The sequence below is a fragment of the Salmonella sp. NW645 genome (assembly GCF_051703725.1).
Lineage (GTDB): Bacteria > Pseudomonadota > Gammaproteobacteria > Enterobacterales > Enterobacteriaceae > Salmonella > Salmonella enterica.
Genome location: NZ_JAMMKR010000009.1, coordinates 114772 through 199205, shown reverse-complemented (window position 1 = coordinate 199205; position 84434 = coordinate 114772). Strand labels below are relative to the sequence as shown.

The following is an 84434-nucleotide window of genomic DNA, read 5'->3' as shown; positions in this document are numbered from 1 at the left end:
TCCTTGCAGGCCAGTTCGCAGGTTTTGCAACCGGTGCAACGGCTGGAATCAATAAAAAATCCATACTGGGTTGTCATCGGTTACTCCTTACGCCTTTTCAACCTGAACGAGGTTCGTATGTGACGGGTTCCCCTTCGCCAGCGGAGAAGGACGTTGGGTCGTCAGTACGTTAATACATCCGCCCTGATCCACGCGTTTTGCATCCGGGTCATACCATGCGCCTTCTCCCAGGGCGACCACGCCCGGCATCATGCGCGGCGTCACTTTAGCCTCGATATGTACTTCGCCGCGATCGTTGAAGATGCGGACTTTATCGCCATTGTTGATACCGCGTTTCTGCGCATCCATTGGGTTAATCCACATTTCCTGGCGACAGGCGGCTTTCAGTACGTCTACGTTGCCATAAGTGGAATGTACACGCGCTTTATAGTGGAAACCCGTCAACTGCAGCGGGAATTTATCCGTTAGCGGATCGTTATAGTTTTCAAAACCTGGCGTGTAGATCGGTAATGGATCGATCACGTCGCCTTCCGGCAGCTCCCAGGTGGCGGCGATATCCGCCAACGCCTGTGAATAGATTTCAATCTTGCCCGATGGCGTTGTAAGTGGATTCGCTTGCGGATCTTCGCGGAAGTCTTTATAGGCGACATGGTGGCCTTCGGGGTCACGCTGTTTGAAGATGCCTTGCTTACGGAACTCCTCAAAGGTGGGCAGATTCGGAATGGATTTACGCGACTGTTCGTACAGATGACGCATCCACTCTTCTTGCGTCCGTCCTTCGGTAAACTGTTGTTCCACGCCAAGACGTTTCGCCAGTTCGCTGGTCATCTCATAAATCGTCTTACACTCGAAGCGAGGTTTAATCGCCTGGTCAGTGAAGATAACGTAAGACATGTTTCCGCAGGAGGCATCCAGCGCAAAGTCCATCTGCTCAGAAGCAGTGCAATCAGGCAACAGAATATCGGCGTATTTTGCCGACGATGTCATATGACAGTCGATAACGACGATCATTTCGCATTTCTTGTCATCCTGCAGGATTTCGTGGGTGCGGTTAATCTCAGAGTGCTGGTTAATCAAACAGTTGCCAGCATAGTTCCAGATCATTTTGATCGGCACGTCCAGCTTATCTTTCCCCCGCACGCCATCACGCAGCGCCGTCATTTCCGGGCCGCGTTCAATGGCATCGGTCCACATAAACATGGAGATGCTGGTTTCAACCGGGTTTTCTAACGTGGGCATACGTTCAAATGGCAGGGCATAAGACCCTTCGCGCGCGCCGCTGTTACCGCCGTTAATCCCAACATTACCCGTCAGGATCGCCAGCATCGTGATGGCGCGCGTGGCGATTTCTCCATTAGCATGACGCTGTGGCCCCCACCCCTGGCAAATATAGGCGGGTTTAGCACTGCCGATTTCTCGCGCCAGCTTAATAATGCGATCCGCCGGAATACCGGTAATTTGCGCCGCCCACTCCGGCGTCTTCGCAATACCGTCTTTACCCTGGCCCAGAATATAGGCTTTGTAGTGACCGTTTTTCGGCGCGCTGGCAGGCAAGGTTTTTTCGTCATAACCGACGCAATATTTGTCCAGGAACGGCTGATCGACCATGTTCTCGGTGATTAAGACATATGCCAGACCATTGACCAGCGCCGCATCGGTACCTGGACGAATCGGAATCCACTCATCTTCGCGACCGGCGCCGGTGTCGGTGTAACGAGGATCGATAATGATCATCCGCGCGTTTGATTTCTGCCGCGCCTGTTCAAGATAATACGTTACACCGCCCCCGCTCATGCGGGTTTCGCCAGGGTTATTACCAAACAACACCACCAGCTTACTGTTTTCAATGTCGGATGGACTATTGCCATCCGCCCAGCCGCCATAGGTGTAGTTCAGACCCGCTGCGATTTGCGCGGAAGAGTAATCACCGTAGTGGTTAAGATAACCGCCGCAGCAGTTCATCAGACGAGCGACCAGCGTTTTTCCTGGCGGCCATGAACGTGTCAAAGTGCCGCCCAGCGTACCCGTGCCATAGTTCAGATAAATGGACTCGTTGCCATACTCTTTGATAAGACGCTGCATATTGGTGGCAATGATATCGTAGGCTTCGTCCCAGCTAATACGCTCAAATTTACCTTCGCCGCGCGCGCCGACGCGCTTCATCGGATACTTGAGCCGATCCGGGTTATAGACGCGACGACGCATAGAACGACCGCGCAGGCAGGCGCGAACCTGGTGCAGGCCATCGTAATCATCGTTTCCGGTATTATCCGTTTCTACATATTTGATTTCGCCATCCACAACATGCATACGTAGCGGACAACGGCTGCCACAGTTTACCGTACAGGCGCTCCAGACGACTTTCTCGCCGGTTTTCGCCGGGCTTATCGCCTCTGCGGCGTTAGCGATGCGGGTAAATGGCAGGGTAAATGCGCTACTGGCCATCGCCAGGCCGCCTATCGCGGTGGTTTTGACTAAACCACGACGGCTCACCTCGGCTGCCAGCACGGCATCAGGGATCTTAGTTTTCATAAGGGCTCACTCTGCTGCTCACAATAAAAAAAACAATAAAACGATGTATAGAATTTTATATAGCGATAACGTCGCTATAAAGTCTGATATATATCGAAAAAATAGAAAAATAGCGTTAAAAACTGACCTTCATTCGAAATCAGTATTACCCCTAATAGGGTAGGGATTATTGTCCGGTATCAAACTGGCATAAAAAAAGCGCCCGAAGGCGCTTTTTAGAAGAAGAGAAAGCGAGGATTAGCCGATATATTCCAGTCCGTTCATGTACGGACGTAATACTTCCGGCACTTCAATGCGACCATCAGCCTGCTGATAGTTTTCCATCACGGCCACCAGGGTACGACCTACCGCCAGACCAGAACCATTCAGGGTATGGACCAGACGGGTCTTTTTGTCGGACTTGCTGCGACAGCGTGCCTGCATACGACGCGCCTGGAAGTCCCAGACGTTAGAGCAGGAAGAGATCTCGCGGTAGGTATTCTGCGCCGGAACCCAGACTTCGAGGTCATACGTTTTGCAGGCGCCGAAGCCCATATCACCAGTGCACAGAATAATTTTACGGTACGGCAGTCCCAGTAGCTGGAGCACTTTTTCCGCGTGACCGGTCATCTCTTCCAACGCAGCCATAGAATCTTCCGGGCGAACGATCTGCACCATTTCCACTTTGTCAAACTGATGCATACGAATCAGGCCACGGGTATCACGACCATAAGAACCTGCTTCAGAACGGAAACAAGGCGTATGCGCCGTCATTTTAATTGGCAGCTGATCTTCGTCGATGATTTCATCGCGTACCAGATTGGTCAGCGGAACCTCCGCCGTCGGGATCAAAGCATAGTTGCTGCTGTCTGCTTCTTCTTCCAGCGGACGGGTATGGAACAAATCGCCTGCGAATTTCGGCAGTTGACCGGTGCCATACAGCGTGTCGTGGTTAACCAGATACGGCACGTAGTTTTCGCTATAGCCGTGCTGTTCCGTATGCAGATCCAACATGAACTGCGACAATGCGCGATGCATACGCGCAATCTGTCCTTTCATCACTACAAAACGGGAGCCGGTCAGCTTAACCGCGGCGGCAAAGTCGAGGCCGGAGTGCATTTCCCCTAAGGTGACGTGATCGCGGATTTCAAAATCAAACTCACGCGGGGTACCCCAGCGGCTGACTTCAACGTTGTCGTTTTCATCTTTACCTACCGGCACTTCATCCGCAGGCAGGTTTGGGATGGTCAGCGCGATATTGCGGATCTCCGCCAGCAAGGTATCCAGCTCGGCTTTCGCCGCATCCAGCTCTTCGCCCAGTTTATTCACTTCCAGGCGTAAAGGCTCGATATCTTCCCCGCGCGCTTTCGCCTGGCCGATGGATTTCGATCGAGAATTACGCTCCGCCTGCAGGTTTTCCGTGTTGACCTGCAAAACTTTACGACGCTCTTCAAGAGCGCGCAGCTTATCTACATCCAGCTTAAAGCCCCGGCGTGCCAGTTTTTCAGCGACTGCGTCTGGCTCATTACGCAGCAGATTGGGATCGAGCATGCTTATCCTGTGCTTATCGAATAATAAAAGGAAACGCGATCAATTGATGATCGCCTCTGATTGTATTGATGAACGTAAACCGCGTTTACGTAATAGCGACGTTTTCGCCTTACCTGACCGACGACAGCAACAACGCATCCATTGCGCTATACCCGCGGACCTCATAAGCAACGTGCTATCAGGCATAACGAGGTTCATCATCAACGCCATGATACCTGGAGCATCATATTTAGAGATAACCTTACCGCAACGTTTACACTAGCGGTAGCGTTTTGTGGGGCTATTTTGATCCTGTTCAGCCAGCCAGGCGAGCTTTTCGCCAATCTTGCCTTCCAGACCACGATTTGTCGGATGATAATAGCGCGTTTGCGCGATTTCCGGCGGGAAGTACACTTCACCCGCAGCATAGGCATTGGGCTCATCGTGGGCATAGCGGTACTCCTGGCCATAGCCCATCTCTTTCATCAGTTTGGTTGGCGCATTACGCAGATGGACAGGAACGTCATAATCAGGACGTTCGCGCGCGTCGGCCAGCGCAGCCTTAAAGGCGGTATAGACGGCGTTGCTCTTCGGCGCGCAGGCGAGATAAACGATAGCCTGCGCGATCGCCCTTTCGCCTTCAGCCGGACCAACGCGGGTGAAACAATCCCACGCGGCAATGGCGACCTGCATCGCGCGCGGATCGGCATTACCCACATCTTCCGAGGCAATCGCCAGGCAGCGACGCGCCACGTACAGCGGATCGCCTCCCGCGGTAATGATACGGGCATACCAATAGAGGGCGGCATCCGGCGCGCTGCCGCGCACTGATTTATGTAAGGCGGAAATAAGATCGTAGAAGCGATCGCCTTTGTTATCAAAACGCGCGCTGCGCTCGCCGGCGATCTCGGTCAACAAGGAGGGCAATAAAACGCGTTTGCCGCTATCATCCGCCTCCGCCATATCGGCCATCATTTCCAGCGTATTTAAGGCGCGCCGCGCGTCGCCATTGACCAGCTCAGCAATCGCTCGCCGTGTCTCATCCGGTAACACGATATCCTGATCGCCGTAACCACGCGTTTTGTCCTGCATCGCCTGGTCCAGTACTTGCTCAATATCGTCAGTGGTCAACGATTTCAGCAGATAGACCCGCGCTCGCGACAATAGCGCCGAGTTCAGCTCAAAAGAGGGATTTTCCGTGGTCGCGCCGATAAAGGTGATAGTGCCATCTTCGATATGCGGTAAAAAGGCGTCCTGCTGGCTTTTGTTAAAGCGATGCACTTCATCGACAAACAGGATGGTACGGCGACCGGCATTACGATTCTGGCGGGCGCGCTCGATAGCTTCGCGAATCTCTTTTACCCCAGAAGTGACGGCGGAAATACGCTCGACATCGGCGCTGGCGTAGCGGGCGATCACTTCAGCGAGCGTGGTTTTCCCCGTCCCTGGCGGCCCCCATAAAATCATGGAGTGCAGATGCCCGGCCTCAATAGCGCGAGGCAACGGCTTACCTGCGGCCAGCAAATGCTGCTGGCCGATATACTGCGCTAAATTTTCCGGCCGCATCCGCGCGGCCAGCGGTTGAAACGTATTATCAGAAAAATCGAGCGACAGATTGCTCACTCATCGCCTCTACTTACGTTGGTCGTCTATCGTTACCCCTTGCGGCGGAGTAAACGTAAATTTTGACGGATCAACAGCGCCGTTTTGCTGGGATTTTAGCTGATAGGCGCTACGCTGATCGTCTTGTTCTACGGCGCTAAACTGGTGGATAGTCCCGTCGCGTCCCACATTGATGGTGAACTGTTTCAGATTGCCGTTGCTGGCTTTCGGCGTCAGCACAAAATTATCGCCATCCTGCTTAATATTATACTGCTGCCAGTCGCTGGCCTGGTTGCGGGCAATCAGCATAAACGGTGTATTTCCGGTGGCATCTTTCAACCACGTGGCGGTAGCCTGTTCTACAAACGGGTTATAGAACCATAACGTTTTGCCGTCAGAAACCAGAATACTCTCGTCAGGTTGCGTCATATGCCAGTTGAATAGATTTGGCCGCTTAACCCATAAATCACCCTGTCCCTCCTGCACCGCGGCACCGCTGCCATCGGTGACTTTTTGAGTAAAGGTGGCATGAAAGCTGCTCACTTTATCCAGACGGCTTTTCAGAGAGCTGGCGGCGTCAGCCCATACGCTGCTGGCTACAACGCTTGAAAGTAATGCACAGGCGATTGCCATTTTTTTCATCATTATTCCTCAGGTTTCGACACTCCCGACCAGGAGCTCCTTTTGCTTTCTATTCCAGGCCAAAAATCAGCATGAGGAAAGAAGAAAATACTGAATTTTGTTGCCGGATGGCAGCCTGCACAGCGCCATCCGGCTTACAGGTTTACTCAAAAGGCGGCGGAGCCAGCACTTCACGATTACCGTTATGCCCCTGAGCGCTGACAATACCCTGCGCTTCCATCTGTTCGATAATACGCGCCGCACGGTTATAGCCGATGCGGAACTGACGCTGAACGCCGGAAATGGACGCTTTACGCTTCTGGGTGACGAAATTAACGGCCTGATCGAATAGCGCATCTAATTCTTCGCCGCCGTCAAAACCGCCACCGCCACCTTCGCTTTCGCTGTCGGAGGTAATGCCATCCACATATTGCGGACGACCTCGAGCTTTCCAGTCCTGCACCACCGCATGGACTTCCTGGTCACGCACAAACGCCCCATGGACACGTACCGGCATGGTGGAGTTTGGTCCGGAGTAGAGCATGTCCCCCATTCCCAATAACGACTCAGCGCCACCCTGATCAAGAATGGTGCGGGAGTCGATCTTACTGGATACGGTAAAAGCGATACGGGTTGGAATGTTGGCTTTAATTAAACCAGTAATCACATCGACCGACGGACGCTGCGTCGCCAGTACCAGGTGAATCCCCGCGGCGCGCGCTTTCTGCGCCAGACGCGCGATCAGCTCTTCAACTTTTTTACCGACGGTCATCATCAGGTCGGCAAATTCATCAACCAGTACCACGATATACGGCAGTTTTTCCAGAACCGGATGCTGAACATCCATACTGTCGCCCGGCTTCCAGTACGGGTCCGGAATCGGACGCCCCATGCGGGCCGCTTCGGCGATTTTCTCGTTATACCCAGCCAGATTACGCACGCCGAGCGCGGACATCAGCTTATAGCGACGCTCCATCTCATTGACGCTCCAGCGTAACGCGTTAGCCGCGTCTTTCATGTCGGTAACAACTTCTGTCAGCAGATGCGGTATACCTTCATAGACCGAGAGCTCTAACATTTTCGGGTCGATCATGATAAAGCGAACGTCTTCCGGCTGCGCTTTATACAGCATACTGAGGATCATGGCGTTAACCCCGACCGACTTACCGGAACCGGTCGTACCGGCCACCAGCAGGTGAGGCATTTTCGCCAGATCCGCCACTACCGGATCGCCCGCGATATCCTTACCTAACACCACGGTAAGCGGCGACGGATTCTCGCGGAATTTGGCGTTATCCAACACTTCGCGCAGATAAACGGTTTGCCGTTTCTTGTTCGGCAATTCCAACCCTACGTAAGGTTTGCCTGGAATGACTTCCACAACGCGTACGGCTACCGTTGACAATGAGCGCGCCAGATCCCGGGAAAGGTTGGAGATACGCGCCGCTTTAACGCCCGGGGCCAGATTCAGTTCAAAGCGAGTAATGACCGGGCCTGGCGAATAGTTCACCACATCAGCTTTAATGCGGAAATCCGCCAGACGCGCTTCAACCAGACGCGCCATTTGCTCCAGCGCAAAGGTATCTACCGGTTCAACTTCGCTCGGCGGCGGCGTCAGAAGATCTAACGAAGGCAGCGGCGTCGTCGGACGCTGTAATGGACGACTGTCGCCGTTACGCATCAACAGCGGGTGAATCAGGCTGTCTTGCGGCGCTACCGGCTGTTGCGGCTGCTGATACTGCGGCTGCGGCGCTACCGGCTGTTGCGGCTGCTGATACTGCGGCTGCGGCGCTGTCGGTTGCTGCGGCTGCTGATACTGTGGCTGCGGCGCTACCGGCTGCTGCGGCTGCTGATACTGTGGCTGCGGCGCTACCGGCTGTTGCGGCTGCTGATACTGCGGTTGCGGTGCTATCGGCTGCTGCGGCTGCTGGTACTGTGGCTGCGGCGCTACCGGCTGTTGCGGCTGCTGATACTGCGGCTGCGGCGCTACCGGCTGTTGCGGCTGTTGATACTGCGGCTGCGGTGCTACCGGCTGCTGAACAGGCGTTGATTCGGGCATGACACTCGGCGTGAACAGCGGTTCGTGCGGACCTTTATCAACCAATACTTTCATTGGCGAGAAATCCAGATCGTCCAGTGAGAACGGCTGCGCGCCAGCGGGTTGCTCGCCGGAATATCGCTGCTGTTGCGAAGCGGCAAACTGACGGGCTAATTCAGCTTCCGCAGCGGTATCGTCATCTTCTGCCTGTTGAGTATCATGCTGATACGCCTCACCATAACGATGCTGCTGCGACTGCGCAAACTGACGGGCTAACTCGTCCTGATGCATTGCATCTATTTCTTCATCGGTTAGCTGCGCGCCCGTCTCGTACTGATTGCGCTCCGCCTCGCGGGCTTTTTCTTCTGCAATCCTCTGTGACGGCAGCTTAATACCGTACGACGCCAGTTCCCGTCGGGTCGGCACGCGAACGCGGTTCGGACGCGGCAGTTGCGGACCAATCCCCTCTTTCACCTGCGGACGCGGCGCGCCGCCGGTAGCCAGACCAAATGCAGGCGCAGCGGCCGCGGCGCCTGCTGCCAGGGCGCCACTCTTAATACCTGCGTCAAGCGACGCGGCGGCGGCTACCGCTTCCACTGGCGGTATGGATGGCGTGACAGATACCGTAGGTTTAACCGGCACGTTCTCTTTTACCGGCTCCGGAATCGGTTGATACCATGCCGCCAGTTGTTCGCGCTCACGGGCGCGTTTCTCTTCCACCTCTTCAAAATAGTAAAGCGGAGGACGGGCGGGTCTGGTCTCTTCTATGACAGGTTCAGGCTCGGTGGCAACCGGCTGTTCGATAACCGGCGGCGGCATGTGGGAAGGTTCAGCCGCTATCGGCTCCGGCTGATAAACCGGCGTCGGCTGATGGGTCGGCTCCGGCTGCCAGTGTTGTTCGGCATCCGGCGCCTGCCATTGCGGCTGTGTTTCCTGCGGCGCAAGAGAGTCATACTCTGCTGCGGTCGCTGGCGTCGCGGCGTATTGCGGCGCGGAAGCGACAGGCACAGGTTGCTGCCACGGCGCACTTTGCGCCTCCTGCGGTTGAGCATATTGCGGATGCGGCTGATACCCCTCCGGCGCAGGCGCGATAACCGGCTCGCCGGTTTGCGGCCCCGGTACGGGCTGCCACTCCACGGTCGGTTGCGCGACAACCGGCTCAGCCCCCGGCATGGGCGGCGTTTGCATTATGGGATCGGCGGACGCTGCCCACGTCTGGGTGACGGCGGTTGCTGCCGCAGCGGCGGCAACCGGTTCGGTGACAGAATGGCCGTTTAACAGCGGATCATATTCATCATATTCCGGCTGCGTCGCACGGTTGCCCGAAAACAGAACGTCGTCGGGATCGGCAGCGACGCCGCGTGCGCTATACTGAATGTCCTCGTCATCATCCATCCGTTTGCCGGAAAAGAGCGCGGCATCGGTCTGACGGCCCCGTGGATTGCTGAATTTTTCAGCCAGTCGCTTACGACGCGCCAACGCGCCGCGCAAAATACGCGCCCGGCGAGATTCACGCTGCACGCCGTCGGTTTCTTCATCGTATTCGTCATCATACTCTTCGTCGTCAACCCACGTATCATCACGCCGGGTACGGTTGCTGGCGAAGGTCAGTATATTAAGCAACCAGCCGCCTAATTTTTCGGCGATACTAACCCAGGACCAACCGGTAAAGAGCGTCAGCCCGGCAGCCCAAATACAGAGAAGCATTATCGTTCCGCCGCTACTATGCAACAACGGCTGCAGCGTGGTGCTTAACAGGCTGCCAATTACGCCGCCAGAGGCGAAATACCAGATATCGTCGGCATTAATGGCCGCCAGACCGCAGGAAGTGAGAATCAGCGCCAGCACGCCGATAAGGCGTAGCGACACAGCAAAATAGTCGATGTAATCATCCGTAGACTGATGACGCCACGCAAACCAGCACCCGCCGACAATAATGACAGGGATGGTGTAGGCCATTACGCCAAAAATAAAGAACAGTGTATCGGCCAGCCACGCGCCCGGCGCGCCGCCTAAATTATGGATGGGTTCATGCCAGGCGGTTTGCGACCAACTGGGGTCCGAAGGGTTAAAGCTCAACAAGGCCGCCATCAACCAGACGGCAAAAAGGGCAATAAGTATCAACAACGCTTCCAGAAGTCGGCGCCCGCTGCTTAACTTCGTCAATGTGACGTCTTTGTCTTCAGTATATTCCTGGCTCAAAAAAGGCTCTCCAGGTTCCAGGCTTTTCCTGCCCGATGCTAAAACGGACAACAGCACCGGGTTGCCCCGGCACTGTTGCTGTATGGATTAACAGGAGTGTAATCAAACTACGGCGATTTTGCACCTGTTCCGTGTTAGCGTGTCTTAATAACCAGACGATTACTCTGTTTTACCTCTTCCATCACTACGTAAGTTCGGGTGTCGTTCACACCTGGCAAGCGCAGCAACGTCTCTCCCAATAGTTTTCGATACGCTGACATATCCGGTACACGGGTTTTCAACAGGTAGTCGAAATCGCCGGAAACCAAATGACACTCCTGAATCTCTTCAAGCTTTTGCACGGCGGCATTAAACTGTTCAAACACATCCGGCGCGCCGCGATTTAAGGTAATCTCAACGAATACCAGAAGTGACGCATCCAGATAATGCGGGTTCAACAGCGCCGTATAGCCCTGGATAAACCCCTGTCGCTCCAGCCGACGCACACGCTCAAGGCAAGGTGTCGGCGAAAGCCCTACTCGTTTAGAAAGCTCGACGTTGGAAATACGCCCATCCTTTTGCAGTTCATTAAGAATGTTACGATCGATACGGTCGAGATCTTTGCCAGGGCGCTTCTTGCTATCTACCATTATTATTGTCTCTCTGTATTCCTTCCCTACTCCTGCCTGACTCTACTCACATCACTGTTCAGAGTCGCTGCCCATCACAATAGACCGAAACCCAGAGGGATTAACGGCGCGCAATGCCTGGTCTATGGTGAGAAGACCGTTGCCTCGCGGCAGCTATCGACATCACGAATGGCGTCTGTCCACGCCATGCGTAGATTTCACTAGCCCGGTAAACATGGTATTTACATGCATGATTATGCAGCACATACATAACACAGTTTTTTTCTTCCTCGAATGTTTTCGCAAAACAGCAGGTGATTGTCAAAGCAAAACATCGATTTTTAGTACAACATGCCAGTTATTCATTAGAGAGGGCGGTAAACTGTCATTTCGTCACCTTATAAGTTACCGATTTCAAGTAAAATTTGTGATGATAACGTCGCTGTCCCGGTCGTTCATCGGTTCATGCTATTACACATATTGTTAACAAAATCGTTATGCTCTTTTTTTACGTCTGTAAATTCCCTACAATTCTGCTCATTGTCTGCCAACAACTATGGGGATCTCATGGGCACGACCAAACACAGTAAGCTGCTTATTCTGGGCTCAGGACCGGCGGGATATACCGCGGCGGTGTATGCCGCGCGCGCAAATTTACAGCCAGTACTTATTACCGGTATGGAAAAAGGCGGTCAACTGACTACCACGACGGAAGTGGAAAACTGGCCCGGCGATCCAAACGATTTGACCGGCCCGCTGCTGATGGAACGCATGCATGAACATGCGGCAAAATTTGAAACCGAGATAATTTTTGATCACATCAACAAAGTGGATCTGCAAAATCGTCCGTTCCGTCTGACAGGTGACAGCGCAGAGTACACTTGCGATGCGTTGATCATTGCGACCGGCGCTTCCGCGCGCTATCTGGGGCTGCCATCGGAAGAAGCCTTTAAAGGGCGCGGCGTTTCCGCCTGCGCAACCTGCGACGGTTTCTTCTACCGCAACCAGAAAGTGGCGGTGATCGGCGGCGGTAACACCGCAGTTGAAGAAGCGCTTTATCTGTCCAACATCGCTTCGGAAGTGCACCTTATCCATCGCCGTGACGGTTTCCGCGCTGAAAAAATCCTCATTAAGCGCCTGATGGATAAAGTTGAAAATGGCAATATCATTCTGCACACCAACCGGACGCTGGAAGAAGTGACCGGCGATCAGATGGGCGTCACCGGTCTGCGTCTTCGCGACACGCAGCAGAGCGATAATATCGAGACGCTGGATATCGCCGGACTTTTCGTAGCCATCGGTCATAGCCCAAACACGGCGCTCTTCGAAGGCCAGCTTGAGCTGGAAAATGGTTATATCAAAGTTCAGTCCGGCACCCATGGCAACGCCACACAAACCAGCATCCCTGGCGTATTCGCGGCGGGTGACGTTATGGATCATATTTACCGTCAGGCGATCACCTCTGCAGGTACGGGCTGTATGGCGGCGCTGGATGCTGAACGCTATCTCGATGGTCTGGCCGACGCGAGCAAATAGTTTTTACAAATCAGTAACAAAAGTAAAAAAGGCGACTATAAGTCGCCTTTATTTTTGCGTCGTTGTAACATTGCCCCTGCCTGAAATTCTAATAACTCACCTGCTAAGCGTGCAATGAATAAAACCCGTCAAAAAGAGCTGACCCGCTGGTTAAAACAGCAAAGCGTAATCTCCCAACGGTGGTTGAATATTTCCCGCCTGTTGGGATTCATGAGTGGCGTATTAATTGTCGCTCAGGCCTGGATCATGGCGCGTATCCTGCAACATATGATCATGGAGAACATTCCACGGGAAGCGCTGTTGCTCCCTTTTATCCTGCTGATACTGGTCTTTGTCCTTCGCGCCTGGGTGGTGTGGTTGCGCGAGCGCGTCGGTTTTCATGCCGGACAACATATTCGCTTTGAGATCCGCCGTCAGGTGTTGGATCGTCTGCAGCAAGCCGGCCCTGCCTGGATTCAGGGCAAGCCCGCCGGTAGCTGGGCGACGCTGGTGTTGGAACAGATTGACGATATGCATGACTATTATGCGCGCTATCTGCCGCAAATGGCGCTTGCCGTTTGCGTACCGCTCTTAATCGTGGCGGCGATTTTCCCGTCAAATTGGGCGGCGGCGCTGATTCTGCTGGGCACTGCCCCGCTCATTCCCCTATTTATGGCGATGGTGGGAATGGGCGCGGCTGACGCCAACCGCCGCAATTTCCTGGCGCTTGCCCGGCTAAGCGGCCATTTTCTTGACCGTCTGCGCGGGATGGAAACGCTGCGAATTTTCGGTCGTGGAGAAGCGGAAACCGAGAACATTCGCGCAGCATCGCAGGATTTTCGTCAACGCACGATGGAAGTACTGCGCCTCGCCTTTTTATCTTCCGGCGTGCTGGAGTTTTTCACCTCGCTTTCTATTGCGCTGGTCGCCGTTTATTTTGGCTTCTCTTACCTAGGCGAGCTGAACTTTGGTCATTACGGTACTGGTGTGACGCTCGCCGCCGGGTTCCTCGCTTTGATCCTCGCGCCGGAGTTTTTCCAGCCGTTACGCGACCTCGGCACGTTTTATCATGCTAAGGCGCAGGCGGTTGGCGCGGCGGATAGTCTGAAGACATTTCTGGAAACACCCCTCGCCCACCCGGCGCGCGGCGAAGTTGAGCTGGCGGAAAACGAACCTGTAACCATTGACGCAGTCAATCTTATTATCACCTCGCCAGAAGGCAAAACGCTTGCCGGGCCGCTGAATTTCTCATTAGCGGCAGGAGAACGCGCCGTCCTGGTAGGACGCAGCGGTTCCGGTAAAAGCTCTCTGTTGAATGTATTATCCGGTTTTCTCTCCTATCAGGGATCTTTGCGTATTAACGGTGTCGAGCTTCGCGATCTCTCGCCGGAATCCTGGCGCCAGCATCTCTCCTGGGTCGGACAAAACCCGCAATTACCTGCGGCGACGCTACGCGAAAATGTATTACTGGCGCGCCCGGACGCCAGCGAGCAGGAACTTTATGCCGCGCTTGACGCCGCATGGGTAAGCGAGTTTTTACCGCTGCTGCCGCAGGGAGTAGACACCCCGCTCGGCAATCATGCCAGCAGACTTTCCGTCGGCCAGGCACAGCGTGTAGCGGTCGCCCGTGCGCTACTTAATCCCTGTCAACTGCTACTGCTGGATGAACCGGCGGCAAGCCTGGACGCTCACAGCGAGCAACGCGTCATGCAAGCGTTAAAAGCGGCGTCAAAACGCCAGACCACATTAATGGTGACGCATCAGTTGGAAGATCTCGCCGACTGGGACGCTATCTGGGTTATGCAAGATGGCGCGATTGTCGAACAAGGCAGTTATGCCGAACTCAGCGCTGCCAACGGCGCTTTTGCGACGTTATTGGCTCACCGTCAGGAGGATATTTAAATGCGCGCGCTACTCCCTTATCTGACGCTTTATAAACGCCACAAATGGATGCTAACGCTGGGAATTGCGCTGGCAATCCTGACCCTGCTTGCCAGTATCGGGCTGCTGACGCTTTCCGGCTGGTTCCTGTCCGCGTCCGCTATCGCAGGCTTCGCGGGAATTTACAGTTTTAACTATATGCTCCCGGCAGCCGGCGTGCGCGGCGCGGCCATTACCCGTACCGCCGGTCGTTATTTTGAACGTCTGGTAAGTCATGACGCCACGTTCCGCGTGCTGCAACATCTGCGTATTTACACCTTCAGCAAACTTCTACCGCTCTCCCCCGCGGGTCTGGCACGATATCAGCAAGGTGAACTGCTGAACCGCATCGTTGCCGACGTCGACACGCTGGATCATCTCTATTTGCGCGTCATCTCCCCGCTGGTCGGCGCTTTTGTAGTGATTATGATTGTCACCCTGGGGCTTAGCGTTCTCGACGTGACGCTGGCGATCACGCTGGGCGGCATTATGCTGTTGACGCTGTTTATTATGCCGCCGGTGTTTTATCGCGCCGGCAAAAATACCGGCCAAAATCTGACGCATCTACGAGGTCAGTATCGCCAACAGCTCACGTCATGGTTACAGGGCCAGGCGGAACTCACCATTTTTGGCGCCAGCAAACGCTATCGGGCGCAAATGGAAGCCACCGAATTACAATGGCATGAGGCCCAACGCCGACAGTCTGAACTGACCGCCTTATCGCAGGCGTTAATGCTGCTGATTGGCGCGCTGGCGGTGATGTTAATGTTGTGGATGGCCTCCGGCGGCGTTGGCGGCAATACGCAGCCCGGCGCGCTCATCGCGCTGTTTGTCTTCTGCGCGCTGGCGGCTTTCGAGGCGCTTGCGCCCGTTACCGGCGCATTCCAGCATCTGGGGCAGGTTATCGCCTCTGCGCTTCGTATCACTGAATTAACGGAGCAAAAACCGGAGGTGACCTTTCCACAGGCAGAAACTCCCGCGCCGGAAAAGGTCACACTCACCCTGCGGGACGTTTCGTTTCGTTATCCCGACCAGCCGATTAATGCGCTCAATGCCCTCTCATTACAGGCTAATCCTGGCGAGCATGTCGCTATTCTGGGGCGTACCGGCTGCGGAAAATCAACGCTGTTGCAGCTACTCACCCGCGCCTGGGACCCGCAACAAGGCGAAATTCTGCTCAACGATCTTCCGCTATCCTCGCTGAGCGAATCCGCCTTACGCCAGACTATCAGCGTGGTGCCGCAGCGTGTCCACCTGTTCAGCGCCACACTGCGTGATAATTTATTACTGGCGGCGCCCAATGCCAGCGACGAAGCCCTTTCCGACATGCTGCGTCGCGTCGGCCTCGAAAATCTGCTCGAAGATAGTGGGCTTAATAGCTGGCTTGGCGAAGGCGGTCGTCTGCTGTCCGGCGGCGAACTTCGTCGCCTGGCCATCGCCCGCGCGCTGTTGCACGATGCCCCGTTAATGCTGTTGGATGAGCCCACTGAGGGGCTGGATGCGACCACCGAGAGCGAAATGCTGGAATTACTTGCCGATGTGATGCGCGAGAAAACCGTCCTGATGGTGACTCACCGTTTGCGCGGCCTGGCCCGTTTTGATCAAATCATCGTAATGGACGACGGGCGCATCATTGAGCGAGGCACTCATGCAGAATTGTTAGCCGGACAAGGGCGCTATTATCAGTTTAAACAACGTCTGTAAGCTATTATTGAACGATCCGACTTGCGTACTGGAGTTTCGCCGTCATGCGTCTGGTTCAGCTTTCCCGACATTCTATCGCCTTCCCTTCGCCGGAAGGCGCTTTACGCGAGCCTAACGGTTTACTGGCGCTGGGCGGCGATCTCAGCCCTGCCCGGTTGTTAATGGCCTACCAGCACGGGATTTTCCCGTGGTTTTCGCCGGGCGACCCGATTCTGTGGTGGTCGCCCGATCCGCGCGCCGTGCTGTGGCCTGAAAAGTTTCACCTCAGTCGCAGCATGAAGCGCTTTCACAACGCATCCCCTTACCGCGTGACGCTCAATTACGCTTTCGATCGGGTCATTGATGGATGCGCCAATCACCGTGACGAAGGCACCTGGATAACGCGTGGTATTGAGGAAGCCTATCGCCGATTACATGAATTGGGCCACGCGCACTCCATTGAAGTGTGGCGTGATCAGGAACTGGTCGGCGGGATGTATGGCGTCTCGCAGGGGGCGCTGTTTTGCGGCGAATCGATGTTTAGCCGCCAGGAGAATGCCTCTAAAACCGCACTGCTGGTTTTTTGCGCTGAATTTATCCGTCACGGCGGTAAACTTATTGATTGTCAGGTACTTAATAGTCATACCGCCTCGCTCGGCGCCATTGAAATTCCACGTCGTGACTACCTCGATCACCTCGCGGCCTTACGCCAACAGCCGCTGGCCTCCCGTTTTTGGGTGCCGCGGACATTATTTTTGCCCCGGAAGTGAATGTTTTCGGCACATTTTTTATTGGGGTGTTATAATTGCTGCCGCAGAATTGGTTTAGCATATTATCCCGCAGCCCGTTGTCAGGTAACGCCCATCGTTTATTTCACCGTTCCCTTATATGTTGCGCTTATGTCGATACATCAGGCGGTAGTATCAGGGAAAGGGTGTATAACGCGGCGTTGTCGTGTGTCGCGGAATCATGTGCTAAACCTGGTTTGCTGTGTTTTAAACGCACAAATCTTTACTTATCAAAAGAAGTTCGGCATTATCTTGCCGGTTCAAATTATGGTAGTGATACCCCAGAGGATTAGATGGCCAAAGAAGACAATATTGAAATGCAAGGTACCGTTCTCGAAACGTTACCTAATACCATGTTCCGCGTAGAGTTAGAAAACGGTCACGTGGTTACTGCACACATCTCCGGTAAAATGCGTAAGAACTACATCCGCATCCTGACGGGCGACAAAGTGACCGTTGAGCTGACCCCGTACGACCTGAGCAAAGGCCGCATTGTCTTCCGTAGTCGCTAATTGTCTCCTCACGCCCTGAAGGGCGGCTGGATAAAAGGTCGGTTTAACCGGCCTTTTTTGCGTCCATTAAGTCGATGAATGACGAGCAGGTTACTCTTCCACCATCCGCGCATACTCTTCCGTCAAAAAATCGACCAACGCGCGTACGGAAGGTAATAATCCTCGCCGGGATGGGAACACAGCATGAATAACCTCCCGCCGGGGCTCCCACTCTTCCAGCACCGCGACCAGTTCACCGGCGGCCAGTTGTTCTTTCACCATTAAGACAGGTAACTGCACAAGCCCCACGCCCGCCATCGCCGCCTCGCGTAGCGCCAACATGTCTGTAGTAATCATACGCGGGGTAAAATGGACTTCCGCACGCGCGCCCTGCGGGCCGTAAAGTTCCCAGCGGTGGATATGCTTGCCGGATGCAAGACTTAGCCCTGGCCAATGACTCAACTCCGCCGGCGCGGAAGGGATTCCCATCCGTGCGATAAGATCCGGGCTGGCAAACAGGCGATGCCCTCTGTCAGCCAGGACGCGCATCACCAAGTCGCTATCTTCAAACGGGCGCGGCCTGACGCGAATCGCCACATCCACCCCCTCCCCTACGACGTCCACCCGACGATTGGTCGCTTCAAGCTGTAGCGAAACATCAGGATAACGCGCCATAAATTTCGCCAGCATTGGGCCGATGTGTACATGCAGCAGCGTCACCGGGCAGGTCAGCTTCACGATACCGCGAGGCTCTACCTGCAATGCGGCAATGGCATCCTGCGCCGCCTGAGCTTCCACCAGCATCGCTTTACAGTGCTCATAGAATGTTTGTCCCACTTCGGTAACGTTAAACTGCCGGGTGGTTCGCTGAATCAATCGCACGCCCAGCCGTTCCTCCAGTTGCGCAATACGCCGGCTCAGTTTTGATTTTGGTTCATCAAGCGCACGTCCCGCCGCGGCAAACCCACCCTCTTCGACCACATGCACAAACCACGCAAAATCATTGAGATCCGTTTTTATCATTACATTGTCCTATTAATGGAACGGTATGAGCCATTTTAGCCACTACCGAACCTTTTGTCATGAATATAAGCTTATTCACATCAAGACAACGCCACTGAGGAGAACACCATGAAACAGATTACAGGCGTCTATACCGCACCTCGCCCGCACTGGGTTGGCGATGGATTTCCGGTTCGTTCACTCTTTTCTTATCAGTCACATGCGCAGCAGTTGAGTCCATTCCTGCTGCTGGATTATGCCGGGCCGCACACATTTACGCCGGGTAATGAAAAACGCGGTGTTGGGGAACATCCACACCGCGGTTTCGAGACCGTGACGATTGTTTATAGTGGCGAAGTCGAGCATCGGGACTCTACCGGTCGCGGCGGCGTTATCGGCCCGGGCGACGTTCAGTGGATGACCGCAGGCGCAGGCATTTTGCATGAAGAGTTCCATTCCGACGCGTTTACCCGTCGGGGCGGCGAACTGGAAATGGTGCAGTTGTGGGTTAACCTTCCAATGAAGGACAAAATGACCACCCCGGGTTATCAAAGCATTACCCACGATGTTATCCCGACCGTTACGTTGCCGGATGACGCCGGAGTCGTGCGGGTCATCGCAGGGCGTTATGAAGAGACAAAAGGCCCGGCGCACACTTTCTCGCCGCTCAATGTCTGGGATATGCGCCTGCAACGCAATCGCCAGCTTACATTGGCACAGCCGGAAGGATGGAGCACCGCGCTGGTGGTACTGAAAGGCAATATCACGGTGAACGGCACGACGCCGGTCAACGAAGCGCAACTGGTGGTATTGAGCCAGCAAGGGAAAACGCTGCACCTTGAGGCCAGCAGCGACGCCAGCGTATTGCTGTTATCAGGCGAGCCGCTGAATGAACCGATTGTGGGTTACGGCCCATTTGTTATGAACACGAAACAAGAGATCGCAGAAGCAGTCCGCGATTTCAACTCCGGCCGTTTTGGCCAAATCTGAAAACATGAAGGAGAACACGATGTCAAGTCCTGCTAATTTTAATGGTTTGCGCCCGGTAATTGATGTTAACGATTCCGTAATGCTTTTAATCGATCATCAAAGCGGTCTTTTCCAGACCGTAGGCGATATGCCAATGCCGGAATTACGCGCTCGCGCCGCGGCGTTGGCGAAGATGGCGACGTTAGCGAAAATGCCGGTCATTACCACGGCATCCGTACCGCAAGGTCCGAACGGCCCGCTGATCCCGGAGATCCACGCTAATGCGCCACATGCGCAGTATATTGCACGCAAAGGTGAAATTAACGCCTGGGATAACGAAGATTTCGTTAAGGCGGTAAAAGCGACGGGTCGTAAGACGCTGATCATTGCCGGGACGATTACCAGCGTGTGCATGGCATTCCCGGCCATTAGCGCGGTAGCGGAAGGTTATAAGGTATTTGCCGTGATCGACGCATCCGGTACCTACAGTAAGATGGCGCAGGAGATCACCCTGGCGCGTATCGTACAGGCTGGCGTCATACCGATGGATACTGCCGCAGTCGCCTCTGAGCTGCAAGGCACCTGGAACCGTGAAGACGCCGCCGCGTGGGCCGACGTTTATACTCAGGTATTCCCGGCCTATCAACTATTGATAGAAAGCTACAGCAAAGCGCAGGATGTGGTGAAAAACAACGAAATGTTGGATTCACAGCGCTAATTTGCCTCCCCGCGCCAGTTTGGGCGGGGATTGTGTCTATTGCATGAGCAAACGACAGTGAATATGTAAATTCTGCTTGACCGTTTTAGCGCAACTCCCTATAGTAGCGCCCCGTTGCCCCCCAAGTGGTCAGGCAGCAATACAATATGGTGAGGTGTCCGAGTGGCTGAAGGAGCACGCCTGGAAAGTGTGTATACGGCAACGTATCGGGGGTTCGAATCCCCCCCTCACCGCCATATTTAAGAAAGAGCTCGTACGAAAGTACGGGCTTTTTTTTCACATATGACCCGTCCTGAATAGCGTTGACACGTTCCAGACTTAAATCCGGAGAACGTGATGATGACTGAGTTCAAACGCACCCAACGCGATTATCCTCTATCCTTTAAAATAGCCGTCGTTGAGCAGGTCGAAAAAGGCGAGATGACCTATAAACAGGCCCAGCAGCGATATGGCATTCAGGGGCGCTCCACCGTACTTGTCTGGCTGCGTAAATATGGCCGGCTTGACTGGAGACCCGGACTTCCTGACCTGGTGAAGAGGAAACTGCCTGTGGCTCAGACAACTATCCCGCTGACACCCGAGCAAAGAATCAGGGAACTTGAAGAACAGCTTGAGCTGGCAAACCAGAAAGCTGAGTTTTTTGAGTGCGTTATCAACGTCCTGAAAAATGATTACGGGGTAAGTGTTGTAAAAAAGCGGCCCGGCAAGTCCTCACGCAAAGTCAGGCCCCCAAAATAACAGTTACGCGTGCATGCCAGTTCCTGGGGCACAGCAGACAGGCGTGGTACCAGTACAATACAAGATGTAATAAACGGCAGGAGCATCATGCTCAGGTTCTTGATTTTGTTGCCCGTACCCGGTGCCGTCAGCCGCGAATCGGTACGCGTAAACTGCACTATCTGCTGAACATGCAGGCCGATAACACGCTGAATATCGGACGGGACCGTCTGTTTAATCTGCTGGGTGAATACCGGCTCCTGGTACCCGTGAAACGGGCATATCACAAAACCACCAACAGCCATCATCGCTTTTACCGGCATCCTAATCTGCTGAAACCCGGCCCTGAACAGGTTACCGCCCTTGAGCCAGAGCAGGTCTGGGTCGCCGATATTACTTACCTTCCACTACGCAGCGGCACGGCCTATCTGAGTCTGGTCACTGATGCCTGCTCCAGAAAAATCGTGGGTTACCATGTCGGGGAAAACCTGCAGACAGAAAATGTGGTAAAGGCATTCAGGCAGGCTCTGAGACGGAGAAAAACGACAGGTCCGCTGGTACATCACTCTGACAGAGGACTGCAATACTGTTCGGTACTTTATCAGTCAGTTCATGAGCGAAACGGAATAACCTGTTCAATGACCGATGGTTACGACTGCTACCAGAATGCGCTGGCTGAGAGAATAAACGGGATACTGAAAAATGAGTTTTTACTCTCGCGTCCTGCAGACCTGGCGCAAGCGCGGGAAATAGTAAAAGAGTCCGTGGCAATTTATAACCATGAACGGCCACACCTGGCCCTGAAATACAAAACGCCCGATGATGTTCATCAGGCGTTTTACAGACAAAAAACTGTCAACCTATATCAGGACTAGTCATTAAACCCCCGTCGATTACCGGATGATGACGCAATTTACAAGCGCCTTGTCCGCCTACCGCGAACACAACGCCATCAGGCTAACTATTAGCCGGCGTAAAAAAACCGGGCGCTAAGGCCCGGTTTGTACGGCAGTGAAACGAAGATTAATGCGCGGCTTCCGGCTTGTGCTTTTGCGCACTCTGGAAGCCATACGTCAACGCATTTTTCTCTTTATCCAGCGCGACGGTGACCTGTCCGCCATCAACCAGCGATCCAAACAGCAACTCATTGGCCAGCGGTTTTTTCAGGTTATCCTGAATCACACGCGCCATCGGTCGTGCGCCCATCGCCCGGTCATAGCCCTTTTCCGCCAGCCAGTCGCGCGCTTCCTGACTGACTTCCAGGGAGACGCCTTTCTGATCCAACTGGGCCTGCAACTCGACGATAAACTTATCGACAACCTGATGAATCACCTCGCCAGACAGATGATCGAACCAAATAATGTTGTCGAGACGGTTACGGAACTCCGGCGTAAACACTTTCTTGATCTCGCCCATCGCATCGGTACTGTTGTCCTGATGAATAAGACCAATAGATTTACGTTCGGTTTCTCGCACGCCGGCGTTGGTGGTCATCACCAGCACCACGTTGCGGAAATCCGCCTTACGGCCGTTGTTATCGGTCAGCGTACCGTTATCCATCACCTGCAGCAGCAGGTTAAAGACATCCGGGTGCGCTTTTTCGATCTCATCCAGCAACAGCACCGCATGAGGATGCTTAATCACCGCATCCGTCAGCAGCCCACCCTGGTCGAAACCGACGTATCCCGGAGGCGCGCCGATCAAACGGCTCACCGTATGACGCTCCATATATTCGGACATATCGAAGCGCAACAGCTCAATACCCAACGCTTTTGAAAGCTGTACCGTAACTTCAGTTTTCCCTACGCCAGTTGGCCCGGCGAACAAGAATGAGCCGACAGGTTTATGCTCATGGCCCAGACCCGCACGACTCATCTTAATAGCTTCGGTCAGCGCCTCAATCGCGTTATCCTGGCCGAAGACCAGCATTTTCAGACGATCGCCCAAGTTCTTCAGCGTATCGCGATCGCTCTGCGAGACGCTCTTTTCAGGAATTCGCGCAATTCGCGCCACTACGGACTCAATATCCGCCACGTTGACCGTTTTCTTACGTTTGCTCACCGGCATCAGACGCGCCCGCGCGCCCGCTTCGTCAATCACGTCAATGGCTTTATCCGGCAGATGGCGGTCATTGATATATTTTACCGCCAGCTCGACCGCCGCACGCACCGCTTTCGCGGTATAACGCACGTCGTGGTGCGCTTCGTACTTAGGTTTCAAGCCGTTGATAATTTGCACCGTCTCTTCTACCGAAGGCTCGGTAATATCAATTTTCTGGAAACGGCGCGCTAATGCGCGGTCTTTCTCAAAAATATTGCTGAACTCCTGATAGGTCGTTGAGCCGATCACCCGGATCTTGCCGCTGGAAAGCAGCGGTTTAATCAGATTTGCCGCATCCACCTGTCCGCCCGACGCCGCGCCAGCGCCGATAATGGTATGGATTTCATCGATAAACAGGATGCTGTTGGTATCCTGCTCAAGCTGTTTCAGCAACGCCTTAAACCGTTTTTCAAAATCGCCGCGGTATTTGGTGCCCGCCAGTAGCGAACCGATATCCAGCGAGTAAATGGTGCAATCGGCCATTACTTCCGGCACATCGCCCTGCACGATACGCCAGGCCAGCCCTTCGGCAATCGCCGTTTTGCCGACGCCGGATTCCCCCACCAGCAGCGGGTTATTTTTACGGCGACGACACAAGACCTGGATCGCGCGTTCCAATTCTTTTTCACGACCAATCAGCGGATCGATGCCGCCCACGCGAGCAAGTTGGTTAAGATTCGTCGTGAAGTTTTCCATACGTTCCTCCCCACCAGCTTGTTCGTCGCCAGTTGGCTGATTGCCGAGATCGGAAGATTGGCTCGGTTCGTCTTTTCGCGTCCCGTGAGAAATAAAGTTCACGATATCCAGACGGCTCACTTCATGCTTACGCAGCAGATAAGCCGCCTGTGATTCCTGTTCGCTAAAGATAGCCACCAGCACATTCGCGCCAGTCACTTCACTACGCCCGGAAGACTGAACGTGGAAGACGGCACGTTGCAGGACACGCTGGAAACTTAACGTCGGCTGCGTATCACGCTCTTCTTCACTGGCAGGCAGTACGGGTGTGGTTTGTTCAATGAAGGCTTCGAGTTCCTGACGGAGCGCCACCAGATCCACGGAGCATGCTTCCAGCGCTTCGCGAGCCGATGGGTTGCTGAGCAGCGCCAGCAACAGATGCTCGACGGTCATAAACTCATGACGGTGCTCGCGCGCTCTGGCGAAAGCCATGTTTAAACTGAGTTCCAGTTCTTGATTGAGCATAGGCACCTCCCCCAATTTTTATACCTGCATTCAGGCTTTTTCCAGCGTACACAGCAACGGATGCTCGTTCTCCCTTGCATACTTGTTCACCATCGCCACTTTGGTTTCCGCCACCTCGGCGGTGAACACGCCGCAGATGGCTTTGCCTTGATAGTGAACCGCAAGCATCAATTGCGTTGCACGTTCTACATCATAAGAAAAGAATTTTTGTAACACGTCAATAACAAACTCCATCGGAGTGTAATCATCATTGACTAATATCACTTTATACATAGATGGCGGTTTTAGCGCGTCGCGCACGCTATCTTCCACCAGCTGGTCAAAATCCAGCCAATCGTTCGTCTTACCCATCGTCAGTCGTCATTATCGGTTACGGTTGTCGGCAGGAAAATCTGCCGCTGACCAGAGTCTATGCACACAATCAATCTACCTCAATTGATAGATAACTAACATCTATCAGTACCATCCGCGACATCTGTCACATTCCCGGCAATAGCGTTAACTGCTTCAAATTTTTGATTCATTTTTACCCGATCCCCCCTGCCTGATGCTTGACGCCTCGCCTGATTTCTCTAAATTGTAATGTCGAGAGTTGGTGAGGTTTTGAACAGCCCCCACTCCGTCACCGGTTCATTCCATCTTACTTATATAAGATTTACGAAGGATGTCGAAGCATGGAAACGGGTACTGTAAAGTGGTTCAATAATGCCAAAGGGTTTGGTTTCATCTGCCCTGAAGGCGGCGGCGAGGATATTTTCGCCCATTATTCCACCATTCAAATGGATGGTTACAGAACGCTTAAAGCCGGACAGTCTGTCCGGTTTGATGTACACCAGGGGCCAAAAGGCAATCACGCCAGCGTCATCGTGCCCATCGAAGCAGAGGCCGTTGCATAGCTCCTCTGTCTCATTGTGTACATCCAGGAGGCAAAATGCCAGCCCGATCGGCTGGCATTTTTATTTAACGCCAGTTCCTGATAGCGACACTGTTACATCTTATCAGGCCGACAAATGACGTCAGCAAGATTACTCCCTTGCCAGCGCATCCACCGGGTCCAGTCGCGCCGCGTTTCTCGCCGGTAGCCAACCAAACAGTATCCCAGTAAACGTCGAACATAAAAACGCGCTCGCCAGCGCAGTCAGTGAAAAACCGATCTCCCAGCCGGGCAGGAAAAGCTGTAGCATAAATGCGATGAACATCGACAAGCTAATCCCCAGCGCTCCCCCAACCAGGCAAACCAGCACCGCTTCAATAAGAAACTGCTGTAGCACATCGCTGGCGCGCGCGCCTACCGCCATACGGATGCCGATTTCACGCGTTCGCTCGGTGACGGAAACCAGCATAATATTCATAACGCCGATGCCGCCGACAACCAGCGAAATGACGGCCACCAGCGTCAGAAATAACTGAAGAGTATAGGTGGTTTTTTCAGCCGTTTTCAGGACGCTGTCCATATTCCAGGTAAAGAAGTCTTTTTTACCGTGGCGTAAGGTGAGCAGGCGGGTAAGCTGCTGTTCAGCCTGATCGCTATCAACGCCATCTTTCACACGAACGGTGATCGAGTTAAGCCATGACTGACCCATTATGCGATCTGACATCGTGCTATAGGGCAACCAAACTTGCAACAGATTGCTATTGCCGTACATGGACGGTTTCTCTTCCGCCACGCCAATAACAATAACCGGCATATTACCCACCAGCACCACTTCCCCTACGACATTCGCTTTATTTGGAAATAGCTGGCGTCGCGTGTTGGCATCCAGCACCACCACCTGTGCGCGATCCTGTTGCTGTACAGCATTGAAGGTGTTCCCCTCCCTAAAGGACATGCCGTAAACGTTAAAATAATCGCCACTGACGCCATTAGCATTTACGGCAATATCAATATTGCCATAGCGAAGACGTAGGCTCTTTGAAACACTGGGCGTCGCAGAGTTAACCCACGGCTGTTTCTGAATAGCCACCAGATCGTCATATTTCAGCGCCTGTCGATACTGCGGGTTGTCGTCGCCAAAATCTTTGCCTGGATGAATATCAATCGTGTTAGTGCCCATAGCGCGGATATCCGCCAGTACCATCTGTTTTGCGGCGTCGCCGACCACCACAATCGACACCACCGACGCAATACCGATAATAATTCCCAGCATGGTCAGTAAAGTACGCATTTTGTTAGCGGCCATCGCTAACCACGCCATCGACAGCGCTTCGCGAAGGCTGCTGGCAAATTGCCGCCAGCCGGGAGCCGTATTAACTACGGCAACGTCAACGCCCTGTTCGCGTTTCTTTTCCTGCGCGGGCGGATTATGGACAATCTTGCCATCGTGAATTTCAATAATCCGCTCCGCCTGGGCGGCAATCAGCGGATCGTGCGTCACAATGATCACCGTATGTCCGCGATCGCGCAGTTGGCGCAAAATCGCCATCACCTCTTCGCCGGAATGGCTATCCAGCGCGCCGGTCGGCTCATCCGCCAGAATCACCTGTCCGCCGTTCATCAGCGCGCGGGCAATGCTGACACGCTGCTGCTGTCCGCCAGAAAGCTGTGAAGGTGGGTAATCGACGCGATCGCTTAATCCCAGCCGCAAAAGCAACTCTCTGGCGCGCGCCTGGCGTTTTTTGCGTTCAATGCCGGCGTAGACGGCGGGGATTTCAACATTTTGCGCTGCCGTTAAATGCGACAACAGATGGTATCGCTGAAAGATAAAGCCAAAATGCTCACGCCGCAGCTGCGCCAGCGCGTCCGGGTCCAGCGTAGAGACGTCCCGCCCCGCCACCCGATAAGTGCCGCTGGTCGGTTTATCCAGGCACCCGAGGATATTCATCAGCGTTGATTTTCCAGAACCGGAAACGCCGACGATCGCCACCATCTCCCCGGCGTGGATTTGCAGGGAGATATCTTTTAACACCGCCACCTGCTCTTCTCCGGAGGGGTAGCTGCGACTCACATTGCGCAGTTCAAGCAATGCCGTCATGGCGTCGCTCCTGGCCTGCTCTCGCCGATGATCACCTCATCGCCCGCTTCCAGACCTTTAACCACTTCCACGTCTGTATCGTTACGCTCGCCAATGACCACTTCGCGCTCACGTTTTTCGCCGTTACGCAACAGCGCCACTTTATAACGATTGCCGCCCACCGGTTCGCCAAGCGCGGCGAGAGGAATAATCAGCACATTTTTGACATCCATGAGTTGAATATAAACCTGTGCGGTCATATCAAGACGCAAGATTCTTTTGGGATTCGGCACTTCAAACCGGGCGTAATAAAAAATAGCGTCGTTGACCTTTTCCGGCGTCGGCAGAATATCTTTTAAAACGCCTTCATAGCGCGTTTGCGGATCGCCTGCAATGGTGAACCATGCTTTCTGCCCCGCCCGAAGATGGATCACGTCCGCTTCCGAGACCTGCGCTTTTACCAGCATGGTGCTCATATCCGCCAGCGTCAGAATATTGGGCGCCTGCTGAGCTGCAATCACCGTTTGTCCTTGCAGGGTAGTGATTTGCGTCACTTCCCCCGCCATGGGGGCAACAATACGGGTATATTCCAGGTTGGTTTTCGCGGTGTCCAACGAGGCCCGATTACGTTTGATCTGGGCATCTATGGTGCCAATACGCGCCTGTTTAACCGCCATCTCCGTCGCCGCGGTATCCAGATCCTGTTGCGATACCGCCTGAGTCTTAGCTAACTGCTGCTGGCGCGCCAGCGTAACCCGCGCCAGCTTTAACTCAGCGGCTGCCTGCTGACGCTCCGCGTTCAGCTCCATCAGGGTGGCCTCGACCTCTTTTATCTGGTTCTCCGCCTGATCTGGGTCAATCACGCCGAGTAGCTGATCTTTTTTAACGTTATCTCCAATGGAGACCAGCAGCGTTTTCAACTGGCCGCTCACCTGCGCGCCGACATCCACTTTACGCAACGCGTCCAGTTTTCCAGTCGCCAGTACACTCTGTTCAAGATCGCCTGGCCGCACGATTAATGTCTGATAAGTTGGCAGCGGCGCATTTATCATTCGCCAGCTAACCATCCCCCCCACTAAAAGAATTAAAATAATGGCCAGATAACGCTTTTTAAATTTCTTTCCCTTAGCACGCATAGAAACCCTGACGGCAAAATTTTAACCAGAAAGTAAACCGTATCTAAACAAACCTGACACAATAAAGATAGCGTCGGCTGTATTGACGATTGGTTAATGTTTCCTGTGGTTCAATCTCGACAATCTTATGTCGCGGATTACGATCATGACACAGCTTACAGATAATACCTGGTACACTTCAGATCACATCTCTCCTTTACAATTATTTATTCGTCTGACGCGCGGGCAATTACAGCCAGGAAAATTCTGGCGTAAAGCCAGCTTTCGTCGCAAGTTTTTAATCCGCTCATTAGTCATGCCGCGTGCGACCAGCCAATTACTGACCAATCTCACCCAATGGCCGGAGTTAAATACGTTACTTGCTCGTCAGCCGCGTTTGCCTATTCGGCTACATCGTCCTTATATGGCTGTAAATATTAAACGCGATTTCGCCTTAGACGCTCTGTGTTTTCATTATCAACAGATGCGCCAACTTTTATCGCGGGAACAACAAGTTAGCTATTTAAGTCAGTATGGCCTGAATCTTGCTAAATTTGAAACTAAAACCGGCGAGTTGTTTCAACTTGATTTAGTCAGTCTGGTCTCACTGGATAAAGAAGGTGAAAGCACTATTGTTGTTCGCGACGCACAGTTACGTATTCTGGCAGAGATCACATTTACCCTGTGTCGCTTTAACCAACAACGCACACTATTTATCGGCGGATTACAGGGCGCGGCAAACGACGTCCCTCACGAAATTATCCAGCAGGCGACCAAAGCCTGCCATGGTCTTTTTCCCAAACGCATCGTGATGGAGGCTCTCTGTCAGTTTGCGCAAGTCTTTCAGGCGGAGCAGATTATAGCCGTGAGTAACGATGCGCACGTTTACCGTAGCTGGCGATACATGGATAAAAAGACGCAAATGCATGCCGACTATGACGCGTTTTGGGAATCGTTAGGCGGTGAAAGAATTAAAGGGAATTACTATACGCTACCGCTGGCGATCGCCCGAAAAAGCGAAGCGGAGATCGCCAGTAAAAAACGGGCCGAGTATCGCCGCCGCTATGCTTTACTCGATAGCGTTGTCGAACAGGTTCCGGCCACATTCAAACGCTAATCCGCCCGGCCCCGCGCCAGCCAAACCACGCGCGAGAACATCTTTCTGAACAGCGGCGGCACGGCGTCAATTCCCCGCCGCCCGGCTTCCATCGCGACTTCAATCGCCAAATCCGGCTTTGACGAGCGGTGGATAGCTTTAGTGATAATTTTCCGGGTATTCATCGGTACATTAGGCGGAAGCTGCGCAACCCGGTGAAAAACATCGGCAAAGCCCTGACGATACATAAAATGTTCCATATCCAGCGCAGGCAGCGCCGTGAGATGTTCGCGTTCTTCTTCCCGATCGTTATTAAGCAGACTGCGGACCGTCGCGGCATATTTTTTCCCCGCTTCGTCGCCATCCACCAGGACATGCCACTCGATTCCCATACGGCGGGCGAACTTCACCAGCGGTTTCAGACCGGACTGAGCAAACTCAATGACTTTAATGCCCTCCGCATCAAAATGATGTCCACACTGACGCGCCAGCTCATTAATAACCCAGGTTTCCGTCTCGCCTTCCACCAGTAGCCAGCAACGCGCAAACAGCGACGACGCGCGATTAAAGCGGATATGAAAGGCGATGCGCCGTCCATCTTCCGCGCTTAACCCGCCCGGGCCCAAACGCCAGGCGGCGACGCGGGAAGATTCGCGCACCAGCCGTACGACATGCTCCACCGGCGTTAGCGAGAGCAATTCGCCTGAGTTAGTCGTCGCTATCCGCTGTAGCGGTAACAGATTGAGCAATTGCCAGGCGACTGAAAGCATAATGGGATGTAAACGGGTTTCCGGATCTTCCACCAGAAGTAATGGTCGCGCGTCTTTATGTAACCGCAGCGTCCCTTTCGCCTGTAACAGCGTGGAGAAAAGCCCCAGCAGGATCACCCGATGCGACCGGCTGCCCGGTTTGTCGATCATCCGATTAATAATATCCAGATAGCGCCAGCTACGCTGCTCATTTTGCGAACGCCGGCGCATGAGTCGGTGACGCGCCTGTCCTGCGCCCTGCTCTGAGAAATAGTGTTCAAGCAGTTGCACCATCGCGGACAGTCCCTGACGAATCTGCCCGTCGGTTAAATTTTGCGGCCGGGTCGCCAGCTCACGCGCCAGAAAATCCAGCTGTCGGGCCGTGACTTCAACATCCGGCACATTGGGCACCGTACCGTTGCGAATACGTCGCATAAAGCGCGCATCGCGCAAACGTAGCACTGGCATCAGACGAACCAGATGGCGCACCTGATCGTTAATATTTTCCACCGGCAATGGCTGCCCATCGCTATTAAGAAAACTGCGTAGCGTCATCACGCTGCCATCAGCGCCGCACTCTCCCTCTAGCCGATAAAAAATACGGTGAAAATCATCCTCGCAAGGCGACCAGCATGCTTCCAGCGCTCGATAACGACGTACCCGATGCCGCCCTGGCTGCGTTTCGCGAAAAGTCAGAATAATATGCAGGTGATGCTCGCGTCCTTTTATGTCGCCAGGCGGAAACCAGAAATCCTCACGGACAAAATGGTAGAGATCGAGTTCCGGCGACAATAACAGAGTCAGCGCATCCAGCAGGCTGGATTTGCCCCAGGCGTTTTCCCCAATCAGCACGTTGTTTTGTTCCAGCATCAACGACAGTCGGTTGATACCGCGAAATCCCACTATTTCAACGCGTTCGAGAATCATGCTTCCTCCAGAAAAGCGTCACCACTCCATTAAACTCACCGCAGTATAACGGCAAATGCTTCCGCCTGGCGTGATATTCCCTCCTTTGCCTGAGGCAACTGTATGATAAATGTACGGCTGACGGTGTCGCTTTACTGATAGTCTGGAATTCGGTAGTGTCATGTACGCTATTCAAACAATAAAAAAGGGCCCGGCTGTTCATGTTTTCAGGACTTTTAATCATTCTGGTTCCACTGATTGTGGGCTATCTCATTCCACTGCGACATAAAGCCGCATTACAACTTATTAACCGGCTACTGAGCTGGATCGTGTATCTTATTCTCTTTTTTATGGGAATAAGCCTGGCGTTTTTGGATAACCTCGCCAGTAATCTGGTGGCGATTTTTCATTATTCCGCTGTCAGTATTACGATTATTTTATTGTGTAATATCGCTGCCTTATTGTGGCTGGAACGTATCCTCCCGTGGCGTCACCATCATCAGCAGGAAAAACTGCCTTCGCGTATTGCCATGGCGCTGGAGTCGCTGCAACTGTGCGGCGTAGTGGTATTGGGGTTTGTTATCGGCCTGAGCGGACTCTCTGTTTTACAGCACGCCACCGAAGCCAGTGAATATACGCTGATCTTTTTATTGTTCCTGGTGGGGATTCAGCTACGAAATAGCGGCATGACCTTAAAGCAAATTGTGCTTAACCGCCGGGGAATGATGGTCGCGGTCGTTGTCGTGGCAAGCTCATTACTGGGCGGCGTGATTAATGCGTTTATCCTGGGCTTACCGCTAAAAACCGCCCTGGCGATGGCGTCAGGTTTCGGCTGGTACTCTCTTTCCGGTATTTTGCTGACGGAGTCGTTTGGACCGGTTATCGGCAGCGCGGCATTTTTTAACGATCTGGCCCGCGAACTCTTAGCCATTATGCTTATTCCCGGCCTGGTTCGCCGCAGCCGTTCAACGGCGTTGGGCCTGTGCGGAGCGACCTCAATGGACTTTACGTTGCCGGTATTACAGCGCTCCGGCGGCGTAGAGATTGTTCCGGCGGCTATCGTACATGGCTTTATCCTCAGCCTGCTGGTCCCCCTCTTAATGGCGTTCTTCTCGGCCTGATACCTCTTTGGCGGTAGGCATCTGCCGCCAAAATTGCGCTAAATCAATCTCCTTGCACATTATGGCAGAAATCCCTTTTATCCCTTTGTTCACAGGCATAACCTTAAACATGTATATTAAATATAACTTTAAAAGGTGTGACCATGTTTTGTGTGCAATGTGAACAAACCATCCGTACACCAGCCGGAAACGGCTGCTCCTACGCGCAGGGAATGTGCGGTAAAACAGCTGAAACGTCCGATCTGCAAGATCTGCTGATTGCGGCTTTGCAAGGTTTGTCTGCCTGGGCGGTGAAGGCCCGTGAATATGGCATCATTAATCACGACGTTGATAACTTTGCGCCGCGCGCGTTTTTCTCCACGCTGACCAATGTTAACTTCGACTCTCCGCGTATCGTCGGCTACGCCCGTGAAGCGATTGCCTTGCGTGAAGCGTTGAAAGCGCAGTGCCTGAGCGTGGATGCCAATGCGCATTGCGAAAATCCGATGGCCGATCTGCAACTGGTTAGCGACGATCTGGGCGAACTGCAACGTCAGGCGGCGGAATTTACCCCGAATAAAGACAAAGCCGCCATTGGCGAGAATATCCTCGGCCTGCGTCTGCTGTGCCTGTACGGTCTGAAAGGCGCGGCGGCGTATATGGAGCACGCGCATGTTCTCGGTCAATACGACAACGACATTTACGCGCAGTACCACAAAATCATGGCCTGGCTCGGCACCTGGCCTGCTGATATGAACGCGCTGCTGGAGTGCGCAATGGAAATCGGCCAGATGAACTTCAAAGTGATGAGCATTCTGGATGCCGGTGAAACCACCAAATACGGTCACCCAACGCCGACTCAGGTCAACGTCAAAGCGACTGAAGGCAAGTGCATTCTGATCTCCGGTCACGATCTGAAAGATCTCTACAACCTGCTGGAGCAGACCGAAGGCACCGGTGTTAACGTCTACACTCACGGTGAAATGCTGCCCGCACATGGCTATCCGGAACTGCGTAAATTCAAGCATCTGGTCGGTAACTACGGCAGCGGCTGGCAGAATCAGCAGGTCGAGTTCGCCCGCTTCCCTGGCCCAATCGTGATGACCTCTAACTGCATTATCGACCCGACCGTGGGCAGCTATGACGACCGTATCTGGACCCGTAGCATCGTCGGCTGGCCGGGCGTTAGCCATCTTGAAGGTGATGACTTCGGGCCGGTCATTGCCCAGGCGCAGCAGATGGCGGGCTTCCCGTATAGCGAAATTCCGCATCTCATCACCGTCGGTTTTGGCCGTCAGACCCTGCTCGGCGCTGCCGATACGCTCATCGATCTGGTCAGTCGTGAAAAACTGCGCCACATCTTCCTGGTCGGCGGCTGTGACGGCGCGCGCGGCGAGCGTAACTACTTTACCGATTTCGCCACCAGCGTACCGGATGACTGCCTGATCCTGACTCTGGCGTGCGGTAAATACCGTTTCAACAAACTGGAGTTCGGCGACATCGAAGGGCTGCCGCGTCTGGTCGATGCCGGTCAGTGTAACGATGCTTACTCCGCGATTATCCTGGCGGTGACGCTGGCGGAAAAACTGGGCTGCGGCGTCAACGATCTGCCGCTATCGCTGGTGCTCTCCTGGTTTGAGCAGAAAGCGATCGTGATTCTGCTGACGCTGCTGTCATTAGGCGTGAAAAATATTGTCACCGGGCCGACCGCGCCGGGCTTCTTCACGCCGGATCTGCTGGCTATCCTCAACGAGAAGTTCGGTCTGCGCTCCGTGACCACCGTTGAAGAAGACATGAAGCAATTGCTGAGCGCGTAAGGAGGCCAATGATGACGATGCCAACCTCACAATGTCCCTGGCGAATGCAGGTGCATCACATCCGTCAGGAGACGCCGGATGTATGGACAATTGCGCTATTATGCCATGACTACTACCCTTACCGCGCCGGGCAGTATGCGCTGGTGAGCGTGCGTAATTCAGCGGAAACGCTGCGCGCCTACACCCTTTCGTCTACGCCGGGCGTCAGTGAATATATCACGCTGACCGTTCGTCGGATTGAAGATGGCACGGGTTCACAGTGGTTGACCCATGACATCAAGCGCGGCGATTACATCTGGCTGTCTGATGCAATGGGCGATTTTACCTGTGACGATAAAACAGAAGATAAGTTTCTGCTGCTCGCCGCCGGTTGTGGCGTAACGCCAATCATGTCGATGCGTCGCTGGCTGGCGAAATACCGCCCGCAGGCCGATGTGCAGGTCATCTTTAACGTCCGTTCGCCGGATGATGTGATTTTTGCCGACGAGTGGCAACAGTATCCGGTCACGCTAGTGGCGGAAAATCATGCCACGGAAGGTTTTGTCGCGGGCCGTCTGACCACGGAATTGTTACAGCGCGTACCGGATTTGGCATCGCGCACCATCATGACCTGCGGCCCGGCGCCCTATATGGATTTCGTCGAACAGGGCGTGAAAGCGCTTGGCGTAACGCGCTTCTTTAAAGAGAAGTTCTTCACGCCGGTGGCGGAAACGGCAACCAGCGGCCTGAAATTCACCAAACTACAGCCAGCGCAGGAATTTTATGCCCCGATCGGTACAACGCTGTTGGAGGCGCTGGAGAGTAATAAAGTACCGGTTGCCGCTGCCTGTCGGGCAGGTGTTTGCGGCTGCTGTAAAACCAAAGTCGTTTCCGGCGACTATACGGTGAGCAGCACCATGACGCTGAGCGAGGCGGAGATTGCCGAAGGTTACGTACTGGCCTGCTCCTGCCATCCGCAGGGCGATCTTGTTCTCGCATAATCGGTAAACGTTCCATCGTAGGCCCGGTAAGCGTTAGCGCCACCGGGCGATTTACCACTCGCTTCATCCTTTCGCCCCTCTCTTCGCCAAAGAAAAACGTCATCGTCATCTTCAACTAAACTTGTAACCGTTATCACATTTAAGGAGATGGAGAACCATGAAACAAACCGTTGCTGCTTTTATCGCCAAAACGCTGGAACAGGCTGGCGTAAAACGAATCTGGGGCGTCACTGGCGACTCCCTGAACGGCCTGAGCGATAGTCTTAATCGTATGGGAACCATTGAATGGATGCCAACCCGCCACGAAGAGGTTGCCGCTTTCGCCGCCGGCGCACAAGCGCAGCTTACCGGCGAGCTGGCAGTGTGCGCCGGTTCATGCGGACCGGGCAACCTGCACCTGATCAATGGCCTGTTTGATTGCCACCGTAACCACGTCCCTGTTCTGGCGATCGCCGCCCATATTCCGTCCAGTGAAATCGGCAGCGGTTATTTCCAGGAGACCCACCCGCAGGAGTTGTTCCGTGAATGCAGCCACTATTGCGAGTTGGTTTCCAGCCCGGAGCAGATCCCGCAGGTACTCGCCATCGCCATGCGCAAAGCGGTGCTAAATCGCGGCGTCTCCGTGGTCGTACTTCCGGGTGACGTAGCGCTGAAACCTGCGCCTGAAAACGCCGTCACTCATTGGTACCATGCCCCGCACCCCGTCGTCACGCCGGCGGAAGAAGAGCTGAAAAAACTGGCGCAACTGCTGCGTTACTCCAGCAATATCGCATTGATGTGCGGTAGCGGCTGCGCGGGCGCGCATGAGGAGTTGGTCGCGTTGGCGGCAAAACTAAAAGCGCCAATCGTTCATGCCCTGCGCGGCAAAGAGCACGTTGAGTACGATAATCCTTATGATGTGGGAATGACCGGCCTGATTGGCTTCTCTTCTGGCTTCCACACCATGATGAACGCCGATACGCTGATCCTGCTCGGCACCCAGTTCCCCTACCGCGCCTTTTATCCGAGCGATGCCAAAATCATTCAGATTGACATCAACCCGGGCAGTATTGGCGCGCACAGCAAAGTCGACATGGCGCTGGTGGGCGATATTAAAGCCACGCTTCGCGCCCTGCTGCCGCTGGTGGAAGAAAAAAGCAATCGTAAATTCCTCGATAAAGCTCTGGAGCACTATCGGGACGCCCGTAAGGGACTTGATGACTTAGCCAAACTCAGCGACAAAGCCATCCATCCGCAATATCTGGCGCAACAAATTAGTCATTTCGCCGCTGACGACGCTATTTTTACCTGCGATGTCGGCACGCCGACCGTCTGGGCGGCCCGCTATCTAAAAATGAACGGCAAGCGCCGCTTGCTGGGCTCGTTTAACCACGGGTCAATGGCCAACGCGATGCCGCAGGCGCTCGGCGCTCAGGCCACCGCGCCTGGTCGTCAGGTTATCGCGATGTGCGGTGATGGCGGCTTCAGTATGCTGATGGGCGATTTTCTCTCGGTGGTACAGATGAAGCTGCCGATAAAAATCGTCGTCTTTAATAACAGCGTGCTGGGCTTTGTGGCGATGGAAATGAAAGCTGGCGGCTACCTTACCGACGGTACCGAACTGCACGACACCAATTTCGCGCGTATCGCCGAAGCCTGCGGCATTACCGGTATTCGCGTGGAAAAAGCCGCAGACGTGGACGGAGCGCTACAGCGCGCGTTTTCCATTGACGGCCCGGTACTGGTTGACGTGGTCGTGGCAAAAGAAGAGCTGGCGATCCCGCCGCAGATCAAACTGGAACAAGCGAAAGGCTTTAGCCTGTACATGCTACGCGCCATTATTAGCGGCCGCGGCGATGAAGTGATCGAACTGGCGAAAACGAACTGGCTAAGGTAAAACAGTGCACATCACCTTTTAAAATCCAGGGATGTGCCATGATTGATTTACGCAGTGATACCGTTACCCGACCGGGCCGCGCCATGCTCGAGGCGATGATGACCGCCCCGGTCGGGGACGACGTATACGGCGATGACCCTACCGTTAACGCCCTTCAGCGCTACGCCGCCGACCTTTCCGGTAAAGAAGCGGCGCTTTTTTTACCCACCGGCACCCAGGCCAATCTGGTCGCGCTACTTAGCCATTGTGAACGCGGCGAAGAGTATATCGTTGGTCAGGGCGCGCATAATTATCTCTATGAAGCTGGCGGCGCTGCGGTGCTCGGCAGCATTCAGCCGCAGCCCATCGACGCCGCCGCGGACGGTACGCTGCCGCTGGAGAACGTGGCGGCGAAGATTAAAGCGGATGACATCCACTTCGCGCGTACGCGCTTGCTCAGTCTGGAAAATACGCATAACGGGAAAGTGCTGCCGCGCGCGTATCTGAAAGACGCCTGGACGTTTACCCGCGAACGTGGGCTGGCGCTGCACGTTGACGGCGCCCGAATTTTTAACGCGGTGGTTGCCTACGGCTGTGAGTTAAAAGAGATTACGCAGTATTGCGACTCTTTTACCATCTGCCTGTCAAAAGGTCTCGGAACGCCGGTCGGTTCGCTGCTGGTCGGCAACCGCGATTACATTAAACGCGCGACGCGCTGGCGTAAAATGGTCGGCGGCGGAATGCGTCAGGCCGGGATTCTGGCAGCGGCCGGACTGTATGCGCTGAAGCATAACGTGGCGCGTCTGCAAGAGGATCATGATAACGCCGCCTGGCTGGCGCAGCAGCTTCGGGAAGCGGGCGCGGAGGTCATGCGCCACGAAACGAATATGCTGTTTGTTCGCGTTGGCGAAGCACAGGCCGCCGCGCTTGGCGACTATTTACGGGAACGGAATATCCTGATTAACGCCGCGCCGATTGTGCGTCTGGTGACGCATCTGGATGTCTCTCGCGAACAGCTTGCCGACGTCGTCGCCCACTGGCGCGCCTTTTTAGCCCGCTAAGGAGAGCAACGTGGCGCAACGCATTCTGGTTCTCGGCGCCAGCGGCTATATTGGCCAGCACCTGGTCTTTGCGCTAAGTCAGCAAGGGCATCAGGTGCGGGCGGCGGCGCGGCGCGTCGAACGTCTGGAAAAACAGCGCCTCGCCAACGTCAGTTGTCATAAGGTCGATCTGCACTGGCCGGAAAATTTACCCGCACTGCTTCGCGACATTGATACCGTTTACTATCTGGTACACGGCATGGGCGAAGGCGGCGATTTTATCGCCCATGAGCGTCAGGCGGCGCTCAACGTGCGCGACGCGCTGCGCCAGACGCCGGTTAAACAACTTATTTTCCTCAGTTCATTGCAGGCGCCGACGCATGAGCAATCCGATCACCTGCGCGCCCGCCAGCTTACGGCTGACACACTGCGCGACGCAGGCGTGCCGGTGACGGAATTACGCGCCGGGATCATCGTCGGCGCAGGCTCCGCCGCCTTCGAAGTCATGCGTGACATGGTTTACAACCTGCCAATACTCACGCCGCCGCGCTGGGTGCGTTCGCGCACCACGCCCATCGCTCTGGAAAATTTACTCTACTACCTGGTCGGCTTACTGGACCACCCTGCGCGCGAGCATCGTATTCTGGAAGCCGCCGGGCCGCAGGTATTAAGCTATCAGCAGCAGTTTGAACGTTTTATGGCCGTCAGCGGTAAACGGCGTCCGCTGATCCCGGTGCCTTTTCCGACCCGCTGGATTTCGGTCTGGTTTTTAAACGTCATTACCTCTGTGCCGCCGACTACCGCAAAAGCCTTAATCCAGGGGTTAAGGCACGATTTGCTGGCCGATGACGCCGCGTTAAAAAAGTTGATCCCCCAAACGCTTATCACCTTTGATGACGCCGTTCGCCGCACGCTAAAAGAAGAAGAAAAACTGGTGAACTCCAGCGACTGGGGCTACGACGCGCTGGCCTTCGCCCGCTGGCGTCCCGAATACGGCTATTTTCCAAAGCAGGCGGGCTTTACCGCGCAGACCCCGGCCAGCCTATCGGCGCTCTGGCAGGTCGTAAATCGGCTGGGTGGCAAAGAGGGCTATTTTTTCGGCAATATTTTGTGGCAGACGCGCGCCGCGATGGATCGTCTGGTGGGGCATAAACTGGCGAAAGGCCGCCCGTCGCATACCTTGCTCAAGCCTGGCGATACGGTAGATAGCTGGAAAGTGATCATTGTCGAACCAGAAAAACAGCTCACGCTCTTGTTTGGCATGAAAGCGCCGGGTCTGGGGCGGCTTAGCTTCACGCTGCACGATAAAGGCCGCTACCGCGAAATTGACGTGCGCGCCTGGTGGCATCCACACGGAATGCCGGGCCTGATTTACTGGCTACTGATGATCCCGGCGCACCTGTTTATTTTCCGGGGAATGGCAAGGCGTATTGCCCGACTTGCAGAACAAATCACAGAAAAATGAGAAAAAGTTGCTGTATTCTTTCGTGTTTCCCATTGCATACCGACGTAATTCACGGAAGAATGCGCACGACGGTTTATTAAACACAGTGGATTGATATGAAGGTACTGGTTACCGGCGCCACCAGCGGCTTAGGTCGAAACGCGGTTGAATTTTTGCGCAATAAAGGCATCAGCGTCAGAGCGACGGGTCGCAATGAAGCGATGGGCAAGCTGCTTGAAAAAATGGGCGCGGAGTTCGTCCATGCGGATTTAACCGAACTGGTCTCCTCGCAGGCTAAAGTGATGCTCGCCGGGATCGACACGTTGTGGCACTGCTCCAGCTTTACCTCGCCCTGGGGAACCCAACAAGCTTTCGATCTGGCGAATGTTCGCGCCACCCGCCGCCTGGGAGAATGGGCGGTCGCCTGGGGCGTGCGCAATTTTATTCATATCTCCTCTCCCTCACTCTATTTTGATTACCACCATCACCGTGATATCAAAGAAGATTTCCGTCCGCATCGGTTTGCCAATGAGTTCGCCCGCAGTAAAGCCGCCGGTGAAGAGGTGATTAATCTGCTGGCGCAGGCTAATCCGCAAACACGTTTTACGGTGTTGCGTCCGCAAAGCCTGTTTGGCCCGCACGATAAAGTATTTATCCCACGTCTGGCGCATATGATGCACCATTACGGTAGCGTCTTATTACCGCACGGGGGCAGCGCGCTGGTCGATATGACCTACTATGAAAATGCGATCCACGCCATGTGGCTGGCCAGCCAGCCGGGCTGCGATCATCTGCCTTCTGGCCGCGCTTATAACATCACTAACGGCGAAAACCGCACCTTACGCAGCATCGTACAAAAGTTAATAGATGAACTGACTATCGACTGCCGCATTCGCTCTGTGCCTTACCCGATGCTGGATATGATCGCCCGCAGTATGGAGCGCTTCGGCAAAAAATCCGCCAAAGAGCCCCCGCTAACGCATTACGGCGTGTCAAAACTGAATTTTGATTTTACGCTCGATACGACTCGCGCGCAGGAAGAGCTGGGCTACCAGCCCATCGTCACGCTGGACGAAGGCATTGAACGCACCGCCGCCTGGCTACGCGATCACGGAAATTTACCGCGTTAATCCTGGCCGTACTTCTCCAGTAATGCTTCGGCAATCGCCTGCGTTTCGGCATCTGCGATACCGTTCCATTGCGCCGGACGGAAGTGCATCTGGAACGCCATAATCACCCGCTGCTGCTCGCGTGTCGTCATATCGGCTTTGACTTCATAACCATAGCGCGAGAGTAACGCAAGCACCGTTGCGGTATCGACTGGCGTATACGGCGCGCGTCCAGCCAGATAAAACGCTACACGCTGGGCGTCAGGCCAGGCGCCAATCCCCTGCGCCGCCAGCTCGCGCCACGGGAAGCGCGGGCCGGGATCGTCTTTACGCTGCGGCGCGATATCCGCATGGGCCACCACATTCTGCGGTTTGATGTCATAGCGCGCGATAATGTCCTTCGCTAACGGAATCAATGCCTGAATTTGCGCGGATTCAAACGGCGCGAAAGATTTCACCCCGCCGGACATTCGCCAGCCGCGATTTTCCAGCTCAATGCCAATAGACGTATCATTGAGACGCGTGGCGCCTCGCCAGAAACTGACGCCCGCATGCCAGGCCTGATCCTGTTCCGGCACCAGTTGCCAGATGCGCGGTTTACCGCCATATAATGGCGGGGTTGCGGGAATCAGGTAATGCGAACTGACGTTGCGACCCGTTAACGTCGCCAGCGAAACGTCAAAGTTTTCCGCCGTATAGTGAATCACCAGGACTTTAATGCGCGGATAGGCCGCCTGCGCCCGATGTCGGGTATCAAGCTGATATCCCTCTTTATCGATAATTCCTTTTTCGCTCGCGCAGCCTGTTAACAGCAACGCGAGACCCACCAGCCACAGTAGCGCTCTCATCGGCGCGTTTTCACCGCCGTTCCGCTGACGCTGACCATCAGCATACTGCCATCCTTGCCGACAGTTTCGTAATCAATATCGATGCCTACCACCGCATCGGCGCCCAACGCTTTAGCCTGCTCGCCAAGTTCCTGGAAAGCGATTTCACGCGCTTTACGCAGCTCTTTCTCATACGCGCCGGAACGTCCGCCGACGATATCCCGAATGCCGGCGAAAAAATCGCGGAAAATATTGGCACCTAAAATGGCTTCGCCCGTTACCACACCGCAATACTCCACGATGCTTTGTCCTTCCAGCGTTGGGGTTGTTGAAAACTGCATAGTGAATCTCCCAGGTTAGCTAAGCACACGATCTCAAACGCATTATCAAGCTGATACGCTATCATTGAAAGGATATAATTGATTATCGTAGATCGGTTTTTGCTCGATCGCCTATAAGGAAATCATCATGCGCTATTCTAAACTCTCTTTGCTCATCCCGTGCGCGCTTCTGCTTAGCGCCTGTACGACCGTCACTCCCGCCTACAAAGATAATGGCCCGCGTATCGGCGCGTGTGTGGAAGGCGGCCCGGACAGCGTGGCTCAACAATTTTACGACTACCGTATTCAACACCACAGCAATGATATCGCCGCGCTTCGCCCCTACTTGAGTGATAACCTGGCGAAATTGTTGACCGACGCCAGCCGCGATACGGAGCACCGCCAGTTGATGAGCGGCGATCTGTTCTCCAGCCGCGCTACGCTGCCGGATAGCGCCAACGTCGCCAGCGCATCAACCATTCCGAACCGAGATGCGCGCAACATTCCTCTGCGGGTAGCGTTAAAACAGGGCGATCAAAGCTGGCAGGATGAGGTCCTTATGATTCACGAAGGCTCATGCTGGGTGATTGACGACGTTCGCTATCTGGGCGGAGATGTCCATGCCCCTGCCGGTACGCTGCGCCAGTCGATAGAAAACCGTTAACAGCCAGTATTCCCCGCTTTTGCACCCATAACCCCGTAAATTGTCTGGCATTCTGCCCGGGATGCCGACAATTCTTCTTACCTACTATTCCTCCTGCTATTTTGTGCTATGTTTAGGGAAGAATGTGGGATATATTTAACTTTTAACGCATAAATATTGCATAACTATTCTGCGAAAGGTACTATCTGCGGCTTCAATAGCTATCAGACTGCCTGTATACGAGTGTCAATGAGTATTCAATTAAACGGCATTAATTGCTTTTACGGCGCGCATCAGGCGCTGTTCGATATCACGCTGGATTGCCCCGAAGGCGAAACGCTGGTGTTGCTTGGCCCAAGCGGGGCGGGTAAAAGTTCGCTGCTGCGTGTACTCAATCTGCTTGAGATGCCGCGCTCCGGCACTCTGACTATCGCCGGGAACCATTTTGATTTTACGAAAACGCCGTCCGATAAGGCGATTCGTGAGCTACGTCAAAATGTCGGAATGGTCTTTCAGCAATATAATCTTTGGCCGCATCTCACCGTTGTGCAGAATCTGATTGAAGCGCCCTGCCGCGTACTGGGTCTGACAAAAGATCAGGCGCTGGCGCGCGCAGAAAAGCTGCTGGAGCGTTTACGTCTGAAGCCCTATAGCGATCGTTATCCGTTGCATCTTTCCGGCGGTCAGCAGCAGCGCGTCGCGATTGCCCGCGCACTGATGATGGAGCCGCAGGTGCTGCTGTTTGATGAACCGACCGCCGCGCTGGACCCGGAAATTACCGCTCAAATCGTCAGCATTATTCATGAGCTGGCGGAAACGAACATTACTCAGGTGATCGTTACGCATGAAGTCGAAGTGGCGCGTAAGACCGCCAGTCGTGTGATTTATATGGAAAATGGTCACATCGTCGAGCACGGTGATGCGGGTTGCTTTGCCCACCCTCAGACCGAAGCGTTCAAAAACTATCTCTCTCACTAAGATTCGGGACAATGACAATGAAAAAAGTTCTGATTGCCGCGCTAATTGCAGGCTTTAGCCTTTCCGCTACAGCAGCCCAGACCATTCGTTTTGCGACCGAAGCGTCCTATCCGCCGTTCGAATCGATGGATGCTAATAACAAGATTGTCGGCTTTGACGTCGACCTGGCCAACGCGCTATGTAAAGAGATCGACGCCTCCTGTACCTTTACCAATCAGGCGTTCGACAGCCTGATCCCCAGCCTGAAATTCCGCCGCTTCGACGCTGTAATGGCGGGAATGGATATCACGCCGGAACGTGAAAAGCAGGTGCTGTTTACCACGCCATATTACGACAACTCCGCGCTGTTCGTGGGTCAGCAGGGCAAATACACCAGCGTCGATCAACTGAAAGGTAAGAAAGTCGGCGTGCAGAACGGTACGACGCACCAGAAATTCATCATGGATAAGCATCCGGAAATCACCACCGTACCGTATGACAGCTATCAGAACGCGAAGCTGGATCTACAAAATGGCCGTATCGACGCTGTTTTCGGCGACACGGCGGTCGTGACCGAATGGCTGAAAGCCAATCCTAAGCTGGCACCGGTCGGCGATAAAGTCACCGATAAAGATTATTTCGGCACCGGCCTGGGTATCGCGGTACGTCAGGGCAACACCGAGCTGCAGCAGAAATTCAATACTGCGCTGGAAAAAGTGAAGAAAGATGGGACTTACGAGACCATCTATAACAAATGGTTCCAGAAGTAATCTTTGATGAACGAATTTTTTCCTTTAGCAAGCGCCGCCGGGATGACCGTCGGCCTTGCCGTCTGTGCGCTGATCATTGGCCTCGCGTTAGCCATGTTCTTTGCCGTCTGGGAGTCCGTAAAATGGCGCCCGATTGCCTGGATAGGCTCCGCGCTGGTCACTATTTTGCGCGGCCTGCCGGAAATTCTGGTGGTGCTGTTTATCTATTTCGGCTCCTCGCAACTCCTGCTTACGCTGTCTGACGGGTTTACCCTCCATCTCGGCTTTACGCAGATCCCGGTGCAAATGGAGATTGAGAACTTTGACGTCAGTCCGTTCCTGTGCGGCGTGATTGCGTTGTCCCTGCTGTATGCGGCCTATGCGTCGCAGACGCTACGCGGCGCGCTGAAAGCCGTTCCGTCTGGTCAGTGGGAGTCGGGTCAGGCACTGGGATTATCAAAGACGGCGATTTTTTTCCGTCTAGTGATGCCGCAGATGTGGCGTCACGCTCTGCCAGGGCTGGGTAATCAGTGGCTGGTGTTGCTAAAAGATACGGCTCTGGTCAGCCTTATCAGCGTTAACGATCTAATGTTGCAGACCAAAAGTATTGCCACACGCACCCAGGAACCGTTTAACTGGTACATTATTGCGGCGGCTATTTACCTGGTCATTACGCTGATCAGTCAGTACATTCTCAAACGCATAGACCTGCGCGCGACACGTTTTGAGCGGAGGCCGGACTAATGCTTGAGTATTTACCTGAACTGCTAAAAGGGCTACACACCAGCCTGACGCTGACCGTGGCTTCTATTGCCGTCGCTTTGGTGCTGGCGTTAGTTTTTACCATTATCCTGACACTAAAAACGCCGTTCGTGGTGTGGCTGGTGCGCGGCTATATCACGTTGTTTACCGGTACGCCGTTGTTGGTGCAAATTTTCCTGATCTACTACGGACCCGGTCAATTCCCGACACTGCAAGAGTATCCGCTACTCTGGCATCTACTGTCTGAACCGTGGCTGTGCGCACTGATCGCGTTGTCGCTAAACAGCGCCGCTTATACCACGCAGCTATTTTATGGCGCGATTCGCGCGATTCCGGAAGGTCAGTGGCAGTCCTGCGGCGCGCTGGGGATGAGTAAGAAAGATACGCTGGCGATTTTGTTGCCCTATGCGTTTAAACGCGCCCTCTCCTCCTATTCTAATGAGGTGGTACTGGTCTTCAAAAGTACCTCGCTGGCCTATACCATCACCTTGATGGAGGTCATGGGGTACAGTCAGTTGCTCTATGGTCGTACCTACGATGTGATGGTATTTGGCGCGGCAGGCGTAATTTATCTGGTCGTCAACGGTCTATTGACGCTGATGATGCGTTTGATTGAGCGTAAAGCCCTGGCGTTTGAGCGGCGCAATTAACCAGGCAGGATAAGGCATTCTCGCCGCCGTTCGACAATGGTCAGATGGCGCTGCGCTTATCAAGCCTACGATGCATAATATTGAATAAACCCGACGGACAAGTGGTTAACTTGTCCGTCTTTTTTTATCCATTTAAAAATATTTAATCATTTTTATTGCATATAAATTCAATTGATGGCATTGTAAATCTATGCCGCAGACACGGCGCATAATCATAAGATAACGGGAGTGACATCATGAAAAAGTTAGTTCTGGCTGCATTACTCGCCTCTTTCGCCACTGGCAGCATCGCCGCTGAAAAAATCAATTTCGGGGTTTCCGCCACCTATCCCCCGTTTGAATCCCTGGATGCGAGTAATAAAATTGTGGGCTTCGATATCGATCTGGCAACCGCATTATGCAAGCAAATGCAGGCAGAATGTACTTTTACCAATCATGCTTTCGATAGTCTTATCCCGGCGCTGAAATTCAGAAAATATGATGCCGTCATTTCCGGAATGGACATTACCCCGGAGCGCAGTAAGCAGGTCGCCTTTAGCAATCCCTATTATGCGAACTCCGCGCTGGTGATTGCCAAAAAAGACACCTATAAGACCTTTACCGATCTAAAAGGTAAGCGTATCGGTATGGAAAATGGCACCACGCATCAAAAATATCTCCAGGATAAACATCCGGAGGTCAAAACCGTGGCCTACGACAGCTACCAGAATGCGATTATCGACCTGAAAAATGGCCGTATTGACGGTGTCTTTGGCGATACCGCAGTGGTCAATGAGTGGCTGAAAACGAATCCGCAACTGGGTCCGGCAACAGAGAAAGTGACCGATCCGCAATACTTCGGTACCGGACTTGGCATCGCGGTGCGCCCGGACAATAAGGCGTTGCTGGAAAAACTGAATGATGCGCTGGCCGCCATTAAAGCGGACGGCACTTATCAGAAAATCAGCGATCAGTGGTTCCCGCAGTAAGACGTATGTGATTAGCCCACCGTGTTGCGAAATGGCAGTATAAATACCTTATTCAGCCCACGGGTCGCCATCAGGAAACTATCCAGGCCTGATAAGCGCAGCGCCATTGAGCATTCTACAGTTTGTCATCAGTCTCAAACGCCTGCATCAACAGGCGATTCGGACTAATACTTGCCGGGTGACGCTGACGCGTACCCGGCTTACAACATTGTTACGTTTTTAGATAACATCCAGACCCAGACGGCGATACTGCTCCGCCGGAGCATCATTTTCTTTCATCAAACGGATAAGTAAGTTGATCATCCTTGCTTCGATGGCCTCATCATGAATAGGATGTTGCTGCTGCGGATCGTCTCTGAGATCAAACAAGAGATGACCAAAGCTATTCACACCTTTATATTTTTCCCTGGCCGGAATACGTAATACCTGAAGCCCTTTAGTGAATTTAAACGGAGGTGCCAGAGATAATTTTCCCAGTTCATCCACGTCATAACGCGCATTCATCTTGATCGGCATTAACGTGTAGTTCGCAATGTCATGCTCACGCCCCGGCTGCGCGGCCCGCATATAAACATACCGTCCGTCGGTAACATTAACATGTCCGCTAAACACGCCAAACAGCGCGCCTTCCCTGACGGGTTCATCACTGGCAATGACTTTCGCCAGCGGTTGGCCCTGCATATCTGCGGGAATAGGTTGTTGAAAATAATCCAGTAGCGTTGGCGCCCAGTCAATCATCTGCACCAGCGACTGCCGCCGCGCTCCGCATACCGCGCTGCGCGGGTCCCAGATAAACAGCGGGTTATTAGCCACCTCGTTATAATAGGGCATTTGATTTTTAGCCCACCAACCGTGCTCCCCCAGCAAGAAGCCGTGATCGGTACCGACAATCAGCATCGTATCGCGCCAGAGATCGTGTTCATCCATCAGATCAAGGATACGTCCAAGATTGCGGTCGCACATGGAAACCAGGGCCCGATAACGACAGCGAATATGCGCTATCGCCTCCTCGCTTTCACTGACTTTGCCGCGCGGCCAGTCATAATGCGGGCCTTGCCACTCATCGTCATAGAGCGATAAATATTCCTCGGTGGTATAAAACGGTTCATGCGGATCGAACGTCTCAACCTGCAATAACCAGTTATCTTCGGCATGATTTTTATGGATAAAATCGCACCCGGCGTCAAAAACTTTCGTCTGGGGAAAATCGGCTTCCTGCTGGATGTATTCGCGGTTCGCCCAGTCATGACGCCATAGCCCGGAAACGCCGCCTCCGGTTTGTTTTTGTGGAACGCGCAGTACTTCCGGAATGGGCGGCTCGCCAACACTTGCCTTCCAGTGATCGCCCTCCTGACCGCGTACTACGTCCCAGGAGCTATAGCGGTTATGGTAGTTACCGCCGCCGTCTTCCCAGTAATGCAAATGATCGCTGATAAGATGGGTGTAGATCCCCGCTTTTTTCAATAATTCCGGCATGGAATCATCAAAGGGTTCCAGCGGGCCCCAATCACGATGCAGGAAATTATAGCGCCCGGTGTGCAGTTCCCGACGGGCTGGCATACAGGGCATACTGCCGACATAACTATTGTCAAAGGTGGCGGCATGTGCCGCCAGGCGTTGAAAGTTAGGCGCTTTCGTTAGCAAATCGCCATAGGGCGGCAAATAGTTTTTATTCAGACTGTCAAACAGCAGAATAATCGCTTTCATGACTCAGCCTCATTTGTTGAGCAGGTGCGGAAAATTTTTCTCTACCACATCGTAAATCTGTTTACCTATTGATTCGCCATCCATGATATTTTCAATGGGAATGAGATATTGTCCGTGTTTAGGATCGAGGCTAACGACATCAAGCAATTTTTTTGAAATCGCATAAATATCTGCCCAGTCGGTAAATCCACCGACCTCTCCCGCTGCCGTATGCTCCATATCAAAAGAGAAGTCATATTTTGCTAACGCTTTTTTAACCACAGTCTGTAGCATTACGCTACTGCCTACACCATAACCGCATACGAATAAAATATTTACAGAATCTTTCATAATAAAATCCTTTATATAAACCGAATCAATTAAATGGAATAAGGACCTAGATGGAACGTTGAAGCAATAAATTTCAGTAATTCACAAATTGCAGGCCACAGAGTCGCCCAGTCAAATATTCCCGTCCAGCCCACGCCTTCTTTTGCCAGCCCGGTTAAAGGAATGGCCCATACCGTACCGAAAGTCTGAATAATCCCTAACAGGAAAGTACAAATAATAACGGAACGATATCCCCCCATTCGGTTGGCTAATACGCCGATAGGACCGCCGGAAAAGAAGAGCGGAACAAAACCAGGCAATACCATAATAGGGCTATGGATGAGCAGCAGAATGCCCATGGAAAAAATCGTGCCGAAGGTACAAAAGACGAATCCCAGCGTGGCCGCGTTCGGCGAAAAAGGTAATAAAGCAGCAACATCCACAGCCGGTATAGCGTTAGGAATAAAGCGATCCTGCCATCCTTTAAACGAACCGTTAATTTCGCCTACCATCATCCGCACGCCCTGCAGCAAGATGACCATATACATAGAGAATTGCAGGCCCAGATTGATGATATAGATATACCAGGGTTTGCCTTTCGCCATTAACTGTACGTTATCGATCCCTGTCGCCAATAAAAAACCGCCAACGAAGAGCGTCATCACAATGGCGATTGCCGTCACGTTGTGGTTAAAAATGGCTAACCAACCGGGAAGTTTCAGGTTTTCGGCGTCATGCTTTTCCGGATCGCCGAATTTATGCGCGAATTTCGAGAAAAACCACAGTCCCAACATCTGGTTATGCGCGATGGTAAAACCGGCGTTATTGGTCACTTTGGCAATGGGGTTAACAATAAGCGTGGTTGAAAACGCCCAAAAAACCCCGGTCAATACCCCGGCAATCACAATGGATTGTACCCAACCGAACCCCAGCCAGAAGACAATTAACCACAGTACCGCCTGTGAATGTGAGACCCCGGTATTACCGGTAAGAAATATACCTTTTGCGCCGGTATAACGGCCAAATAAAACTAATATCAGGTTAGTAAAAAATGCCAGTACAAAAACGTATCCTACATAGCCGAAATTATCGCCCAGCGCTATTTGCGTCGCGGCTTTCATGGCATATGAATCCATTAAGTATCCATGCACGCCATAAGCCTTGCTGACTGCCTCTGCAACCGGTTTAAAAGTGGCTGAAAATTGAAAGCCGCCAAATAACACCATCATCAAACCGACCATCGCGCTGATCATACCGGTGATAATTTTTATAGGCGTCTTTTTATCCAGCGCATAGCCAACACCGACTAATATCCCAATTAATATTGCCGGTTCAGTTAAAAACGTTTGAATAACATCTATAAATTTGGCAAACATCGTCTGAACGCCCTCCATAAGCGTGCCTATTCGTTGTCATGATTGACCCCTTTACTGACGTTACGTATTGCTTCGCTGATGCTATTGAAATTTACCCGATAAACCACCTTGTCTAATTTTGCCTTACACGCACTGTAATAATCAAAATTAGTCATTAAAAGATTTAAAGTGATTATTTGTGATTTGATTTGCAAAAATAGGTTAATATATAACCATGATCGATCGGAGTTTTTTATCGATCGATCATGGTTATTATTATTTATGGATAATTAGACAGTTAATATAGATATTTTGTATGTCTAGCTTTTGGCGCTACAGCCTGCAAAGCAATGTTAACACTTCATAATGCGCGGTATGCGGGAACATATCGAAAAGCTGAACACGTTGAATACGGTAGTTCGGCAGATGGCGAATATCCTGCGCCATCGTCTGCGCGTTACAGCTTGAATAAATAATAAAACGCGGCGCCATTTGTGCAAGGTAATCGCACAACGGCTTGCCAATGCCACGGCGGGGAGGATTCACCAACACCAGGTCGGGCGTTTCGCCTTGTGCGGTGGCGAATTGGGTGGAATCCAACGCCTGGAAATGAAGGCGGGTCAATCCCAGCTCGGCAGCGGATTGCTTCGCGCAGGCAATCGCCTCCGGCGCGATCTCAATACCGGTTAATTGCATCTGCGGCGTCGCGCAGTGCAGGCCGAATCCGCCCACTCCGCAAAAAAGATCCCACATATGGCGTACCGGCAGTTGCCCTACCCAGTCACGCGCCGTCGCATATAATCGGCTGGCGACCGTAGGGTTGGTCTGAAAGAAACTTTGCGGACGAATCCACAGCGGCACATCGTTAAAACGTTCCGCCAGCGCCTGCTGATCCGTCAGATAGATTTCCTTCTCCCCTTCCATAATCGCCATATGTACCGGCTGAATATTTGCGGTGATCACCCTGAGCTGCGGCAGTTGCGCACGCAGCCACGGTAACGCCGCGCGCAGTTGCGTAAGTTTGTTTTCTGAACGCAACACGAAGCGTAGCATCATGCCGCCATCGAACTGACTTTCCGTCAGCAACAGGTATTTCAGTTCGCCGCGTTTTCGCGCCACGTTATAAGGCGTGAGTCCGGCACGGGCAATAAAAGGTTTTAGCGCGCTGAATACGGGGGCAAAGGAGGCGGGATACAGCGGGCAGCCGCAAAGATCGACCGGCGTACCGTCGCGATGCAGCATCCCGAAGAGCGGTTTTTCTACACTACCGCTCACGACCATTTTCGCTTTGTTGCGGAAATGCTGTTCCGGGCCGCCAATCGGCGCACACCACTGTTCAACAGGCAGCCCGGTCAGCAAACGATGTAAATCGGCTGTTTTTGCGGAAAGTTGTTCGTTAACCGACTGCGTAATCCATTGACAGGAACGGCAGCGACCCGCGTCATAGAGTGCGCACTGCATACCAAAAAACCTTCATATTATCCGGGGCGACGATTATACACATTATTGCAGCCGGAAGAACCGACGGCTGGGAGCGGGAATAAACAGCAGAAACAGAATTAAAAGATCGGGGAGTTTTTGCATGACCAGGGAATGCAGGATATCACGCTTCGATTCTCCCGCGATGCTAAACAACTCCGGATACCCGTAGCCTAACGACGCCGCCCACAGATATCCGCTCACAATAATTTGTGTCGCCAGGTACACCCAGCGCGCCCAGCTACGGCCTTTCACCAGCGAAAACGCACAATAAATTTCAACAAAGACCAGCATTAAGCTTGCCAGAAAGACAAGGGTTAAGCTCCACGTCTGCACACTGCGATGAATAAACTCGCCCATCCCGCGTATGCCGAGGGTATTCATAATCATCAGCACATCGAGACCGCGAATCAAAATAATCGCCATAGCCGCAACCTGCACCAGCGTAGGCACATTTAAACGGGCATGTGATGAGGTTGATTGCTTTATAAATCCCAATGAATGTCTTCCCTGAAAATGATGCCGCGACCCGCACGGCAACGCATTGCCATAGTGGAAGATTTTAGTGGCTTCAGCCGCGTCTTGCACGCTGGATATCGCGAATCCGCTGTTTTTCCGCTCGCGCCATCAGGTACCAGGCAATAAATCCGACGATTCCTACCACGCCGAGGATTAACGTCGCCAGCGCGTTGATTTCCGGGTTCACGCCCATGCGCACGCTGGAGAAAACCAGCATCGGTAGCGTGGTGGCGCCGGGACCGGAAACGAAGCTGGCAATCACCAGATCGTCAAGGGAGAGCGTAAAGGCCAACAGCCAGCCCGAGATCACCGCTGGCATGATCATCGGTAACGTAATGACAAAAAAGACCTTCAACGGCGCCGCGCCAAGATCCATCGCCGCCTCTTCAATCGAACGATCCAGTTCGCGTAATCGCGAAGCGATCACCACTGCCACGTAGGCGGTACAGAAAGTGACGTGCGCCAACCAGATGGTCAGCATTCCGCGATCGGAGGGCCAGCCGATAGCATGACCGAGCGCGACAAACAGCAGCAGCAGCGACAGCCCGGTAATCACATCCGGCATCACCAGCGGCGCGGTGATCATAAACGCAAAGCCGTTTGCGCCGCGAAACCGTCCAAATCGCACCATCACCACCGCAGCAATGGTACCGAGCACCACCGCCATCGTCGCCGCGCAGGCGGCAATTGTCAGGCTTAGTCCCACTGCGCTCATCATGGCGGTATCCCGAAAGAGCTCGCCATACCAGCGCGTCGACCATCCCGCCCACACCGTCACCAGCTTCGAACTGTTAAACGAGTAAATCACCAACATTAACATCGGCGCATAGAGAAAAGTAAACCCCAGCACCAGAATCAGAATGCGCCAGGGCGAGCGAACGACTGGTAAGTTATTCATCCGTGCTCCCCCACACTTTTTTGCTGATGTTTATGGAACCACATGATCGGTACTATCAGCAGCAGCAACATAATAATGGCGACCGCAGAAGCAACCGGCCAGTCGCGGTTATTGAAAAACTCCTGCCACAGAACGCGACCAATCATGATACTGTCCGGCCCGCCAAGCAGTTCCGGGATCACGAACTCGCCCACCGCCGGGATAAAAACCAGCATCGAGCCGGCGATGATTCCGCCTTTGGTGAGCGGTACAATGATGCTAAAAAACGTTTTCAGCGGTCGGGCGCCGAGATCCAACGACGCTTCCACCAGCGAATAATCAATGCGCGTCAACGCGGTATAAATGGGCAGAACCATAAACGGCAGATACGCATAAACAATGCCGATATAGACGGCCAGGTTAGTGTGCAGGATCGTCAGCGGCTGATCGATAACCCCTAGCCACAGCAACACATTGTTCAGCACACCGTTGTTTTTCAAAATGCCCATCCAGGCATAGACGCGTATTAAAAAAGACGTCCACGAGGGCAGAATCACCAACAGCAGCAGGATATTGCGCGTGGAGGGCTTGCTGTGCGCCACCGCCCACGCCAGCGGGTAGCCCAGCAGCAGGCAGCAGATTGTGGAAATACCGGCAATTTGTAACGATTGCAGATAGGCTTCGAAATAAAGCGGATCGTCGGTCAGTTGCAAAAAATTGCCGAGGTTGAGCGTAATCGACAACTGACCGTCAGCCCATTCCAGCAGATCGGTATACGGCGGGATCGCCCTCGCCATTTCCGCCAGGCTTATCTTAAAGACGATAAGAAACGGCAGTAAAAACAGCAGAATGAGCCAGATATAAGGCAAAGCAATAACCAGCTTACGCCCATGTTTCATTTGCATCCGCGCCAACCATAGCGCCGCGCCGCCAGGTTTACTGATGCGTGCCGGAGGTTCAAGTGTGCTCATGTTTCCCCCTTATACCGTCAGGACCACGCAGCTATCCGCTTCCCAGCACAAACGCACTTCATCGCCCCAGGTCGGTAACCCTTTCCGGTAACGGTGCGCATTCTGCAGTTGAGCGCTGATCATCTGCCCGCTTTTTAGCCGCACATGATAAATAGACAGATCGCCGAGATACGCAATATGCGCCACTTCGCCGACGGCGAAATTATAGCCATCGGCAGGCGGCGACTCACACAGCATGATTTTTTCCGGACGTAGCGCCACATATACCGGCACATTATCAACGACAGAGGCATCTGCATCGACTTTTAACGGATGAACCAAACCGGGCGCGTCAATGACCAGACCGTCCTCTTCACGCGCTTTCAGTAAGCCCTCAAAAACATTTACCGATCCGATAAATTCGGCGCTGTAGCGGGTCGTCGGATGCTCGTAAATCTCCTCCGGTTCGCCAATTTGCACAAATTTTCCACGGTTCATGATGGCAATGCGCCCCGCCATCGTCATCGCTTCTTCCTGATCGTGCGTCACCATGACGCAGGTCACGCCGACGCGCTCAAGGATATCCACCACTTCAAGCTGCATCCGGTCGCGTAATTTTTTATCCAGCGCGCCCATCGGTTCATCCAACAAGAGCAGCTTAGGACGTTTCGCCAGACTGCGCGCCAGGGCCACGCGCTGACGCTGACCGCCGGAAAGCTGATGCGGCTTACGTTTCGCAAACTCCTGCATGTGCACCAGACCCAGCATTTCATTGACGCGGCTGGTAATCTCCGCCTTCGGCAGTTTGTCCTGCTTCAGACCAAAAGCGATGTTCTGCTCTACCGTCATATGCGGAAACAACGCATAGGACTGAAACATCATATTAATCGGACGCTGATACGGCGGAACATGCGCCAGATCGACGCCGTCGAGCATAATTTGCCCGCTGCTCGGTGGTTCAAAACCTGCCAGCATCCGTAGCAGAGTCGATTTTCCACAACCTGACGCGCCCAGCAGGGCAAAAATCTCGCCTTTATAGATAGTCAGACTGACATCATCGACAGCATGTTGCCCGTCGAATGACTTCGTCAGGTTGCGAATTTCCAGAAGCGGCGTCAGCGCTTTACGGGTTTTCACCTGCGGGCGGTGGGGGACATCATTCACAAGGCGCTCTCCGGCATAACACAATCAAACGATACAAACGGTGGAATGCCCGATAGCGCACGCTTATCAGGCCATACCGTTAATCAATTACTTACCGCTTTTCACCTTCGTCCATGCGCGGGTGCGGACACGATCAATCTTCGGCTCCTGCACTTTCAGGGTAAACAACTTGGCCCGCACATCCGCCGGCGGATAAATTCCCGGGTTATCGCGCACCTGCTGGCTGACCAGCGCCGTCGCCTCTTTATTCGCATTGGCGTAGAAAACGTGATCGGAAATATGGGCAATCACATCAGGGCGCAACAGATAATTAAGGAACTGGTAGGCCTCGTCTTTATTTTTGGCGTCAGCCGGCATGGCAAACACATCAAAAAATGCCATTGCCCCCTCTTTGGGGATCGAGAAAGAGATATTGACGCCATTTTTCGCCTCTTTCGCCCGGTTAGCGGCCTGCCAGACATCGCCCGCCCAGCCGATGGCCACACAGGTATCGCCATTAGCCAGATCGTTAATGTATTGCGAGGAGTGGAAATAGCGAATGTTTGGCCGTAGCTTCAACAACAGATCGGTTGCCGGGCCGGTGTAGTCATCCGCTTTGCTGCTATTCGGATCTTTACCCAGATAGTTCAGCACGGTAGCAAAAATTTCTTCAGGCGCATCAAGGAAAGAGACGCCGCAGCTTTTTAGCTTCTCCAGATTTTCTGGCTTGAGGACTAAATCCCAGCTATTCACTGGAGCATCATCCCCCAGCACCGCTTTCACTTTATCAACGTTATAGCCAATGCCCGTCGTGGCCCACATGTAGGGCATGGCGTATTTGTTGTCAGGATCGTGCTTCGCTACCAGTTTCAGCAGTTCAGGATCGAGGTTTTTCCAGCCGGGAAGTTTGCTTTTATCCAGCAGCTGAAAAACGCCCGCGGTGAGCTGGCGCTCAAGAAAACTGGCCGATGGCACCACCAGATCGAACCCGGTGCTGCCTGCCATTAACTTGCCTTCCAGCACTTCGTTAGAGTCAAAGACATCATAGATAACGTTAATCCCGGTCTCTTTTTCAAAGTTCGCCACCGTGTCCGGCGCGATATAATCTGACCAGTTATAAATGTGCAGCGTTTTTTGTTCGGCAGCGAGCGTGCCGACAGAGACGACCATCAAAGCACCCGCAACCAGACCCGATAGCCATTTTTTCTTTAAGGCGGTCATCATCGCTTTCCTTCTGAAATCCGTTAACAAATGAACCCATTAGGCGTGGTTTAAAACATGCCTGAAATGTGCATACCTTTTCATTTGATACAAATAAAGAAGAGAGGTCGCCCTCCCTGCCATCAAGCTCGCTATAGAAGCTTCGCAAGAATAACTTTAGCTAAGGTTTGAGGCTATAGCCCAGATTAAAAAACGCCTTTTATCAATTTTTTATGCAGGTTTTGTCTATGTGATAAAGCGAAATGGTCAGAAATGAGGTGAATAATTCTTTAAATAAAGGTTAACTGCAGCATAAAAAAACGTAAACAGCAGCCGCGCTGGCAGCGACTGCCTGATTATCGGGAGGGATCAGTGAAGAAAATGGTCAACCGCGCTGGTTTTTTGCGCGTCTTCTTCCGCGTTAAACAGAAGCTGATGCGCCCCGGCCTCAAGGATCACCATAGAAATCTGCTCTTCACTTTGGCGAACAAACCATTCGAACTGTTCGTAGGTGACGCCTTGCATAACGGATAAAGACTGGCACACAACCAGTTTTGGCAGATTATCATCCTGCATATCGAGAAAGGCTTTTACCGTCAACGAACTGGCGTTGATAGCAGAGAGATCGGCCGCCAGCGGCAGCAACGCGGAAGGCCTGACCTCCGCCATCGCGGAAAAAAGAATGGTGTTGTCCACCAAATCGATTTTAGCATCGTAGACGCCGTCAAAATTCTGCATATGCGGCAAATGCAGCGCCTGGCAGGTATCACATTCGAAGAAATTCATGCCCAGGTCGTCGAGCCATTGACGCAACGTATCCAGAGTGGGAACGACCAGTGATATCATAATAATGTGCTACCTCTTACGATGACGATGAAAAATTACCGGCACAGCTTACGCAAAAAGCGTGCTTCGTACTACGGCGGAATCCACGATTGCGATTAGCCGCCGATTTTAAGGCAAAATTCAGGCGTAGCGTGACGTTCTATCCACTGAATCATTCGCCCCGCGATATCCACGCCCGTAGTCTTTTCGATACCTTCCAGTCCCGGCGAGGCATTCACCTCCATCACCAGCGGCCCGCGCGCGGCGCGTAAAATATCGACACCCGCCACATCCAGCCCCAGCGTCTGTGCGGCTTTGATGGCGATATCCCGTTCACGGGGCGTGATCGTCGCGATGCTGGCCACCCCGCCACGATGAAGATTGGAGCGAAAATCACCGGCTTTCGCGCACCGCTCAATCGCCGCCACAACCTCATTGCCGACGACCAGACAACGAATATCGCATCCTTTAGCTTCGGCAATGTATTCCTGAACCAAAATATGGGCATTCAGCCCCCGAAACGCATCAATAACGCTTTCAGCAGCCTGACGCGTCTCCGCCAATACCACGCCGATCCCTTGCGTGCCTTCTACCAGCTTCACGACCAGCGGCGCCCCGCCAACCATCTTAATAAGATCGCTGGTGTCATCCGGAGAATGGGCGATCCCGGTAATGGGAAGATCGATCCCCTGGCGCGCCAGAAGTTGTAGCGATCGCAGCTTATCGCGCGCGCGGGTAATGGCGACGGATTCATTCAGCGGATAGCTACCCAATAGCTCAAACTGACGTAGCGCAGCGGTACCATAAAAGGTAATGGCCGAACCAATACGGGGAATAACGGCGTCATAATGGGGCAGACGACGCCCCTTGTAATGGATCGACGACGCAGCCGGATTAATATTCATATAGCAGGAAAGAGGATCGAGTATCTCGACCAGATGGCCGCGCCGCATCGCCGCTTCGCGCAGACGTTTGCAAGAATAGAGCGTTCCATCCCTGGACAATATGGCAATTTTCACCCTGCACCTCGCTGAAAACCCTGAAAAGCCCGCGTATCATACACTGGCCCGCAGGTTTTAGCGCGTCGCCCAGCCCTGTTTATGCAAATATTCAAGGATAAATGGGCGATTTTCTTTAATCAGGGTGCGACGGATATGATCGCTCCAGGTATCGCGTCGCGTATTACTGCCTCGGGTCAGATAATACTCAGCCAACTGCTCGTCATAGCGCGCCAGCAGCTTTTCATCAAGCGGTTGATACTGGTTCTCATGAACCACAAGCTCTGCAGGCAGGCGCGGTTTCAGATCCGGATTATCCGCAGGCCATCCCAAACACAGGCCAAAGAGCGGCAATACATGCTTCGGCAATTTTAACAGTTCGGTAACAGATTCAATATTGTTACGAATGCCGCCGATATACACGCCGCCTAACCCCAGTGATTCCGCCGCCGTCAGCGCATTTTGCCCCATCATCGCCGTATCGACGACACCGAGCAGCAGTTGTTCGGCAAGCCCCAACTGCGCGTCAGGGCAGATCTGCAAATGACGATTAAAATCGGCGCAAAATACCCAGAACTCAGCGGCCTGCGCCACATGCTTTTGCCCGCCCGTCAGGGGCACTAACGCCTCGCGCAGCGCCCGATCGGTAATACGGATAATAGAGCTGCACTGTAAAAAACTGGAACTGGACGTGCTGCGCGCGGCGGCAATAATGGCCTCTCGCTGCGCGTCAGTCACGGGTTCATCGGTGAAATGGCGAATAGAACGATGGCCACAAAGAAGTTCAATGGTCGGACTCATTATGCTTTTCTCTATCTGAACGGGAAGAAATGTCGGGTGGACGTTTCATCAACTGCGGCGCCAGTAACTGCGCAATACGCCACATCATCGCCACCGCGGCGGGGAGGATCAACACGACGCCCAGGAAAACCATCAATACGCCAGCCAGCGGCGTATTGAACGGCGCGGGCAGCGTAAGGTAATGATTAAGCGATAGCAGAGCAAGCGCCAGCAAAATCATACCGAGGTATTCCAGTATCAGTACGCTTTTGGGTAACACGCCAATCGTGCGCATATCAAGCCTCCCGGTAAACTGACGCACAGTGTAGAACGTTCTGGTCCGGCGTGCTTAACAGATATAGCCCTGGGTTATCAAAGGAACAGGCGTAACCTGCTTTTCATCTGCCGTAAATCGCGGCATGATAACACCTGTTCGCCGTCTGGCTTTATGTTCGAGGAGAGATATGTTTACTGTTATTTTTGGCCGCCCAGGGTGCCCTTATTGCGTGCGTGCAAAAGAGTTGGCGGAAAAACTGAGCAAAGAACGCGACGATTTCAACTACCGCTATATTGATATCCATGCCGAAGGCATTACTAAAGCGGATTTGGAAAAAACCGTAGGTAAACCTGTAGAAACCGTACCGCAGATTTTTGTCGATCAAAAACATATCGGCGGCTGTACAGATTTTGAAGCATGGGCAAAAGAAAATCTGAATCTTTTCGCCTGATTGCTCTGGCAACGCCCTCTACCGGAGGGCGCTACCGGCGTTTTTTTCGCCGGTGGCTAAACAGGCTGCTAATAAACAAATAACAGAGCGCGCCTAACGCACACCAGAATACGGCGCTAAATAACCACGCCAGTTCTTGCCAAAACGATCGGGTAGGCATAAATACCACGCGCATTAACACCAGGCAAAACGGCGCCGCCAGCATCGCCCCGATCAGCGGTCGGATCACCTCGCGTCGGTGAGAACAAAAACTGGCCACCGCACCAGGCAACGTAAAAAATAACAGTCCAATCTCAGGATGCCCTGCCGCGCGAAAAGCGCCTTGTACATGCATAGTTAATGAAAGACACACCACAATAAAGAGTACAAAGCAGCAGACAACGCTTGCCCACCCGTGTTTATGTTTCAATCGTTCCTCCTGACACTCTCTATCGAACACGCTTTCCGCCGTGAGGCATCCAGTCAGATAAAGTCATGTGGCATTCCATGCCAAAAACACACCTGCACGATTCTTATAGCCGTTAGTACGCAATAAGATTAAACTAGCAGGATATATTGTTGTGTTGTTTTTATTTGGATGCTGTATGCAATACGATTGCACCCTTAATTCATGATAAAAACAGTAGCGTAAATTACCATTTCTTTCAACAGCTTACTCGTAAACAAGAAGTTAGTCTCCGTGAATATAAACGTCGCAGATTTGTTAAATGGGAATTACATCCTGTTATTATTTGTGGTCCTGGCTCTTGGCCTGTGTCTTGGCAAGTTACGTCTGGGTTCAGTCCAACTTGGTAATTCCATTGGCGTTTTAGTGGTCTCTCTATTATTAGGGCAGCAACACTTCAGTATTAACACCGACGCGCTAAATCTGGGATTTATGCTGTTTATTTTTTGTGTCGGCGTCGAGGCTGGCCCCAACTTTTTTTCGATTTTTTTTCGCGACGGTAAAAATTATCTGATGCTTGCCCTGGTCATGGTCGGTAGCGCTCTGCTAATCGCCTTAGGCCTTGGTAAGCTATTCGGCTGGGATATCGGCCTGACGGCCGGTATGCTGGCCGGCTCAATGACATCCACGCCCGTGCTGGTTGGCGCAGGCGATACCCTGCGACATTCCGGCATCGCCAGCACCCAACTTTCCTCCGCTCTTGATAATCTGAGCCTGGGTTATGCCCTGACCTATCTGATTGGGCTAGTCAGTCTGATCGTGGGCGCGCGCTACTTGCCTAAACTACAGCATCAGGATTTGCAAACCAGCGCCCAGCAAATTGCTCGCGAGCGCGGTCTGGATACCGATGCTAATCGCAAAGTTTATTTGCCGGTTATCCGCGCCTATCGGGTTGGTCCGGAACTGGTGGCCTGGACTGACGGAAAAAACCTGCGCGAGCTGGGTATTTACCGCCAGACAGGTTGCTATATCGAACGTATTCGTCGTAACGGTATTCTGGCGAACCCGGATGGCGATGCGGTGCTGCAAATGGGCGATGAGATTGCGCTGGTCGGCTATCCGGACGCGCACGCCAGGCTCGATCCCAGCTTCCGTAATGGTAAGGAAGTGTTTGATCGCGATCTGCTTGATATGCGCATCGTAACGGAAGAAATTGTGGTGAAAAACCACAATGCGGTCGGTCGCCGCCTCGCTCAGCTCAAGCTGACCGATCATGGCTGCTTCCTTAACCGCGTCATCCGCAGCCAGATCGAAATGCCTATCGACGATAACGTCGTGCTGAATAAAGGCGACGTGCTACAGGTGAGCGGCGACGCCAGACGCGTAAAAACCATCGCCGATCGCATTGGTTTTATTTCGATCCATAGCCAGGTGACGGACCTGCTCGCCTTCTGCGCTTTTTTTATCATCGGGTTAATGATCGGGATGATTACCTTCCAGTTCAGCAATTTTAGTTTCGGCATCGGCAACGCGGCCGGATTGCTGTTCGCCGGGATCATGCTCGGTTTCCTGCGCGCTAACCACCCTACCTTTGGTTATATTCCGCAGGGCGCGCTTAACATGGTGAAAGAATTCGGCTTGATGGTATTTATGGCCGGCGTTGGTTTAAGCGCCGGCAGCGGTATCAGCAACGGTCTGGGCGCGGTCGGCGGACAAATGCTGATCGCCGGGCTTGTCGTCAGCCTGGTACCGGTGGTGATCTGCTTCTTGTTTGGCGCTTATGTGCTGCGCATGAACCGGGCGCTGCTGTTTGGCGCCATGATGGGCGCGCGTACCTGCGCCCCGGCGATGGAAATCATTAGCGATACGGCGCGCAGCAATATTCCAGCGCTGGGTTATGCGGGGACTTACGCCATCGCCAACGTTCTGCTAACGCTGGCGGGGACGCTTATTGTCATCATCTGGCCGGGGTTAGGATAAAACTGAAGTTTGCCTTTAAGTGAAAAAATTTTGCCAATAGGTCGAACTTTTCGTTAAAGCATCAGTCATACCTATTGCCACTGCTTTTCTTTGATGTCCCCATTTTGTGGAGCCCATCAACCCCGCCATTTCGGTTCAAGGTTGGTGGGTTTTTTGTTGCCTGAAATTTATGCCTTTTAAAATCATGATGTTAGAAGCACTGTTTTTTAACGATGGCGACAAAATGGCGGCAGCGTCAAAGAGAGAGCGCCACCTGTCCTGATTTCATTGGATGCGGCTGAACCGGATTTGACTCTTTTGGCGTTGCAATCGAACGAACAAAAGTTTCATGGGTAACAAAAGTATGGCTGCAGTTAATATTCTGGCACTGGTTGTAACGCTCTTTGGTCAATGAAGATACCTGAAAACTGCTGCGAGTATGGGCGGCACTTCCACACAGTGGGCAAATCATCATTTTTCGAGTTCTCCCCATTTTTGCTAAATTCACAATAATGATACCGCATTATTCCATTTTGCAAACTTAAAAGTTCTCCATTGCGAAGAATCATTCCATTTCGAAATCATCAATCCTCACTTCAAGCTCCAGACTGGTCGTAAAACCGTTATCCGGGCTGACGGTATGCGTCAGAGTCGTAATGGTCCATTCCGCATCATCTATCGGCTGTTTAAAGCCACTGACTTTCACTGGCATTTCCGTGTAGAGATCTGCCCGCCCTTCCGCCAGTTGTAGCGAGAATGACGCAACGCCGCGTTGCAGGCGTTCCCACTGCATTTTCGCTGCCCGTTCGGCGTTACTCCGATTAGCATAGGTGCGATTAAGTACCAGCACGTTTTCATCCGTACCCACCAGGTAATCGCCCTGCTTCGCTTCCGGCTCTTTCTTCTGCTTCTTAGTCCTGCGCTTACGCTTCACCGCGGTGCTTTCTTTCTTCGCGGGTTCGCGGGTATGCAACCAGCTGGCAATTACGCCCGTGTAAGCTCCGCGATCTGCCAGGGTAAAGCGGTGACTGTCGCCGTCCTTACGTGTGATAGTGATAACCGGTAGTGGTTTACCACTGGCGCTTTTACCCTGCCCCTGTCGGATGAATAACAGATTGCCATTTTTCACCGACGCAATAGCACCGTACTGGCGCGCCAGCCGCATCAGAAAACTGCCGTCACTCTCATTGGTCTGATCTATATGTTCCACGGGTTTATCTGACAGGTCTTTACCCAATGCCATCTTCAGTTTGTGCCGCGCAGCTATTTCCTTCACCACTTCCCCAACGGTGGTCTTGTGCCACGACTTTTCACGGCGGGTATTCAGTGTTTCACGAAAATCAGAACTTCGCGCCCGGATAGTCAGGCGGTCCGGTGCGCCAGTGTGTTCAATCTCGTCCACCGTGAATGCCCCTTTCGGGAAAAGCGGCTGCCCCTTCCAGCCCAGCGCCAGCGTAATGACCGCACCACGGCGCGGCAGCACGATTTTTCCATCGGCGTCGTCCAGCTCCAGATCAAGCTGGTCCGCTTCAAAGCCCCGGTTATCCGTCAACGTCAGCCCCATCAGGCGGTTGTCCAGCACAGTGGTAATATCCCTGCCTTCAATACTGATGCTGAATGCCGGAGTTTTGTTGCCTTTGTTAAGCAGTTCAGAGCTGAAATTCACGACAGAAGCCCTCCCACCGTTTTACTGATATCGCTTAAGGCAGATGTTGCCGTTCCCTGCAGATTACTCAGCTGCGCACTGAGATCACCGAACATATCGGACAGGGACTCATCCACCCGTTTGAGCGACAGGGTGAACTCAATCCGGCGCGGCATACCGTCGCGGAAAAACTCCGTTTTAGTCTGATTCAGTCCCTCAATCACATACATGCCGTAAATCGTGCCGCTGCCTTCAATCAGAGGCCATGCTTTCCCCTGTTCTGCCATCTGCTCAAGTGCCAGCAACGACAGCCTGCCGCCTGTTATCTCCGGCATAAGAACACCGGAAAGCGTCAGCATGTCGTTGTCCGGTCCCAGAAACTGCGTGGACGGACGACGATTTACCCGGCTGTTAGCCGCATGTCGCCAGCTGCGCTGATACTGCAGTTCCTGATACGGCACGGTGCGCAGCATAAACACGTACAATCCCAGCACCATCATCATGCGTCGTATCCCCCCTGATCGCTGTAGTTACTCCTGGCTTTTGCCTTCAGCCTGCGTTCACGTTCATCAAGCTGGCGGGCCACCTCCCGCGCAATATCCTGCGCACTTTGTCCTGGCTGTGTCTGGATGATGATCTGCGTCGGTGCTTCAATCCGGTAAATGGGCGGCACAGTAGCTGCACGACTCACCATCGCTTCACCGCCTTTCGCGGGAAGTGCCAAAGGATGTAACGGTGGAAGCTCTGCAGGCGCGGCAGCAACCCCCATCATTCCGGCAACAACGGCAGCCAGTGCAGCTGTATTTCTCCGGCTGGTCACGTTTGCCGGGCCGTTAACAATTTCCGGCCCGTTTTCACCGACGATGCCAAACTGCCCGCGCGGGATATAGCCGCCGCTGTCATACATCCCCGCAAAGCCATATCCCCATGACGGAAAACCACCCGATGGCATAATCACTTTACCGTCTGCATTCACCGTCGCAGGTTGCTGACGCGTCACGCTTTCCGGTAGTTTTGCCTTTGCGGCCTCTTTACTGACAATGCCGAGTTTCTCCAGCAACCAGGAAACGCCGGATTTCAGGGAGTCCAGCGGATGCATGACCATATTCAGCCCTTCCGCCAGTGCCTCCCCGAATCGCCGCCCCATTGCCGCTGCACTCTGCAGTTCGGCAGAGGTTGACTTAACGGGCGTCAGCAGATCAGTAAACCAGCCCCACAGCGCCTGTACTTTGTCGCCAATCCACTGAAACACAGGCTTAAGTGGTTCGAATGCAGCACTGACGGGACCTGCCGCCGCTTTGAATCCTTCCACCACGCCACCAAGAAATGCGGTGATGGGTTGCCAGTATTTCCAGACAACCAGCGCCACGCCCGCCAGTGCAGTAACCACAAGACCTATCGGACTGAGCAGAGCACCTAACAGACCAGATATGGCATACAGGGCAACGCGCAGCATCGCCAGTGGACCAGATGCAAGCACACGAAGCACCGCGCCTGCGGCGGCCAGTCCACCGCGCAGTACCGCCAGAGGATTCATAAACATCACAGCAACAGCACGTAAACCGGATAATCCAGACCGCAAAAGTGCAACCGGCGCACCTGCTACAGTTTTCAGGACATTTCCCGTCAGTGATGCCGTACGGCGCAAAGACGACAACGGCGCAGTAAGTAAACCCGCTGCGTTACCCGATGAAGCAAGCCCGCGTCGCAGCACTGCCAGTGGAGCGCCAGCCAGCCAGGACAACGCGCTGCTGGTTCGTGTTACTGCTGCCGTAACGGAAGGTAACGTTTTGATGCCCAGCACAGAGAATCCCAGACGGATCACTGCCAGCGGCCCCAGCACTGCAGCCAGCGCCACCGCTAAGGTGCCGAGGCCGACGGTAACCGCAGCCACAACAGCCGCTGCTTTCATCAGTGTGCCTGTCAGTTCCGGGTTAGCTTCCACCCAGCGACGCAACGCCCCCGTGACGCTTTTCACCGTGTACAGAATATCCATCAGCGGCTTGCGCAGCGTTTCGCCCAGGCTACTGAAGGTGTTCTGCGCTCCGGTTTTGACCAGCAACCACTGCGCAGAAAGTGAATCCTTGTTAATGTCGGATTCTTTCTGCATGGAACCGAGCGCATCATTGCCCGCTGTCAGTTTTAACTGACGCTGCAGTTCCGGCAGGTTGTTTGCCAGTTTCGCCGCGTCATCACCAAACTCTTTACCAAACAACATGGTCATGGCAGACAGACGCTTGTCCTGCGGCAGTGCGTTCACCTTCTCCAGCACGCGCTGGATGGTTCCCATCGCATCCTTCGTCATCTGCTTTTCAATCACTTCAGGATTGAGTTTCAGCAGATTCATCCCTTCAAAGAAACTCTTGCTTTGCATGGTGGCAATGGATAATTCACGCACCATCGCGTTTGCTGCACTGGCTGCAACCTCCGGCGCAGCGCCCAGTGTCAGAAAGGTGGAACCCAGTGCCGCCGCTTTACGATAATCCAGACGGTCAGCCACACCGCCCAGGCGTTGCATCACATCAATGATGTCCGCCCCTTTCGACATCGCGTTATCATCCAGATAGTTCAGCGCATCACCGAGCTGTTCAATATTGCGGGTAGGGATTTTGTAGAGCTGGGCAATTTTCCCCAGACTTTCTGACAGTTCATCCGCTGGCAGCTCAAAGGCTGTTGCCGCCTTTGCTGCCGTACTGGCGAAGGCCAGCAGGTCACGTTTCTGGTCTTCCCAGCTGTCGTCAGGGTTTGCGACGTTCATGCGCGCACCACCTTCAACCAGTGCAGCGAAGTCCACCGCACCGTTTTCCATCGGCAACTGTTCGCTGGCAGCCTTGATGGCATCCTGCATTTCATAAAAACGTGCAGTGCGGTTGCCATTATCGTCACGCAGACCATTGACCTGCTTTGCCACACCTTTCATGGCATCTTCCATGCTGGTATAGCTTTTTACTGCCGCCATCACTGGCGCGCCCATTGCCAGCCCTGCCGCCGTGGTGGTGGCTCCGGCACCTGCAATACGATCACGCACCTCCAGCGAACGGGCATAACTGGCACGCGCTGCATTCATCCTGCGCTGAGCTTCCCCCAGTTGCTTCAGCCGCGCCTCCTGTTTCGAAAGTTCCTGGTTATAACGTGATGTTTCACGGGCTAAACGGGCAGTTGCTCCCGCATCGTCTTTCGCAGAAATTCCCGTCCGGTACAGTTCAGCACGCACAAGCGCCGTTTGCTTCTGCAAATATTTTTGTTGTTCTTCCAGGCGTTGGACTGCCAGCGTTTGCCGACCTAAAGCCACAAGATGCCTTTGTGATGGTTGTTCCATCGCCTCCAGCTCAGAGCTAAGCAAATTAGCCTTCTGTCTGGCATAGTTCAGCCTGTCGCCTAACTTCTTGTTATCGGCCTGCAGCTTGCGAAATTTTTCCAGGCTGTTACCCGCCTGATTGAGTTGCTTTAATGCGTCACGGGAGTTTCTGATTGCGCCAGCCAGCTCTTTCGAACTGGCCTGTGCAGCACGGAATGGGCGGGTGAGTTTGTCAACCGCATTAAGAATGACCTGCAGGCGCAGGTTATTATCACTCATCGTTGGCCCCGCTTCTCTGAATCGCTTTATACCGCCATTCCAGCACTTCGGTCAGCGGCATAACGTCAGTAACGGATGGCGGCCAGTGAAAGATGGTGGCGATATCAGCCACCAGATCGTCAACCGTCAGGCTGTCGGTAAACCGGCAAGCACCGACTTCTTCAACAAAAAAGTGACAACCTCAACCGACATGGCAGTGAGATCTGCCGGGTCCATCTCTGCGATTTCCTGTGCAGTCAGTGCCGGACTGGAGATGCGGGGGATCACGGTCATCATCGCGTTCACATCCATATCCATAATGGCCTGCAGGCGTGTGCCGCGCAGCGCACCAGACTGCGGTTTACGCAACACAATTTCGGTAATTTCTGTTTTACCGCGCATGATGGGGGTATCCAGTTGAATGGTCTTTTCAGTCTGTTTATCGCTCATTTTGTTGTCCTGTAAATTAGGTTCTGGCGCGGCATTCCGCGCCGTTCAGATACATCAGAGGCCGAGGGCGTTGCGGTGCGCTTCCATCAGGTCCACACCGTCCACAATTTCCACCATGTTGATAAGGTCCACTTCATAGAGCACCTCAGCATTGATGGTCAGCTTCGCGTAGCTGTTGGTACTGGTCACTTTGGTGGTGTTGCTTTCGCCCGTCTTCCACTCGCCGGAATCCACTTCTTTGTGGCGTCCACGCACCACAAGCTCCACGGCCTGCACTTCCCCGGTATCGTCACGCTGAATAGAGCCGGTAAAGCGCAACTGGATACCATCCACCGTGGATTTGCCCATCTGCTTAAACAGCAGCAGTTCAGTACCACCAATGGAAAATTCTGTGTCCAGCGCACTGTCATCCAGCCCCAGATCCACATCCACTGCACCCGGCATTCCGCCGCCGCGATACTTCTCATATTTGCGGGTGAATTTCGGCAGCGTCAGCGACTCAACGATCCCCTGCCAGTTGTTCCCGTCGTTAAACAGGTTCAGGTGTTTTAATTTGCGTGGTAAAGCCATGTTGTCCCCTTACGCGCTGACCTGGCTGGCGAAATTCACCAGGTACTGATCGGTGATGCGCTGGCGCAGCATCAGGTTTTCAAGTGGCGGCACTGGCGTGTAGTCGTAGTCGATGGTGAGTTTTCCGGCTTTCAGCGTGTCTTTGTCGTTCACCGACTCATCCAGCCAGCAATCACCACCAATGAGATAGCCCTGACTGACCAGGCTGCGCATTTTGGCGCGGATACCTTCGATAATGTCGCGGGCCAGCGACGGGTTAAGCGGTTTATCCACCGCCCACATGTGCGCTTCTGCCATCGTGTCCATCAGCACCTGCGCCGTGCGGGTGTAGTTTTCGAAAGCAAAAAGCGGATCATCGCTCAGACAGCGGGAACCCCAGAAGCGGAACCCGTCTTTACGCACAAGCGTGGTGACGTCGTTCTGGTTCAGTAGACCTGCATCGGTTGCCGGGTCCTGCAGATCCCAGAACACATCAGCAGAAATTCCGGTGACACCGTTCACGCCCACGTTGGACAGGCTTTTGTGCCATCCGGTCTGCTCGTCAATTTTGGCGCGCAGACCAAGCGCACGGGCGGTGGCATATGCCGTTGCTTCGGCATTCAGCACCGTGTCCCAGCCAGTAAAGTCAGGCCAGATTAGCATCCCTTCGCGCTGGCTAAAGTTTTCACGGTAAGTGATCGCCTCCTGTACCGTCTTGCAGCCATACGCTGACAGGTAAGCAAATCCACGCAGGCTTTGCGCCACGCTCAGCAACTCAGTAGCTACCGCCTTGGTGTCGTGGCCTGGCACGCCGAGAATGCGCGGTTTAACGCCGAGCTGTGACTGGGCAGATAACAGGGCTTTCATACCTGTTTTTTTACCTTCAGCAGTCACTGCGCCGATGATATTGGTCGTGGTTTCGTCTTCCGTTTCACCCTGCGGCACACGCACAACAACGGTCACGGGTTTTGCCTGGTCAGCGATGGCATCCAGCGAACGGGCCAGCGTGCCGGACTCACCCGCTTTACCGCTGGCAGTCAGCACATCAGTGATCAGCACGGGTTTATTAAGAGGAAACATTTTTGCATCGGCATCATCGCCCGTGCAGACCATACCCACGATGGCGGTGCTCACCGTGGTAATGGATCGGGTGCCTTCGTTGATTTCAACAACGCGCACCCCGTGGTGGTAATCCTGAGCCATAGCGGCGAACCTCCTGATTGGATTAGGCTTCGCCCTATGTTGAAGTGATTGTGCCCGACAAACAGCTAAGTGTAGTTGTACAGTTATTCACACAAAATGACGGTATTTGTCTGCTTGCAGGGATAATCAAAATTATGCTGATTCAGGGGGATTCACTGCTCTTATTTGCCGGAAATTTTCTATAAATGGTAGAAACGCCCACATCAAAAATCAGTGCAATACGCTGTCTTGATTCTCCGGCCTCTAGTAAACGTCCAATCTGTGCCCACTGTTCGGTGGTCAACTTAGGACGGCGTCCACCTACTCTGCCTTTGTCGCGAGCTGCAGCAATCCCCGCCCTGGTACGTTCAACTATCAGTTCGCGTTCCATTTCAGCCAGGGCACCCATGACATGAAAAAAGAAACGGCCCATTGGGGTACTGGTATCAATACTGTCAGTCAGACTTCGGAAATTCACGCCACGCTGGCGCAACTCTTCTATCAGCGTAACAAGATGCCGCATATTGCGTCCCAACCTGTCCAGCTTCCAGACAACCAGCGTGTCTCCTGCCGATAGTGTCCTGAGTAGTTTTTTCAGCCCCGGTCTGTCGGACTTAGTGCCACTGATTTTGTCCTCAAAAATCCGCTCACATCCCACGCAGTTCAGTGCATTACGTTGCAAATCGGTGTTCTGGTCATTTGTTGACACGCGTACATAGCCAATAAGCATGATCATCCCCCTGAATAAAAACCGGAGATGATGCCAGTTAGCTGTTACCTCTGCATTTTCTTAAACGTTGGTTTAGGAGAAGGCTCAGCATTGCCTGTTGGCGTACCTGTTCCGTGGCCCTCAGCCACTCCGCCAACAGGCTGGCTGAAATGCAACGGAGCAGCTTTTTCTGCTGAAGAATACCCGGAACTGGCAAAGGCTTACCCGACAAATAAATTGCCTGATTTACGTGGTGAGTTTATTCGTGGCTGGGATGACGGACGTGGTATGGATACGGGGAGGGCAATATTATCAGCTCAGGGCGATGCCATACGTAATATCTATGGTGAGTTCAAGACTGTAAACACCGAAAATTATTCAATATGGGAATCAGCAGGCTCTTTTAAGGGGGCAGTGGTGCCTTTGAACCCCTCAACGAACAATAGTTATTTCTCCTTAATCAGAAGTATGGTGACAGAAAGAACAGATGGCGCTGTTTACCCAAAAGTGATTGGCCTTGATGCTTCAAGAATTGTTCCAACTGCAAACGAAAACCGTCCTCGTAACATTGCCTTTAATTATATCGTGAGGGCTGCCTGATGAATAAAGCCGTATTAAATAACGAACTCATTGCCATAAAAGCGGGAGTCATTACCATTTATAATTATGATGGTGAAACGCGGGAATATATTTCCACATCAACTGAATATCTTGCGGTTGGCGTCGGTATCCCGGCATGTTCTTGTTTAGATACACCAGTTACACATAAAGCTGGTTATGCAATCTGCCGTTCTGCAGATTTTAACTCATGGGAATATGTGCCAGACCATCGCGGTGAAATCATCTATAGCACCGAAACAGGAGAATCGAAAGAAATCACAGCTCCGGGTGATTATCCTGAAAATACAACCACTATCGCCCCGTTAACGCCATACGATAAATGGGATGGTGAGAAATGGGTGACAGATACTGAGGCACAGCATAGCGCCGCAGTAGGCGCGGCAGAAGCACAGCGTCAGTCACTGATTGATACTGCAATGGCTTCCATTAGTCTGATTCAACTGAAATTGCAGGCCGGGCGGAAGCTGATGCAGACAGAAAACACCCGACTTAACGCTGTGCTGGATTACATTGACGCGGTGACGGCAACAGATACCAGCACCGCGCCGGACGTCATCTGGCCTGAACTGCCGGAGACGTAGGCCATTCAATATCTGGCGCACCGGAAGTATCGACCAGTTCCAGTGCGTCCAGATAATCCAGCCACAAATTATATTGCGCCAGTTCCTCACATTTCAGGCGACCAATCGCCGCTTTACCAGGCCATTGCTTACTGTTTATGTATTCGTTGACCTGATTAATCAATTGCTGCTTTTCCAATTCGGCTGCGGCAATTTGTTCCTCATGAGTTGGCGGTGGAATATCAATCCATGCAGGCATTCCGTCGATGACACCTCTGTATTTTCCTTCTGGTGCTTCCTTCATAAATTCGGCGGCAACAGTGTCGTCAATGTCGATTCCATCATCGGGCCATTCGCCGGATTCCTGATAAGCGATTTTAAGCTCCACAGGGAAAAACGCATTTTTCTCGGCACTGAAAATATATTTCTGCATTTCTACCGTCCTATCGAAATATAACTGAATCTGTATTGCTGTGAGATATCACTGGTTGCCACACGCCACGCTGAATTACTGATATGTTCAAAATTTACAGACAAAACCTGCGGGGCAGGATTCGACGGGTCTGACTGAACGGCATCAGACATAACACTGACTGAAACCATCGGCTGATTAGGGAATGGTATAGGGAAGTGTCCACTGATAAAGCGGGTCGTGTTTCCTGAAAAAGTGCCAAACTGAACAATATATCCACCTGGTAGCCTGAACCATCCCGAACCAGAAGCGAATGCTCCCATATCCGGTATCTGATTATCTCCTGTGCCCACATCCCTTTTCGCCGCTTCTCCTAAACCAAGGTATGCGAGAAGACCAGCTACATCCTTTCCACTCAAATTAGTCAGCGTATTGTCCAGCGGTTGTTTACCTGCCAGTGCATTAAGCATTGTCGTGGCAAAGTTCGGGTCATTCCCCAGCGCCGCCGCCAGTTCGTTCAGTGTATCCAGTGCCGCAGGTGCAGAACCCACCATTGCCGCAATCGCCGATTTCACAAATGCCGTGGTGGCAATCTGTGTATTGTTGACCGACTGTGCCGCAGTAGGTGCGGTTGGCGTTCCGGTGAGTGCCGGACTCGACAGCGGCGCTTTCAGTGCCAGCGCATTGTTAATGGTGGTACTGAATTTCGGGTCATTGTTTATAGCTGCGGCAATTTCTTTCAGCGTGTCCAGCGTGGCTGGCGCACCATTAATCAGGGTCGTCAGTGCCGCCTGAACAAACGCGGTGGTCGCAAGCTGCGTAGTATTATTCCCCGCCGCTGGCGTTGGCGCTTTGGGGGTTCCGGTAAACGTCGGGCTGGCTTTTGGCGCATACTGTGAATGCGGGTCCGGTGCGGCAAGATGTTTTGCCATCTGATCATCCGCGTACACCTTCAGCTCCAGTACCTTATCATCCACATACTTGCGGGTTGCCAGCACTACGGCAGGGTCAATTTTCAGTGTGATATTGTCCGTACTGCTGGTAATCAGCACCATGCGCACGGTCTGGGTGCGCCCGCTGCCTTCAGCCAGTTGCGGCTTATAGCTTTCCGGGCAGTTGCCCACGGCAATTAATGCCCCGGATTCATCAAACAGGCCCACTTCACGTATCCACCAACCACCCTCGTTTTCAGGGATCACCTGTTCAGCAATAATCTGGCTGCTGTTTTGCGGGTCGATATAGAGCATATTCAGCGCAGCCCGGCGTTTCTCATTTACCAGTGCAGTCTGCTTTGCGTCCGGCGTTGGTAATGTTCCGCCGCCATCGCCTACCGCCATATGGGTAATTTTTAACGGCACACCGAGCGCGGCGGCGCTGGCAAGTTTCGCCGCGCCAATATCCGTCAGCAGGGTATAAAATTTTGTGCTCATGGATTCACTCTCATTGTGTCAATAACATGGACCGCCCCGCCTTCATGCGCGGTGCCACCGGAAATAATCGTTTCGTTGATATATGGATAGATCGTGATTTCTTCGCCAAGATAACTGGCGGCCCCCACCCAATGCGGGCCGCTGCTCTGCAGATTGATGGACATGCCGATCATGTGACGGCTACATGGTTTGGCATCACTTATCAGCCTCTCAAGTTCCAGATAGGTATCTTCAGTGATGCCCTGGTCCTGCACGCCGATATCCAGGCGAAACGTGCCCGGTGTTTCTCCGGTCTGCCACCACTCAATAATGCGGATCAGGAATCCGAACGGTTCCACTACCCGCCGCACTGCACTGGTGGTTCCTTTATGCTGATGAATATAAAAAGCATCCTTCACCACCTGGCGTTTGACGCTTTCAGTCCAGCCCTCATCCCAGCGATCCACAGAGAACGCCCAGGCGAGATAAGGCAGGAAGCTGACCGGACAGGTCACCGGATTCCACAAGTCACGAAGCGGCACCTGCAGATCAGAAATCCCGCTGCAGGTTTGCGCCAGTCGGCGCTCCAGTGGTGTTGAACCCGGTGGCAGCAGACTATTCATCCGTTCCTCCGTTGGTTACGCTCCACTGCGTACATGATGCCGCCTGCGTTTTGTTCAGGACCACATCCGCCAGAGGAGAAGCCAGCTCCACACGCTGCACACCCTCAACATGCAGGGCAGCAAAGATGGCGCTACGGCGAATATCCCGACCAAGACGCGTCTGACTGGCGATGTACTTCTGCAGGCTGGCTTTTGCCGCTGCCATTACCGGCTCTGCTTCCGGTCCCGGATAGAGAAAAATGGTGGCTTCCACGCGATACGGGATGATTTCTGCGCTGCGAACCGTAAGACGATCAGCCACCGGGCGGACGTTCTCACTGTTCAGAGCTTTTTCAACCACGTCCAGCAGGTCTTTTTCTGCAGTTCCATCGCCTTCGCGGCTAAGGACAGTCAGCACCACCTCTGCAGGTGCCGGGCTGGTTGCACTGGCATCCGCCACCCGACCGTCGGCGCTTCGGGCATGAAATTCATAAGCTGCAGTTGGCCCCGCAACTGAAAGCCCTTCAAAGGCTGCAGGCACACGCAGGCGTAACGCTTCATCACTTTCCATCACAGCCGCAACGGGCGGCACAGCGTCATTATCAGCAGGCGTCACCGTCAGGCGTTTCACGTTGTAGTTGGCAGCGATTTGGTCCAGATCGCCGCCCATCGCGTAAGCCACCATCACCGCCTGCGCGGCTTCGTTAATGCGCTGGCGCAGAAGCAACTCACGGTAAGCGTTCTCCTGCAACAATTTGGTGACGGGTTCAGATTCCAGTTCCAGCGTGCGGATCACTGCTTCCTGCTCATCTTTCGGATGAAGCGCCACAAATTCTGTCTTGCGTTCGGCAAGCAGCGTCTCAAAGTCCGGCACATCCACAATTTGCGGCGCAGGCAACTGCGAAAGGTCAATCACTGCCATTCTCTGCTCCTGTTGATACGGAAAGGGAAACAGGCACACCGCTATTACGCCGCCCGGTCAGCTCCACCACCATAGAACCGTCAAAGTTGTTGTTGATGGTGATGGAATCCAGCGTCAGCCGTGGCTCCCAGCGACTCAGCGCCACATACACTGCCGACATGACCTGCAGGCGTAACGCCGGATTTTGTGGCTGATCTATCAGTGCCGACAGCAGGGAACCATATTCCCGGCGGGCAATGCGGCTACCCTGCGGCGTCAGCAGAATGTCCCGCACTGACTGGCGCAGATGGCCAATATCAGTAATGGCTTTACCGCTGGTATTGTTCATCCCGCTATAAAGCGTCATACCGGGCCTCCGGTTGTGTCGCCGCCTTTCAGAACGCCAGTATGCTGATGCGCATCAACCACGATCCCGTTAGAACTCATCGCACCGCCGCCCTGGGTAACGCCACCATTGATCGCAACTTCGCTGTTAATGCGCGTGCGGTCAGCCTCCAGTACAAACTCACTGGTTTTCATGGTGATGTTGTCAGCGGCCTCAATGACCATTGATTTGATGCCCCTGACATACCAGCGCCCGGTGGCGGGTTCGTATTCAAACCAGCCACCGTCAGGATGTTCTGTCACGCAGACGTCCGCCGACGTTGACGGTGGAGCGAACTGATTCGAATAGATGGCGGGCAGCGCAAACGCGGTTTCCAGATTGCCTCCCAGACTCAGCAGCACTACCTGCTCACCTTCCGATGGTCGCCACCATGTCCGGGCATTCCCGGCACGCAGCGTCAGCCAGCTGATCCAGTTGGTTTCAATCTCGCCCGTTTTCACCCGGCAAAGCCAATTCTCCCGGTCCACTTCGGTGACTACACCAGTGCGGATCAGGTTGGTGATAAGGCGCATGATTTCGGTTAATTGTGCGTTCATAGGCTAATCCTGCACGAAAATGCACAGGATTAGTTAGCAAGGAAGATTGTGTTAACTACTAAACAATTCAGAGAGATGCTGTTTTGTTGAAGTAATCCTTCAATAACTCCATCTTAAAGATGACCTGGAGTTTACAACCGGGAAATGAATCATTTGCAGTTACAGTCATCCCCAGGAACTCAGACTGAACCTTTATCAAATCATTAGGTATTTTGTGAAGAATATCTCTAACTTCTTTCTCTACCGTTGTGGGAACCAAGTCAAAACTAACAATAAACTCACTTGACGAATTATTCTGAACTTTAGACTTTATTTCCTTTAAAGCTTTTTTAGACAAGTTGAGAATATCAAAAACTTTCTCAAGATTATCAAATAAAACATACCTGCGTTCAAAATCAACAACCTTAGCTGCTAATTCATTAAAATCAGTTCTGAGCCGCCCCCTAGCACCCACAGCTGATTGCAAAGACCTAAATGCAAACTCCAATTTAGATGCCATATTGGCCTCAATTGCATTCAAATTACAAATAGGTTGAGGCAACTCTTTAAAAACCATGCCCGAATGGCAGAAAGGAAGTGTAGGAATATCTCCCAAACCAGCATTCTGATTTAGGGTATTTCTTATCCAGACAGCCCCTAATTCAAAGCTAATCCAACTTCTTTTCACAGAATTAGGACTGATTAAATATATAGCCGCAATACAATTAACAAGGCCATCTTCTATTACTTTTAGGAAATTTTGCCCAGCCTTAATCGTTTCTCCATCAGAAGATACAAAAACGCTGACAAATCCAGCAAACTCATCTTCGATTGCATCTTTAATGATTTTTGCCAATTCTTTTTCTTCAGTAATATGAGATAAAAAAATCAACTTCTCAGACATCACATACTCTCTAACCAATTGATAGATTTACAATTTAGCAAGAAAGAAAATGTGATACTAAGAAGAAGATCATAAAATCAGTATCTTCCCCAAAGAATCTTTCTCTAATCAGCACCTTAAGAAAACCATCTAATCAATATATCGCGAGTTAAATTTTCAACATCATCATTAACGCCCAACAAACGCCGCTCTGCGTAACGCACCTCCGGTCCCTTACGACTGACGCGATCTCGCAGGCCGTAATGGTGAACGCGGGCAATGCGCTGCACCTTGCCTTCAAACTGCACGCTGGCAGAGTCGGCGCTGGCGGCAGTTTTCAGGTATTTTGTGGTGCGCAGCTTTGTAAACATCTGACGTTTGATACGGCCTTTTTTACTGCGTGCTGTTACCCGTCGCGGTTCATAGCTGCTGCCGTCAGGGTTGCGCTGCATCCTGATATTCTGCTGCTGTGTCCGGCGCAGTTCCTGCGCCAGTTGGCGCATCATGAGGCTTCTTGCGGCTGGTTCCAGATTCGCCAGCAAAGCACTCAGCCAGTCGTCCACCTTCTGCAGTTCAGCCACGTTTCACCGTCCACATTTCTTCAGGTTCATCGGGTTCTGCTACCGCTTCAACGCTCGACACACTGCCGTCAGTGCTGACCAGCACACGTTCCGTCAGTTGCAGGTTAAGGCTGATATCACAGACATCGTTGCGCAGAATATCCACCTCAAAGGTGAATAGCTTTTCCCGTAACGCCGGGTTATTGATGGCATCGGGCTGGTTATCCCGCAGCCACAGCAAAACCGGGGCCATCAGCAGATTCTGGTCGCCGCTGAAATCCTCTATCACCACGTTCAGGGTATAGCGGTACTCCCATGACATGGAGCTGGCCCCCGTGGCAACCAGCGAACCGTTATCCACAAACAGATGCAGTTTGTCCGGGTTATTGCGGACATAAGGCACTGCTTTATTGAGGGCGTGGCGCAGGGATTGTGGTTTGTTCACTGTTTCGCTCCTGACACGCAATAATCATGTCCACTTTGTCTGCACAGACCGCCCAGGCGGCCTCCGTTTCATCCAGCAACGCGTTCAGGTCACCGTTAGTGCGCGGCGCTGCCTGCCCCAGCCGACACGGCGTCACCCGCGGACAACCACTGACGGTAAGCTGCACCTCCGGTGAGTGTGGGGCGTTCCCGCAGCCGGATAATGTCAGCAGGCAAAGGAGTATCAGCCCAGCGGCGTAAATCCTCGTTCTCACGTTTCAGTTCCTCAATCCGGTGTTGTCGTTGTCTCAGTAGTGCGCTGGTCTGTTCTGCGTCGGCATAGAGTCGCGCCTGCTCCCGGTTGTTGGTTTCTGTCAGAATGGACAGGCTGATAAGCTGGCTGTTGCTCTTTGCCAGTGCCTGGCTTTTGCTCCGAAGCTCGTCTGCCTGCGTGCTGATGGTCTGGCTGGCATCAGCCAGCCGCCACGTCTGCCAGCCCAGCGCCGCCAGTAATAACGCCAGCACAACCAGCAGCAACCGGTTCATGCTGATACCTGTTGCGCAATCTGATTACGGGTCATCCAGAAGGCAATAACGGTCAGCAGATAAAAGACCAGGGTAATAGCCCACCCCGTCCAGGCGAGACTTACGACAATCAGCAATCGCATCACCCAGCTGATAAATACGTTTTCTTTTCGGGTAATGGTCTTCAGCAAAGATGCCCTCAACTCCTGCCAGAGCGGGCCATTCTTAATTAACGCAGCCAGTGCTACCGGAATTACCGCCCATGTCAGCAGACAGGCTACCCAAACGCCGGACGCTGCCAGTACCGGAAAAATCCCCTGCGGATACACAATTGCTTCGATTAACAGCGCCATCCATAACATCAGAAACAGCCCGCTGATTAATTTCTTTTTCATTTCAGTTTGCTCCCTGTAAGCACCAAGCCATCTCCCGCGCACGGCGGTTATCCAGCCCCTGATTAAAAACACCTTTCACATAAACCCAGCGCGGCAACTGTCGGCATGCATCCGCCCAGCGCCGCTGATTGAGCAATTTCACCAGCGTGGAACTACAGGCATTGCCCGTCCCCACGTTGAAGGCAAACGACACCGTAGCGTCATACACCTTCTGCGGCGGCTGTTGCTTCACACACCTTTCCAGCGCCCGCTCCACACGTAGCACGTTGGAGATCAGCCCTTCTGCTGCCTGTCGTTCCGTAATAATTTTGCCGGGAATGACGCCCGACGTATTACCAATGCCGTCGGTCCAGACACCCGCGCTGCACTGATACGGCTGCAGACGACAGCCTTCGTAATCGGCGATCAGTTTCAGTCCCTCCACGGAGGTGTGAAGCTGCTGAAACCCCGGCAGCGTGGCAGCAATAGCCAGCACGGCCCCGACAAGGCAGCGTTTAATGATTGATGGATTCATAGTCCTCCCGCGAGATCTGCCCGTCGCGCAGAAGCTGGTAGGCTTTGTGTTTGTAGTACCAGTTGATAGCCAGCATCAGCACACCGATCATCAGGCCGCCCAGCGTTGAGGCATCCTTGATGGACAAATCACCCAGCCAGGCCAGCACGACGGCGATGCAATACGTGATAAAGGCGCTGATTCGCTCAAGCGTCATAATTCAGTCCCATAGCTGGACGGTCTGCACGGTGGTGGTTGTCGGAATGTCCGGCAGCTCCACCTGCAGCCCGTGAGGTAAAAAGGGGCCGTATTCGGCAAGCCCCGGATTTGCCTTCAGTACCTGCTCCGTGACACCCTGCGTGCGCCCGTAATGACGCCAGCAAAGTGCGTCCACCGTGTCATACTGATGTGCACGCACTTTCATCAGATAAGCTCCACTGTGCAGTGCGGCGCATCCTGCACCCGGCTGATGGCCCAGCGGGCGTCACGCCATAAATCACCGCTTGCTTCCGCCAGTTCCTCGCCTCGCTTCGCACCGGATGCCGTGGCGTCATAGTCCTGGTAACGTTCGTTGAGCATGGCGCGTGCCCAGCAGTAAACCGCGTTGAAATAGTGCTGAATGCGCTCGCTTTTGCCGTCCAGTTGTTCCGCCGGGACTTCTGCCAGCGAGGCATACCCCAGCATCTGCTGGCGTCTGCGAAACTCATACAGCTCTGCGTTGACCTCCGAAATTGCCGACAGCGCAACCTGCTTTAAACGCGGCTGCGTCACCGTGCCGTCAGTGCGCATGACACTGCGAAACTCCGACAGGTCCACATCAGGCCAGAACGGCGTATTTCTGATGATTTCCGCCTGTTCCGGTGCCTGTTCTGGCGCAACAAACTTCATGCTGCTTTCTCCTGAAATAAAGGGCGGTGGACGGGGTTTTGATGTGGCAGTGCCTTTCGCCACCCCGTGCCGCCCGTGCGCGGGGGCACGTTCTGTCAGCGGCTGTCATTGCGCAGTCTGCGCTCCAGCTGCTGTTTGTCTTTTTTCACGCCACAGCGGGGATCGAGCTGTAACGCATGGTTGAGATGATTAAGGGCGGAAGCCGGATTGCTTTCACTCAGGACAGCGCCAATCGCTTTATGCAGACGCGCCCGTGACTGGTCCGGCATATCCAGACCGTCTGTCAGCTCCAGCGTCTGCAGCAACAGATCGGCATCAAAGCCGGTGGCGGCAAGCATTGCGCTCTGCGCTGCATCTGCCATTTCCTCTGCCAGCACGGTCTGCACGTTGCGGTTACCCAGCGGCATCACCCAGCCATGACGCAGGGCATGACGCCCGATCTCCAGCGCCCCGGCATAATCTCCGGCATCAATGCGCCACAGCATCACGTACATCAGCACGTCATCCTGTTGAGTGCCTCCGGCAGCCAAGACACCCTCTGCCCAGGCAGCGTATTTCGGCAGCAGCTCCACCTTGATTTCCGCTTTTTTGACCGTGGACTGAACGCCCTTGAGACGGCGGCGGTCTTCCGCCAGTTGCAGCAGCATCAGGTCATAGCCCGACGCGTGGCGAACACTGCCGCCCTCGCGGGCGGCCTGTTCAGCCTGAACGCGCAGGCGATGCTGCCGTGCGGGACTCAGGCTCATGAATTACGCTCCGGTTTCTGCTGCGGCGGCGCTGAAGTCGCCAATCTGGATGTTTTCCACCAGTGCGGCACAGCGGTAGTCCTCAACCACATAGGCTTCGTTAACGGATTCAAAGTTTTCAATCCGGTCACGTTTCGGGTTGTCGATAACTGAACGGCGGCGGGTGTCTTCCTGCCAGTAGATGGACAGGTTATCCAGACGGGTAATCAGCAGTGCATTCGGCGGGAAGAACGGCGCACGCACGGCCTGCAGGCCCCCCATGCGTTTCTGGCTGATGATCATATCGGCAGCCAGTTTTTCACTGTTTTCCTGCTCTTTGTTGACCAGCGGGAAATACTTGTCAGACAGCAGTTCACGCCCGCAAATAACCACCAGATCGTCATCGTCCTGGTAAACCACGTCGATAAGCTCATTGACGGCATCCATCACTACGGCGTCCAGGTTGGCATATTCGCCACCTTTCCCGACTTTCACCGCACCCGGTGTGGTTTCACCACCCGTGGTGGTGCTGCCCATGACGTGATCCGGTGCATCCTCACGGATTTTCTGCAGCCAGCCTTTATTCACATCCTGCAGCAGCGGGTTTTCGCTACGGTTGGAGGTTTTCGCTCGCTCCACGCCGTTAAAGCCGATCATGATGCGGTCCAGTGCCTGACGTTTCACGATGGCGTCACGGATACGCACCTGGAAATCCTGAAACTTCGCCCACAGATCCAGCTTCGCGTAGGTCAGCACCGTGTCAAAGTTGGTCTGCTCGCATTTATATTCCACATTGACCATCAGCGTCGGATCGACAGGCTCACGCTCTTTTGCGGTGGTATCAGTGGTTCCGGCAATGGTACTACCAACACCCAGCCCCAACAGTTGACCGGACTGTTCAGTCACCGGGGTGACATTAATCAGCGTCAGGAAAGCGGCGGACTGCTGGATCTGGTCTTCCAGCGTCTGCTGCACGGACGGCTCCACGGTGAACTTGCTGGACAGCTCTTCAACTGCCACACCGTTCAGACGCGCCAGCTGCTGCAGGTAAGCGTTAAAAGCAAAGCGGGTATTCTTCTTCATCAGGTTTTGTGCTCCATCAGCAATTGGTCAGAGTGTCAGCGGGGGCGTTACCGCCTGTTGCACGCTGGCGGTAGTCCTGGCGGCTGTCTTCTTGACTCAGCTTATTCACCAGTTCGTTAAAGGCGGTTTGCTGCTCCTGCAGAGCAGTCTCCAGCTCAGACAGGCGTTCTTCCTGCTCAGACAGGGATTTTTCGGTGCGCACGCTCAGGTTTTGCTGCTCAGTGGCGACCAGCTCCACGGCCTTATGCACATCAGAGAACCGGGCGTCATCGGACTGCTCTTTTTTGGTAAACAGCGCCGTGACACGGGCAAACAGGGACGGTTTGTCCTCCTGGATTTCTTCCAGTTCGATCACCGTTTCCTCTGCAGCGGTAAAAAGATTGGCGGGATTCTGCTTGCGGTTTGCCAGCGGGTTATGGGCTGCACTGGCGCTGAATGTCAGCATTTCCGTACCCAGACTGGCAGGGTCATCAGTGGCAGCCAGGCCGACCAGGTAGGCTTTGCCCGTATCAGCAAACTTCGGGCTGACTTCCATAGAGGTGAATAATTTCTGGCCTTTTTTCACCAGCTCCACCAGGGACTCCGTTGGCTCAACGTCGGCATACAGCGCCATCTTGCCTGCCAGCGGACCTTCCGTGATTTCTTCAGCAAACAGCGCCGTCACCTTGCCGTAGCGGTTAAAGGTGCTGTCCGGCAGATAAGACTTGATGTGCTCAAGGTTAATCAGCGCGGTATACACCGCAGGGTTGTAGCTGGCTGCCATCTGTTCCAGCCATTCACGCTGGATTTCGCGTCCGTCGGTGGTGGCACCTTCCACCCCGATGCGAAAACGCTTTGCTTTCACTGTCATGAGCCGTGCTCCGTTAGAAAAAACTTACTGGAGCCTTATGGTTGCGGTGATGGGGGCAGTGAAACAATGCGCGGTATTTGTACCGACAACCACACAAACCGCAGGCGGGGAAAGCCTTCATTCAAGGCTGTAGGTTTGTGCCATGAACACCACACTGACACCCGCAGATCTCGATCCCCGTCGGCAGGCCATGCTGCTGTACTTTCAGGGATACCGCGTAGCCCGCATTGCTGAAATGCTGGGCGAGAAAGTTGCAACCGTTCACAGCTGGAAAAAACGCGACAAGTGGGGTGACTATGGGCCGCTGGATCAGATGCAGCTCACCACCGCCGCACGCTACTGCCAGCTCATCATGAAGGAGCACAAAGAAGGGAAAGATTTCAAAGAGATTGACCTGCTGGCGCGCCAGTCTGAGCGCCACGCGCGGATCGGCAAGTTTAACAATGGCGGCAACGAAGCCGACTTAAACCCTAACGTCGCCAACCGCAACAAAGGCCCGCGCCGTCAGCCGGAAAAGAATGTCTTCACCGATGAACAGATTGAGAAGCTGGAAGAAATCTTCCATTCCTCCATGTTCAACTACCAGCGCCACTGGTGGGAAACCGGAAAAACCAATCGCATCCGTAACCTGCTGAAGTCTCGCCAGATCGGCGCAACCTTCTATTTTGCCCGTGAAGCCCTGATTGACGCCCTGCTGACCGGACGTAACCAGATTTTCCTTTCCGCCAGCAAGGCACAGGCCCACGTCTTTAAGCAGTACATCATCGACTTCGCCAAAGAAGTGGAGGTGGAGCTGAAAGGCGATCCGATGGTGCTTCCTAACGGTGCCACGCTTTACTTCCTCGGCACCAATGCCCGCACTGCCCAGAGTTATCACGGCAACCTGTATCTGGATGAATATTTCTGGATACCGAAATTTCAGGAGCTGCGCAAAGTGGCTTCCGGTATGGCTATTCACAAAAAATGGCGGCAAACCTATTTTTCCACGCCATCCAGCCTGACCCACAGTGCTTATCCGTTCTGGTCCGGTGCGCTGTTCAACCGTGGGCGCAACAAAGCCGATAAGGTGGACATCGACCTGTCCCACAGCAATCTGGCTCCCGGCCTGCTGTGTGCAGACGGGCAATACCGCCAGATAGTCACCGTGGAAGATGCGGTGCGCGGCGGCTGTAACCTGTTCGACCTTGACCAGTTGCGCATGGAATACAGCCCGGACGAATACCAGAACCTGCTGATGTGTGAGTTCGTGGACGATCTCGCGTCCGTGTTCCCGCTCAGCGAGCTGCAGGCGTGTATGGTGGACAGCTGGGAAGTCTGGACCGACTTTCATGCACTGGCGCTGCGCCCGTTTGGCTGGCGCGAAGTGTGGATCGGTTATGACCCGGCAAAAGGTACGCAGAACGGCGACAGCGCCGGGTGCGTGGTGGTGGCACCGCCAGCCGTGCCGGGCGGTAAGTTCCGCATTCTTGAGCGTCACCAGTGGCGCGGGATGGACTTCCGCGCCCAGGCTGACGCCATCAAAAAACTGACCGAACAGTACAACGTGACCTATATCGGCATCGACTCGACAGGCGTTGGTCACGGGGTTTACGAGAACGTGAAAGCGTTTTTTCCTGCCGTCCGGGAGTTTGTCTACAACCCCAACGTTAAAAACGCCCTGGTACTCAAGGCCTACGACATTATCAGCCACCGCCGTCTGGAGTTTGACGCCGGACACACCGACATAGCGCAGTCCTTTATGGCAATCCGTCGCGCCACCACCGCCAGTGGCAACCGTCCGACCTATGAAGCCAGCCGCAGCGAAGAAGCCAGCCACGCCGATCTGGCCTGGGCAACGATGCACGCACTGTTTAACGAACCGCTGCAGGGCGAATCCGCCAATACCAGCAATATTGTGGAGATTTTTTGATGGGAAAGAGTAAGAAGAACCGCGCTGCGGCGACGAAACAGATCCAGCTTAAAAGTCAAACTACAGCCGAAGCATTCAGCTTCGGCGATCCCGTTCCTGTTCTGGACCGCCGAGAACTGCTGGATTATGTGGAATGCGTACAGATGGACCGCTGGTATGAGCCGCCCGTCAGCTTTGACGGACTGGCGCGCACCTTCCGCGCTGCCGTGCATCACAGTTCCCCGATTGCAGTAAAGTGCAACATTCTGACCAGTACCTATATCCCTCATCCGCTGCTCAGCCAGCAGGCTTTTTCGCGTTTTGTGCAGGACTATCTGGTATTTGGTAACGCCTACCTGGAGAAACGCACGAACCGATTCGGTGAAGTTATCGCCCTTGAGCCTGCGCTGGCAAAATACACCCGACGCGGGTTAGACCTGGATACCTACTGGTTTGTGCAATACGGTATGACAACCCAGCCGTATCAGTTCACGAAAGGCAGCATTTTTCATCTGATGGAACCGGACATCAACCAGGAAATCTACGGCCTGCCTGGTTATCTTTCTGCTATTCCATCCGCCCTGCTCAACGAGTCTGCCACGCTGTTCCGCCGTAAGTATTACATCAACGGCAGCCATGCAGGCTTCATCATGTACATGACCGACGCCGCGCAGAATCAGGAGGATGTGAACAACCTCCGCAACGCGATGAAAAGCGCCAAAGGTCCAGGCAACTTC

Annotated in this window: 87 protein-coding genes and 1 tRNA gene (1 of these 88 running past the window's edge); 30 read left to right on the top strand and 58 right to left on the bottom strand. The window is 53.4% G+C overall.

Going from position 1 to position 84434, the window contains the following annotated elements:
• The 7 genes from NA389_RS18960 to lrp form a co-directional block, all read right to left on the bottom strand.
• A partial coding sequence (locus tag NA389_RS18960; RefSeq protein ID WP_023215649.1) for a 4Fe-4S binding protein occupies positions 1-77 on the bottom strand: 77 nt, incomplete at its 3' end.
• 10 nt (positions 78-87) lie between these two features.
• Positions 88-2532 (bottom strand): dimethylsulfoxide reductase subunit A, encoded by a 2445-nt coding sequence (gene dmsA / locus NA389_RS18955; protein WP_079917102.1) that lies wholly within the window; start codon positions 2530-2532, stop codon positions 88-90.
• A 237-nt stretch (positions 2533-2769) separates the two neighbouring features.
• Positions 2770-4062 (bottom strand): serine--tRNA ligase, encoded by a 1293-nt coding sequence (gene serS / locus NA389_RS18950; RefSeq protein WP_000886699.1) that lies wholly within the window; start codon positions 4060-4062, stop codon positions 2770-2772.
• 258 nt (positions 4063-4320) lie between these two features.
• Positions 4321-5664 carry a replication-associated recombination protein RarA gene (gene rarA, locus NA389_RS18945; RefSeq protein WP_000067786.1) on the bottom strand — a complete coding sequence of 448 codons (1344 nt, stop codon included), beginning with the start codon at positions 5662-5664 and terminating at the stop codon, positions 4321-4323.
• Between the two features lie 9 nt (positions 5665-5673).
• Complete coding sequence (lolA, locus tag NA389_RS18940) at positions 5674-6285, bottom strand: outer membrane lipoprotein chaperone LolA (RefSeq protein ID WP_001519746.1); 612 nt, start codon at positions 6283-6285, stop codon at positions 5674-5676.
• A gap of 142 nt (positions 6286-6427) precedes the next feature.
• A complete protein-coding gene (ftsK, locus tag NA389_RS18935; RefSeq protein WP_084921476.1) occupies positions 6428-10504 on the bottom strand; it encodes a DNA translocase FtsK in 4077 nt (1358 codons plus the stop codon).
• A 134-nt stretch (positions 10505-10638) separates the two neighbouring features.
• The gene (gene lrp, locus NA389_RS18930; RefSeq protein ID WP_000228469.1) at positions 10639-11133 is read right to left on the bottom strand and encodes a leucine-responsive transcriptional regulator Lrp; all 495 of its coding nucleotides are present in this window, start codon (positions 11131-11133) and stop codon (positions 10639-10641) included.
• Between the two features lie 546 nt (positions 11134-11679).
• On the opposite strand from lrp, the gene trxB reads away from it, so the two are divergent.
• From trxB to infA, 5 genes are all read left to right on the top strand, one after another.
• Complete coding sequence (gene trxB / locus NA389_RS18925) at positions 11680-12648, top strand: thioredoxin-disulfide reductase (RefSeq protein WP_000537406.1); 969 nt, start codon at positions 11680-11682, stop codon at positions 12646-12648.
• A gap of 114 nt (positions 12649-12762) precedes the next feature.
• Entirely contained in the window at positions 12763-14529 is a 1767-nt protein-coding gene (gene cydD / locus NA389_RS18920) for a heme ABC transporter permease/ATP-binding protein CydD (protein ID WP_001044531.1), read from the top strand.
• Positions 14530-16251, top strand: a complete 1722-nt coding sequence (gene cydC / locus NA389_RS18915; protein WP_001202249.1) for a heme ABC transporter ATP-binding protein/permease CydC — start codon at positions 14530-14532, stop codon at positions 16249-16251.
• 44 nt (positions 16252-16295) lie between these two features.
• On the top strand, positions 16296-17000 hold the full coding sequence (gene aat / locus NA389_RS18910) for a leucyl/phenylalanyl-tRNA--protein transferase (protein WP_001241640.1): 705 nt from the start codon (positions 16296-16298) through the stop codon (positions 16998-17000).
• Positions 17001-17311: 311 nt separating this feature from the next.
• Positions 17312-17530, top strand: a complete 219-nt coding sequence (gene infA, locus NA389_RS18905) for a translation initiation factor IF-1 (RefSeq protein ID WP_001040187.1) — start codon at positions 17312-17314, stop codon at positions 17528-17530.
• A 90-nt stretch (positions 17531-17620) separates the two neighbouring features.
• Here infA and NA389_RS18900 read toward each other — a convergent pair whose 3' ends face one another.
• On the bottom strand, positions 17621-18532 hold the full coding sequence (locus NA389_RS18900) for a LysR family transcriptional regulator (protein ID WP_000597928.1): 912 nt from the start codon (positions 18530-18532) through the stop codon (positions 17621-17623).
• Between the two features lie 108 nt (positions 18533-18640).
• Between NA389_RS18900 and NA389_RS18895 the strand changes: the two genes are divergently transcribed.
• From NA389_RS18895 to NA389_RS18880, 4 genes are all read left to right on the top strand, one after another.
• A complete protein-coding gene (locus NA389_RS18895; RefSeq protein WP_000809969.1) occupies positions 18641-19501 on the top strand; it encodes a pirin family protein in 861 nt (286 codons plus the stop codon).
• 19 nt (positions 19502-19520) lie between these two features.
• Entirely contained in the window at positions 19521-20198 is a 678-nt protein-coding gene (locus NA389_RS18890) for a hydrolase (RefSeq protein ID WP_000097892.1), read from the top strand.
• Between the two features lie 148 nt (positions 20199-20346).
• Positions 20347-20434 (top strand) — tRNA-Ser (locus NA389_RS18885).
• Positions 20435-20534: 100 nt separating this feature from the next.
• Positions 20535-21790 (top strand): IS3-like element ISSen1 family transposase gene (locus NA389_RS18880; RefSeq protein ID WP_086013161.1). Its coding sequence is split into 2 segments (ribosomal slippage): positions 20535-20886 and positions 20886-21790, totalling 1257 coding nucleotides; the frame shifts between segments, so codons are not numbered across the junction.
• Positions 21791-21938: 148 nt separating this feature from the next.
• Here the strand turns inward: NA389_RS18880 and clpA are convergent.
• From clpA to NA389_RS18865, 3 genes are all read right to left on the bottom strand, one after another.
• Positions 21939-24215 carry an ATP-dependent Clp protease ATP-binding subunit ClpA gene (gene clpA / locus NA389_RS18875; protein WP_000934064.1) on the bottom strand — a complete coding sequence of 759 codons (2277 nt, stop codon included), beginning with the start codon at positions 24213-24215 and terminating at the stop codon, positions 21939-21941.
• Positions 24216-24245: 30 nt separating this feature from the next.
• Complete coding sequence (gene clpS / locus NA389_RS18870; RefSeq protein ID WP_000520789.1) at positions 24246-24566, bottom strand: ATP-dependent Clp protease adapter ClpS; 321 nt, start codon at positions 24564-24566, stop codon at positions 24246-24248.
• 95 nt (positions 24567-24661) lie between these two features.
• Positions 24662-24739, bottom strand: coding sequence for a hypothetical protein (locus tag NA389_RS18865; protein ID WP_212742690.1), 78 nt, complete (start codon positions 24737-24739; stop codon positions 24662-24664).
• Positions 24740-24889: 150 nt separating this feature from the next.
• On the opposite strand from NA389_RS18865, the gene cspD reads away from it, so the two are divergent.
• Positions 24890-25111: a cold shock-like protein CspD gene (cspD, locus tag NA389_RS18860; RefSeq protein WP_000447499.1), complete on the top strand. Its 222-nt coding sequence runs from the start codon at positions 24890-24892 to the stop codon at positions 25109-25111.
• Between the two features lie 129 nt (positions 25112-25240).
• On the opposite strand, the gene macB is transcribed toward cspD, so the two are convergent.
• Positions 25241-27187: a macrolide ABC transporter ATP-binding protein/permease MacB gene (gene macB, locus NA389_RS18855; RefSeq protein ID WP_000125900.1), complete on the bottom strand. Its 1947-nt coding sequence runs from the start codon at positions 27185-27187 to the stop codon at positions 25241-25243.
• Positions 27184-28302, bottom strand: a complete 1119-nt coding sequence (macA, locus tag NA389_RS18850; protein WP_001201743.1) for a macrolide transporter subunit MacA — start codon at positions 28300-28302, stop codon at positions 27184-27186. The genes macB and macA overlap by 4 nt, the downstream gene beginning before the upstream one ends.
• A 145-nt stretch (positions 28303-28447) precedes the next feature.
• Between macA and NA389_RS18845 the strand changes: the two genes are divergently transcribed.
• Positions 28448-29398, top strand: a complete 951-nt coding sequence (locus NA389_RS18845) for a VirK/YbjX family protein (RefSeq protein WP_001528818.1) — start codon at positions 28448-28450, stop codon at positions 29396-29398.
• Here the strand turns inward: NA389_RS18845 and NA389_RS18840 are convergent.
• The gene (locus NA389_RS18840) at positions 29395-31053 is read right to left on the bottom strand and encodes an ATP-dependent endonuclease (RefSeq protein WP_000599770.1); all 1659 of its coding nucleotides are present in this window, start codon (positions 31051-31053) and stop codon (positions 29395-29397) included. The genes NA389_RS18845 and NA389_RS18840 overlap by 4 nt on opposite strands.
• Before the next feature lie 200 nt (positions 31054-31253).
• On the opposite strand from NA389_RS18840, the gene NA389_RS18835 reads away from it, so the two are divergent.
• The 7 genes from NA389_RS18835 (at position 31254) to NA389_RS18805 (ending at position 40398) form a co-directional block, all read left to right on the top strand.
• A complete protein-coding gene (locus NA389_RS18835) occupies positions 31254-32153 on the top strand; it encodes a lysine exporter LysO family protein (protein ID WP_000491120.1) in 900 nt (299 codons plus the stop codon).
• A gap of 143 nt (positions 32154-32296) precedes the next feature.
• Positions 32297-33949 (top strand): hydroxylamine reductase, encoded by a 1653-nt coding sequence (gene hcp / locus NA389_RS18830; protein ID WP_000458793.1) that lies wholly within the window; start codon positions 32297-32299, stop codon positions 33947-33949.
• Positions 33950-33960: 11 nt separating this feature from the next.
• Complete coding sequence (gene hcr, locus NA389_RS18825; protein WP_001538209.1) at positions 33961-34929, top strand: NADH oxidoreductase; 969 nt, start codon at positions 33961-33963, stop codon at positions 34927-34929.
• Positions 34930-35086: 157 nt separating this feature from the next.
• Positions 35087-36805 carry a ubiquinone-dependent pyruvate dehydrogenase gene (gene poxB, locus NA389_RS18820; RefSeq protein ID WP_000815324.1) on the top strand — a complete coding sequence of 573 codons (1719 nt, stop codon included), beginning with the start codon at positions 35087-35089 and terminating at the stop codon, positions 36803-36805.
• Between the two features lie 38 nt (positions 36806-36843).
• Positions 36844-37845, top strand: coding sequence for a low-specificity L-threonine aldolase (gene ltaE / locus NA389_RS18815; protein WP_000566346.1), 1002 nt, complete (start codon positions 36844-36846; stop codon positions 37843-37845).
• Between the two features lie 10 nt (positions 37846-37855).
• Positions 37856-39289 (top strand): SDR family oxidoreductase, encoded by a 1434-nt coding sequence (locus NA389_RS18810; RefSeq protein ID WP_000079017.1) that lies wholly within the window; start codon positions 37856-37858, stop codon positions 39287-39289.
• A 95-nt stretch (positions 39290-39384) separates the two neighbouring features.
• Positions 39385-40398, top strand: coding sequence for an NAD-dependent epimerase/dehydratase family protein (locus NA389_RS18805; protein WP_000866907.1), 1014 nt, complete (start codon positions 39385-39387; stop codon positions 40396-40398).
• On the opposite strand, the gene NA389_RS18800 is transcribed toward NA389_RS18805, so the two are convergent.
• Together NA389_RS18800 and NA389_RS18795 are read right to left on the bottom strand one after the other, a co-directional pair.
• A complete protein-coding gene (locus NA389_RS18800) occupies positions 40395-41225 on the bottom strand; it encodes an N-acetylmuramoyl-L-alanine amidase (protein WP_001202296.1) in 831 nt (276 codons plus the stop codon). The two genes, NA389_RS18805 and NA389_RS18800, sit on opposite strands and share 4 nt — an antisense overlap.
• Complete coding sequence (locus tag NA389_RS18795) at positions 41222-41545, bottom strand: heavy metal-binding domain-containing protein (RefSeq protein WP_001160725.1); 324 nt, start codon at positions 41543-41545, stop codon at positions 41222-41224. Before NA389_RS18795 ends, NA389_RS18800 begins: the two co-directional genes overlap by 4 nt.
• A gap of 127 nt (positions 41546-41672) precedes the next feature.
• Between NA389_RS18795 and NA389_RS18790 the strand changes: the two genes are divergently transcribed.
• The 6 genes from NA389_RS18790 (at position 41673) to artJ (ending at position 46253) form a co-directional block, all read left to right on the top strand.
• On the top strand, positions 41673-42188 hold the full coding sequence (locus NA389_RS18790) for a lipoprotein (RefSeq protein ID WP_001270724.1): 516 nt from the start codon (positions 41673-41675) through the stop codon (positions 42186-42188).
• 228 nt (positions 42189-42416) lie between these two features.
• Positions 42417-43145, top strand: coding sequence for an arginine ABC transporter ATP-binding protein ArtP (gene artP, locus NA389_RS18785; protein WP_000027186.1), 729 nt, complete (start codon positions 42417-42419; stop codon positions 43143-43145).
• A 17-nt stretch (positions 43146-43162) separates the two neighbouring features.
• A complete protein-coding gene (gene artI / locus NA389_RS18780) occupies positions 43163-43894 on the top strand; it encodes an arginine ABC transporter substrate-binding protein ArtI (protein WP_000756586.1) in 732 nt (243 codons plus the stop codon).
• A 6-nt stretch (positions 43895-43900) separates the two neighbouring features.
• Positions 43901-44617 carry an arginine ABC transporter permease ArtQ gene (gene artQ / locus NA389_RS18775; RefSeq protein ID WP_001001677.1) on the top strand — a complete coding sequence of 239 codons (717 nt, stop codon included), beginning with the start codon at positions 43901-43903 and terminating at the stop codon, positions 44615-44617.
• Positions 44617-45285 (top strand): arginine ABC transporter permease ArtM, encoded by a 669-nt coding sequence (gene artM / locus NA389_RS18770; protein WP_000895393.1) that lies wholly within the window; start codon positions 44617-44619, stop codon positions 45283-45285. Before artQ ends, artM begins: the two co-directional genes overlap by 1 nt.
• Before the next feature lie 236 nt (positions 45286-45521).
• Positions 45522-46253: an arginine ABC transporter substrate-binding protein ArtJ gene (artJ, locus tag NA389_RS18765; protein WP_000737537.1), complete on the top strand. Its 732-nt coding sequence runs from the start codon at positions 45522-45524 to the stop codon at positions 46251-46253.
• Between the two features lie 219 nt (positions 46254-46472).
• On the opposite strand, the gene NA389_RS18760 is transcribed toward artJ, so the two are convergent.
• The 13 genes from NA389_RS18760 to NA389_RS18700 all read right to left on the bottom strand — a co-directional run bounded on the left by NA389_RS18760 (position 46473) and on the right by NA389_RS18700 (position 58690).
• On the bottom strand, positions 46473-47960 hold the full coding sequence (locus NA389_RS18760; RefSeq protein WP_061377720.1) for a sulfatase: 1488 nt from the start codon (positions 47958-47960) through the stop codon (positions 46473-46475).
• Between the two features lie 9 nt (positions 47961-47969).
• Positions 47970-48290, bottom strand: a complete 321-nt coding sequence (locus tag NA389_RS18755; protein ID WP_000655399.1) for a PTS sugar transporter subunit IIB — start codon at positions 48288-48290, stop codon at positions 47970-47972.
• A gap of 29 nt (positions 48291-48319) precedes the next feature.
• Complete coding sequence (locus tag NA389_RS18750; protein WP_000399320.1) at positions 48320-49663, bottom strand: PTS sugar transporter subunit IIC; 1344 nt, start codon at positions 49661-49663, stop codon at positions 48320-48322.
• 294 nt (positions 49664-49957) lie between these two features.
• A complete protein-coding gene (gene rlmC, locus NA389_RS18745; protein WP_001149798.1) occupies positions 49958-51085 on the bottom strand; it encodes a 23S rRNA (uracil(747)-C(5))-methyltransferase RlmC in 1128 nt (375 codons plus the stop codon).
• A gap of 42 nt (positions 51086-51127) precedes the next feature.
• Complete coding sequence (locus NA389_RS18740) at positions 51128-51601, bottom strand: YbjO family protein (RefSeq protein WP_000505786.1); 474 nt, start codon at positions 51599-51601, stop codon at positions 51128-51130.
• Between the two features lie 73 nt (positions 51602-51674).
• Complete coding sequence (gene potI, locus NA389_RS18735; RefSeq protein WP_001061629.1) at positions 51675-52520, bottom strand: putrescine ABC transporter permease PotI; 846 nt, start codon at positions 52518-52520, stop codon at positions 51675-51677.
• A complete protein-coding gene (potH, locus tag NA389_RS18730) occupies positions 52517-53470 on the bottom strand; it encodes a putrescine ABC transporter permease PotH (protein WP_000105453.1) in 954 nt (317 codons plus the stop codon). The genes potI and potH overlap by 4 nt, the downstream gene beginning before the upstream one ends.
• A gap of 9 nt (positions 53471-53479) precedes the next feature.
• Complete coding sequence (gene potG / locus NA389_RS18725) at positions 53480-54613, bottom strand: putrescine ABC transporter ATP-binding subunit PotG (RefSeq protein WP_001000698.1); 1134 nt, start codon at positions 54611-54613, stop codon at positions 53480-53482.
• Positions 54614-54700: 87 nt separating this feature from the next.
• The gene (potF, locus tag NA389_RS18720; protein ID WP_000125761.1) at positions 54701-55813 is read right to left on the bottom strand and encodes a spermidine/putrescine ABC transporter substrate-binding protein PotF; all 1113 of its coding nucleotides are present in this window, start codon (positions 55811-55813) and stop codon (positions 54701-54703) included.
• 348 nt (positions 55814-56161) lie between these two features.
• A complete protein-coding gene (locus tag NA389_RS18715; protein ID WP_000624810.1) occupies positions 56162-56638 on the bottom strand; it encodes a YbjN domain-containing protein in 477 nt (158 codons plus the stop codon).
• A gap of 95 nt (positions 56639-56733) precedes the next feature.
• Complete coding sequence (gene rimK, locus NA389_RS18710) at positions 56734-57636, bottom strand: 30S ribosomal protein S6--L-glutamate ligase (protein ID WP_000684366.1); 903 nt, start codon at positions 57634-57636, stop codon at positions 56734-56736.
• 57 nt (positions 57637-57693) lie between these two features.
• Positions 57694-58416 carry a nitroreductase NfsA gene (gene nfsA, locus NA389_RS18705; RefSeq protein ID WP_000075300.1) on the bottom strand — a complete coding sequence of 241 codons (723 nt, stop codon included), beginning with the start codon at positions 58414-58416 and terminating at the stop codon, positions 57694-57696.
• Positions 58400-58690, bottom strand: a complete 291-nt coding sequence (locus NA389_RS18700; RefSeq protein ID WP_001259137.1) for a YbjC family protein — start codon at positions 58688-58690, stop codon at positions 58400-58402. Before NA389_RS18700 ends, nfsA begins: the two co-directional genes overlap by 17 nt.
• A 169-nt stretch (positions 58691-58859) precedes the next feature.
• Between NA389_RS18700 and NA389_RS18695 the strand changes: the two genes are divergently transcribed.
• Positions 58860-59123 carry a GrxA family glutaredoxin gene (locus tag NA389_RS18695; protein ID WP_000495513.1) on the top strand — a complete coding sequence of 88 codons (264 nt, stop codon included), beginning with the start codon at positions 58860-58862 and terminating at the stop codon, positions 59121-59123.
• 31 nt (positions 59124-59154) lie between these two features.
• Here the strand turns inward: NA389_RS18695 and NA389_RS18690 are convergent, their stop codons facing one another.
• Positions 59155-59532: an inner membrane protein YbjM gene (locus NA389_RS18690; RefSeq protein ID WP_000680850.1), complete on the bottom strand. Its 378-nt coding sequence runs from the start codon at positions 59530-59532 to the stop codon at positions 59155-59157.
• Between the two features lie 270 nt (positions 59533-59802).
• Here NA389_RS18690 and NA389_RS18685 point away from each other — a divergent pair, with 270 nt between their 5' ends.
• Positions 59803-61488, top strand: a complete 1686-nt coding sequence (locus NA389_RS18685; RefSeq protein ID WP_001024853.1) for an aspartate:alanine antiporter — start codon at positions 59803-59805, stop codon at positions 61486-61488.
• A gap of 235 nt (positions 61489-61723) precedes the next feature.
• Here the strand turns inward: NA389_RS18685 and NA389_RS18680 are convergent, their stop codons facing one another.
• The 9 genes from NA389_RS18680 to NA389_RS18640 all read right to left on the bottom strand — a co-directional run bounded on the left by NA389_RS18680 (position 61724) and on the right by NA389_RS18640 (position 69579).
• Positions 61724-61942, bottom strand: coding sequence for an ogr/Delta-like zinc finger family protein (locus NA389_RS18680; protein ID WP_000972391.1), 219 nt, complete (start codon positions 61940-61942; stop codon positions 61724-61726).
• 90 nt (positions 61943-62032) lie between these two features.
• On the bottom strand, positions 62033-63133 hold the full coding sequence (locus tag NA389_RS18675; protein WP_079917100.1) for a phage late control D family protein: 1101 nt from the start codon (positions 63131-63133) through the stop codon (positions 62033-62035).
• On the bottom strand, positions 63130-63615 hold the full coding sequence (locus tag NA389_RS18670) for a phage tail protein (RefSeq protein ID WP_023262120.1): 486 nt from the start codon (positions 63613-63615) through the stop codon (positions 63130-63132). The genes NA389_RS18675 and NA389_RS18670 overlap by 4 nt, the downstream gene beginning before the upstream one ends.
• Positions 63612-66689 carry a phage tail tape measure protein gene (locus NA389_RS18665; protein ID WP_023262119.1) on the bottom strand — a complete coding sequence of 1026 codons (3078 nt, stop codon included), beginning with the start codon at positions 66687-66689 and terminating at the stop codon, positions 63612-63614. Before NA389_RS18665 ends, NA389_RS18670 begins: the two co-directional genes overlap by 4 nt.
• Positions 66682-66801, bottom strand: coding sequence for a GpE family phage tail protein (locus NA389_RS18660; protein ID WP_000763311.1), 120 nt, complete (start codon positions 66799-66801; stop codon positions 66682-66684). Before NA389_RS18660 ends, NA389_RS18665 begins: the two co-directional genes overlap by 8 nt.
• A 14-nt stretch (positions 66802-66815) precedes the next feature.
• A complete protein-coding gene (locus NA389_RS18655) occupies positions 66816-67118 on the bottom strand; it encodes a phage tail assembly protein (RefSeq protein ID WP_001281016.1) in 303 nt (100 codons plus the stop codon).
• Positions 67119-67172: 54 nt separating this feature from the next.
• Positions 67173-67688, bottom strand: coding sequence for a phage major tail tube protein (locus NA389_RS18650; RefSeq protein ID WP_023262118.1), 516 nt, complete (start codon positions 67686-67688; stop codon positions 67173-67175).
• A gap of 9 nt (positions 67689-67697) precedes the next feature.
• Entirely contained in the window at positions 67698-68870 is a 1173-nt protein-coding gene (locus NA389_RS18645; RefSeq protein ID WP_023262117.1) for a phage tail sheath protein, read from the bottom strand.
• Between the two features lie 142 nt (positions 68871-69012).
• On the bottom strand, positions 69013-69579 hold the full coding sequence (locus NA389_RS18640) for a recombinase family protein (protein WP_017465755.1): 567 nt from the start codon (positions 69577-69579) through the stop codon (positions 69013-69015).
• 27 nt (positions 69580-69606) lie between these two features.
• On the opposite strand from NA389_RS18640, the gene NA389_RS18635 reads away from it, so the two are divergent.
• Complete coding sequence (locus tag NA389_RS18635) at positions 69607-70158, top strand: phage tail protein (protein WP_140016254.1); 552 nt, start codon at positions 69607-69609, stop codon at positions 70156-70158.
• Positions 70158-70760, top strand: coding sequence for a tail fiber assembly protein (locus NA389_RS18630; RefSeq protein WP_023262115.1), 603 nt, complete (start codon positions 70158-70160; stop codon positions 70758-70760). Before NA389_RS18635 ends, NA389_RS18630 begins: the two co-directional genes overlap by 1 nt.
• On the opposite strand, the gene NA389_RS18625 is transcribed toward NA389_RS18630, so the two are convergent.
• The 19 genes from NA389_RS18625 to NA389_RS18535 all read right to left on the bottom strand — a co-directional run bounded on the left by NA389_RS18625 (position 70732) and on the right by NA389_RS18535 (position 81809).
• Entirely contained in the window at positions 70732-71172 is a 441-nt protein-coding gene (locus NA389_RS18625; RefSeq protein ID WP_023262116.1) for a tail fiber assembly protein, read from the bottom strand. The genes NA389_RS18630 and NA389_RS18625 overlap by 29 nt on opposite strands.
• A gap of 2 nt (positions 71173-71174) precedes the next feature.
• Positions 71175-72581, bottom strand: coding sequence for a phage tail protein (locus NA389_RS18620; protein ID WP_082244276.1), 1407 nt, complete (start codon positions 72579-72581; stop codon positions 71175-71177).
• On the bottom strand, positions 72578-73183 hold the full coding sequence (locus tag NA389_RS18615) for a phage tail protein I (protein WP_017465759.1): 606 nt from the start codon (positions 73181-73183) through the stop codon (positions 72578-72580). Before NA389_RS18615 ends, NA389_RS18620 begins: the two co-directional genes overlap by 4 nt.
• A complete protein-coding gene (locus NA389_RS18610; protein ID WP_023262113.1) occupies positions 73176-74084 on the bottom strand; it encodes a baseplate assembly protein in 909 nt (302 codons plus the stop codon). The genes NA389_RS18615 and NA389_RS18610 overlap by 8 nt, the downstream gene beginning before the upstream one ends.
• On the bottom strand, positions 74071-74430 hold the full coding sequence (locus tag NA389_RS18605) for a GPW/gp25 family protein (RefSeq protein WP_017465760.1): 360 nt from the start codon (positions 74428-74430) through the stop codon (positions 74071-74073). The genes NA389_RS18610 and NA389_RS18605 overlap by 14 nt, the downstream gene beginning before the upstream one ends.
• The gene (locus tag NA389_RS18600; protein WP_023262112.1) at positions 74427-75005 is read right to left on the bottom strand and encodes a phage baseplate assembly protein V; all 579 of its coding nucleotides are present in this window, start codon (positions 75003-75005) and stop codon (positions 74427-74429) included. Before NA389_RS18600 ends, NA389_RS18605 begins: the two co-directional genes overlap by 4 nt.
• Positions 75006-75072: 67 nt before the next feature.
• Positions 75073-75888, bottom strand: coding sequence for a toll/interleukin-1 receptor domain-containing protein (locus NA389_RS18595; protein ID WP_079917099.1), 816 nt, complete (start codon positions 75886-75888; stop codon positions 75073-75075).
• A gap of 116 nt (positions 75889-76004) precedes the next feature.
• The gene (locus NA389_RS18590; protein WP_023262110.1) at positions 76005-76448 is read right to left on the bottom strand and encodes a phage virion morphogenesis protein; all 444 of its coding nucleotides are present in this window, start codon (positions 76446-76448) and stop codon (positions 76005-76007) included.
• Entirely contained in the window at positions 76441-76872 is a 432-nt protein-coding gene (locus NA389_RS18585) for a phage tail protein (RefSeq protein WP_001039945.1), read from the bottom strand. Before NA389_RS18585 ends, NA389_RS18590 begins: the two co-directional genes overlap by 8 nt.
• Entirely contained in the window at positions 76835-77083 is a 249-nt protein-coding gene (gene lysC, locus NA389_RS18580; RefSeq protein ID WP_223931488.1) for an Rz1-like lysis system protein LysC, read from the bottom strand. The genes NA389_RS18585 and lysC overlap by 38 nt, the downstream gene beginning before the upstream one ends.
• Positions 76968-77396, bottom strand: a complete 429-nt coding sequence (gene lysB, locus NA389_RS18575; protein WP_023262109.1) for an Rz-like lysis system protein LysB — start codon at positions 77394-77396, stop codon at positions 76968-76970. The genes lysC and lysB overlap by 116 nt, the downstream gene beginning before the upstream one ends.
• On the bottom strand, positions 77393-77770 hold the full coding sequence (locus NA389_RS18570) for a DNZ54_00345 family protein (RefSeq protein ID WP_023262108.1): 378 nt from the start codon (positions 77768-77770) through the stop codon (positions 77393-77395). Before NA389_RS18570 ends, lysB begins: the two co-directional genes overlap by 4 nt.
• A 1-nt stretch (position 77771) precedes the next feature.
• Complete coding sequence (locus NA389_RS18565) at positions 77772-78284, bottom strand: lysozyme (RefSeq protein WP_023262107.1); 513 nt, start codon at positions 78282-78284, stop codon at positions 77772-77774.
• Positions 78265-78480, bottom strand: a complete 216-nt coding sequence (locus NA389_RS18560) for an HP1 family phage holin (protein WP_000171567.1) — start codon at positions 78478-78480, stop codon at positions 78265-78267. Before NA389_RS18560 ends, NA389_RS18565 begins: the two co-directional genes overlap by 20 nt.
• A gap of 3 nt (positions 78481-78483) precedes the next feature.
• Positions 78484-78687, bottom strand: a complete 204-nt coding sequence (locus NA389_RS18555) for a tail protein X (protein WP_000868175.1) — start codon at positions 78685-78687, stop codon at positions 78484-78486.
• Positions 78687-79151 (bottom strand): head completion/stabilization protein, encoded by a 465-nt coding sequence (locus tag NA389_RS18550; RefSeq protein ID WP_000673520.1) that lies wholly within the window; start codon positions 79149-79151, stop codon positions 78687-78689. The genes NA389_RS18555 and NA389_RS18550 overlap by 1 nt, the downstream gene beginning before the upstream one ends.
• 95 nt (positions 79152-79246) lie before the next feature.
• Complete coding sequence (locus tag NA389_RS18545; protein WP_000059204.1) at positions 79247-79897, bottom strand: terminase endonuclease subunit; 651 nt, start codon at positions 79895-79897, stop codon at positions 79247-79249.
• Between the two features lie 3 nt (positions 79898-79900).
• Positions 79901-80959 carry a phage major capsid protein, P2 family gene (locus tag NA389_RS18540; RefSeq protein WP_079917098.1) on the bottom strand — a complete coding sequence of 353 codons (1059 nt, stop codon included), beginning with the start codon at positions 80957-80959 and terminating at the stop codon, positions 79901-79903.
• Between the two features lie 16 nt (positions 80960-80975).
• Complete coding sequence (locus NA389_RS18535) at positions 80976-81809, bottom strand: GPO family capsid scaffolding protein (RefSeq protein WP_021522001.1); 834 nt, start codon at positions 81807-81809, stop codon at positions 80976-80978.
• 142 nt (positions 81810-81951) lie between these two features.
• Here NA389_RS18535 and NA389_RS18530 point away from each other — a divergent pair, with 142 nt between their 5' ends.
• Positions 81952-83718: a terminase ATPase subunit family protein gene (locus tag NA389_RS18530; protein WP_023262105.1), complete on the top strand. Its 1767-nt coding sequence runs from the start codon at positions 81952-81954 to the stop codon at positions 83716-83718.
• A protein-coding gene (locus NA389_RS18525; protein ID WP_023262104.1) for a phage portal protein crosses the window boundary here: on the top strand, positions 83718-84434 show its 5' portion. The gene runs 318 nt beyond the window's last position; 717 of the gene's 1035 nt are visible here — the first part of the coding sequence; it begins with the start codon at positions 83718-83720; its stop codon lies off the right edge, out of view. Before NA389_RS18530 ends, NA389_RS18525 begins: the two co-directional genes overlap by 1 nt.

Excerpts from the sequence above, each read along its gene's own strand:
- NA389_RS18555 (WP_000868175.1), bottom strand. The coding sequence starts at position 78,687 with ATGAAAGTGCGTGCACATCAGTATGACACGGTGGACGCACTTTGCTGG.
- NA389_RS18640 (WP_017465755.1), bottom strand. The coding sequence starts at position 69,579 with ATGCTTATTGGCTATGTACGCGTGTCAACAAATGACCAGAACACCGAT.
- NA389_RS18865 (WP_212742690.1), bottom strand. The coding sequence starts at position 24,739 with ATGAATCAAAAATTTGAAGCAGTTAACGCTATTGCCGGGAATGTGACA.
- poxB (WP_000815324.1), top strand. The coding sequence starts at position 35,087 with ATGAAACAAACCGTTGCTGCTTTTATCGCCAAAACGCTGGAACAGGCT.
- NA389_RS18560 (WP_000171567.1), bottom strand. The coding sequence starts at position 78,480 with ATGACGCTTGAGCGAATCAGCGCCTTTATCACGTATTGCATCGCCGTC.
- NA389_RS18840 (WP_000599770.1), bottom strand. The coding sequence starts at position 31,053 with ATGATTCTCGAACGCGTTGAAATAGTGGGATTTCGCGGTATCAACCGA.
- NA389_RS18755 (WP_000655399.1), bottom strand. The coding sequence starts at position 48,290 with ATGAAAGATTCTGTAAATATTTTATTCGTATGCGGTTATGGTGTAGGC.
- lysB (WP_023262109.1), bottom strand. The coding sequence starts at position 77,396 with ATGAACCGGTTGCTGCTGGTTGTGCTGGCGTTATTACTGGCGGCGCTG.
- NA389_RS18570 (WP_023262108.1), bottom strand. The coding sequence starts at position 77,770 with ATGAAAAAGAAATTAATCAGCGGGCTGTTTCTGATGTTATGGATGGCG.
- potI (WP_001061629.1), bottom strand. The coding sequence starts at position 52,520 with ATGAATAACTTACCAGTCGTTCGCTCGCCCTGGCGCATTCTGATTCTG.
- dmsA (WP_079917102.1), bottom strand. The coding sequence starts at position 2,532 with ATGAAAACTAAGATCCCTGATGCCGTGCTGGCAGCCGAGGTGAGCCGT.
- cspD (WP_000447499.1), top strand. The coding sequence starts at position 24,890 with ATGGAAACGGGTACTGTAAAGTGGTTCAATAATGCCAAAGGGTTTGGT.
- hcr (WP_001538209.1), top strand. The coding sequence starts at position 33,961 with ATGACGATGCCAACCTCACAATGTCCCTGGCGAATGCAGGTGCATCAC.
- NA389_RS18540 (WP_079917098.1), bottom strand. The coding sequence starts at position 80,959 with ATGAAGAAGAATACCCGCTTTGCTTTTAACGCTTACCTGCAGCAGCTG.
- NA389_RS18545 (WP_000059204.1), bottom strand. The coding sequence starts at position 79,897 with ATGAGCCTGAGTCCCGCACGGCAGCATCGCCTGCGCGTTCAGGCTGAA.
- NA389_RS18600 (WP_023262112.1), bottom strand. The coding sequence starts at position 75,005 with ATGAACGCACAATTAACCGAAATCATGCGCCTTATCACCAACCTGATC.
- NA389_RS18615 (WP_017465759.1), bottom strand. The coding sequence starts at position 73,183 with ATGAATAGTCTGCTGCCACCGGGTTCAACACCACTGGAGCGCCGACTG.
- NA389_RS18565 (WP_023262107.1), bottom strand. The coding sequence starts at position 78,284 with ATGAATCCATCAATCATTAAACGCTGCCTTGTCGGGGCCGTGCTGGCT.
- trxB (WP_000537406.1), top strand. The coding sequence starts at position 11,680 with ATGGGCACGACCAAACACAGTAAGCTGCTTATTCTGGGCTCAGGACCG.
- macA (WP_001201743.1), bottom strand. The coding sequence starts at position 28,302 with ATGCGTGCTAAGGGAAAGAAATTTAAAAAGCGTTATCTGGCCATTATT.
- NA389_RS18680 (WP_000972391.1), bottom strand. The coding sequence starts at position 61,942 with ATGATGATTTGCCCACTGTGTGGAAGTGCCGCCCATACTCGCAGCAGT.
- NA389_RS18760 (WP_061377720.1), bottom strand. The coding sequence starts at position 47,960 with ATGAAAGCGATTATTCTGCTGTTTGACAGTCTGAATAAAAACTATTTG.
- NA389_RS18620 (WP_082244276.1), bottom strand. The coding sequence starts at position 72,581 with ATGAGCACAAAATTTTATACCCTGCTGACGGATATTGGCGCGGCGAAA.
- NA389_RS18550 (WP_000673520.1), bottom strand. The coding sequence starts at position 79,151 with ATGAAGTTTGTTGCGCCAGAACAGGCACCGGAACAGGCGGAAATCATC.
- serS (WP_000886699.1), bottom strand. The coding sequence starts at position 4,062 with ATGCTCGATCCCAATCTGCTGCGTAATGAGCCAGACGCAGTCGCTGAA.
- NA389_RS18605 (WP_017465760.1), bottom strand. The coding sequence starts at position 74,430 with ATGACGCTTTATAGCGGGATGAACAATACCAGCGGTAAAGCCATTACT.
- artI (WP_000756586.1), top strand. The coding sequence starts at position 43,163 with ATGAAAAAAGTTCTGATTGCCGCGCTAATTGCAGGCTTTAGCCTTTCC.
- macB (WP_000125900.1), bottom strand. The coding sequence starts at position 27,187 with ATGACGGCATTGCTTGAACTGCGCAATGTGAGTCGCAGCTACCCCTCC.
- clpS (WP_000520789.1), bottom strand. The coding sequence starts at position 24,566 with ATGGGTAAGACGAACGATTGGCTGGATTTTGACCAGCTGGTGGAAGAT.
- NA389_RS18610 (WP_023262113.1), bottom strand. The coding sequence starts at position 74,084 with ATGGCAGTGATTGACCTTTCGCAGTTGCCTGCGCCGCAAATTGTGGAT.
- hcp (WP_000458793.1), top strand. The coding sequence starts at position 32,297 with ATGTTTTGTGTGCAATGTGAACAAACCATCCGTACACCAGCCGGAAAC.
- artP (WP_000027186.1), top strand. The coding sequence starts at position 42,417 with ATGAGTATTCAATTAAACGGCATTAATTGCTTTTACGGCGCGCATCAG.
- nfsA (WP_000075300.1), bottom strand. The coding sequence starts at position 58,416 with ATGAGTCCGACCATTGAACTTCTTTGTGGCCATCGTTCTATTCGCCAT.
- NA389_RS18650 (WP_023262118.1), bottom strand. The coding sequence starts at position 67,688 with ATGGCTTTACCACGCAAATTAAAACACCTGAACCTGTTTAACGACGGG.
- NA389_RS18890 (WP_000097892.1), top strand. The coding sequence starts at position 19,521 with ATGTCAAGTCCTGCTAATTTTAATGGTTTGCGCCCGGTAATTGATGTT.
- NA389_RS18895 (WP_000809969.1), top strand. The coding sequence starts at position 18,641 with ATGAAACAGATTACAGGCGTCTATACCGCACCTCGCCCGCACTGGGTT.
- NA389_RS18645 (WP_023262117.1), bottom strand. The coding sequence starts at position 68,870 with ATGGCTCAGGATTACCACCACGGGGTGCGCGTTGTTGAAATCAACGAA.
- NA389_RS18635 (WP_140016254.1), top strand. The coding sequence starts at position 69,607 with ATGATGCCAGTTAGCTGTTACCTCTGCATTTTCTTAAACGTTGGTTTA.
- NA389_RS18695 (WP_000495513.1), top strand. The coding sequence starts at position 58,860 with ATGTTTACTGTTATTTTTGGCCGCCCAGGGTGCCCTTATTGCGTGCGT.
- NA389_RS18835 (WP_000491120.1), top strand. The coding sequence starts at position 31,254 with ATGTTTTCAGGACTTTTAATCATTCTGGTTCCACTGATTGTGGGCTAT.
- NA389_RS18670 (WP_023262120.1), bottom strand. The coding sequence starts at position 63,615 with ATGATGATGGTGCTGGGATTGTACGTGTTTATGCTGCGCACCGTGCCG.
- NA389_RS18700 (WP_001259137.1), bottom strand. The coding sequence starts at position 58,690 with ATGCGCACGATTGGCGTGTTACCCAAAAGCGTACTGATACTGGAATAC.
- NA389_RS18535 (WP_021522001.1), bottom strand. The coding sequence starts at position 81,809 with ATGACAGTGAAAGCAAAGCGTTTTCGCATCGGGGTGGAAGGTGCCACC.
- NA389_RS18790 (WP_001270724.1), top strand. The coding sequence starts at position 41,673 with ATGCGCTATTCTAAACTCTCTTTGCTCATCCCGTGCGCGCTTCTGCTT.
- NA389_RS18795 (WP_001160725.1), bottom strand. The coding sequence starts at position 41,545 with ATGCAGTTTTCAACAACCCCAACGCTGGAAGGACAAAGCATCGTGGAG.
- cydD (WP_001044531.1), top strand. The coding sequence starts at position 12,763 with ATGAATAAAACCCGTCAAAAAGAGCTGACCCGCTGGTTAAAACAGCAA.
- artM (WP_000895393.1), top strand. The coding sequence starts at position 44,617 with ATGCTTGAGTATTTACCTGAACTGCTAAAAGGGCTACACACCAGCCTG.
- aat (WP_001241640.1), top strand. The coding sequence starts at position 16,296 with ATGCGTCTGGTTCAGCTTTCCCGACATTCTATCGCCTTCCCTTCGCCG.
- NA389_RS18625 (WP_023262116.1), bottom strand. The coding sequence starts at position 71,172 with ATGCAGAAATATATTTTCAGTGCCGAGAAAAATGCGTTTTTCCCTGTG.
- NA389_RS18845 (WP_001528818.1), top strand. The coding sequence starts at position 28,448 with ATGACACAGCTTACAGATAATACCTGGTACACTTCAGATCACATCTCT.
- lrp (WP_000228469.1), bottom strand. The coding sequence starts at position 11,133 with ATGGTAGATAGCAAGAAGCGCCCTGGCAAAGATCTCGACCGTATCGAT.
- cydC (WP_001202249.1), top strand. The coding sequence starts at position 14,530 with ATGCGCGCGCTACTCCCTTATCTGACGCTTTATAAACGCCACAAATGG.
- NA389_RS18800 (WP_001202296.1), bottom strand. The coding sequence starts at position 41,225 with ATGAGAGCGCTACTGTGGCTGGTGGGTCTCGCGTTGCTGTTAACAGGC.
- NA389_RS18595 (WP_079917099.1), bottom strand. The coding sequence starts at position 75,888 with ATGTCTGAGAAGTTGATTTTTTTATCTCATATTACTGAAGAAAAAGAA.
- potF (WP_000125761.1), bottom strand. The coding sequence starts at position 55,813 with ATGACCGCCTTAAAGAAAAAATGGCTATCGGGTCTGGTTGCGGGTGCT.
- clpA (WP_000934064.1), bottom strand. The coding sequence starts at position 24,215 with ATGCTCAATCAAGAACTGGAACTCAGTTTAAACATGGCTTTCGCCAGA.
- potH (WP_000105453.1), bottom strand. The coding sequence starts at position 53,470 with ATGAGCACACTTGAACCTCCGGCACGCATCAGTAAACCTGGCGGCGCG.
- NA389_RS18630 (WP_023262115.1), top strand. The coding sequence starts at position 70,158 with ATGAATAAAGCCGTATTAAATAACGAACTCATTGCCATAAAAGCGGGA.
- rlmC (WP_001149798.1), bottom strand. The coding sequence starts at position 51,085 with ATGCAGTGCGCACTCTATGACGCGGGTCGCTGCCGTTCCTGTCAATGG.
- NA389_RS18715 (WP_000624810.1), bottom strand. The coding sequence starts at position 56,638 with ATGATATCACTGGTCGTTCCCACTCTGGATACGTTGCGTCAATGGCTC.
- NA389_RS18750 (WP_000399320.1), bottom strand. The coding sequence starts at position 49,663 with ATGGAGGGCGTTCAGACGATGTTTGCCAAATTTATAGATGTTATTCAA.
- NA389_RS18665 (WP_023262119.1), bottom strand. The coding sequence starts at position 66,689 with ATGAGTGATAATAACCTGCGCCTGCAGGTCATTCTTAATGCGGTTGAC.
- lolA (WP_001519746.1), bottom strand. The coding sequence starts at position 6,285 with ATGAAAAAAATGGCAATCGCCTGTGCATTACTTTCAAGCGTTGTAGCC.
- infA (WP_001040187.1), top strand. The coding sequence starts at position 17,312 with ATGGCCAAAGAAGACAATATTGAAATGCAAGGTACCGTTCTCGAAACG.
- NA389_RS18805 (WP_000866907.1), top strand. The coding sequence starts at position 39,385 with ATGAAGGTACTGGTTACCGGCGCCACCAGCGGCTTAGGTCGAAACGCG.
- ltaE (WP_000566346.1), top strand. The coding sequence starts at position 36,844 with ATGATTGATTTACGCAGTGATACCGTTACCCGACCGGGCCGCGCCATG.
- artQ (WP_001001677.1), top strand. The coding sequence starts at position 43,901 with ATGAACGAATTTTTTCCTTTAGCAAGCGCCGCCGGGATGACCGTCGGC.
- artJ (WP_000737537.1), top strand. The coding sequence starts at position 45,522 with ATGAAAAAGTTAGTTCTGGCTGCATTACTCGCCTCTTTCGCCACTGGC.
- NA389_RS18900 (WP_000597928.1), bottom strand. The coding sequence starts at position 18,532 with ATGATAAAAACGGATCTCAATGATTTTGCGTGGTTTGTGCATGTGGTC.
- NA389_RS18530 (WP_023262105.1), top strand. The coding sequence starts at position 81,952 with ATGAACACCACACTGACACCCGCAGATCTCGATCCCCGTCGGCAGGCC.
- NA389_RS18655 (WP_001281016.1), bottom strand. The coding sequence starts at position 67,118 with ATGAGCGATAAACAGACTGAAAAGACCATTCAACTGGATACCCCCATC.